93 protein-coding genes, 1 tRNA gene, 1 other RNA gene, 1 pseudogene and 2 riboswitches (1 of these 98 running past the window's edge) are annotated in these 96,437 nt (G+C 60.8%); of the genes and pseudogenes, 48 read left to right on the top strand and 48 right to left on the bottom strand.

All coding sequences use genetic code 11. The features are described from left to right. Positions 1–519: chloride channel protein (locus tag BGK68_RS12560; RefSeq protein ID WP_198937194.1), on the top strand; the 519-nt coding region annotated here is incomplete at its 5' end. A gap of 48 nt (positions 520–567) precedes the next feature. On the opposite strand, the gene BGK68_RS12555 is transcribed toward BGK68_RS12560, so the two are convergent. Continuing rightward, complete coding sequence (locus BGK68_RS12555; protein ID WP_017455550.1) at positions 568–882, bottom strand: transposase; 315 nt, start codon at positions 880–882, stop codon at positions 568–570. Positions 883–1,552: 670 nt separating this feature from the next. Between BGK68_RS12555 and BGK68_RS12550 the strand changes: the two genes are divergently transcribed. The 9 genes from BGK68_RS12550 to BGK68_RS12510 all read left to right on the top strand — a co-directional run bounded on the left by BGK68_RS12550 (position 1,553) and on the right by BGK68_RS12510 (position 7,928). Continuing rightward, the gene (locus BGK68_RS12550; protein WP_075257370.1) at positions 1,553–2,362 is read left to right on the top strand and encodes an endonuclease/exonuclease/phosphatase family protein; all 810 of its coding nucleotides are present in this window, start codon (positions 1,553–1,555) and stop codon (positions 2,360–2,362) included. A 179-nt stretch (positions 2,363–2,541) separates the two neighbouring features. Next, a complete protein-coding gene (locus BGK68_RS12545) occupies positions 2,542–3,102 on the top strand; it encodes a Chromate resistance protein ChrB (protein ID WP_233149302.1) in 561 nt (186 codons plus the stop codon). 138 nt (positions 3,103–3,240) lie between these two features. Further along, positions 3,241–4,224 carry a COG4280 domain-containing protein gene (locus BGK68_RS12540; protein ID WP_143433034.1) on the top strand — a complete coding sequence of 328 codons (984 nt, stop codon included), beginning with the start codon at positions 3,241–3,243 and terminating at the stop codon, positions 4,222–4,224. Positions 4,225–4,233: 9 nt separating this feature from the next. After that, a complete protein-coding gene (locus BGK68_RS12535; RefSeq protein WP_075257368.1) occupies positions 4,234–4,983 on the top strand; it encodes a 2,3-bisphosphoglycerate-dependent phosphoglycerate mutase in 750 nt (249 codons plus the stop codon). A 67-nt stretch (positions 4,984–5,050) separates the two neighbouring features. Continuing rightward, a riboswitch (Fluoride riboswitch) is annotated at positions 5,051–5,124 on the top strand. A gap of 74 nt (positions 5,125–5,198) precedes the next feature. Continuing rightward, entirely contained in the window at positions 5,199–6,536 is a 1,338-nt protein-coding gene (locus BGK68_RS12530; RefSeq protein ID WP_075257367.1) for a voltage-gated chloride channel family protein, read from the top strand. Then, positions 6,533–6,877: a DUF190 domain-containing protein gene (locus BGK68_RS12525; RefSeq protein ID WP_075257366.1), complete on the top strand. Its 345-nt coding sequence runs from the start codon at positions 6,533–6,535 to the stop codon at positions 6,875–6,877. The genes BGK68_RS12530 and BGK68_RS12525 overlap by 4 nt, the downstream gene beginning before the upstream one ends. Positions 6,878–6,898: 21 nt before the next feature. Continuing rightward, complete coding sequence (crcB, locus tag BGK68_RS12520) at positions 6,899–7,276, top strand: fluoride efflux transporter CrcB (RefSeq protein ID WP_075257365.1); 378 nt, start codon at positions 6,899–6,901, stop codon at positions 7,274–7,276. A gap of 10 nt (positions 7,277–7,286) precedes the next feature. After that, entirely contained in the window at positions 7,287–7,604 is a 318-nt protein-coding gene (locus tag BGK68_RS12515; RefSeq protein ID WP_075257364.1) for a DUF190 domain-containing protein, read from the top strand. 39 nt (positions 7,605–7,643) lie between these two features. Further along, a complete protein-coding gene (locus BGK68_RS12510) occupies positions 7,644–7,928 on the top strand; it encodes a hypothetical protein (protein ID WP_075257363.1) in 285 nt (94 codons plus the stop codon). A gap of 54 nt (positions 7,929–7,982) precedes the next feature. Here the strand turns inward: BGK68_RS12510 and BGK68_RS12505 are convergent, their stop codons facing one another. Continuing rightward, positions 7,983–8,504, bottom strand: coding sequence for a class IV adenylate cyclase (locus tag BGK68_RS12505; protein ID WP_075257362.1), 522 nt, complete (start codon positions 8,502–8,504; stop codon positions 7,983–7,985). 162 nt (positions 8,505–8,666) lie between these two features. Here BGK68_RS12505 and BGK68_RS12500 point away from each other — a divergent pair, with 162 nt between their 5' ends. Next, positions 8,667–9,215, top strand: a complete 549-nt coding sequence (locus BGK68_RS12500) for a GNAT family N-acetyltransferase (protein WP_075257361.1) — start codon at positions 8,667–8,669, stop codon at positions 9,213–9,215. A 167-nt stretch (positions 9,216–9,382) separates the two neighbouring features. On the opposite strand, the pseudogene BGK68_RS28310 reads toward BGK68_RS12500, so the two are convergent. From BGK68_RS28310 to BGK68_RS27465, 3 genes and pseudogenes are all read right to left on the bottom strand, one after another. Beyond that, positions 9,383–9,970, bottom strand: a pseudogene (locus tag BGK68_RS28310) (integrase core domain-containing protein); the annotation flags it as partial. A gap of 178 nt (positions 9,971–10,148) precedes the next feature. Continuing rightward, positions 10,149–10,946: an FRG domain-containing protein gene (locus BGK68_RS12490; RefSeq protein ID WP_075257360.1), complete on the bottom strand. Its 798-nt coding sequence runs from the start codon at positions 10,944–10,946 to the stop codon at positions 10,149–10,151. A 47-nt stretch (positions 10,947–10,993) separates the two neighbouring features. Continuing rightward, positions 10,994–12,361, bottom strand: a complete 1,368-nt coding sequence (locus tag BGK68_RS27465) for a TniQ family protein (RefSeq protein WP_075257359.1) — start codon at positions 12,359–12,361, stop codon at positions 10,994–10,996. A 12-nt stretch (positions 12,362–12,373) separates the two neighbouring features. Between BGK68_RS27465 and BGK68_RS12480 the strand changes: the two genes are divergently transcribed. Next, complete coding sequence (locus tag BGK68_RS12480) at positions 12,374–13,699, top strand: TniQ family protein (RefSeq protein ID WP_075257358.1); 1,326 nt, start codon at positions 12,374–12,376, stop codon at positions 13,697–13,699. A gap of 14 nt (positions 13,700–13,713) precedes the next feature. On the opposite strand, the gene BGK68_RS12475 is transcribed toward BGK68_RS12480, so the two are convergent. Genes BGK68_RS12475 through BGK68_RS12465 form a run of 3 tightly spaced genes read right to left on the bottom strand, consistent with a single transcriptional unit; the run spans position 13,714 to position 18,202 of the window. Beyond that, entirely contained in the window at positions 13,714–15,033 is a 1,320-nt protein-coding gene (locus BGK68_RS12475; protein WP_083657790.1) for an ATP-binding protein, read from the bottom strand. Beyond that, complete coding sequence (locus tag BGK68_RS12470; RefSeq protein WP_075257356.1) at positions 15,030–17,225, bottom strand: hypothetical protein; 2,196 nt, start codon at positions 17,223–17,225, stop codon at positions 15,030–15,032. Before BGK68_RS12470 ends, BGK68_RS12475 begins: the two co-directional genes overlap by 4 nt. An 8-nt stretch (positions 17,226–17,233) precedes the next feature. Beyond that, a complete protein-coding gene (locus tag BGK68_RS12465; RefSeq protein WP_158035445.1) occupies positions 17,234–18,202 on the bottom strand; it encodes a PDDEXK family nuclease in 969 nt (322 codons plus the stop codon). Between the two features lie 1,226 nt (positions 18,203–19,428). Here BGK68_RS12465 and BGK68_RS12460 point away from each other — a divergent pair. Beyond that, positions 19,429–20,274 (top strand): ureidoglycolate lyase, encoded by an 846-nt coding sequence (locus BGK68_RS12460; protein WP_075257354.1) that lies wholly within the window; start codon positions 19,429–19,431, stop codon positions 20,272–20,274. Positions 20,275–20,406: 132 nt separating this feature from the next. Further along, on the top strand, positions 20,407–21,159 hold the full coding sequence (locus tag BGK68_RS12455) for an SDR family NAD(P)-dependent oxidoreductase (protein ID WP_075257353.1): 753 nt from the start codon (positions 20,407–20,409) through the stop codon (positions 21,157–21,159). Between the two features lie 121 nt (positions 21,160–21,280). On the opposite strand, the gene BGK68_RS12450 is transcribed toward BGK68_RS12455, so the two are convergent. The 8 genes from BGK68_RS12450 to pstS form a co-directional block, all read right to left on the bottom strand. Next, entirely contained in the window at positions 21,281–22,906 is a 1,626-nt protein-coding gene (locus BGK68_RS12450) for a methyl-accepting chemotaxis protein (protein ID WP_075257352.1), read from the bottom strand. Positions 22,907–23,366: 460 nt separating this feature from the next. Beyond that, complete coding sequence (gene phoR / locus BGK68_RS12445; RefSeq protein ID WP_075257351.1) at positions 23,367–24,677, bottom strand: phosphate regulon sensor histidine kinase PhoR; 1,311 nt, start codon at positions 24,675–24,677, stop codon at positions 23,367–23,369. Between the two features lie 107 nt (positions 24,678–24,784). After that, a complete protein-coding gene (locus BGK68_RS12440) occupies positions 24,785–25,462 on the bottom strand; it encodes a response regulator (protein ID WP_006464987.1) in 678 nt (225 codons plus the stop codon). Between the two features lie 91 nt (positions 25,463–25,553). Further along, on the bottom strand, positions 25,554–26,261 hold the full coding sequence (phoU, locus tag BGK68_RS12435) for a phosphate signaling complex protein PhoU (protein ID WP_075257350.1): 708 nt from the start codon (positions 26,259–26,261) through the stop codon (positions 25,554–25,556). A gap of 175 nt (positions 26,262–26,436) precedes the next feature. Continuing rightward, positions 26,437–27,237: a phosphate ABC transporter ATP-binding protein PstB gene (gene pstB, locus BGK68_RS12430; protein ID WP_075257349.1), complete on the bottom strand. Its 801-nt coding sequence runs from the start codon at positions 27,235–27,237 to the stop codon at positions 26,437–26,439. 35 nt (positions 27,238–27,272) lie between these two features. Further along, positions 27,273–28,169, bottom strand: a complete 897-nt coding sequence (gene pstA / locus BGK68_RS12425; protein WP_075257348.1) for a phosphate ABC transporter permease PstA — start codon at positions 28,167–28,169, stop codon at positions 27,273–27,275. After that, complete coding sequence (gene pstC, locus BGK68_RS12420) at positions 28,169–29,179, bottom strand: phosphate ABC transporter permease subunit PstC (protein ID WP_075257347.1); 1,011 nt, start codon at positions 29,177–29,179, stop codon at positions 28,169–28,171. The genes pstA and pstC overlap by 1 nt, the downstream gene beginning before the upstream one ends. 171 nt (positions 29,180–29,350) lie before the next feature. Beyond that, positions 29,351–30,400: a phosphate ABC transporter substrate-binding protein PstS gene (pstS, locus tag BGK68_RS12415; RefSeq protein WP_013233277.1), complete on the bottom strand. Its 1,050-nt coding sequence runs from the start codon at positions 30,398–30,400 to the stop codon at positions 29,351–29,353. A gap of 397 nt (positions 30,401–30,797) precedes the next feature. Here pstS and ppk1 point away from each other — a divergent pair, with 397 nt between their 5' ends. Together ppk1 and BGK68_RS12405 are read left to right on the top strand one after the other, a co-directional pair. Then, on the top strand, positions 30,798–32,912 hold the full coding sequence (gene ppk1, locus BGK68_RS12410) for a polyphosphate kinase 1 (RefSeq protein ID WP_075257346.1): 2,115 nt from the start codon (positions 30,798–30,800) through the stop codon (positions 32,910–32,912). Between the two features lie 44 nt (positions 32,913–32,956). Continuing rightward, positions 32,957–33,436 carry a SixA phosphatase family protein gene (locus BGK68_RS12405; RefSeq protein WP_075257345.1) on the top strand — a complete coding sequence of 160 codons (480 nt, stop codon included), beginning with the start codon at positions 32,957–32,959 and terminating at the stop codon, positions 33,434–33,436. A 156-nt stretch (positions 33,437–33,592) separates the two neighbouring features. Here BGK68_RS12405 and BGK68_RS12400 read toward each other — a convergent pair whose 3' ends face one another. The 6 genes from BGK68_RS12400 to BGK68_RS12375 form a co-directional block, all read right to left on the bottom strand. After that, entirely contained in the window at positions 33,593–35,356 is a 1,764-nt protein-coding gene (locus BGK68_RS12400) for a methyl-accepting chemotaxis protein (RefSeq protein ID WP_075257344.1), read from the bottom strand. A gap of 344 nt (positions 35,357–35,700) precedes the next feature. Beyond that, positions 35,701–37,425 (bottom strand): methyl-accepting chemotaxis protein, encoded by a 1,725-nt coding sequence (locus BGK68_RS12395; protein ID WP_075257343.1) that lies wholly within the window; start codon positions 37,423–37,425, stop codon positions 35,701–35,703. A 528-nt stretch (positions 37,426–37,953) separates the two neighbouring features. Further along, the gene (locus tag BGK68_RS12390) at positions 37,954–39,960 is read right to left on the bottom strand and encodes a methyl-accepting chemotaxis protein (RefSeq protein ID WP_075257342.1); all 2,007 of its coding nucleotides are present in this window, start codon (positions 39,958–39,960) and stop codon (positions 37,954–37,956) included. A gap of 375 nt (positions 39,961–40,335) precedes the next feature. Further along, a complete protein-coding gene (locus BGK68_RS12385) occupies positions 40,336–41,385 on the bottom strand; it encodes a glycosyltransferase family 4 protein (protein WP_075257341.1) in 1,050 nt (349 codons plus the stop codon). Positions 41,386–41,455: 70 nt separating this feature from the next. Next, complete coding sequence (locus BGK68_RS12380) at positions 41,456–42,346, bottom strand: UDP-2,3-diacylglucosamine diphosphatase (protein WP_075257340.1); 891 nt, start codon at positions 42,344–42,346, stop codon at positions 41,456–41,458. Next, positions 42,343–43,110 (bottom strand): GNAT family N-acetyltransferase, encoded by a 768-nt coding sequence (locus tag BGK68_RS12375; protein ID WP_075257339.1) that lies wholly within the window; start codon positions 43,108–43,110, stop codon positions 42,343–42,345. Before BGK68_RS12375 ends, BGK68_RS12380 begins: the two co-directional genes overlap by 4 nt. Positions 43,111–43,318: 208 nt before the next feature. Here BGK68_RS12375 and BGK68_RS27460 point away from each other — a divergent pair, with 208 nt between their 5' ends. The 5 genes from BGK68_RS27460 (at position 43,319) to BGK68_RS12355 (ending at position 47,473) form a co-directional block, all read left to right on the top strand. After that, positions 43,319–43,519 (top strand): hypothetical protein, encoded by a 201-nt coding sequence (locus BGK68_RS27460; RefSeq protein ID WP_143433031.1) that lies wholly within the window; start codon positions 43,319–43,321, stop codon positions 43,517–43,519. Positions 43,520–43,594: 75 nt separating this feature from the next. After that, on the top strand, positions 43,595–44,377 hold the full coding sequence (locus BGK68_RS12370) for a 3-hydroxybutyrate dehydrogenase (RefSeq protein ID WP_075257338.1): 783 nt from the start codon (positions 43,595–43,597) through the stop codon (positions 44,375–44,377). Positions 44,378–44,549: 172 nt separating this feature from the next. Further along, on the top strand, positions 44,550–45,863 hold the full coding sequence (locus tag BGK68_RS28005) for a trypsin-like serine peptidase (RefSeq protein ID WP_075257337.1): 1,314 nt from the start codon (positions 44,550–44,552) through the stop codon (positions 45,861–45,863). Next, on the top strand, positions 45,745–46,662 hold the full coding sequence (locus BGK68_RS28305; protein WP_233149450.1) for a DNA/RNA non-specific endonuclease: 918 nt from the start codon (positions 45,745–45,747) through the stop codon (positions 46,660–46,662). The genes BGK68_RS28005 and BGK68_RS28305 overlap by 119 nt, the downstream gene beginning before the upstream one ends. Before the next feature lie 43 nt (positions 46,663–46,705). Next, positions 46,706–47,473 (top strand): helix-turn-helix transcriptional regulator, encoded by a 768-nt coding sequence (locus BGK68_RS12355; RefSeq protein WP_143433030.1) that lies wholly within the window; start codon positions 46,706–46,708, stop codon positions 47,471–47,473. Here the strand turns inward: BGK68_RS12355 and BGK68_RS12350 are convergent. Both BGK68_RS12350 and katG read right to left on the bottom strand, forming a co-directional pair. Continuing rightward, positions 47,461–48,039 carry a phosphonate degradation HD-domain oxygenase gene (locus BGK68_RS12350; RefSeq protein ID WP_075257335.1) on the bottom strand — a complete coding sequence of 193 codons (579 nt, stop codon included), beginning with the start codon at positions 48,037–48,039 and terminating at the stop codon, positions 47,461–47,463. The genes BGK68_RS12355 and BGK68_RS12350 overlap by 13 nt on opposite strands. A 196-nt stretch (positions 48,040–48,235) precedes the next feature. After that, positions 48,236–50,482: a catalase/peroxidase HPI gene (gene katG, locus BGK68_RS12345; protein ID WP_075257334.1), complete on the bottom strand. Its 2,247-nt coding sequence runs from the start codon at positions 50,480–50,482 to the stop codon at positions 48,236–48,238. Between the two features lie 551 nt (positions 50,483–51,033). Here katG and BGK68_RS12340 point away from each other — a divergent pair. Beyond that, complete coding sequence (locus BGK68_RS12340) at positions 51,034–51,594, top strand: DUF4337 domain-containing protein (protein ID WP_075257333.1); 561 nt, start codon at positions 51,034–51,036, stop codon at positions 51,592–51,594. Positions 51,595–51,802: 208 nt separating this feature from the next. Then, positions 51,803–52,741, top strand: coding sequence for a DMT family transporter (locus BGK68_RS12335; protein ID WP_075257332.1), 939 nt, complete (start codon positions 51,803–51,805; stop codon positions 52,739–52,741). A 12-nt stretch (positions 52,742–52,753) separates the two neighbouring features. Here the strand turns inward: BGK68_RS12335 and tcdA are convergent, their stop codons facing one another. From tcdA to yajC, 4 genes are all read right to left on the bottom strand, one after another. Continuing rightward, a complete protein-coding gene (gene tcdA / locus BGK68_RS12330; RefSeq protein WP_075257331.1) occupies positions 52,754–53,611 on the bottom strand; it encodes a tRNA cyclic N6-threonylcarbamoyladenosine(37) synthase TcdA in 858 nt (285 codons plus the stop codon). Between the two features lie 103 nt (positions 53,612–53,714). Next, positions 53,715–54,659, bottom strand: a complete 945-nt coding sequence (secF, locus tag BGK68_RS12325) for a protein translocase subunit SecF (RefSeq protein ID WP_039788956.1) — start codon at positions 54,657–54,659, stop codon at positions 53,715–53,717. Positions 54,660–54,742: 83 nt separating this feature from the next. Beyond that, positions 54,743–56,647: a protein translocase subunit SecD gene (gene secD / locus BGK68_RS12320; protein ID WP_075257330.1), complete on the bottom strand. Its 1,905-nt coding sequence runs from the start codon at positions 56,645–56,647 to the stop codon at positions 54,743–54,745. Between the two features lie 166 nt (positions 56,648–56,813). Next, on the bottom strand, positions 56,814–57,092 hold the full coding sequence (yajC, locus tag BGK68_RS12315; protein ID WP_048348508.1) for a preprotein translocase subunit YajC: 279 nt from the start codon (positions 57,090–57,092) through the stop codon (positions 56,814–56,816). A 284-nt stretch (positions 57,093–57,376) separates the two neighbouring features. On the opposite strand from yajC, the gene chrA reads away from it, so the two are divergent. Then, positions 57,377–58,618, top strand: coding sequence for a chromate efflux transporter (gene chrA, locus BGK68_RS12310; RefSeq protein ID WP_075259805.1), 1,242 nt, complete (start codon positions 57,377–57,379; stop codon positions 58,616–58,618). Here the strand turns inward: chrA and BGK68_RS12305 are convergent. Further along, positions 58,615–58,857, bottom strand: a complete 243-nt coding sequence (locus BGK68_RS12305; protein ID WP_143433029.1) for a hypothetical protein — start codon at positions 58,855–58,857, stop codon at positions 58,615–58,617. The two genes, chrA and BGK68_RS12305, sit on opposite strands and share 4 nt — an antisense overlap. Before the next feature lie 417 nt (positions 58,858–59,274). Between BGK68_RS12305 and BGK68_RS12300 the strand changes: the two genes are divergently transcribed. From BGK68_RS12300 to BGK68_RS12280, 5 genes are all read left to right on the top strand, one after another. Further along, positions 59,275–61,443, top strand: coding sequence for an ATP-binding protein (locus BGK68_RS12300; RefSeq protein ID WP_075257328.1), 2,169 nt, complete (start codon positions 59,275–59,277; stop codon positions 61,441–61,443). Positions 61,444–61,448: 5 nt separating this feature from the next. Next, positions 61,449–62,486: an HD domain-containing phosphohydrolase gene (locus BGK68_RS12295; protein WP_075257327.1), complete on the top strand. Its 1,038-nt coding sequence runs from the start codon at positions 61,449–61,451 to the stop codon at positions 62,484–62,486. Next, positions 62,487–63,440, top strand: a complete 954-nt coding sequence (locus BGK68_RS12290) for an HDOD domain-containing protein (RefSeq protein WP_075257326.1) — start codon at positions 62,487–62,489, stop codon at positions 63,438–63,440. It begins immediately after the preceding gene. A 153-nt stretch (positions 63,441–63,593) separates the two neighbouring features. Then, entirely contained in the window at positions 63,594–64,208 is a 615-nt protein-coding gene (locus BGK68_RS12285; protein ID WP_075257325.1) for a response regulator transcription factor, read from the top strand. A gap of 4 nt (positions 64,209–64,212) precedes the next feature. Further along, positions 64,213–66,027, top strand: coding sequence for an ATP-binding response regulator (locus BGK68_RS12280; protein WP_075259804.1), 1,815 nt, complete (start codon positions 64,213–64,215; stop codon positions 66,025–66,027). 22 nt (positions 66,028–66,049) lie between these two features. Here BGK68_RS12280 and tgt read toward each other — a convergent pair whose 3' ends face one another. Then, positions 66,050–67,180 (bottom strand): tRNA guanosine(34) transglycosylase Tgt, encoded by a 1,131-nt coding sequence (gene tgt, locus BGK68_RS12275; protein WP_075257324.1) that lies wholly within the window; start codon positions 67,178–67,180, stop codon positions 66,050–66,052. Between the two features lie 29 nt (positions 67,181–67,209). Beyond that, positions 67,210–68,226: a tRNA preQ1(34) S-adenosylmethionine ribosyltransferase-isomerase QueA gene (gene queA / locus BGK68_RS12270; protein ID WP_075257323.1), complete on the bottom strand. Its 1,017-nt coding sequence runs from the start codon at positions 68,224–68,226 to the stop codon at positions 67,210–67,212. A 210-nt stretch (positions 68,227–68,436) separates the two neighbouring features. On the opposite strand from queA, the gene recG reads away from it, so the two are divergent. From recG to ssrS, 5 genes are all read left to right on the top strand, one after another. After that, the gene (recG, locus tag BGK68_RS12265) at positions 68,437–70,557 is read left to right on the top strand and encodes an ATP-dependent DNA helicase RecG (protein WP_075257322.1); all 2,121 of its coding nucleotides are present in this window, start codon (positions 68,437–68,439) and stop codon (positions 70,555–70,557) included. A 263-nt stretch (positions 70,558–70,820) separates the two neighbouring features. Further along, positions 70,821–71,516 (top strand): tRNA-uridine aminocarboxypropyltransferase, encoded by a 696-nt coding sequence (locus BGK68_RS12260; RefSeq protein WP_075257321.1) that lies wholly within the window; start codon positions 70,821–70,823, stop codon positions 71,514–71,516. A 178-nt stretch (positions 71,517–71,694) separates the two neighbouring features. Beyond that, on the top strand, positions 71,695–71,925 hold the full coding sequence (locus BGK68_RS12255) for a DUF904 domain-containing protein (protein ID WP_075257320.1): 231 nt from the start codon (positions 71,695–71,697) through the stop codon (positions 71,923–71,925). Beyond that, positions 71,922–72,239 (top strand): cell division protein ZapA, encoded by a 318-nt coding sequence (locus BGK68_RS12250; protein ID WP_013233247.1) that lies wholly within the window; start codon positions 71,922–71,924, stop codon positions 72,237–72,239. Before BGK68_RS12255 ends, BGK68_RS12250 begins: the two co-directional genes overlap by 4 nt. A 151-nt stretch (positions 72,240–72,390) precedes the next feature. Then, positions 72,391–72,567: non-coding RNA, 6S RNA (ssrS, locus tag BGK68_RS12245), on the top strand. An 89-nt stretch (positions 72,568–72,656) separates the two neighbouring features. Here ssrS and nrdR read toward each other — a convergent pair. Continuing rightward, the gene (nrdR, locus tag BGK68_RS12240; RefSeq protein ID WP_075257319.1) at positions 72,657–73,136 is read right to left on the bottom strand and encodes a transcriptional regulator NrdR; all 480 of its coding nucleotides are present in this window, start codon (positions 73,134–73,136) and stop codon (positions 72,657–72,659) included. Between the two features lie 269 nt (positions 73,137–73,405). After that, positions 73,406–74,650, bottom strand: a complete 1,245-nt coding sequence (gene glyA, locus BGK68_RS12235; protein WP_075257318.1) for a serine hydroxymethyltransferase — start codon at positions 74,648–74,650, stop codon at positions 73,406–73,408. 140 nt (positions 74,651–74,790) lie between these two features. Next, positions 74,791–74,890, bottom strand: a riboswitch (ZMP/ZTP riboswitch). Positions 74,891–75,087: 197 nt separating this feature from the next. Here glyA and BGK68_RS12230 point away from each other — a divergent pair. The 12 genes from BGK68_RS12230 (at position 75,088) to BGK68_RS12175 (ending at position 84,267) form a co-directional block, all read left to right on the top strand. Then, on the top strand, positions 75,088–75,840 hold the full coding sequence (locus BGK68_RS12230; protein WP_013233244.1) for an SDR family oxidoreductase: 753 nt from the start codon (positions 75,088–75,090) through the stop codon (positions 75,838–75,840). A 202-nt stretch (positions 75,841–76,042) separates the two neighbouring features. Next, entirely contained in the window at positions 76,043–76,477 is a 435-nt protein-coding gene (gene ybgC, locus BGK68_RS12225; RefSeq protein ID WP_075257317.1) for a tol-pal system-associated acyl-CoA thioesterase, read from the top strand. A gap of 212 nt (positions 76,478–76,689) precedes the next feature. Further along, positions 76,690–77,394 carry a protein TolQ gene (gene tolQ / locus BGK68_RS12220; RefSeq protein ID WP_013233242.1) on the top strand — a complete coding sequence of 235 codons (705 nt, stop codon included), beginning with the start codon at positions 76,690–76,692 and terminating at the stop codon, positions 77,392–77,394. Beyond that, complete coding sequence (locus BGK68_RS12215) at positions 77,394–77,828, top strand: ExbD/TolR family protein (RefSeq protein WP_013233241.1); 435 nt, start codon at positions 77,394–77,396, stop codon at positions 77,826–77,828. Before tolQ ends, BGK68_RS12215 begins: the two co-directional genes overlap by 1 nt. 17 nt (positions 77,829–77,845) lie before the next feature. Beyond that, complete coding sequence (gene tolA / locus BGK68_RS12210) at positions 77,846–78,808, top strand: cell envelope integrity protein TolA (protein WP_075257316.1); 963 nt, start codon at positions 77,846–77,848, stop codon at positions 78,806–78,808. A gap of 3 nt (positions 78,809–78,811) precedes the next feature. Next, on the top strand, positions 78,812–80,098 hold the full coding sequence (gene tolB, locus BGK68_RS12205) for a Tol-Pal system beta propeller repeat protein TolB (protein WP_075257315.1): 1,287 nt from the start codon (positions 78,812–78,814) through the stop codon (positions 80,096–80,098). Positions 80,099–80,154: 56 nt separating this feature from the next. Beyond that, positions 80,155–80,676, top strand: a complete 522-nt coding sequence (pal, locus tag BGK68_RS12200) for a peptidoglycan-associated lipoprotein Pal (RefSeq protein WP_075257314.1) — start codon at positions 80,155–80,157, stop codon at positions 80,674–80,676. A gap of 5 nt (positions 80,677–80,681) precedes the next feature. Beyond that, entirely contained in the window at positions 80,682–81,437 is a 756-nt protein-coding gene (ybgF, locus tag BGK68_RS12195; RefSeq protein ID WP_013233238.1) for a tol-pal system protein YbgF, read from the top strand. Between the two features lie 104 nt (positions 81,438–81,541). Beyond that, positions 81,542–81,617 (top strand) — tRNA-Lys (locus BGK68_RS12190). A 319-nt stretch (positions 81,618–81,936) separates the two neighbouring features. Next, on the top strand, positions 81,937–83,121 hold the full coding sequence (locus BGK68_RS12185) for a hypothetical protein (RefSeq protein ID WP_075257313.1): 1,185 nt from the start codon (positions 81,937–81,939) through the stop codon (positions 83,119–83,121). Positions 83,122–83,324: 203 nt separating this feature from the next. After that, positions 83,325–83,780 carry a hypothetical protein gene (locus BGK68_RS12180; RefSeq protein ID WP_075257312.1) on the top strand — a complete coding sequence of 152 codons (456 nt, stop codon included), beginning with the start codon at positions 83,325–83,327 and terminating at the stop codon, positions 83,778–83,780. Positions 83,781–83,886: 106 nt separating this feature from the next. Then, complete coding sequence (locus BGK68_RS12175; protein ID WP_075257311.1) at positions 83,887–84,267, top strand: DUF423 domain-containing protein; 381 nt, start codon at positions 83,887–83,889, stop codon at positions 84,265–84,267. A 6-nt stretch (positions 84,268–84,273) separates the two neighbouring features. Here BGK68_RS12175 and BGK68_RS12170 read toward each other — a convergent pair whose 3' ends face one another. The 4 genes from BGK68_RS12170 to BGK68_RS12155 form a co-directional block, all read right to left on the bottom strand. Beyond that, positions 84,274–84,963, bottom strand: a complete 690-nt coding sequence (locus BGK68_RS12170; RefSeq protein ID WP_075257310.1) for a methyl-accepting chemotaxis protein — start codon at positions 84,961–84,963, stop codon at positions 84,274–84,276. 57 nt (positions 84,964–85,020) lie between these two features. Continuing rightward, positions 85,021–85,833, bottom strand: a complete 813-nt coding sequence (locus tag BGK68_RS12165; RefSeq protein WP_069375450.1) for an ABC transporter ATP-binding protein — start codon at positions 85,831–85,833, stop codon at positions 85,021–85,023. A gap of 14 nt (positions 85,834–85,847) precedes the next feature. Continuing rightward, positions 85,848–86,771 carry a nitrate ABC transporter permease gene (gene ntrB, locus BGK68_RS12160; RefSeq protein ID WP_075257309.1) on the bottom strand — a complete coding sequence of 308 codons (924 nt, stop codon included), beginning with the start codon at positions 86,769–86,771 and terminating at the stop codon, positions 85,848–85,850. 81 nt (positions 86,772–86,852) lie between these two features. Beyond that, a complete protein-coding gene (locus BGK68_RS12155) occupies positions 86,853–88,151 on the bottom strand; it encodes a CmpA/NrtA family ABC transporter substrate-binding protein (protein ID WP_233149300.1) in 1,299 nt (432 codons plus the stop codon). Positions 88,152–88,628: 477 nt separating this feature from the next. Here BGK68_RS12155 and BGK68_RS12145 point away from each other — a divergent pair, with 477 nt between their 5' ends. After that, complete coding sequence (locus tag BGK68_RS12145) at positions 88,629–88,787, top strand: DUF3309 family protein (protein WP_017453079.1); 159 nt, start codon at positions 88,629–88,631, stop codon at positions 88,785–88,787. A 156-nt stretch (positions 88,788–88,943) separates the two neighbouring features. Further along, positions 88,944–89,282 (top strand): hypothetical protein, encoded by a 339-nt coding sequence (locus BGK68_RS12140; protein WP_075257307.1) that lies wholly within the window; start codon positions 88,944–88,946, stop codon positions 89,280–89,282. A gap of 135 nt (positions 89,283–89,417) precedes the next feature. Here BGK68_RS12140 and osmB read toward each other — a convergent pair whose 3' ends face one another. The 11 genes from osmB to BGK68_RS12085 form a co-directional block, all read right to left on the bottom strand. Continuing rightward, positions 89,418–89,633: an osmotically-inducible lipoprotein OsmB gene (osmB, locus tag BGK68_RS12135; RefSeq protein ID WP_013233227.1), complete on the bottom strand. Its 216-nt coding sequence runs from the start codon at positions 89,631–89,633 to the stop codon at positions 89,418–89,420. A 61-nt stretch (positions 89,634–89,694) separates the two neighbouring features. Beyond that, positions 89,695–90,033, bottom strand: a complete 339-nt coding sequence (locus BGK68_RS12130; protein WP_075257306.1) for a hypothetical protein — start codon at positions 90,031–90,033, stop codon at positions 89,695–89,697. A 191-nt stretch (positions 90,034–90,224) separates the two neighbouring features. Further along, complete coding sequence (locus BGK68_RS12125; protein ID WP_013233225.1) at positions 90,225–90,395, bottom strand: CsbD family protein; 171 nt, start codon at positions 90,393–90,395, stop codon at positions 90,225–90,227. A gap of 285 nt (positions 90,396–90,680) precedes the next feature. Next, positions 90,681–92,714 carry a PAS domain-containing sensor histidine kinase gene (locus BGK68_RS12120; protein ID WP_075257305.1) on the bottom strand — a complete coding sequence of 678 codons (2,034 nt, stop codon included), beginning with the start codon at positions 92,712–92,714 and terminating at the stop codon, positions 90,681–90,683. A 154-nt stretch (positions 92,715–92,868) separates the two neighbouring features. Continuing rightward, complete coding sequence (locus BGK68_RS12115; protein ID WP_233149299.1) at positions 92,869–93,363, bottom strand: response regulator; 495 nt, start codon at positions 93,361–93,363, stop codon at positions 92,869–92,871. Between the two features lie 74 nt (positions 93,364–93,437). Next, entirely contained in the window at positions 93,438–94,067 is a 630-nt protein-coding gene (locus BGK68_RS12110) for a response regulator (protein WP_075257303.1), read from the bottom strand. A 356-nt stretch (positions 94,068–94,423) separates the two neighbouring features. Continuing rightward, complete coding sequence (locus tag BGK68_RS12105; RefSeq protein ID WP_013233222.1) at positions 94,424–94,753, bottom strand: BON domain-containing protein; 330 nt, start codon at positions 94,751–94,753, stop codon at positions 94,424–94,426. A 93-nt stretch (positions 94,754–94,846) separates the two neighbouring features. Beyond that, positions 94,847–95,224, bottom strand: coding sequence for a cell envelope biogenesis protein TolA (locus tag BGK68_RS12100; RefSeq protein ID WP_075257302.1), 378 nt, complete (start codon positions 95,222–95,224; stop codon positions 94,847–94,849). Positions 95,225–95,388: 164 nt separating this feature from the next. Then, positions 95,389–95,601 carry a CsbD family protein gene (locus BGK68_RS12095; RefSeq protein ID WP_013233220.1) on the bottom strand — a complete coding sequence of 71 codons (213 nt, stop codon included), beginning with the start codon at positions 95,599–95,601 and terminating at the stop codon, positions 95,389–95,391. A gap of 70 nt (positions 95,602–95,671) precedes the next feature. Beyond that, positions 95,672–96,232, bottom strand: coding sequence for a ferritin-like domain-containing protein (locus BGK68_RS12090; RefSeq protein WP_083657787.1), 561 nt, complete (start codon positions 96,230–96,232; stop codon positions 95,672–95,674). A gap of 104 nt (positions 96,233–96,336) precedes the next feature. Continuing rightward, positions 96,337–96,437, bottom strand: partial view of a DUF883 family protein gene (locus tag BGK68_RS12085; RefSeq protein WP_075257300.1) — the 3' end only. The gene runs 214 nt beyond the window's last position; the window shows 101 of its 315 coding nt (coding positions 215–315); the start codon falls outside the window, past its right edge; the stop codon is at positions 96,337–96,339.

The raw sequence follows: 96,437 nt of genomic DNA, 5'->3' as shown, positions 1-96,437 counted from the left end.
GTAGCGTCCATCGCCGCTGACCAAATTGGCCTTGCTTGGGGCGTGCATCACACGCATTACGCCCTCACCGAGATGGCTCCCATCGCCATCTGGAGTATGGCAGCCGTCATCGTCGCAGGCATCGTCTTCGGCCTGATCGGCATGGTATTCGCCAATACCACCCACACCCTGTCTGCATTCATGAAGAAGCACATCGCCTACGGGCCGTTGCGGCCTTTTATCGGTGGCTTAATCGTCGCCATTGCAGTGTGGGTTGTGGGCGCGCATCGCTACATTGGCCTAGGCATCCCCGTCATCGTCGAATCCTTCCAGCATGCGCTGTCGCCTTGGGACTTTCTGGCCAAGATGGCCTTCACGATCACATCACTGGGTACCGGCTTTAAGGGCGGCGAAGTGACGCCACTGTTCTATATCGGTGCGACCCTCGGCAATGCCGCTCCTGCACCTTGGGCTCAGCCTTCACCGGCTTGTAGTAAGCGCTGCGCCTGGCAATCCCAAACCACGCGCATATCTTGCTGACAGCCACATCGAAACCGTCTTGTTTGAGTCCCTGGCGGATGGTCTCGATTACTTGTCTTCCTCGCCCAACAGGGACGCCAATTTTTTTCTGGCGCGCAGCTCCAGCATGGCTTCTCCGTAGGCTTCCTGCAGCTCCTTGAGTTGCCGCTCGTACTGTTCTCTCACATCCAGCGGCTTGGCGCGCAGGGCGTTCTCCATCCCTTTGCGGCCTTCATCGACCCATTCTTCGATCTCGGATGGCGGGATATCAAACGACCGGCTAGCCTCGGCTACCGTCGTCTTTCCCTGGATGATTTCCATCACCAGCGCCGCTTTGCGCTTGGCTGTCCAACGTTTGAATTCTTCTTCCATGACCTTGCTCATTTTGATTCCCTTTTAGGATTATCTACTGAGCAGGTTTTTAGTGGGTCATTACACTTGCATAACGTCAGCTTCTGGCCATTCGTTGCCATCAGTGATGAGATAATTGTCCTTGGTTACTTTTTTCCGAATCACGATGAAAGCCAAGCCTCTAGATCTTCTTTGCCCAAACTGTGGCATGACCGTTCTCCAATTCCACTCTCAGGCACGGCCAATACAAGACAACAAGATCAAGTGCCCAGCATGTGGCGAACAAACGAAGATCGCTTTGATGCAAACAGCTCACGGAGATACATTTCAGACTTACCTTCGGGATTTTGAGAACAAGGGAAAAATCTCTATCTACGAACCGCATCTAACTCCGTTTGGAAAATCGCATCCGAGCAGAAGCTATTCAAAGGCGAAGCGAAAAGGTGTACAGACAAAAGCAGAAGAAAGCTGACGGGATCAGACTTCGAACTTCTAGAAGGCCGCTTCCGGCCAAAAGCCGTCATCCGACGCCCAAATTAATGCCCGCACTGCGGGCATTTTTATTTCAGAAACAACCACACTTTAAAGATTTCTCCCTGTAGCTGCTGCAATTGGACATAAATAAAGTTGAAAATTGAAGTATACATTGTTACGGTCGTTACATTAATATAGTCAAATATGATCTTAACTACCGTTACGCCAAATGCCAACTCTTGCAGTTTTGAGCTACAACACCCTGTTCGCCGGACGTGATGGACAGGAACACACACGCGCAGATGCCCAGGTACAACTCATCAATGAGCTGCGCCCGGACGTATTTTTGATGCAGGAAGCCAAATACCTGGATGCCAATGGCAGCGCTGATTTTTATGCCCTGGAGAAACAGATAGGGATGCGCGGGTTTCTGGCGCCGGCACCGCGGACCGGCCAAAACCTAGCCATCTTCATCCGCGCGCCTTTACGTGCCGCGCGATTCAATGCCGACACAATGCACTTTCATCACGCAGCGGCAACACTCCAGATCGAAATACCAGGTGCAGCAGCGCCGGTGACATTCATCTCCACCCATTTATGTCCGAATGGCCCTGCAGTGCGCCGGCGCGAGGCGGCATATTTGGGCGTACAAGCCTCACCGGACCAGCTCACCTTGGTGGCAGGGGATTTCAACTCGGCGTCCCCGCACGATCCAGAACCGACGGACTGGCACTCCCTTGCGCAACACCACCGCGCCCGCTACCTGGCTGATGACATGGCCAGCATTGATCGTAGTGTTCTGGCCTATCTCGAAGCGGCTGGCTGGGTCGATGTGGGGTATTTACTGGACACAGATCGGACGCCGACAGTGCCCACCAAGGCCTACCGAGATGCGGAGTTCGCCACCATGCGTTGCGACTACATGCTGGCATCGCGATCACTTGCGGCCTGCGCAAAGAGCTACCAGGTCATCCGCAATGCGCTCACCGATGGCGCTTCCGACCATTACCCCATCCTGGCCAGATTCCAGATTCCATAAGGGGGTGCCATGTTTCTCCCCCCGTTGGCAGACAGGGTTCGCCTCCGTAAAATCGTGTCGAGCCGAGAGCGTGAAATGGTTGGAGCAAGTGAAGCATCACAGACAGTGGACAGTCACACTGGAAAGACGACGTGGTTCAACCGCACCCTGGCACGATGGAAACAACGAATGAAAGCACGATGAGCGAAACGATGAAGACAAACTGGCTGCTTCTCAGCTACAAGATTCCCCCCGAGCCAGCCAAGGCGAGAGTCGCCGTGTGGCGCAAGATCAAGGCATGCGGCGCCGTCTACCTGCAGAACAGCGTTTGCGTGATTCCCAATACGTCAGAGCATCAACGCATCTTGCGGCTGCTGCAGAACGACATCATCACTAACGCCGGCGAGGCCTTCGTGCTGGAAGCGGCCGGCCTGGACGACCATCAGGACAACCTGCTGACGCAACGTTTCAACCAGGATCGCGACGAAGAGTACGAGGAGTTCCTGGACAAGTGCAACGATTTCGAAAAAGAAATCGAGAAAGAAACGGCGAACGAGCATTTCACCTATGCCGAGCTGCAGGAAAACGAAGAAGACCTGAAGAAGCTGAAGAACTGGCTCGACAAGATTCGCAAGTTGGATTTCTGCAATGCTCCGAAGGGTGAAGAAGCCGCGCAACGCCTGGTCAAGTGCGAACACATGTTGGACGACTACGCCAATACCGTTTTCCAGAAGGAGACATCCAAGCTGAGTGGAAGCTGAAGCCAGTCCTCCCATTTAAGCCGCTCACACTCTGAGCAAGTAGCTCCCTGATATCAACCGAAGAATTGAGTGACAGCACGCTTTGCGTGCCGTCAGGGGGCCGCTTTTTCTCAACATTTGATGAAGAAGAGGTTTTTCATGATCCATATCGCTCAAGCAGCGCCAACGATACTGGCGTCCTTCATGGCATCGCTGGTCGAATTCGTCGAGGCCCTCACCGTGGTACTGGCAGTTGGTACCGTTCGCGGTTGGCGGCCTGCCATCATGGGCACCGTGACGGCGCTTTGCCTGCTACTGCTCATGGTCGTGTGTTTCGGCAGCTCCCTGGCAGCGATTCCGCTTCCCGTGATCCAGCTGGTCGTCGGTACATTGCTGTTGATGTTCGGTCTGCGCTGGCTGCGCAAGGCGGTGCTGCGCTCGGCAGGCGTCATCGCCTTGCACGATGAGGCCGCCACCTATCAAAAGGAGACGGAACTGCTTCGTAACGGAGCGCCCGCTGCCGGCAGTTGGGACAAGACCGCATTCTTCACGGCCTTCAAGATCGTGATGCTCGAAGGCGTGGAGGTCGTATTCATCGTCATTGCCATCGGCGCGAGCGGTCAATTGATCGGGCCGGCCTCTTTGGGTGCGATTGCTGCGCTGATCCTGGTAGTGCTGCTCGGCCTGTGGCTGCATCGCCCGCTGGCCAATGTTCCGGAAAATACCCTGAAGTTCGGCGTCGGCATTCTGTTGGCAGCTTTCGGTACTTTCTGGGCCGGCGAAGGCGTGCACATTGAATGGCCGGGCGCGGACTGGGTGCTGCTTGCCTTGATTGCCGCCTACTTCGTCGTGGCACAGGTCGCACTGTTGGTTTGCCGCAAGCTCAACGCGTCGCGAGCAGTGACCACAAAGGAACCATCCAAGAAGTCAGCACCACGCGGATGGATGGCGTCCATCTGGGATGAATTCATTGGTCTCTTTGTCGATGACGGCTTTCTGGCGGTAGGGATCGTACTGTGGGTTGGTGCCGCCTGGGTCTGGGTCGGCGCCATGGAGGCAAGTATGCCCGCTGAGGCTGTGTTGTTCCTCCTTGGGCTCACGGTATTGCTCTGGACCAGTGCAGTCAGGGCTGCCCGTGCCTGAGGGCAGACCATGAGCAACACCCATATAGAGCCAACGTCTACCGCCAACCTGGTCCTAATTCGTCACGGCGAATCCTTGTGGAATCAGGAGCAGCGATTCACCGGCTGGGCGGACGTGCCGCTCACGCAAGCGGGCATCGAGCAAGTCGCCGATGCCGCGGCGTCGATACGTCGTGAGGGATTGCGCTTCGATCTGGCGTATTCATCTGTGCTGGGGCGCTGCACGCACTCGCTGAGATTGTTGCTCGAAGCCTCGGCATTTCCGTCGCCGGACGTGCAGTTGGATTGGCGCCTGAATGAGCGCCACTACGGTGCGCTCACCGGCATGCGCAAGGCCGAGGCGGTCAGCCGCTTCGGAGAGGACGTCGTCAAAAGATGGCGACGGTCCTATGAGGGGATTCCCCCGCCTGTCGATGCCACGGCTGCCAGATTCATTCCGATTGACGCTCGCTATTCAGGTATCGAGGAAGAGCGCATTCCGACGTCTGAATCGCTGGAGCAGACTGTGTCGCGCGTTTCTGCCTTCTGGAATGACGAAGCCGTACCTGCGCTGTTGGCCGGGAAGCAGATTCTCATCATGAGCCATGGAAACGCCCTACGGGCGCTGACGAGTCTGATTGAAAATCTAGGTCAGGAGGAAATTGTTGAATTGGAAATTTCGAACTGCAGCCCTGTAGCATATCGGTTGTGCGATTCTCTCCATGTTGATTGGAAGAAATCGTTGGATGTTGAAGGGAGAAGCAAATCCGAGATATTGTGACTGGCAGGCAACCGGCAAGAAGATGTGCGTCTGCCCCAGTTGTCCGCAGAAATAAATATTGGTAGTATCGATGCAAGGAGATGGCATTCCTCCTTGAACCGCCTCCGGCTTCACGCCGGGGCTGATGATGCCTACAGCAACCTGGTGCACCGGGGCTGTAGGCATTCGCCTATTCTGTTCTGTTCGCCAGGCCGATTTACTCGACACCTGGCAACATGAAACATTACAAACATCCCGAGCAACTCGACTTACTGCCTTACGTCGCCAAATGGTGCGTAATCGCCAGCCTGATCGCTATTCTGGCGGGTTCAGCGTCGGCCTTTTTCCTTCACTCCCTAGAATTCGCGACGCAATGGCGCGAAGCTCATCCTTGGATCATCTGGTTGTTGCCCTTCGCTGGCTTTGCGGTGGGCTGGCTCTACCTCCATACCGGCAAACCGGTTGAGGCGGGAAACAATCTACTGATCGACGAAATCCACGACCCTAAGAAGGTCATCCCGGTACGGATGGTGCCTCTGGTACTGATCGGCACCGTCATATCCCACCTGTTTGGCGCCTCAGTTGGCCGTGAAGGTACTGCGGTTCAGATGGGCGGAGCCCTGGCGGACCAGCTGACGCATCTCTTCAAGCTGCGCCACGAAGACCGGAAGTTACTACTGATGGCAGGTATCGCCGCCGGTTTCTCCTCGGTCTTCGGTACGCCCATCGCCGGTGCCTTGTTCGGACTCGAAGTGCTCGCCATCGGCCGGATGCGTTACGACGCAATCTTCCCTTGCTTCGTAGCGTCCATCGCCGCTGACCAAATTGGCCTTGCTTGGGGCGTGCATCACACGCATTACGCCCTCACCGAGATGGCTCCCATCGCCATCTGGAGTATGGCAGCCGTCATCGTCGCAGGCATCGTCTTCGGCCTGATCGGCATGGTATTCGCCAATACCACCCACACCCTGTCTGCATTCATGAAGAAGCACATCGCCTACGGGCCGTTGCGGCCTTTTATCGGTGGCTTAATCGTCGCCATTGCAGTGTGGGTTGTGGGCGCGCATCGCTACATTGGCCTAGGCATCCCCGTCATCGTCGAATCCTTCCAGCATGCGCTGTCGCCTTGGGACTTTCTGGCCAAGATGGCCTTCACGATCACATCACTGGGTACCGGCTTTAAGGGCGGCGAAGTGACGCCACTGTTCTATATCGGTGCGACCCTCGGCAATGCTTTGGCTCCGTTGCTTCATTTGCCGTTCTCAATGTTGGCCGGTCTAGGCTTTGTCGCCGTGTTCGCCGGCGCCGCCAACACACCCATCGCATCCGCCGTAATGGCCGTGGAGCTCTTCGGTCCGGAAATCGGGCCGTTTGCCGCTGTAGCCTGTGTCGTCGCATATCTTTTCTCAGGCCATACCGGCATCTATCACGCGCAGCGCATCGGTCATTCGAAACACAGGCCGCTACCTGAGGGCATGAAGATTTCCGAACTGAACGCCTACAAAGCGAAGCTCAAACAAGAGCACCTCGAAAAGAACACCGTGTCGACCGACAAGCAAAAGGCCGAATCATGAGTGAAATGACCGTACTGAAACTCTATTTTCCTCTTGCTGCAAAAGCGAAAGCCACCAGATTTTGGCATCACCTGTCGGCCCCGGCGCTTGCCCAGCATCTGTTGGTGGCGGCGAAGAAATCCGGCATTCGACAAGCGACGCTGCAGCACATCAGCAGCAGTTACCTCGTGGGTGAGCACATCAGTCATCACCATCCAGAGGCTTCCTCAATGCGTCACCCACAGTGCCTTGAGCTCGTCGACACCGAAAAGCATCTCCGAAAATTCCTCCACGACCATGCTGGGGAGCTGCAGAAGGTCAGAGCCATTCTCTTCCAATGCACGCTCCCGTTGGAGCAGTAAATGGAGACCAGGAGATAACTCATGTTCAAAGCCATCGCAGTCATCAGCATCGGCGGAGCCATCGGCTGCCTGACTCGCTGGGGCGTCAGCGTGAAGCTTAATGGCCTGTTCCCGACAGTGCCCTTGGGAACGCTGACCGTCAACTGGGTCGGCGGCTACTTGATTGGAGTTGCCACGGCTTACTTTGCGACCCATCCGATGGTTGCTTCGGAATGGCGCTTGCTGATCATCACCGGCTTCATCGGTGGGATGACCACATTCTCAACATTTGCGGCAGAAATCGTGTCGCTGCTTCAAAACGGTCGGCTCATGTGGGCCATCGGCGCTATCGCCTTGCATCTTGGCGGCTCGCTGATCATGACCGTCCTCGGCATTACCACCGTCATGACGATTCGATAAGGAGACTGACATGAAAGGCTTCCAGATCACGTTCTTCACACAGCAAGACCGCAAACACAAAGGAATTCCTCTTGCCGAGTGGCTTCTGAAATTCGCCCAGGAGCATGGCGCGAAGGGAGGCACGCTCACGGCAGGGGCGGAAGGATTCGGCCGAGACGGCCACGTCCACTCATCCCATTTTTTTGAGCTCGCAGACCAACCTCAAGAACTTACGCTGGCAATGGACGAGGCAACTTGCACGTCGTTATTTCAGGCATTGGAGAGCGAAGGAGTATCCGTTTTCTACGTAAAGACAGCCGTCGAATACGGTGCAATCGGAAGCCCTTGAGGCCTTCCCATGTATATGAAAAATAGAAAAGGAGAAGACATGGAGAAACAATCCGAGCAGCTACCTAAAGAGGCATTGGCCGAAGCCGGCTCAGACGTCCAAGAGGGGCATGTCAAATTACATGTGCACACCCTGGCATTGACCTTCACCCATCTATTGCTACTTGGAGCGTGGGTATGGCTGTCGCAACATGGAACGCCGTCTGCACGTGTACTGCTCGGCCTGTTGATCCTGACAGCATTGAATTGGCTCTGGTTGTGCGTGGTTGGAAAAAAATGGTGGGTCTTATGGCGTCTCAGCGAGAAAAATGCCAAGCCCCATTGACGATCAGAATGAATAGTCTGCTTTCGGCGGCAAGAGCAGACATCTAGTCCAGTGCTAGGTCTTTTGCGCCTCAATCAATAAATCGACATAACCCTTATCGATAAGCTGTGCCGCGATTACGCCGATGTTCTCCATGATTTTCTCGGCTTCGATCACTCCTGCTTCGATCAGCTCTCCGTCTGAAAGCATGACTTCTAATTCCAGAAAGCTACCCAAGCCTTGGACTCGGTCAATGTGAATTCGGGTGCGACCAATATGGAACAGTGTACGGTGCTTGATAACCCGTCCACCCTCACCGTAGGCTAGCGAGAGAACCTCCCGTAGGCTATCAGGGGTAGCTGTCGCACTATGGACAAAAAAGGATTCCTTTGGGCCGATTTGATTTACACGGCGATAAAAAATCAGGCTGCCTTCATTTGGAGAAATCTGGCGGAGCTTTAGCCGACCATTGTCGCAATTGAAGAAAGTGTCGTCCTGCTCAATTTCTACAGGTCCTCGATCCGCCATTTCCCGGACTCGTTCAAGAGTTGCTGCCAGATCAGACAGCCTTGCTTTGATTTCTACGTTACGAGCCATTGCTCCTCATCTGCTAAGTTTGATGACCCGGCATGGTGGCTCATAAATGTTACTCAACCAAGACAATACTATTACCGGTCATCGACCATAATTCCACTTGCACTGTTGCTCGCCATCTGGCTTCACTTACTCAGAACACGTCTGATAATCAGGAGAATTGATATGAAAATCCCAGTCACCATACGCCGCATTGACGTAGAGGAAGCTGCAACACATGTAAATGCTCTGAGCGACGTCTTGATCGACTGTGTCGAAGGTGGAGCCTCTGTCAGTTTCGTGAATCCACTGTCGAGAGCTACCGCTATATCGTTTTGGCAAGGTATCGCCGCGAGCGTGGGAAGAGGTGAGCGATCTTTATTGATCGCAGAAGATAGTCATGGCCAAATCGTCGGTACGGTCCAGCTCATTACCTCGCAACCGGAGAATCAGCCACATCGGGCCGATGTGGCGAAAATGCTGGTGCTTCGCAGGGCTCGGCGCCAAGGCATCGCCAGCCGGTTAATGCAGGTACTGGAGGAAGTGGCTCGGCAAGAAGGCAAATCCGTATTAGTGCTTGATACTGTTTCTGGCGGTGCTGCGGAGCGCATGTATCAGCAATCTGGATGGAAAATTGTCGGGTCAATCCCCAATTATGCGTTGATGCCGGACGGTGAATTGTGCGGGACCACTTACTATCACAAACAACTGCAGTCTAGCGTGGCAGTAACGTGAACTCTCTCTAAGCACAACCACCGCTTCGAATATCTACTGCATAAAATATCTAGCCAAAGTCATTTATGATTTTGGTGAGAGGAAGCACAAAATTCTATCAAGTTACATCTGATATCGACCAGGAGCAGTGACCGGCCTGAAACAACTGGTCCAGACTTAAAGTTAGTCTAAGCGGCAAGCCGCAGTGGTGCTGGGGTTGTTGCCGGCGGCGTAGCCTGCTGTGCCGGCGAAGGGTATTTCAGTGAGCTGTGCGGTCGAACGGTATTGTACTGATGACGCCATCGCTCAATGAAGACCTGAGCTTCTCGCAGGGTGTAGAAGATTTCTCCGTTGAGCAGCTCATCACGGAATTTGCCATTCAAGGATTCGCAGTATCCGTTCTCTCATGGACTTCCTAGCTCGATATACAGCGTCTTTGAACCGACCGAAGCAAGCCAGCACCGTAGATTCTTTGCGACCATTTTCGGCCCATTGTCAGAGCGTAGATATGCCGGAACACCGTAGGTCACCATGACCTCAGCCAGGATATCGATGACGTCATTACTGCGAATTTTCCTGGCCACGTGCAGCGCGAGACAGCGGCGGGTGAATTCATCGATGAGCACCAGGATTTTCAGAACACGTCCATCATGCGTTCTCTCCATGACGAAGTCCCAGCTCCAGACATGATTGGCATATTCCGGTCGCATTCGGATGCAGCTACCATCGGCTAGCCACAGCCGACCTCTCTTTGGCTGTTCCACTGGCACCTTCAAGCGCCTGGCTGGCAGTGTAGCTGGCACCGGTCATCTTGTAGGCGGCGGTGTTCTGGTTGATCAGACGCGAGGCCAACACCCAAGCAGAGAAAACCGGATGCAATTCGGATATAGCTAGTATCGATGATCCTCTAACACTATTCTTCCTTTTTTTCATAAACCTTGTTCAGACCATCCACTAATACCTCAACACGCGACGCGCGACTGACTCGACCAAAGCATCTTCCGATCCAAACAGCGTATAAGCATTCAAATTGAATTGGTCAAGATAGCGTAACGCCGGTACGCGCTCAGTGACTGGCAACGTGTACTTCATCAGATCGAACTGTGAAGTGGTGTCCGCCGCCAATACTGCCTCATGATTGGCGTACGACCATAGGCCCTCTTCATTTTTGCAGCAGATGGTGTACTCACACTGTTGCAAAAAATGGCGCTTATGTGTTCGGACGCGATAGCCAACTGAGCGAATCATAGTGCCGTCGCTGACATGCAATCGCAAAGACCGTTCGCGTGACGACATGCAATAGATTGCTACCCTACCGTTTGCGGGCGTGGTGCTTGAAAGGGCAAAATATGCCGCAACGAAAGGAGATCGCGTCCAATCCAACAAGGGGCTGGGAAAGCCATGATGACGTAAGTGGACGAGATAATTGAGCGCAGGTATTCCATCAAGCCAGTCACCACGCTTTAACTTACGTTCGAAGTCTTCGCGTTTCGGCACTTCCCACTTGTTTCCAGAGTAGGACTCCATCTGATGCTTGGAATCATAAACTGCTTGGTGATAGCCACCTACAGATTTCAGTGCAGGTACACTACGCTCAAGCGTCGTCTGTAACGTCCACTCGTCCGAGGCGTGACCACGATAGAGTACGGGAGGAAGAAGCCCAAGATTAGATTGGGCATTTTTTCCATCATCGTGCGCCGCAATAGTGTGTTCAACAAACTCTCCCCATCGTTCTAATTCAATTATTCTCATGGTTTTTTACAAGTCAATTTTTGTAGATTTCATTATTTTCCCAAACCTTATGGTCGAACTTTAGTTACGGCATAGGGGTGTAGGATATTTCTCCGTTCAAAAAATCTCCGCCAATATCCACTTTTTCGCCATTGAGCGATGGCATATTCAAATATCTCGTGGAATGCCAGACTGATCGAGGCTACCCTCATCTTCTCAGCGATTTTTTCTGCAAATGCATAATTTTCTTCGCTCATGATGGTCATGTCATATCGCCAGTCTGACACCTTATCAATAAGAGCCGGCTGACTACTCTCGAACTGCTCATACTCAATCCCGCCCGATTTGGCGAGCTCAAAAACGAAATTCATTCCCCCCGCGCACCTAACCTCAAGGTGCAACTTTCGTACTTCAGAAAGAAAATCTCTATGAACCCTTTTCATATTGATCGAAGCCCGAAAGCTACCCTTATTTTTAGGGCTGTACTTCTCTTCAAAACTTACTCTGGCTAGATCTTCTCTACTAACCTCTGAAAGTTTCTTAAAGAACTCATCGACAGATCCAAAATTAGAGCGAATTGCTAGCAGATGCTCAAATGGCAAATTCCTGCACCATTCTCGACCAACATTACTGTAATGGTGAAACACGTTGAAGACGCCCGCAGATAATTCATTACTGTAGCGCTCAATCACCAACTGAGACCATGATTGTCGCCAAAAACGTTTAGCTTCCGAAAGTCCTACCTTTCGGCGCCATTGATCAAGGATGCCGCATCCGAATTTATGATACAGAGCTTCGATCGCCTCCATAGGCACAAAATCATGATTCAAATTAAGAAGTGCGCGCGATTCACCAGCAAGCCATATCCATTCTTCGGTGACATTCTGGACGCAACGCACAGCATTTTCATCTGATGATCTGCTCAGCATAGCCAATTCGATTGCAGACTCATACAATGGCTCTAAATGCTTCCAGCAAACGTAAACCCCAGGCAACTGATGTGACCGCAGAAATACGTCGCGGCCATATTCTTCTCGCGCTTTTTTCCGGCATTCTTTACAGAATCGAATCCGAGCAAAATCCTTCGATCCGTGAAACAGATAACTGGGCCTAGTAGAGCTCACTGATTCGAAAAGTCGCTCTCTCAACGTTGTGGCTAGAAATGGTCTGTAGTAAGGAAGAGGTGTTAATAAACCAAGGCGATCTGGGCTGAACTCAGCTTCCGAGATTACCGACCCCACTAGCCCCCTAAGAGGAACGGGAAACATTAGATTCGCAAAAATGATTGTTTTAGGTTGAAGAGAATCCTTACGATTTGCCAATGCCAAATCAAACAAGAACTTTCTAGGGCTATTCGTACCCGAACGTAGATAAAGGCTTGAGAAATACGAGAAGTAATGCTCATCATCAGCGAGTGGTAAAGAGAAAGTTAACATCTAATTTTTCTTATGAGTTCTAGAAATCAGCTTACATTCTTTCCAGATCGAGCACCTGACGAGACCTTATACAGCCGATGCGCGCGGTACCATCATCGCGCGGGTCATCGATCACCTGAAGTAACTGGAAAATTGCTATTCAACGATCCTCAATCGGGCTCTAGGACGCAGCTGCCTACCGGTTTAAATCATTTCCTCAAAGCCATCGACCAGGAAAATTGCTCCGCTCTCCAGTTGCTTAGAGAGCAGACGATCTCACCCGTCTATATGGCATTTATGAAAAAAGACCGACTACAAGATTTTATCCACGCAAAATGCGATGAAAATTTTCAGTCATTGAACGGAAAAATTGGTCTATTCGGTCAAAGAGAATTTCTTAGTCATTCGCTCAAATTTTGCCCCCATTGTGCTTCCGGCGACATCAATCAGTATGGATATTCCTACTGGCACAGAACGCATCAACTACCAGGTATCTGGATATGCGCCGCACACAACTCCCTTCTAATTGAACGACCGCGACGAATTGGAGAGAAATTCGCATGGATTAAGCCTCCAGCTGAAAACAAGCTCGATTCAAATGGGCCGCCTCCAAACAACGACATTAGAGCCGCATTGACGTCAATTGCCGATGCTGTTTTTTGGCTGAGTTTGCAGGATGAGTTAAATGCTCCTCTATTAACAAGAACGATTCTTCAGAATCAAGTCCCTAACGAATTCACTTATAACGTCATAGAAAATGTCGCGAGCGCGTGCATGTTGAGCAATATGTATTACGGAAGGCTCTTGGCACCACTAGAAATACCTGAATTTCATGCCCTGGAAAACATTCCTCCGCTGACATTCTCCCAATACGAGCCTTTGCCGCTGCACCCCATTCGCTGGGCCGCGATGCTCTCTTACTTTGTTCCTAGAGAAAATTGGGACGATGTCTTGAACGAGTCGAAAGCCCACGTCCTCGGTCATCTATTTCCCCCGCCAAAAAAAACTTCCGTCGATATGCAAAATGACGAAGATACATTTCTCCGCACGGTTCTTGCGGCGTCGCTCGGACTCTCTCAAACTTCACCACAACTGAGAAAAACAAAGAACCAGATTCTCTTCTCTATTTCGACATCAGATTTCGCCAAACGGCTTTTTCAACGTTCCTCTCAAGAAAGGCTTCAGAATAAATATCGGGAGATCATTCTCGCTGCGAAAGGGTTTCTAAATCCCCATATCAGACCTGATGAAAAGATGGCGATCGAAGCCATCCATTGGATCTCAACGAATGATCAAGATTGGTTGAACTTCGTTGAAAACAACCTCTGCCTCCAACAGAAACAGGCCTCTCTTTTCTGATCTTCTTTTGCGGCTCATGGCCGTCCCCCAGAGATCATCTTTGACCAAAGTGAATTCATTGCTTCACTCACCCCCAGCAAATCCTCATACTGTGCCAGTGCGTCGACATCCCCTCGCCTCAACACATCCAATGCATTATGCAGAGGTAGTATCCCTTCATATGCAACGTCAATGAGTTCCTTTGTGAGTACCTCCTCACCTCTACGCATTCCGATAATTTGCGCCTGAATAAAAAGCATCATGGCAACGGCGTTCACAGCTTGTGACCTATCAAAGAGGTACTCCATCAGCTCTTCTGGATTCGGGCAGTCTTTATCCAGTATTTGGAATTTAAAGGCGCCGCGCATTAATGCCCCGAACGCTCCCGTCTTTTCATATTTTCGTTCAAGAGTCATCTCTACCGTTGTCCCCGAACAGACTCTCCTCCCGACCTCCATTGATCGATTTAAAATCTTTATAAGCTTGCTGGTTCCCGAGAGAATCAGTGGAACCCCAACCACGTCGGATAGCTGCATTAAAAAACTAATCAAGGATCCGATATGAGCGCCAGTGCCATCAGAAATTCGCTGCACATCGTCAATATGTAGCACCCCAACAAAATGCGTAGCCATTACCTGAGCAACTCGACAAATCAAGATTTCGTTGGTTCTGGCCTTCGAATATTGGCTGACATAACTATCCTCCCCTCTCAAGCGAAGTACACTATCAACGGCACCTAAGAGACTGAGACAGATACCTGAGATCGATGCATTTAGCGGTGCCTGCACCGATAGCCAAACGATCTGCTTTTGCTTAAAAGTTCTCCCCTGATACTCCGAGTGTTCGATAACTTGCGGGTTGACCATTAATACATTTCTTACAGTAACGGACTTTCCTCGGCCACTTGGCGCAATTACCAGTATTGAACGCAAACTCGATGGCAGAGTTAGTGCTACGGCGTCCAATGGATCGCTCTTTGCTTTGATTGCAGTTTCGATTGCTGCTTTGCTGCGTTCCCACTTATCTTTCATTTGCTCTTGAACTGATTCAATTGTCCGCTGGGCCTCGGCGGTGAACGGTGATCTCCGCTTCAACCCTCGCTTAAGCTCGATATCCACGGTGGCATATAGATCAACAGCTTTTCTATCGGGCAAAAACATGTCGCCAATATCGGCCATGCTATGAACACGCATTTGTGGCGGTAGCGCCCGCTCCGCTCTCACGACAATGTCAGGTTTTCGAGCCAGAAGTTTAAAAACATCTTTGTCTACGACAGTAGGCTGCAGCGCCTCAATCAATGGATTTCCTTGATGGCGGGGAGCAACATTTTTAGTGTTATAAATGGCTAGACTCATTCTCCCCACCCTTCCATCGCGCTCTCCGCGGCCTCGTGCATTTCATGTTGATCCTTGAATTCGGTTTTGCGTTCATTGCCTGGCTGATCCAAAGCATTACCTACCGGCTCGCCCTGGCTCGGATAGACACCTGTCCGCTCATACTGGTCTTCAGCATGTCGAGCCCCAGTCATATCTCTTGTGCGTTCAGCCTTTGTTGCGGCCGTCTCCCTCAATGCCGTCTTAGTTGCACGGCGGGCGATATCACCGATCTCCGCCTCGGCAAGACCTAGCTTCGCGTTTAGCCCCGTCAATGAGCTCTGATGGTCCTCATCTTTAAATCCTTTAATAGCAATCTGATCCTCAATATCTTCTCTCGATGGGACCCAAATCTCGCGCTCCGGTGTATCTGGAATATCGGAAATAAAGAGGTCCCTGAAAGAGGTCTCACCTTGCATCCGGCAAAAGGCCAACTTTGGATTCTCTGGAGAGAACGCAAGCATTGCTTCAGATGGATGGCTATTCGCTAAACAAATTGACCGATGGTCTTTCATCCAATCATTAACCAATTTCATCTTTTCCAATTCGAATCCAGTCCGTTTTACAGGCTTGCTCACGCAATCTAAAGTGGACACAATCAATTGATCTCTCGTAAAGAAGAAAGGCGAACCGTGACAATTCCTCAGCCCCCAATTCCACATCCAAATTGGGCTTGGCTCATGACCAGGATCCAAAATCATTGACGGGGTCAAGTGCTTCCCCATCTTCTTGCCCGAGTTCCAACGAATCTGATGGATTGCCATAAGACGTCGAATCTCAGTCAAGGTATGAATCGCAGATAGCCTGTAATCTGGCTCACCTCGCACATGCTCCTTTACGACGTGCCCAGGCGTTTTCTCAAGAACATAGGTATTAATTACACCAAAGTTGCGCTCCACTATCGATTTCCACACTGCCTTGTAGGCAGCAGCTACCAAGCAAGAGAATTGCAGCCTCTGCCCCAGAGTTTCCCCATTCTTTGATAAAAGCTCCCCTCTGTCATAGAGAAGATAGTTCGGCCGAACTCCTTGAGGAAAGTACTCTTGAAACTCCTCAAGCCCCAGGTACCTTAAGTAATCCTTCTTATCCGATAAGGCCATAAAGATCGCATTCCGCGCCTCATTGAAATTGGGCCCCCATAGAGTCACGTAGATCGCCAAAATTACGGAGCTGAAGAGATCAATCACCACATAGATAATCGGGCGACCAATGATCCTCCGACGGTCATATGCAGAAACTATGTATATATCTGCGACGGTAGCGTCGATGATGTACGTATGCCCAGGGAATGATCCTCGACTTCTCGCATTTCCAATCAGAACACTTTGCTTCTTCTCTTTTGCCTGCTCAGAATCATTTCGGGTGACATAGCCTTCAAAATCCAGCCTCTTTAACAATGCGCGGAACGCCGGCAATCTAATGCGCTCTTCATCAGGAAATAAAATTCTCTTCGGATTCCCTTTTTCGTCAACTTCAAATCCTTTGGATGCATAGGTATCGTAGAAACTTCTATGCTGCTGAGGTATGGTTCCTCGCCGGGGGCCGCGCGCTTCGATAAAATTCTTTACGAGCTGCTCGTGTTCGACACTATTGATCCCGGGATGCGCACTATGCCCCGCCTTGAAACTATTTCGCTTACGCCCCAGTTTTTCCGTTAGTGTGCGCGGCGTTCCTTTGACCCTTGTCTTTCGCTGTGAGGCCACCTCGTAATTGTGTCCCGAGCGCAAATACGCCAACACGAGCCTCTTAACTGAGTTAAGTGCGAATCCGAACCGCTTGCTGAGACGCTTCATCTCTGCCGTCCATCCTCCAGTCAGCAACAACGTCCTGATATTGAATTCATTGAATTCGCGCAACAACTTCTCCTTCTCTATCTCCTCTGTGGTCTTGTTCTGACGAACGACTTTCGAACCTGGTGTCGCCATAGTCGGAACCTCTGCTAATTCGGCTCGGGATTTGTCAATCATCGCGACCAACTGACTCTTTTCCACTAAGAGTGGCGCACTCAGATCCTCCTTCAGTTTCCAGGGAACATTGATATCGATCGCATCTGAAAGCCGTACCAGGACAACTTCTTCGCCAGCTTTGGTACTCCATACGACTCGATACCACCCAGACCTAATCACACCCACTGCCTCCAGGACATGGATATAGCAAAGAAAAGGGAATTCCATTTCCAGGCCTACAGCTTCGTTGCCATCGCGGCGATACGCTGATAGCCGTTGGAATTTGCGGTAGGGGAAAAACGGATATCCCAGCAAAGAGTCAGGTCGGCTTTGTTTGGCCACTCGATAAATACCCGTCCAACCCAAATGGCGTATTTCAATGCGTGAACGATCTCATTGCTCGACTCACTAAAGAACTCAAAACGCGAATTCATTGATAGTTCACTGTCCGTTTGGCACACAAGGCGATCAACGAGGGCCAGCAGCTGACTCGCTGAGCCGACCACATACATTCCTCGGATAGATGAGGCCCATTCGAGCCAAGTCAGCACCAAGTCAATCTTCGCCCCGCGTTCAGTAAGGACAAGCATCTCAGTGCTTCGGCGACGCCAGTATTCTTTAGCTATCAAATAGAGCTCATAACCGCGTGTGCCTTGTGCCGGCAGATCTTTTTCGTACTTGGCGTAAATTGCAAGAAACTGCCCTCCCGGAAGGACAGCCAGAAGATCAACAGTCAGCACCATAGTCTCCCCTCCAACGACCGGATGTTTAAACCCTAGCTCCTTGGCAATCCGCACGGTTCCCTCATCGGGTGATGCACATATTCGAAGAAATTCCGGCTCGACGCCGGCTCTCCACAGCGGATACTGACTTTTCAAAGTGGCGCCAACGGCCGCCAAATGTAGCAACACGTATCGCTCTAGATCGCTCAAGAGGTGCGACACAAGCTTAGGATTCAGCGGATCAAGCCAAATAGTTGACAATCCTCTACTGCTGAAGTCGGATCGCTCGACACGTATAAACGATTGATAGGCTTCGCCGTCCCCTAGCCCTCTGTTCTGAGACAGTGCGCGCTTTTGCCTCTGTTGAGGACTACGAGGAGATGCGCGCCGAGGTTTGGCAGGAGCAGAAACATCGGCTTGTTGCCCATTGAGAATGGGCGTCGGAGAAAGCCCCGACTTCTCATCTACATTGGAACTAGACATGACTTCCCCTTTAAAATTGCCAAATAGGCAATTTTTACGTACTACATTGCAAAAAGACGTGGGAAGGGCTTGACGAGGTGTGTCGGTAACGGCACTATGCGGATTCCACTCGCGCATGTGCTTCTTGCCGTTACGAAGATCACTTGCCTCGATCAGCCGACCTCCGGGTCGGTTTTTCGTTTCTGGGCCTTTAGCAACTCCCCCCTCGTTCTGGGCGAATTGCTTTTTAGACTACTCTGCTGCGCTTTTGCTATTCATCAAGTTCAGCATCTCACTCGCTAGATCATTCAACTCGGTCAGTCAAATTCCATGATCTGGAATTTGAGAAGACGCATCTTGCTCGTTCGATTTTCCAATGTCAACGGCTCATCGCTAGCCTCGCCCCCCCGTTCTCGACCCGATTTCCTTCGCTGCAGAGCCCCCTCCTCGCTGGGCGGAAAATCTTATTGATCCATGTTGGCCCACGACTGGACAGTAAACATTTCGCACTCGGGAATTTTAAATTAATAAATTATTTATACTATTTAAAATATATTCCTAGACACCTCATAAAATCTAGATCTAGTTACTCACAATCGCTTTTTTTGATGCTCTCCGGGGATGCGTTTCCATTTACACAAGATGTATAGAAGTCGCATTCTTTGTATTGGAAGTACTTTTAAGGCGTGAAAACCAACTCAATTTGTTACCCAGCAGAATCATCAGAAACGCGCCTAAAACAGCCCTACTAAAAGCCGAAAAACGGGGACAAAAAATATTTTTCTTAAAACGGTTTTTTTTCATTTTCTGACCTCATCAAGGCTTCTTTCTGCCAGATTTCGATACTCGACAGTCGCAGCCTCACGTTAGATGCTCATCCTTAGATCAACCTGATATGTATTAGCTCGTCCTTGAGAGCCCGGTGAATTTGCTGCCGAGCTCAGCATTTCAGTCCAAATAAAATCACCACCCCAGAAAGCTGCCCCTGTAAGTTCTTCATTTTTAAGGGCACCGCATCCGAATATAATTTTTCACGTCCAACTACAATTTTTTTCGATAGCTGCGCTCCTGGCCTGAAAATTCACCCATTGGCCTATTGGTCTTACCAATAAACTGGTAATATCCAACTTCCAAAACGACAGGCGATCCCACGCCCTTGCGCGCCCTGGCTGCAACTGCAGCACCTGCACCAGCCGCAAGCCGGCATCGGCGCCGATCCGAGACAACTCTTTCTTCAAGGAAACACGATGAAATTACTGCGTTACGGCCCGGTTGGGCAGGAAAAGCCCGGCATTCTGGATCAGGCTGGCAAGATCCGCGACCTGTCGGCGCATATCAAGGACGTCAACGGCGCCGTGCTGGACGATGCCTCGCTGGAAAAGATCCGCAAGCTCGACCTCAACACCCTGCCGGTGGTGGAAGGCAATCCCCGTATCGGCGCCTGCGTGGGCAATATCGGCAAGTTCATCTGCATCGGCCTGAACTACGCGGATCACGCCGCCGAATCCAACCTGCCCATCCCGGCCGAACCGGTGGTGTTCAACAAGTGGACCTCGGCCGTGGTCGGCCCCAATGACAACGTCAAGATCCCGCGCGGCTCCAAGAAGACCGACTGGGAAGTGGAACTGGGCGTGATCATCGGCAAGGGCGGCGCCTACATCGAGGAAAAGGACGCCATGTCCCACGTGGCCGGCTATTGCGTGGTCAACGACGTCTCCGAGCGCGAATACCAGATCGAACGCGGCGGTACCTGGGACAAGGGCAAGGGCTGCGATACCTTCGGCCCCATCGGCCCCTGGCTGGTGACCCGCGATGAAGTGGCCGATCCGCAAAAGCTGGGCATGTGGCTGGAAGTGGATGGCAAGCGCTATCAGAACGGCAATACCAGCACCATGATCTTCAACGTGGCGCATATCGTGTCCTACCTGTCGCGCTTCATGAGCCTGCAGCCGGGCGATGTCATCTCCACCGGCACGCCGCCGGGCGTGGGCATGGGCGTCAAGCCGGAAGCGGTCTACCTGCGCGCTGGCCAGACCATTCGCCTGGGCATCGACGGCCTGGGCGAGCAAGAGCAGAAGACCATCGACGCATAAGGCATCAGCAAAAGCGCAATGCCTGGCGCTGCCCCCTGCGGCAGCGCTGCGTCACCCATCCGGAACAAGAACAAGAATGCGCAGGCCCACGCGCCTGCGCCATCCAATGACCGAACCAGGGAAGGAGAGACAATGAATCACTACGATTTCCAGGGCCGTAGCGCCATCATCACGGGCGGCGCGCAGGGCTTTGGCTATGCCGTGGCCGAGCGCCTGTTGCAGGGCAAGGCGAAGGTAGTGCTGTGGGACATGGACGAGAAGGCGCTGGCCGAGGCGCGCCGCAAGCTCGAATCACTGGGCAATGTGGAGACCGTCAAGGTCGATATCTCCAGCCAGACCGATGTGCAGCAAGCCATCGAGGCCACCGAGAAACTGACCCAATCCATCGATATCCTGGTGCATAGCGCTGGTATTGCCGGACAGAATAATCCGGTGGCGGAGTATTCCCCGGAGGAATGGCGCCGCGTCATCGATATCGACCTCAATGGGGCGTTCTACGTCAACCAGGTGGTGGTGCAACGGATGATCGCGCAGAACTATGGACGCATCGTCAACATCGCTTCCATCGCCGGCAAGGAAGGCAATCCCACCGCCTCGGCCTACAGCGCGGCCAAGGCCGGCATGATTGCGCTGACCAAGAGCCTGGGCAAGGAAACCGCGACCAAGAACATTGCGGTGAACGCCATCACCCCGGCGGCAGCGCAGACCCGCATCCTGGAACAGTGCACCCAGGCGCATATCGACTACATGCTCTCGAAGATCCCGCGTGCGCGCTTCGTGAAGGTGGAGGAGCTGGCGGCCATGGTGGCCTGGCTGGTGTCGGAAGAAAATTCCTTTACCACGGCGTCGGTGTTCGATCTCTCCGGCGGTCGCGCGACCTACTGAGGCAATCGCTGCATCGACCGAAAATTATATAAATGATATAAATCATTTTTGCAACCACCACGTTGCCGCCGACAAAGAAATTACCCGCCACACAGGCGGGTAATTTTTTATGAGACGCGGCTTAGCGCAAGGCCGGCAAGGGCGGCGTGATATCGACCGCGCTGCGGGAGGCGTAAGCGATCTGGTCTTGCCCCAGCAGCTTGAACTGGCTGACCACTTCAGACAGGCGCGCCGCCTGTTCCTGCATGGCTTCGGCGGCAGCAGCCGCTTCTTCGACCAGGGCGGCGTTCTGCTGGGTGGTCTGGTCCATGTCGGTGATGGCCAGGTTGACCTGGCTGATGCCATCGCTCTGTTCGCTGCTGGCGGCGCTGATCTCGGAGACGATGTCAGCGACCTGGCGCACGCTAGTCACCACTTCATCCATGGTGCTGCCGGCACGGGTGACCAGTTCGCTGCCGGAGCCGACCTTGGCCACGGAGTCGTCGATCAAGGCCTTGATTTCCTTGGCGGCCGAGGCCGAGCGCTGGGCCAGCGAGCGCACTTCCGAAGCGACCACCGCAAAGCCCCTGCCCTGTTCGCCGGCGCGTGCGGCTTCCACTGCGGCGTTCAGGGCCAGGATGTTGGTCTGGAAGGCGATGCCGTCGATGACGCTGATGATATCGACGATCTTGCGCGAGGACTCATTGATCGAGCCCATGGTGGAAATGACCTGCGCCACCACTTCCCCGCCCTGCTGCGCCACCGATGAGGCGGAGGCGGCGAGCTGGTTGGCCTGGCGCGCGTTGTCGGCATTCTGCGATACGGTAGAGGTCAGTTCTTCCATGGCCGAGGCGGTCTCTTCGAGCGCGCCGGCCTGGCGTTCGGTGCGCGCCGACAGGTCGAGGTTGCCGGTGGCGATTTCCTTCGATGCGGTGGCAATCGCATCTGTGCCGCCGCGCACCTGGCCGACGATACGGGCGAGATTGCCGGTCATGGCATGCAGGGCATGCATGAGCTTGCCGGTTTCATCACCACGCGCGGCCAGGCGCTCATCGATGCGATGGGTGAGGTCGCCGGCGGCCACGGCTTCGGCCACCTCCACCGCCTGTTCCAGCGGGCGGGTGATGCCCAGCGCCAGGGTGCGGGCAAACAGCCAGCCCAGCACGACCTGCAGCACGGCCAGGGCCAGCATGAGGTTGCGGCTTTCGCGATAGACCGCCTGGATGTGGAGCGCGACCTGGTCGATATTGGCGCGTTGCAGCGTCAGCAATTGTTGCAACAGGTCGAGATAGCCCTTGCCGGCCACATCGAAGGGACCGGCCAGGATCTGGGCGGCCTCCTCCGTGCGGCCCTCGGCCTTGGCCTTGGAGATGGCGTCGCGGTACTTGATGTAATCCTTGCGCACCGCGCCCAGCTTGGTGAAGACGGCCTTTTCCTCATCCGACTCGATCAGCGCTTCGATGGCCTTCTGCTGCTCGGTCGACATGCGACTGGCGGCGGCGGCATCGTCGGCGAAGAAAGCCGCCAGGCTGGGATCGGAACTCTTGGCAATGGCGGTGGTGCGCCGCACGCTGGTGTGGATGGTGCGGTACCAGTCCGAGACCAGCCGCTCCTTGGTCAGGGGCTCGTGCATCATTTCGTCGGTGGCGGCGGCGATGCCTTGCAGGCGCCAGATCGACAGGGCTACGACCACGCTGGCGGCGGCCAGGATGACGGCAAACCCCAGGGCCAGGCGGCGACCGATTTTCATGTTGGCGAAGTAGCGCATTCTTTTCTCTCTGGGCAAAAATACTGGTCGGCGACGAGCGCAGGCTCCGCAGCTGCCCGCAGGCAACAGCGGGGCGCACGCTGAGTGTGCAGGCACACGTCAGGAACCGCGATCAGGGATTTCCTGAGCGCGGCGCCATCAAGTCATCGGTTGATCGGTTGGATAGGTCGCCGTGCTTCATGTCAGACATCCCTCATCTCGTCGATGCGAAAAAAACTGCTGGTGTCAGAAGACAGCTTGAGGAAAAGGCGCCGTTGATTCCCGGTGGCCGGCGCCGATCCCTGCGGTGCGGTATTGTTCCTACTTGCACCTTGGCAAGGCATTCGTATTTGTACTTACTGACGAGGCGTCAGTATTACGATACAGCGCATTATCACGCGCCCAAGACCGCTTCAAAGAAGAAAAAAGGATGCCGAAGCATCCTTTCTAAATCGCATGGGCCGTGGTCACGCATCCACAATCAGGGCACCGGAGCATAGTCCTGGATGGTCTGGGTCGAAGGGAAATGCGCGGTGAAGGTGCTGCCGTGGTCAGGCACGGAGGCGATTTCCAGCGTGGCATGGTGGCGCAGCAGCACATGGCGCACGATGGCCAGGCCCAGGCCGGTGCCCTGGGTTTCGCGGGAACGGCTCTTGTCGACTCGGTAGAAGCGTTCGGTCAGGCGCGAGATATGCTCGGGGCTGATGCCAATGCCGGTATCTTGCACCGCAAAATGCGCGCCCTGCTCGTCGCTCTGCCAGCGCAGGATGATGCGGCCGCCCTCGGGGGTATAGCGCACGGCGTTGGTGACCAGGTTGGTGAAGGCACTGCGCAATTCCTCGGCATTGCCCTTCAGGTCGGGACCATCGATGGTCAGCACGATTTCGTGCTTGCCCGCCGACAGGGCGCGGCCCTCCTCGGCGATGCGCTCCAGCAGCGGGCGCACGCGCAGCACCTCGGTGCGCAGGGGATAGTCGATCGACTCCAGCCGCGTGAGGGTCAGCATGTCATCGATCAGGTTCTGCATGCGCTGACCTTGTTCGGTCATCAACTTCAGGTGGGCCATGCGCGTGCCCTCTTCCAGATTGGGCTGGGCCAGGGCGATCTCCAGGAAACCATTGATCACCGTCAGCGGCGTGCGCAATTCATGGGAGGCATTGGCCACGAAGTCGCGGCGCATCATGTCGATACGCTCCGACTCGGTCACGTCATGGGTGACCAGGATCTGACGCCGGTTTTCGAAGGGGATGATCTGAATGATCAGCTTGCGCTCATGCAGCGTCATCGTCAGCGGCTGTTCGTAGCGACCGAGGATGATGTAGTCGATAAAGGCCGGATTGCGGATCAGGTTGGTCACGCGCATGCCCTTGTCGCGGTCCAGCTTCAGGCCCAGGTGCGACTGTGCGGCCGGGTTGCACCATTCGAGGAAGAGCACATCGTCCATGATCACCACGCCATCGGGCAGCAGGCTCATGGCCTGGCGGAAACGCGCCAGCCACTCGGTCAGTTCGGCCTGGTTCCTTTCGTCGTCGCGGCGCATGCGGTACAGGCGCGCATAGACGTCAGTCCACGCGCCCCAGCCATCGGGCAGGCGCGACTGGCCCGAATCATCCAGCCAGGTGGACAGGCGTAGCAGGTAATGCAGATGGGTGATCATCATCGCGCCCACGCCCAGCACCGCTGTCACGAGGCCCGCGATGGGACCGAAAAAGAAACCGACGACTCCCGCTCCGGCCAGGCAAAGCACCAGGCGTAATGCAGCGGGAATCCAGAACAATAGTTGAGGACTCATTGATTTGGCAGTTAGATCTTGCAAGCGCCCGCGCGCCGAATTTGTAATTGTCGCGTGATTATGGCTGATGCGGGCGGCTTTGGCTTTGGCTTGGGTCGTGTTCGGGCTTATTTGGTGGAGAGCATGTAGCCCACGCTGCGCACCGTCTTGATGAGGTATTCGGCATCGCGCAGGGCCTTGCGCAGGCGCAGCACGTGGACATCCACGGTACGCTCCTCGATCACCACATGGTCGCCCCAGACGCGGTCCAGCAACTGGCTGCGCGAAAAGACGCGATCAGGATGGGCCAGGAAGAACTTCAGGAGCTTGTATTCGGCGTGGCCGATATCGATGCGCGCGCCCGACAGGCTCACCGAGCAACTGGCCGGATCGAGCGTGATGGGGCCAGCCGACATCACTTCCTGCGCGTGCTCGGGGCTCTTGCGGCGCAGCAGCGCCTTGATGCGCGCGGTCAGTTCGCGCGGCGAGAAGGGCTTGGTGATGTAGTCATCGGCGCCATTGTCGAGGCCGGCGATCTTGTCTTCTTCCATGCTCTTGGCGGTGAGCATGATGACCGAGAGCTGCTGCAGCTGGCGGTCGGCGCGGATGCGCGAGAGCAGGTGCAGGCCGCTGCGGTCGGGCAGCATCCAGTCCAGCAGCACCAGTTGCGGCGCGCGATGCTGCACGAAGTCCCAGGCCGCCGCCGCGTTGGAGACGACGAAGCTGGACCAGCCTGCCTCCTTGAGCGTGAAGGCAATCAGTTCGGCAATGGAGGGTTCGTCTTCGACGATGAGGATAGTAGTCATGGGTATAGGGCTGGTAGCAATATCGCGGCTCTCCCCTCCGCAATCCGGTAGCGGCAGCATTCCCCTGCTGCCCCCACCGGCGCCGTCGTGCTCAGTCTTCTTCCGGGGTTGCCTTGGCCGAGCCGAAGTCGGTATGACGGATATCCTTGCCGCCGACCACGTAGACGACGTATTCGGCGATGTTCTTGGCATGATCACCGATACGCTCGATGGCCTTGGCCACCCACAGGGTATCGATGGAGCCGGAGATGGTGCGCGGATCTTCCATCATGAAGGTGATGAGGCTGCGGGTGATGGAACGGAAGCCATGGTCGATGCGTTCATCGGCCTTGATCAGTTCCAGCGCCTGCTGGTCATCCAGGCGGGCAAAGGCATCCAGGGCGCTGCGCAACTGGTCCATGGCCTGTTCGGCGATCAGGCTCACGGTTTCGTAATGCGAGATCAGGCCGATGCCGCGCTTGTGCAGATGGATCGCAGTACGTGCGATCTTGGTCGCCTCATCGCCCACGCGCTCCAGGTCGGTGATGATCTTGATGGTCGCCATGACGGTACGCAGGTCATTGGCAGTCGGCTGACGGCGCACGATCAGGTGGCTGCAAGCGTCATCGAGTTCGACTTCCAGGCGATTGACTGCCTCATCGTCCTTCATCACGCGGTGCGCCACTTCGAGGTTACCGCTACGGAAAGCCGCAATCGCATCCTGGAACTGGTGTTCCACCATGCCGCCCATGGCAAGCACCTTGGAGCGGATCTGCTCCAGATCCTGGTCATACTGTTTGGAGGAATGATCGCCGGTCATATGACGTCCCTAAAAAGAATTTCTATAAAAAATATGTGCCCTGACTACTCTGTGGAATCGTCGTATCGGCGTAGCGAGCGCTTCGAGTTCGCGTCGAGAAGCGCAGCCGTACAGGCGTACGGCGAGCCTCGCAGACGCGAAATCGGAGCGCGCAGTAGCCGAGACGACGGTTCGATCAGCCAAAGCGGCCGGTGATGTAGTCTTGGGTTTCTTTGCGCACCGGATTCATGAAGATCTGGTCCGTCTCGCCAAACTCCACCAGTTCGCCCAGGTACATATAAGCGGTGTAATCCGAGCAGCGCGCCGCCTGCTGCATGTTGTGGGTCACGATGGCGATGGTGTAGTCGTTCTTCAACTCACCGATCAGCTCTTCCACCTTGGCCGTCGAGATCGGGTCCAGCGCCGAGGTCGGTTCATCCAGCAGCAGCACTTCGGGCTTCACCGCCACGCCGCGCGCGATACACAGGCGCTGTTGCTGACCGCCGGAGAGCGACAGGCCGCTCTTGTTCAGCTTGTCCTTGACTTCACCCCACAGTGCCGCCTTGTTGAGCGCCCATTCGACGCGCTCGTCCATCTCGCCCTTGGGCAGGTTTTCATACAGGCGGATACCGAAGGCGATGTTGTCGTACACCGACATCGGGAACGGGGTCGGCTTCTGGAACACCATGCCGACCTTGGCGCGCAGCATGTTCAGGTCCTGACCGGCTTCGAGGATGTTGTTGCCGGCGTAGATGATCTTGCCCTCGGCGCGCTGGCCGGGGTAGAGGTCATACATGCGGTTGAAGGTGCGCAGCAGCGTGGACTTGCCGCAGCCGGAGGGACCGATGAAGGCGGTGACCTTGCCTTCCCAGATGTTGAGGTTGATGTTCTTCAGACCCTGGAATCCGCCGTAGTAGAAATTGAGTTGCGAGACTTCCAGCGTAGCCTTCTTGGGCGCAGCGGCGTTGGCGGGTGCAGTCGAAGCGTGGCTTGCCATTTGATGAGCAGTAGTCATGTCGGTCACTTGGAGAATTAGCCGGGGATTTGTTGCTTGAACAGGGTGCGCGAGAGCACGTTGAGCAGCAGCACGCTGAAAGTGATCAGCAAGGCGCCGCCCCATGCCAGCGAGACCCAGTTGTCATACGGGCTCATGGCGAACTGGTTGATCACCACCGGCAGGTTGGCAATCGGACGGTTCATGTTGGTGCTGAAGAACTGGTTGTTGAGGGCGGTGAAGAGCAGCGGTGCGGTCTCGCCAGAGATACGGGCCACCGCCAGCAGCACACCGGTCACCACGCCCGCCTTGACGGCGCGCAGGCGCACGATGATGGCCACCTTCCAGCGCGGGGCACCCAGGGCGAAGGCGGCTTCACGCAGACCGCTCGGCACCAGCTTCAACATGTTGTCGGTGGTACGCACCACCACCGGAATGGCGATGAGCGAGATGGCGAAGGTACCGGCCCAGCCCGAGAAGTGGTTCACGTTGGCCACGTAGATGGCGTAGATGAACAGACCAATCACGATGGAGGGGGCCGACAGCATGATGTCGGTGACGAAGCGGGTCACCTGGGCCAGCTTGCTTTCTTCGCCATACTCAGCCAGGTAGACGCCGGCCAGAATGCCGATCGGGGTGCTGATGATGGTGCTGATACCGACCATCATCAGCGAGCCGACGATGGGGTTCAACAGGCCGCCGCCGGCGTCGCCCGGACCCGGGGTGTTTTCGGTCAGCAGGCCCAGGTTCAGCGCAGCCACCCCCTTGACGACCAGGGTCAGCAGGATCCAGGCCAGCACGAACAGGCCCAGGCCCATGGCCAGGAAGGAGAATAGCATGCCCATGCGATGCTGCATGAGGCGACGGCGGTAGACGGGGTTCATGGCTTGCGCCTGATCGGCGTGTTGTACGCCGGCTTGTACGGTCTGGCTCATTATTTGGCTCCTTCCTTGCGGGTCATGCCCATCAACATGATCTTGGCGGCGGACAGGACGATGAAGGTGATGACGAACAGGATCAGGCCCAGCGCAAACAGCGAGGACACGTGCAGCTTGCTGGAGGCTTCGGCGATTTCATTGGCCAGCGTCGAGGCAATCGAGTTGCCGGCCGAGAACAGCGACCAGGACAGGCGGTGCGAGTTGCCGATCACGAAGGTGACCGCCATGGTTTCACCCAGCGCGCGGCCCAGGCCCAGCATGACGCCGCCGACCACACCGGTCTTGGTATAGGGCAGCACCACCTTGCGCACCACTTCCCAGCGGGTGCAGCCCAGGCCATAGGCCGATTCCTTCAGGACTGCCGGCACCACTTCGAACACGTCGCGCATGACCGAGGAGATGAAGGGGATGATCATCACCGACAGGATCAGGCCGGCGGTCAGGATGCCAATGCCCATGGTGGGGCCCGAGAACAGCACGCCGATGCCGGGGATCTGGCCCAGCGTGGCCTTCAGGAAGGGCTGGCCATATTCTGAGAACAGCGGCGCGAACACGAACAGGCCCCACATGCCGTAGATGATGGAGGGCACGCCCGCCAGCAGTTCCACGCAGGTGCCCAGCGGGCGGCGCAGCTTGGCGGGGCAGATTTCGGTCAGGAACAGGGCGATGCCGAAGCTGACCGGGAAGGCGATCAGCAAGGCGATGATCGAGGTCGACAGCGTGCCGACGATGGCGATCATGGCGCCGAATTCATTATTGGTCGGATCCCATTCGACGCGGGTGATGAAGCCCGGGCCGAAAGCCTGGAAGGCTGGCGCAGAACCGATGATGAGGGAGACGATGATCCCGCCCAGCATCAGCAGTACGGACAGGGCGAAGATCAGGGTGATCTTGTGGAAAAAGAAATCCTGCAGTCGCTGGCGGCGCATGACGGCCATCAACTTCTCGCGCGCGACCTGCGCACTTTCAGTCTCTGTCGGGGATTTTTTGATTTCGGTATTCGACATTGCCGTGGTGGAATAATTAGCGCTCATTTGAATTCACCATTAAAACGGGCCATCGCCGCGAATGCTCTGATGTCCAGAGTTGCTCGTTTTCGCTGCGATGGCCCGAATACTCCGTGGGGAGAGGCTTGCTTGGCCGGGCCTGCTGGCCCGGCGCGGTATGGCACTACTGGATTACCAGATGGCCTTGCCGCTGCTGTCCTTCACGTTGCTCTTCCAGGAATCTTCCACCAGCTTGGTGACCGAATCCGGCAGCGGCACGTAGTCCAGGTCAGCGGCGACCTTGCCGCCGTTCTTGTAGGCCCAGTCGAAGAACTTCAGGACTTCCTTGCCCTTGGCGCCATCGCCAGCCTGTTCCTTGTGCAGCAGGATGAAGGTGGCGCTGGAGATCGGCCAGGATTCCTTGCCGGCAGCGTCAGTGAAGTCAACAGCGAAACCAGGGGTCTTGGCCCAGTCGCCGTGGGCGGTCGCGGCCTTGAAGGAGGAATCGTCCGGGGAGACGAAGTTGCCGTCCTTGTTCTTGAGCTGGGTGTAGTTCAGCTTGTTCTTCTTGACGTAGGCGTACTCGACGTAGCCGATGGCGCCCTTGACCTTCTGCACGTTGGCGGCAACGCCTTCGTTACCCTTGCCACCCACGCCGGTGGGCCACTTCACGGCAGTGCCGGCGCCGATCTTGCTCTTGAAGTCAGCGTTGGCCTTGGACAGGTAGGAGGTGAACACGTAGGAGGTGCCCGATGCGTCCGAACGGTAGACCACGGTGATGTCTTCATTGGGCAGCTTCACGCCCGGGTTCAGGGCGGTGATTTCCGGTGCATTCCACTTGGTGATCTTGCCGGCGTAGATGTCGCCCAGCACTTGGCCCGACAGCTTGATCTGACCCGGGGTCACGCCATCCAGGTTGACCACGGGAACCACGCCACCCACCACGGCGGGGAACTGGGTCAGGCCGGCTTCAGCCAGTTCGTTCTGCGGCAGCGGTGCGTCGGAAGCGCCGAAGTCAACGGTCTTGGCCTTGATCTGCTTGATACCGCCACCCGAACCGATGGACTGGTAGTTCAGGCTGTTACCGGTAGCGGCCTTGTACAGCTCAGCCCACTTGGCGTAGACCGGGTACGGGAAGGAGGCGCCAGCGCCGGTGATTTCTGCTGCATGAGCGGCACCGCTGAAAGCGAAAGCGCCGGCCACTGCGACTGCAACAGATTTGATCAGTTGGTTAAACCCCATTTCAACTACTCCTATGATTTTGAGAGAGGACGTCAGCAAGAAACATCACGGTGGGAGGGATGACTTCTGAGACAGGGCGAACTTTAACCAGCTAATGTGACGAGTTTATGACCCAAACTTGTCATCTTTGGGCAGGCCATACTTTCCTGCAGGAAAGCATCCCGAACACGATAAAGCACCCCGAAAAGGCGCGTAGGCTGGCGCTGGAGGGGCTTTCCTGACAGTTCTGTTGCAGCGTCAGTCAATCAGCTGAGGCGGCAGAGATCTTGCATTCATCACATCGAAAATATGATATTTTCTGCTGAGAAAAAATGACAAAGCGTCATAATACTTGTCATAAACTCGTCATACCTCCTCAATACACTGCCCGCTCAAACTGGATGGACAGGGACTCTTGATGACCAGAAAAGTAAAACCGGAAAGCAGCACCCAACCTGAACTTCCCGTTAATACGATCTACCTTAACCGCGAGCTCTCGCAGCTTGCCTTCAACCGCCGCGTACTGGCCCAGGCCGAGGACGACAGCGTGCCGCTGCTGGAGCGCCTGCGGTATTTGTGCATCTGCAGCAGCAACCTGGACGAATTCTTCGAGGTGCGCATCGCCAGCCTGCTGGCCAACCGCATCGAGGGCGAGAACATCGATCCGCCCGAGCTGCGCGCAGCGCTGGAGCGCACCAGCGCCGAATGCCACCGCATCGTGGCGCGCCAGTACGAACTGCTCAACGATGAAATCCTGCCGCAGCTGGCCGCCAACGGCATCCACCTGCTGCGTCACGATGACCGCAACGAGGCCCAGCGCGCCTGGGTGAAACACTATTTCGAACAGCATGTGCGGCCGCTGTTGACGCCCATCGGGCTGGACCCGGCCCACCCTTTCCCGCAGGTCCATAACAAGAGCCTCAATTTCATCATCGAGCTCTCGGGCAAGGACGCCTTCGGGCGCGGCACTGGCATCGTCATCATCAAGGCCCCGCGCGTGCTGCCGCGCGTGATCAAGCTGCCCGACAATCTCTCGGCCAAGGGGCAGTCGTCGTTCTGCCTGCTCTCCTCGGTGATCCATGCACACATCGCCGACCTGTTCCCAGGGCGGGAAATCACCGCCTATTCACAATTCCGCGTCACCCGCAACAGCGACCTGTGGGTCGATGAAGAAGAGGTCAAGAACCTGCGCCAGGCGCTGGAGACCGAATTGCAGAGCCGCCAGTTCGGCGTGGCCGTGCGCCTGGAAGTGGCGGCCAATTGCCCGGAACACCTGGCGCAGTTGCTGCTGAACCAGTTCAATATCGAACGCAACCGCCTGTATGCCGTGCAGGGGCCGGTGAACATGGTGCGCCTGGGCGAGCTCGCCAACCTGGTCAACCAGCCGGAGTTGCGCTTCCCGCCCTTCTCTCCCACGCTGCCGCCGCAACTGGTCAACGAGAACATCTTCGCCGCGCTCGACAAGAAGGACGTGCTGCTGCACCACCCTTTCCAGTCCTTCCAGCCGGTGGTCGACTTCATCCGCACCGCCGCCCACGATCCGGGCGTGCTGGCCATCAAGCAGACCATCTACCGTACCGGCATGAATTCGGACCTGATGGAGGCGCTGATCTACGCGGCCCAGCACGGCAAGGAAGTGACGGTGATCGTGGAACTGATGGCGCGCTTCGATGAAGAGGCCAACATCAACTGGGCGGTCAAGCTGGAGCAGGCGGGCGCGCAGGTGGTCTATGGCGTGGTGGGCCTGAAGACCCATGCCAAGCTGGCGCTGGTGATCCGCCGTGATGAAGACCAGGGCCTGCGCTTCTACGCCCACCTCGGCACCGGCAACTACCACCCCAACACCACCAAGTTCTATACCGACTTTGGTCTCCTGACCTCCAACCAGCAGCTCACCGCCGAAGTCAACGAGGTCTTCATCCACCTCACCAGCCTGACCAAGCCGCGCAACCTGACCCATCTGTGGCTGGCGCCGTTCTCCTTGCAGAAGGAAATCATCCGCGCCATCCGCAACGAAGGACAGATCGCCCGCGAAGGACGGCCGGCGCGCATCATCGCCAAGATGAATGCACTGCTGGATGAATCGGTGATCCGGGCGCTCTATGCCGCCTCGGCCGATGGCGTGAAGATCGACCTGATCGTGCGCGGGGCCTGCGCCTTGCGTCCGGGCGTACCGGGCCTGTCCGAGAACATCAAGGTACGCTCCATCATTGGCCGCTACCTGGAACACTCGCGCATCTATTATTTCCGCAACGACCTGGCGCATGATGTCTACCTGGCCAGCGCCGACTGGATGAACCGCAACCTGTTCCGCCGCATCGAAGTCGCTTTCCCGGTGCTGGACAAGAGCCTGAAGAAGCGCGTCATTTCGGAAGGCCTCAATCCCTATCTGAAAGACAATACGCATTCCTGGCACCTGGACATCAATGGCGTCTATACGCAGAAGAAACCGCGCAGCAGGCAGCAGACCTTCAACGCCCAGCAATACCTGATGAACACGCTGGGCATCCCGGCTACGCCGCCGGAAGAGTGAAGGATGGACCGGCGGCGCCATGGCGGCTTACCTGAGGAGTTGAGATGGACCTGATTCTATGGCGGCATGCCGAGGCCGAACTGGGCGAACCTGACGAAGGGCGCGCCCTCACCCCCAAGGGACACAAGCACGCCGCCAAGATGGCGGAATGGCTGGACCGCAACCTGCCGGAAAGCTGTCGTATCCTGGTCAGCCCGGCCACCCGCACCTTGCAGACGGTGGAAGCCTTGAAGCGCAAGTACAAGGTGGTGGCCGACCTGGCCCCCAACATGAGCGCCGAGGATCTGCTGCGCGCGGCCAACTGGCCCGACAGCCGCGAGCCGGTGCTCATCGTCGGGCACCAGCCCACACTGGGCCTGGTCGCCTCGCAACTGATCGGCGGCCAGCCGCAGGAATGGTCGCTGCGCAAGGCCAATGTCTGGTGGATCGCCCAGCGTGATCGTGGTGACGTGACCACCAATTACCTCAAGGCCGTGATCGCGCCCGAACTGCTGGCCACCAGTGGCAAGCATCACCCGCGCTGAGCGAAAAGCAACTCCCCCACCCTATCGGTACAAACAAAAGCGCCGCGACTGGCATGGCTGGTCGCGGCGCTTTCCATTTTTAATTTTTTAATTTTTTATTTTTTTCCGGTCGGACTGATGTTCATCCGCCTCGAAAAACTCAGCAAAACCTGAAAGTCAGAAGGTTTCCCAATCTCCGCCATCACCGGCGGGAACGCCACGGACAGTCGGCTTGGCGGCGGGAGCAGCGGCAGTGGCGGGCAGCGCCGGGCGCTTCAATGCGGAAGCGGCCTTGGCCACTGGCATGGCGGGTGCTGCCGATGCCGGCTTCATCGCTGGCTTGGCGGCCGGCTTGACCGTCGCCCTGGACGAGGTGGCTGCCGGCTGCATCACTGCCTGGCCGCTGACACGGAAGATCGCCACTTCCTGCATCAGCGCCTGAGCCTGCTGCTCAAGCGACTTGGCAGCGGCACTGGCCTGCTCCACCAGCGCAGCGTTCTGCTGGGTGGCTTCATCCATCTGCGTCACTGCGTGCGAGACCTGGTCAATGCCAGCGCTCTGTTCGTTGGACGCGGCCGAGATCTCGCTCATGATGTCAGTCACGCGCTGCACTGCGTTGATGACGTCGCTCATGGTGTCGCCCGCCTGACCCACCAGCTCCGAGCCCGCCTGGACGCGGTCGACCGAGTGCATGATCAGTTCCTTGATTTCCTTGGCGGCGCTGGAAGAACGCTGCGCCAGCGCGCGCACTTCGGTGGCGACGACCGCAAAGCCGCGTCCCTGCTCGCCCGCGCGGGCGGCTTCCACCGCTGCGTTCAAGGCCAGGATGTTGGTCTGGAAAGCGATGCCATCGATGATGCTGACGATATCGGTGATCTTGGCCGAACTGGCGCGGATCTCTTCCATGGTCTGCACCACCCGACCGACCACGGCATTGCCATCGGCGGCAATGGTGGAGGCGTTCACTGCCAGCGTGGTGGCCTGGCGGGCATTGTCGGCGTTGTGCTTGACGGTGGTGGTCAGCTCTTCCATGCTCGACGCGGTCTCTTCCAGCGAGGCCGCCTGCTGCTCGGTGCGCGAGGACAGGTCCAGGTTGCCCGAGGCAATCTCGCGGGTGGCGATGGAAATGGCGTCGCTGCCGCTGCGCACTGCCTGCACGGTACGCGAGAGGCTTTCCTGCATCCGCTTGAGGCCTTCCAGCAATTGCCCCATCTCATTGCGGGAATGGACGTGGACCGACTCGGTCAAGTCACCAGCGGCAATGGCGTCGAAATGACGCAGGGCGCGCTGCATCGGTTCGCCGATGGCGCGGCGCAGTGACCACCAGCTGTAGAAGGCCAGCAGCAGACCGGCCACGATGGCGACAATGGAGAAGTTGCGCGAGGCCTCGTAGCGGGCCATTGAAGCGCCTGCACTCTGGGCCGCCTGCTCGGTCTCGTATTTGCTCAAGGCCTGGCCATCCAGTTGCATGGCGGTATAGATGGTGCCGACCTTGCGCGCCTGGTCGGCGATGGCCTGGCGGTCGCCCGCCTTGATCACCTCGGCAAAGCGGGTCAGTTCCTGTTCGGTCTTGTCGATGCCTTCGGAGACCTTCTTCACCATCACGCGCCCTTCTTCCGTCTGGGGCAGCGCGGTGTACTTGCCCCACCACTGCAGGGCTTCCTTGCGCGCGTTGGCATCCATGCCATACATGCGTTCGGCCCAGGCGGGATCATTGGTGAGGGCGGCCTGATCCAGCGAAGTCCGCTGTCGGCCGATCCAGATCAGCGTGTTGTCGGCCGCCACCGTCTTGGGCAGGCGCTCCTGGGACAGCTGGGCATTGATGCTGACGGCGGCCGACATGCCGAGCAGGCCCGAGGCGCCAATGGCCACCAGCAGGGCGGCGAGCACAAGGATGGCAATGGCGAGTTGCGCCTTGATCGATAGGTTCTTGATGGACATGGATGGATTCCGGTGGATGAAGAGGACGTGCCGTAGCGCTCTCCCAGGGCGCATGTCTTGGCGCACGCTCGTCATCCGGGGCCCTGTGTGCTGCCCAGCCCCCGACGCGATGCTCTTCCCCTGGCCGCGCAGACGGTCGCCCTTCCTCCCCTTTCCGGAACGATGCGACGCGCCTGCTGCAATTGGTATAGCTTAACGGCAACTTACGGATTATCTTAAATTCTCACCTTTTTTGCTTGCCGGCCGGCAAGATGACAAAACGCCACCGTCCTGGGGACGGTGGCGTTGCTTGCCGATCTCTGTCTCTGGCGAGCTGACGCTCACATCAACGCCAGCCTGCGCAATCAGAACTCTTCGAATTCATCATCCCGCGCCAGCGCCGCCGGCTTGCGCTTGGCCGGTGCGGCCGCAGGCAGGCTGGCCACCGGGCGGGCGGCGGCTACTGCCGCTGGCGCATTGACGGTACGCAGGGGAGCAGCAGGTGCCGGCATCGGCGAGGGTGCCGGAATGCTGCCCTGGGCTTGTGCGGTCTTGAGACGGAACACCGCCACTGCGCGGGCCAGCACATCGGCTTGCTCTTGCAGGCTCTCGGCGGCAGCGGCGGCCTGTTCGACCAGGGCGGCGTTCTGCTGGGTGATCTCGTCGATCTGGGTGATGGCGTGATTGACTTCGGCGATGCCGGCGCTCTGCTCCTGGCTGGCGGCGGTGATCTCGCCCATGATGTCGGCCACGTGCTTGACCGAGGTGACGATTTCGCTCATGGTCGCGCCGGCTTCATCGACCAGCTTGCCCCCGGCATCGACCTTCTCCACCGAATCACTGATGAGGCCCTTGATTTCCTTGGCGGCAGCCGCGCTGCGCTGGGCCAGCGCCCGCACTTCCGAGGCGACCACGGCAAAGCCGCGCCCTTGCTCGCCGGCGCGTGCCGCTTCCACCGCTGCGTTCAACGCCAGGATATTGGTCTGGAAGGCAATGCCATCGATCACGCCGATGATGTCGACGATCTTGCTGGAGCTTTCCTTGATCGAGCCCATGGTGGCGACCACATCGCCCACCACGCGTCCGCCCTTGGTGGCGTAGTCCGAGGCCGAGACCACCAGTTGATTGGCCTGGCGCGCATTCTCGGCGTTCTGCTGCACGGTGGAGGTGAGCTGCTCCATGGAGCTGGCGGTTTCTTCCAGGCTGGAGGCCTGCGATTCGGTGCGGTTGGACAGGTCCACGTTGCCGCGCGCGATCTCGTGCGAGGCCACGGCGATGACCGCGGCGCTCTCCTTGACCTCGTTGAGCGTGGCGGCCAGATTGGTCTGCATGGCTTCCAGGGCGTTGACCATGGTGGCGGCTTCATCACGGCCATGATCGTGGAACTCTTGGGTGAGGTCGCCGCGCGAAATCGTCTCGGCGATATTGCCGGCGCGCTTCAAGGGCCCGACGATGGAGCGCGTGATGACGAAGGTGAAGAAGAAACCCAGGCCCAGCGTGAGCACGCCCATGAGCAGCATGCCGATCTGCGCCTTGCGATAGCTGTCCTTGGCGTGGGCGTGGGCGTCCTTCATGTCATCCTGCTGGAACGCCGCCAGAGCGCCGACACTGGCCATCCACTTGTCATGGGCCGGCAGGAAATCACTCTTGAGCAATTGGGCGGCATCAAAGTAGTTGTTGCTGGCGATCTGCTGGCGAATCGTCTCGACGATAGGAAAGAGCCGTTTGCTCTCGCCGCTGGCAGCGTTGAGCAATTCCTTGCCACGTCCGGTGGGGGACAATTCGGTGATCTGCTTTTCAAAGCCGGCATAGGCTTGCAGGATCTTGGTCAGATGCGCATCCTCGGCCTTGCCCTCGGCGGCATCGGTGGGCGTGACCACCTTGCGCAGGGCCAGCGCCAGTTGGCTGCCGGCCTCGCGCATGTTCATGGCGGCCGTCATGGCGGCCACTTTCTCGTCGATCACATATTCGCTGGCCGCTTCCAGCTCGGCCATGCGCCACAGGCCGATGAGGAGGATGGCCGTGGCCAGCAGGAGGATGAGGCAAAAACCGAAGGCCAGGCGGCTGCCGATCTTCAAACGTTGGATCATGGGTGTGCTCTTCCGTATCGCTACGCGTCTGGTGTGTGTGCTTGTTGTGCCGGCTGGTCGTGCCGGCCGGTGCGTCTCTATTTGTTTCCCTGTGGCAGTGATTCAGCATGATTCATGCCCGCTGCGCCCCCGCGCCCCCGCGCACTCTCCGCAGTCGCGCAGCAAAGGCATGCACCCTGCACAGGATCCCCATCCGATGCGGGCCACAGGAGATTGTTCCGACTTGTTTATTGTTGTTCTGGCCCAGCCTGCCGGAGCACGATGCTTGCGGTCGTCTCCCTTGACGGCGCCGCAATCGGATGCTCAGCGCAAACGGGCGTGGCGCATATTAGAAGAGCGGAGCTTGGACGAGCCAATGCTTTGTGGGCATGCCCTCATGTTTGTTTTGCATACTTGAGAAAATGACCACGCCCCGTTTCGGGGCGTGTCGATGACCTGCCGCACCACCAGGGAAAACGCCCCTGTAGACAGGCCGTGGCGAGCGTCGCCAAGGTCGGGCCACACTCACCAGCGCGGTGCGTCAGGACATCAGGCTGCCGCCAGCCTCAGTGCAGCAGAGGTGGTGGCAACAGGCGGCAAGCCATCGGGTGCGACCCCGTCGGCTCCCTCGGTCTTGAAGACGCCAACCTCATCCCACAGCATCTCGGCCTGCTGCTGCAGGCTCTCGGCGGCAGCGGCGGCCTCTTCCACCAGGGCCGCATTCTGCTGGGTGATGGCTTCCATCTGGGTGATGGCGTCGTTGACCTGGCCGATGCCGGTGCTCTGCTCCTGGCTGGCCTGGGTGATCTCGCTCATGATGCCGGCCACCTGGCGGATCGAATTGACGATCTCGCCCATGGTCATGCCGGCCTCATCGACCAGGCGGCCACCGGCGTCGACCTTGTCCACCGAATCGCTGATGAGCTCCTTGATCTCCTTGGCCGCACTGGCGCTGCGCTGCGCCAGCGAGCGCACCTCCGAGGCGACCACGGCGAAACCGCGTCCCTGCTCGCCGGCACGAGCCGCTTCCACGGCGGCGTTCAGGGCCAGGATGTTGGTCTGGAAGGCGATGCCATCGATGACGCTGATGATATCGACGATACGCCGCGAACTGGTCTTGATCTCATCCATGGTCTGCACCACATTGCTGACCACCTCGCCGCCGCGTTCGGCCAGGCGCGAGGCCGAGCCTGCCAGCTGGTCGGCCTGCCGGGCGTTCTCGGCATTGTTCTGCACGGTCGAGGTCAGCTCTTCCATGGCGCTGGCGGTCTCTTCGAGGCTGGAGGCCTGCGATTCGGTACGGCGCGACAGATCGGCGTTGCCGGTGGCGATCTCGCGCGAGGCGTGCTGGATCACTTCGATACTGGTACGCACACGGCCCACGATCCCACCCAGGCTGGCCGTCATGGCGTTGAGCGAACCCAGCAGTTGGGCCGATTCGTCGCGGCCTTGGGCGGCGCTACGCGCGGTGAGGTCATAGTCGGCCACGCGGCCGGCCATGGAGACCGAGGCAAGGATGGGCTGGGTCACCGAGCGGGTGATCATCACGCCCAGCCAGGCCACCAGCAGGGCCAGCGCGAAGATGGCGCCCAGCACCGTGAGCTGTTCGCGGCGCAGGGCAGCGTTCTGGGCATCCAGCTGGCCGGCCAGCACTTCGGTGACTTCGCTGATGGCCTTGAACTGTTCATCGATGGCCAAGGTGAATTGCTTGAAGTAGGCGTCCGGCGGGAAGCTCAGCTCCTGCGGCAAGAGCACCTGTTCACGCGTGAGTTTCATGACCTCGTTGCCCAGGCGATCGGCCTTCTCGAAGGTGCTGCCCAGCTTGACGCCGATCTCGGCATTGGCGGCCACGCCCTTGGCGAAGGACTTGCGCGCCGAACTGAGACGCTCCTGCGCGCGTTCGAGCATGGCTACCAGTTCCAGCCGTTCTTCCAGCTTCAGTTCCTTCTTGAGCAAGAGGCTGGCGCCACGGGCGCGCGCCCGGCCCAGGTCTTCCGTCAGCGCTGGCATGGCGATGAAGGCGGCATTGATGAGCTGGGTGCTGTCGAAGTCGGGATCGATGGTGTAGTGGTAGTAGTCCAGCAGGCGCTCGTTGAGTTCGAACAGCGCCGCGATTGCCGCGCTATGGGCGGCGAAGCTCTCGGGCGGGGTGATCGAGCGGCTCGCCACGGCGTCGCGCACCTTGGTCCAGGCGGCCAGTTGATTCTTGAACAGCTCCGGGATGCGGGTATCGTCGCGCCCCACTTCTTCCAGCGCACCCGCCAGCGCCGCCAACGCCTGGTCGACCTCGGCAGCCTTGGCCTGACGCGGGCCGGCCATGTCGGCCGCGCCATTGAGCATGACGGCGGACATGCCGCGATGCTGCTGCATGAGCTGCACGCTACGCAGCAATCGGCGCACCGGTTCGACGCCGGCGATTTCCTGCTGCTTGAAGCGGATGATCCGTTCGGTGCTGTTGAAGTACAAGGTCGTCGGCACGCCGAACAACACCAGGCCCAATAGCCCCAGCAAGGCAAACTTTTGCCACAGTTTCAGATTGGCCAACAATTGCCCCATGATGATTCCCCCTTACGGTTGTTACTGTGTCTGCCGACGTTGACGGCAACGTCCCCCGGCGCGCAGTCACAACTATAGGTGTTGTGATCAGTGCTGCTTTTGAGGTTTAGCAAAATCCATTCCATTACGTCGCCACCGACCCGATGGCAGTGGCGACGGATGCGGATGATGCCATGGAGGCTTCTGGCCCAGCGGGGAAACTGGGGATGGTATGACCTCCGTCAGTAAAGGTCAGTAAAGCTCAGGCATTGCCGAGAAAGATGCGTGGAATCAGAAAAGGCCCGCCCGACAACGGGAAGGCCTTCATCGATACACTCATTGCAGAGCTGGCGTAAAACGAAACGCCAGCCGTAGCCGTATGCGTCTGGGCAGGTATCAGTGCGTCTCGCGCAACGGCTTGATGACGGTGGCCTTGTCGGCCAGTGGACGCTGCGCCAGATGCAGATGCTGCAGGAATTGCTGGGTGGCGGATTCCCACGAACGGCTGCGGGCATGGGCATGGACGGCCTGACGGTCCAGTGTCAGCGCCTGCAGGCAAGCCTGGCGCAGATCGTGCCGCAGGATGCCCGAGACGCCGTTGTCGACCACGTCGATCGGCCCTTCCACCGGATAGGCCGCCACCGGCACACCGCAGGCCATGGCCTCCAGCAGCACCAGGCCGAAGGTATCGGTCTTGCTGGGGAAGACGAACACGTCGGCGCAGTTGTAGTAGGCCGGCAGTTCATCCTGCCCCTTGGCGCCGAGGAAGCGCACCTCCGGATAACGCTGGGTCAGCTCTTCCAGTTGCGGGCCGTCGCCGACGACCCACTTGGTGCCGGGCAGGTCCAGCTTGAGGAAGGCTTCGATGTTCTTTTCCACCGCCACCCGTCCCACGTAGAGGAACAGCGGCCGGTCGATGCAGGCGTGGTCTTCCACGGCCGGGCGGAAATGCGTGGTATCCACACCGCGCCCCCACAGCACGACCTTGTTGAAGCCCTGCTCTTCCAGCGCTGTCTTCATCGCCGGCGTCGGCACCATGATGGCTTCGGAGCGGCCATGGAACCAGCGCAGCAGCCGGTAGGTCAGCGCCTTGGGCAAGAGCTTGCGCGCGGCCAGGTATTCCGGGAAGCGGGTGTGATAGGCGGTGGTGAAGCTGAGCTTGCGGCGCAGGCAATAGCGCCGCGCCGCCAGTCCCATGGGGCCTTCGGTGGCAATGTGGATGCAGTCGGGCTGGAAGCTCTCCAGCGCCGACGCGATGCGCGCATAGGGCTGGTAGGCCAGCCGGATTTCCGGATAGGTCGGGCAGGCAAAGGTGCGGAAGTCACGTGGCGACAGCAGCAACACTTCGTGCCCCAGCGCACGCAGGCAGCGCACTGTGGAGCGCAGCGTGTTGACCACGCCGTTGACTTGCGGTTCGCCCGCGTCGCTGATGATGGCAATGCGCATAAATAATTTAAACGATATAGAACATAAAACGGTTGCACCGCCGGCCGGGCCTGACCCGGCCTGACCGCGTTCAGGCCGTGGCCAGTTCGCGGGCGGCCATGCGGGCTTCCTTGCCGGCGCGCTTGAGTTGCATGATTTCCTGCCACGAGACCAGCCGCAGTTCACCGCTGGGCTCTTCCACCAGGGCCGACAGGCTCTCGACCCAGTCGCCGTCGTTGCAGTAGGTGACGCCGCCGATGTCGCGGATTTCAGCCTTGTGGATGTGACCGCAGATGACGCCGTCCAGGCCCTTCTTGCGCGCCTCATCGGCCAGCGCATCCTCGAAGGAGCTGATGTAGTTCACCGCGTTCTTGACCTTGGACTTCAGGTACTGCGACAGCGACCAGTAAGGCAGGCCGGCACGGGCGCGCCAGCTGTTGAACCACTGGTTGAACTTCAGGATCATGGTGTAGAGCGTGTCGCCGACATAGGCCAGCCACTTGGCGCAGGCGATCACCCCATCGAAGCGGTCGCCGTGCAGCACCAGCATGCGCTTGCCTTCGGCGGTGACGTGCACCAGCTCGTCGCGGATCTTGATGCCACCGAAGTCGAGGTCGATGAACTGGCGGATCACTTCATCGTGGTTACCGGGCACGAAGATGACGTTGGTGCCCTTCTTGGCCTTCTTCAACACGGTCTGCACCACGTTGTTGTGGGACTGGTCCCAGTACCAGCGACGCTTCAACTGCCAGCCGTCGATGATGTCGCCCACCAGGTAGAGCGTGTCGGATTCGGTGGCGCGCAGGAATTCGAGCAGGCGCTCGGCCTGGCAGCCGGTGGTGCCCAGGTGGATATCGGAAATCCAGATGGTGCGAAAGCGCAGCGGATCGCGCTTGCCTTCCTCGTCACCGGCATCTTGGTCGGGGCCCAGGTCGGCGAACAGCCCCTGGGCTTTTTCCATGAACTGTTCGCGTGGCTTCATGCGGTCCTCGAATCCTTGAGGTAGTGGCGGGCATAGCGGCTGTCGAGCTTGGAGAGCGGCAGCAGCAGGAAGAAGTCGGCCGAGTGGAAATCAGGATCCCAGGCCGGTTCGCCGCACACCCAGGCACCGCTGCGCAGGTAGCCGCGCAACAGCGGCGGGATCTGCGGTTCGACGCCGGTCTGGCGGTCTTCCAGCGGGAAGGGCAAGAGCGGCGCGACGCGGTAGTCGGGCGGCGCCATGTTCTTTTCGCGGAAGGCGTGGTACAGCGCGGCGGCGTTGTGGCCGCCATCGGCCAGGCTCACGCTGGCGCAGCCCATCAGGTATTCGCAGCGCTCCTTGCGCATGTAGGCAGCGATGCCTGCCCACAGCATCATGATCACGCCGCCGCTGCGGTAGTCGGGGTGGATGCAGGCGCGACCGGCTTCGGCGATGACGCCGCGGATGTTGTCCAGGCGCGAGAGATCGAATTCCTGTTCCGAGTAGAACTTGCCCATGCGGCGCGCGCCGTGCGGGCTCAACACGCGATAGGTGCCGACCACCGAGAGGGTCTTGCTGTCGCGTACGATCAGGTGGTCGCAGTAGTCGTCGAACTCATCCTTGTCCAGGCCTTCCGGGTTGGCCAGCGCCGACAGGTTCATCGCTTCGATGAAGACCTTGTAGCGCAGGCGCTGCACTTCGCGCACTTCTTCCGGGGTGCTCGCGAGGCTCAAGCTCAGCTTGGAAAAACTCGGGTTGGCATCGGCAGGAATGGTAAGCAGTCTCATGCATGGTCCTTTATGGTGGTTTAGTGAAGGAGCCGGCCGGTTGATCTCAGGCGCGGCCAGGAAACGCTACCCCGGACTTTGCCAACCTGCCTTGCACTCTCCTTCAAAACTGGGCCGCCCCCGAAACAAATCGAGACCTTGCTCGCCGGAACGCGGGAAACGGCCATGTCCCCGTATAACGCTGCACAGACTAACCATTGAATGTTTCATGAACATGACCTTTACCGTCACTTTGGCGACGCAGCAACAACCAGCGCCCCAGCGTTACAATGGCGTGACAAAGCCACGCCTGGAGACACTCCATCAGGAGATGGGCGTTGCACGAGTACAGGAAAGCGGGGCCAGCGCCCCGAGGAATCTTTCGATGAAGGTTTCATCGAAACCATGGATCGATGGCCGCCATCGTTGACCGGACGCAAGATGCGCTGGAATCGGTGGCGGCTATGCTTTGCAATGTCCGTCAAACGAAACATAAAGGAAGATCATGCTACTCAAGGATAAAGTCGCTCTCATCACCGGTTCGGCCAGCGGCATCGGCAAGGAAATCGCCGTCGAGTACGCCCGCCAGGGCGCCAAGGTCGTCATCGCCGACCTGGCCCTGGAAGCAGCCAAGGCCACCGCCGAGGAAATCGTCAAGGAAGGCGGCACGGCCATGGCCGTGGCCATGAACGTCACCGACGAAACCCAGGTCGACAAGGGTGTGGCCGATGCGGTCAACACCTATGGCGGCCTGGACATCATGATCAGCAATGCCGGCATCCAGATCATCAGCCCGGTGGCCGAGCTGACGCTGGAGAACTGGCGCAAGATGCTGGCGATCCACCTGGACGGCGCCTTCCTGACCACCCGCGCGGCCATGAAGGCCATGATCAAGCAGGGCCGCGGCGGCTCCATCATCTACATGGGCTCGGTCCACTCGCACCTGGCCTCGCCGCTGAAGGCGCCCTATGTCACCGCCAAGCATGGCTTGCTGGGCCTGGCCAAGACGGTGGCCAAGGAAGGCGCCAAGGACAAGATCCGCACCAATGTCATCTGCCCCGGCTTCGTGCGCACCCCGCTGGTGGAAAAGCAGATTCCCGAGCAGGCCAAGGAATTCGGCATCAGCGAAGAAGACGTGATCAAGAAGATCATGTTGAAGGACACCGTCGATGGTGAATTCACCACCACCCAGGACGTAGCCCAGACCGCCGTCTTCCTGGCGGCCTTCCCGACCAATGCACTGACCGGCCAGTCGGTGGTGGTCAGCCACGGCTGGCATATGCAGTAAGCCGCGCCCTGTAGCAGCACAACCGCAAAAGCCGCCCCGGTGCAGACCGGGGCGGCTTTTTTGTGCTCTCACGTGCTCTTACATTTGGCGACAAATTGACGGCTTCACGTCATGCCGATGTCATATGAAGGGCATAAGGTCATCCCGCCCCAAGCCGGAATCTGGAGACGAAATGGATGAGCGAGCCCTGAAGGATTTCCACGCCTGCGTAGCCGACACGGCCAGCCAGCGCCAGCGTGTGCGCGAGCTGGTCGCCTGCGGCCAGTGGCGCGCTGCCGAACCTGACAGCGAACGCGCCCGCGCCTATGCCCTGCGGCAACGCAATCTGGGCGCGCGCGGCGGCCCCGAGTCCATCATCGGCGATACCGAGGATTTCCTGCGGGCCAGCTTCCTGGCGCAAGGCGCGGCGGTGGCGCGCGCCGTGGCCTATGTCGAAGTCAGCAGCGACCAGGTCAATGAGGTCGCGACCGGCTTCATGGTCAGTCCCCGCCTGTTCCTGACCAACCAGCACGTGATCGCCGACCTCGCTGCAGCGCGAGGCACGCGCGTGAGCTTCCTGCGCGAACTGGACGAGCGCGGCGTGCCGCGCGCGACCACCAGCTTCCTGCTGGCGCCAGAGCGCCTGGCCCTGTTTTCCGGGAGTGACCAGCTCGACTATGCCCTCATCGCCCTGGGAGAGCGCCAGTCGGGACAGGCCACCACCGACATGCTCGGTTTCTGCCCCTTGTCGGACCAGCCCGACAAGCATGTCATCGGCATGAACGCCAACATCATCCAGCACCCCGGCGGCTGGCTGAAGATGATCAGCATCCGCAACAACACCGTGACCGCCCGCACCGAGCACACGCTGCTCTATGAAACCGATACCGAACAGGGTTCTTCCGGCTCACCGGTCTTCAATGACGACTGGCAGCTGGTCGCCCTGCATCACTGGGGCGAGCCCTATCGCGACGCCGCCTCGGCGCAGGACACGCCACGCAAGGTCAACGAAGGCATACGCATCAGCGCCATCTACCGCGACCTGCTGCAACGTCTGCCGGAATTGCCCGAGGCAGCCCGGCCACTGCTGCAGGAAGCCCTCAGCTATCAGACTGCTGCCGCGCCAGCCACCGCTGTGGCCGCACCAGCCGCGACTATTCCCGACACAGGAGAGGAGATCAGCATGAGCACAGGAAATGACAGCGGCATGAATGCCCGCATCAGTGACAGCCCCCAGGCCGCCACATTGACGATACCGCTGGAAATCACAGTAAGGGTGGCCGGCACAGCAGTGGCCCCGACACCGGCAGCGCCGTCCGCCCTCGCCTCCACGGAACCGCAGGCACGTCGTCTCTCCCCGCCCCACGCATGCCCAGGAAGCCTTGCGCATCGATCCGGACTACAGCAACCGCAGCGGCTACGATCCTGCCTTCATTGCCGGCGTGCAGTTGCCGCTGCCTCAACCAAGCGGTACGCTGGCCGCGCAGATCGTCCCCCTGCTGGCTGATGATGCCGCCCGCGGCGACGGCGAACTGAAGTACGAGCACTTCAGCATCAAGCTGCTCAAGCCGCGCCGCATGGCCGCCTTTACCGCCACCAATATCGATGGTGCGCGCTATCTGGAGGTCGATCGCGGCAGTGGCCACGTCAATACCGCCGAAGGCGACGCCTGGTTCCGCGATCCGCGCGTGCCCGCCGGCGCGGTGCTGGAACAGGATTTCTATGGCGCCTGGTCGAACTACTTCGATCGCGGTCACCTGACGCGCCGTTCCGATCCCAGCTGGGGCTCGCCAGAGGAGGCCGAACGCGCCAATGCCGATACCTTCCATTTCACCAACTGCTCGCCCCAGCATTTCCGCTTCAACCAGAGCGCGGTCTACTGGCAGGGGCTGGAACGCTATGTCCTGGAAAACGGCGTACTGGCCAGCAGCGCCAAGGGCCGGCTGTGCGTCTTCCAGGGACCGGTGTTCAATGACCAGGTCGACCTGTGGGCCGACGAGGTGCAGATCCCCTCTTCCTTCTTCAAGATCGTGGCCTGGAAGGGCAAGCAGGGGCTCAGGGCGGTCGCTCTGGTGGCGGATCAATCGGCGCTGCTGTCGGAGAGCCGGCACAGCCTGGGTGCGCCCCAGGCCTTGCCTTCGGTGGATGTGAACCATTGGCGCGTGGCCGTCACCGAGGTGGAGCGGATGACCGGGCTGGACTTCGGCAAGCTGGTGCGCGAGGCCGATACCATCGCCGGCGGCCAACAGCCCCAGGTGGGCGAGGCGCGCCAGCGGATCACCAGCTTCGACCAGATCAGGCTGTAGAACTCGGCTATCATGGCGGCATCCCGATTGCCCTGCCTGCGCCATGTCCCTGCCGCCCCTGCCGCACCATGACCTCGCGCCTCCCCTGGCGCAGCTGCACCTGCGCAGCTACCGCGACGAATCGCTGGCGCATCGCCATGACTTCCCGCAACTGGTCCTGCCGCTGGCGGGCCATCTGGCGCTGGACATCGGCGGGCGCGAGGGCCGGGCCGACGTGGCCACCGGGGCCTTCGTCGAACCCGGGGCGCGCCATGCCACCCGCGCTGGCGGCGAGAACCGTTCGCTGGTCCTGGACCTGGCGCCGGCGACGGTGAACACGCTGCAGCTGGAACAACTGGCGCAACGCCCCTTCCTGCCGCTGTCGGTGGCGGCGGGCAAGCTGGTGGAATTCATGGCGGTCTCGCTGGCGCAGGCGCGCAGCAGTCCGGCGACGCTGCAGCACTGGGTGCCGCTGCTGCTCGATACGCTGGCGCAACGTACGCCGCAGGCGCTTTCACGGCTACGCCGCATGATGGCCCAGGTGGAGGCGCAGGTCGCCCATCCCTGGACCGTGGCGCAGATGGCCGAGGCGGCGGCGATTTCTCCCAGCCGCCTGCACGAATGGTTCCGCGCCGAACTGGACAGCTCGCCCCGCGCCTGGCTGGCCGAGGTCAGGATGGCCCAGGCCTGCCAGCTGCTGCGCACCAGCGCCCTGCCGTTGGCCCAGGTGGCGCAGCGCTGTGGCTACGCCGACCAGAGCGCGCTCACGCACGCCATGCGCAGACTGCGCGGCGTGACACCCTCTTCCTATCGCAAGAACTATCTGGAGTGAGCTGCCGCAGCACCACTAGGCGGGCATAGACACTGCTGGAAGTATTGGGAAAAGTGCTGATAGTCCGGCGTCGCCAGCCCCGCCGTCTTGGCCTGGTCGTCCCAGCGCCGCAGACGCACCGCATCCCGCGCATAGGGCCGGTCGATGAAAGCAGCCGCCTGTTCGACGTCGAAGATCCCGCCCTGCAAGGCAAGGCTGCGCACCGAATCCGCCGACAAGGAGCCGAAGTAGCCCGGATCGGTGGCGCAAAGATAGCGCTTGGCATCGACGTGCAGGGCAATGGGCGCCAGCACCTCGTCGCCGAACAGGCCGCGCAGGAAAGGCTGGATGCGCCACTGGTGCAAGTCATCCACACCCAACAGCGTGGGCGTATCGCCCAGGTCTTCCAGCATATGCCCCAGGTCGTGCAGCAGGCTGGCCACGATCAGGCTGGCCGATGCACCCTGCTGCTCGGCCAGCAGCGCCGTCTGCAGCGCGTGCTCCAGCTGGGTGACCGGCTCACCGGCGTATTGGGTATGACCATGCCGTGCAAACAGCACTGCAACGTCGTCCAGGCTCAGGGCCATGATGCGCCTCGCGTATCAATGATGAAGACAGGAATCAAGCCGGCCACTATAGCGCCTGTGCCGTGACATGCCGATGACATCGCCATGCCCCGATCCTGCCAGCCAAGCAAAAACGGCGGGCCTCGCGGTCCGCCGTCTGCTGCTGCTTCGCTCAAACTTCAAGCTTCAAACTTCAGGCTTCAAGCCCTGCCGGATCTCACTTCAGGTCGAAGCGGTCCAGCTCCATCACCTTGACCCAGGCCGCCACGAAGTCCTTGACGAACTTTTCCTTGGCATCGGCGCTGGCATAGACTTCGGCCAGGGCGCGCAACACGGCATTGGAGCCGAACACCAGATCGACACGCGTACCAGTCCACTTGACCGCGCCCGTCTTGCGGTCGCGCCCTTCGAACTCTTCCTGGGCCGGCGAAGTCGACTTCCATTCGGTCCCCATGTCCAGCAGGTTGACGAAGAAGTCATTGGACAGCACGCCCACACGGCTGGTGAACACCCCCTTGGTGCTGCCGCCGACATTGTTGCCCAGCACGCGCAGGCCACCGATCAGGACCGTCATTTCCGGCGCGGTCAGGGTCAGCTGTTGCGCCTTGTCGATCAGCATGTCTTCACCACGCACGGCATAGCGCTGCTTCTGGAAGTTGCGGAAGCCATCGACGATGGGCTCCAGCGGTGCGAAGGACGCTGCATCGGTCTGCTCCTGCGAGGCGTCCACACGGCCAGCGCGGAACGGCACGGCCACGGCCACGCCTGCATCCTGGGCAGCCTTCTCGACTGCGGCGCTGCCGGCCAGCACGATCAGGTCGGCCAGCGAGACCTTCTTGCCGCCCTGGTTGAAGGCGGACTGGATGCCTTCCAGGGTCTTGAGCACCTTGGCCAGCTGCGCCGGCTGGTTGGCGGCCCAATCCTTTTGCGGGGCCAGGCGGATGCGCGCACCGTTGGCGCCGCCGCGCATATCGCCGCCACGGAAGGTGGACGCCGAAGCCCAGGCGGTAGACACCAGTTCCGACACCGACAGGCCCGAGCCCAGCACCTTGGCCTTGAGCGCGGCGACATCAGCCGCATCGATCTGCGCGCCCTCGGCCTGGGGCAGCGGATCTTGCCAGATCAGTTCTTCGGCCGGGACTTCCGGACCGAGGTAGCGCGAACGCGGGCCGAGGTCGCGGTGGGTCAGCTTGAACCAGGCGCGGGCAAACGCATCGGCGAATTGCTCGGGATGTTCCAGGAAGCGGCGCGAAATCTTTTCGTAGGCCGGATCGAAACGCAGCGACAAGTCCGTGGTCAGCATGGTCGGCAGCAGCGGTGCGCCGCCGTGGGCATGCGGGATCACTGCATCGGCGCCCTTGGCCACCCACTGGTGGGCGCCGGCCGGGCTCTTGGTCAGTTCCCATTCATACTTGAACAGGTTCTCGAAGAAGTAGTTGCTCCACTGGGCCGGGGTCTGGGTCCAGGTCACTTCCAGGCCGGAGCTGATGGTGTCGCCACCTGCGCCGCTGCCGAAGCTGCTCTTCCAACCCAGGCCCTGGCTGTCCAAGTCCTCGCCTTCCGGTTCGCGGCCGACGTGCTTGGCGTCGCCGGCACCGTGGGTCTTGCCGAAGGTGTGTCCGCCGGCGATCAGGGCCACGGTTTCTTCATCGTCCATGGCCATGCGGGCGAAGGTTTCGCGGATGTCATGGGCTGCTGCCAGCGGGTCAGGATTGCCTTCCGGACCTTCCGGGTTCACATAGATCAGCCCCATCTGTACGGCCGCCAGCGGATTTTCCAGGTTGCGGCCAGCAGGGCCGGTGCGGCTCTCTTCGTTGCCGTGACGGTCTGCGTCAGCAGTGATCTCGCCGTGGCTAGCGCCGGACTTGCCCTTGCCGTAGCGGTCATCGCCGCCCAGCCAGGTGCTCTCGGCGCCCCAGTACACGTCCAGGTCCGGCTCCCACACGTCGGCGCGGCCACCGGCGAAGCCGAAGGTCTTGAAGCCCATGGTTTCCAGCGCCACGTTGCCGGTCAGGATCAGCAGGTCGGCCCAGGAAATCTTGTTGCCATATTTTTGCTTGACCGGCCACAAGAGGCGACGCGCCTTGTCCAGGTTGACGTTGTCGGGCCAGCTGTTGAGGGGAGCGAAACGTTGCTGGCCGCGCCCGGCACCGCCACGGCCATCACCGATGCGGTAGGTGCCGGCGCTGTGCCAGGCCATGCGCACGAACAGCGGGCCGTAGTGCCCGAAGTCGGCCGGCCACCAGTCCTGGGAATCGGTCATCACCTTGGCCAGGTCGGCCTTTACCGCTGCCAGGTCCAGGCTCTTGAAGGCCTCGGCGTAATCGAAATCCTCGCCCATCGGGTTGGACTTGGAGGAATGCTGGGCCAGCAGGTCCACGCGCAGTTGCTTGGGCCACCAGTCGCGGTTGCTGGTGCCACTGCCGGCGGTATGGTTGAAGGGGCACTTGGCTTCGTTCGACATTACGTTCTCTCCTATTGTTCGACCCGAGGGGTCATCATGTCCGGACCGGGAAACGGGCATGTTCTGATGGCCGCGCACACTGTCTTCCCTGATGCGCGGCCGGCTTGTCGCGACGATATGCTGGCTGCGTCCTGCTACGGCGTCATGACGCCGTGCTGCGGGGCCTACCTCGTCGCGTCCCGGTCATTGTTGCGAAGAACCATTAATGTAATTCATCGAAAACCATTGCGTGATTGTCTTTTTATATAACAGCAGTCGATAAAAACAATCTCATCTGTTCAGAATTTGTGCCTAGGGAGTGTAGACAAATACAGAAGAGCCTGCATCGTTGCGGCGCACCAGGCGGTCAGGGGAGGTCTGTGAGGAAATGCGAATTTTCATGTAAAGAGGGAGGAATTTCCCCTTCGGGCAGCATATATCCGCGCTTAGCCGCCAGTATTAAAATACGAGTTCAATGATGCTTCAGGTCAACCAATTACCATCTGAATCGTTGATGACTCGCTGGCCGCAGCGCGGCCACTCCTTATTTCCTCACACCACAACAAAGCACCATGACGGAAACCACCGAAAACCTGGAACACGCCGAGCATGCCCACGCTTCCGGCAACAAGAAGCTCGCCCTGCTCATCGCCATCCTGGCGCTGGTGCTGGCGATCACCGAAACCCTGTCCAAGTCCTACCAGACTGAAGTCATCCTGAAAAATCAGGAAGCGGCCAACCTGTGGTCCTTCTTCCAGGCCAAATCGGTGCGCGGCAATGCGGCGCAACTGGCCAAGACGCAGTTGACGTTGCTGGGCAACCCCAAGGATGAGCGCGTCAATGCAGCCATCGCCAGGCTCGACGACGCCATCGCCCACTACGACAGCGACGAGAAGTCCGGCGAAGGCAAGAAGGAGCTGGCCCACAAGGCGCGCGAGGCGGAACACGAGGCCCACGCCTATATGGCAAAGTACGAGAAGATGGAAATGGCCGCCGGCATGCTGCAAGTGGCCATCGTCCTGGCCTCGGCCACCATCATCACTGGCGTGGCGGTGCTGGCCTATCTCTCCATGGGTATCGGCGTGGTCGCGCTGGCCTTCATCGGTGCGGGCCTGTTCGGGACCGTCATCTGATCTGAACCGGCGCCGTCATTGGCGCAGCCAACCACAACGCCGGCCCAGTGCCGGCGTTGCTGCTGGCGCAGAGGAAAGCGCCGCCGGCATGGGCTGATCGCCGTAGCGTCGATCAACATTTCCGTAGCCTGCAACAAGCCGGGCCGCGCACGCTGCGGCATACTGCGCGCTTTCCCGTATTGCGACCGGTGCTGTCCGGCCCTCCCCGATGAGTTCCCCCACGATCTTGCAAGGCATCCTCTACAGCGCCCTGGCTGGCGCCGCCTGGGGCCTGGTGTTCCTTGCCCCCGAACTGACCCGCAGCTTCTCGCCCTGGCAACTGACGGCCGGGCGCTACCTGGCCTATGGCCTCTTCGCCGGCTTGCTGATCGCACCGCGCCTGCGCCGGCTGCTGCCGTACCTGGGGCGGGACGAATGGCGTGCGCTGGTGTGGCTGAGCCTGTTGGGCAATGTGGTGTATTACGTCTTCCTGGCCAGCGCGGTGCAGCTGGGCGGCATGGCCATGACCTCGCTGGTGATCGGCTTCCTGCCGGTGGCGGTGAGCATCATCGGCAGCCGGGGCGAAGGCGCAGTCCCGCTGCGCAAGCTGGTCCCGTCGCTGGCGCTGGGGCTGGCCGGGATTGCCTGCGTGGCGTGGCAATCGCTCTCTGTGTCGGCAGCCGGCCAAGCCAGGGATAGCGTGATCGGGTTCTTCTGCGCGCTGGCCGCGCTCATCTCATGGACCACCTATGCGGTGGGCAACAGCCGCTGGCTGGCGCGCCTGCACCACATCTCGGCGCATGACTGGAACCTGCTGATCGGCGTGGTGACGGGCCTGCTCTCGCTGTTCGTGGCCGTACCGGCCTTTACGGTCATGCTGCAGCCTCATCCGGGCCACGACTGGCTGCATTTCGTGGCGGCGTCGGCGGGCGTGGCGATCTGCGCCTCGCTGTTCGGCAATGCCTGCTGGAACAAGGCCAGCCGCCTGCTGCCACTGACCATGATCGGCCAGATGATCCTCTTCGAAACCCTGTTCGCCCTGCTCTACGGCTTCCTGTGGGAACAGCGCTGGCCCACCCTGCTGGAGATCGCCGCGATGGTGCTGGTCACCGCCAGCGTGCTGCTGTGCGTGTCGGCGCACCGCATCGATGAGGGCGGCGGCCACTGAGCCCGCCGCTGCTCAAGGCTGGGCAGCGGCCTGCGCGGCCAGTTTCTTGAGGACGTGTGCAGCGGCCACCAGGCCGAAGGTCGCCGTGACCACCATGGCTGAACCGAAACCGGCGCAGTTCAGGCCGGTCACGCCGGCCTGGGTGCTGTCGGCGGCGTCTTCGCCGACATCCAGGTCTTCTGCCGGGGCGATCTCGCAGGCCTCGCCCTCGGCCAGTTCCGGAAAGCGCAGCGGCTCGGTGGAAAACACGGCGTCGATATGGAACTTGTTCTTGGTCCCGCGCGGGAAGCCATGCTGTGAGCGCAGGCGCTTGCGCACCTTGGCCAGCAGCGGTTCCTGCTCGGTGCGGCAGAGATCGCGGATCTCGATCTGGGTCGGGTCGATCTGGCCGCCCGCGCTGCCGATGGTGACCATGGGCATGCCATTCTTGCGGCACCAGGCGATCATGGCTACCTTGGCCGGGACGTTGTCGATGGCGTCGATGACGTAATCGAAACGCTCGCCTCCCAGCATCTGTTCCACATTGTCCGGATCGACGAAATCCTCCACCTCGGTCACCACGCAGGTGGGATTGATCTGCCGGATGCGTTCATGCAAGGCCGTGACCTTGGCCTGGCCCAGGGTGGTCGTCAAGGCATGGATCTGGCGGTTGACGTTGGATTCGGCCAGGTTGTCCAGGTCGACCAGGGTCAGGTGGCCGATGGCGCTGCGCGCCAGCGCTTCGACGATCCACGAGCCCACGCCCCCAACCCCGACCACGCACACCCGCGCCTGGCGGAAGCGTTGCAGGGCGGCGGCGCCGTACAGGCGGGCCACGCCGCCGAAGCGGCGCTCATAGTCGATATCGTTCAGATCGATGGATGTGCTCATGTTCAAACTTCAATGCAGTGTTATCGGCCTGGATGGCCTCTCATGAAAAAGGGCCGCAGCATGAACGCGGCGGCCCTTTCATCGTCGTGCGGGTGTCGCTGGATCAGACCACCGCGCCGCCGTTCTCGTCCTTGACCTTGACCGGCTTGATCAGGTCTTCGCGCTTCACGCCCAGCCACATGGCCAGGGCAGCGGCCACGAACACCGAGGAATAGATGCCGAACAGGATGCCGATGGTCAGCGCCAGCGCGAAGTAGTGCAGCGTCGGGCCACCGAAGAAGAACATCGCCAGCACCATCATTTCGGTGCTGCCGTGAGTGATGACGGTACGCGACATGGTGCTGGTGATCGCATGGTTCAGCACTTCCGGCGCAGACAGCTTGCCGAAGCGACGGTCACGGAAGGCTTCGCGCACCCGGTCGAACACCACCACCGATTCGTTGACCGAGTAGCCCAGTACGGCCAGGATGGCGGCCAGCACCGTGAGCGAGAATTCCCATTGGAAGAAGGCGAAGAAGCCCAGGATGATGATGATGTCGTGCAGGTTGGCGATCACCGCCGCCACCGCGAACTTCCATTCGAAGCGGAAGGCCAGGTAGATCACGATGCCCAGCACCACCATGCCCAGCGCCAGCAGGCCATCATGGGCCAGCTCGTCACCGACCTGGGGGCCGACGAATTCCACGCGCTGCAGGCGCACGTCCGGATCCTCGGCCTTGAGCGCAGCATTGACCTTCTCGCTCTGCTGGCTGGCGTTCACGCCGGCTTGTGCGGGCAGGCGGATCATGACGTCCTGGGCGGTGCCGAAGCTTTGCACCAGGGTGTCGCGGTAACCCAGCCCTTCGATGGACTTGCGGATCTTCTCCAGGTCGGCCGGTTTGTTGTAGGCCACTTCCATGACCGTGCCGCCGGTGAATTCGATGGAGAAGTGCAATCCCTTGGAGAACAGGAAGAACACCGCGGCCACGAAGGTCAGTGCCGAGATCGCATTGAAGATCAGGGCATGACGCATGAAGGGAATGTCTTTTTTGATGCGGAAAAATTCCATCACTATCCTTTCGGTGCCGACCCCACGATCATCGGGGTGGCCGGCTCAATTCTGGCTGTGCTGCTATGTCGTCGTACCGCGGCTTACTTGCCGTCGCGCTTGGCCGAAGCCTTGCCGGAGGTGGTCAGCACCTCGCCCTCGGGCTTCCAGATCTGGCCGATGGCCAGGCTGGAGAGGCGCTTCTTGCGGCCATACCAGAGGTTGACCACGCCACGCGAGAAGAACACGGCCGAGAACATCGAGGTCAGGATGCCCAGGCAGTGCACCACGGCGAAGCCGCGAATGGCGCCGGAACCGAAGATCAGCAGCGCCAGGCCGGCGATCAGGGTGGTCACGTTGGAGTCCAGGATGGTCGCCCAGGCGCGATCGAAACCGGCGGCGATGGCGGCCTGCGGCGAATTGCCGGCGCGCAGTTCTTCGCGGATGCGCTCGTTGATGAGCACGTTGGAATCGATCGCCATACCCAGCGCCAGCGCGATCGCCGCAATACCGGGCAGGGTCAGCGTGACCTGCAGTGTGGAGAGCAGCGCCACCAGCAACAGCACGTTCACCGACAGCGCCAGAGCGCTGAAGAAACCGAACAACTGGTAATAGATCACCATGAACACGGCCATGGCAATGAAGCCATACAGCACCGAGTCAAAGCCCTTCTTGATGTTGTCGGCGCCCAGTTGCGGGCCGATGGTGCGCTCTTCGATGATGTCCATCGGTGCGGCCAGGGAACCGGCGCGCAACAGCAGGGCCAGGTCGCTGGCGGCTTCGGGCGAACCCATGCCGGTGATCTGGAAGCGCGAACCCAGTTCGGAGCGGATCGTGGCCACGGTCAGGACTTCGCCCTTGCCCTTTTCGAACAGGACGATGGCCATCGCCTTGCCGACCTTGTCGCGGGTGGCTTCGCGCATCTTGCGGCCGCCGTCGCCGTTCAGGTCGATGCTGACCGCCGGCTGGTGGTTTTCATCGAAGCTGGCCGAGGCGTTGGAGATGTAGTCGCCGGTCAGCACCGGTTCCTTGTTCAGGACCACGGGCGCGCCCTTGCCGATCTTGAACAGTTCGGAACCGAAGGGGATGGCGGTGGTTTCTTCGGTACCGCGCACCACGCTTTCGTCCACCATGCGCACTTCCAGGGTGGCGGTGCGGCCGATGATGTCCTTGGCGCGCGAGACATCCTGCACGCCCGGCAGCTCGACCACGATACGGTCGGCGCCCTGGCGCTGGATCAGCGGCTCGGCCACGCCCAGTTCGTTGACGCGCTTGGACAGGGTGCTGATGTTCTGCTTGACGCCGTCTTCCTGGGTCTGCTTGAGGGCTTCCGGGCGTAGGGTGGCGATGAGCTTCAAGTCATCGCCGCTACCGGCGTCGGTCAGCAGCATTTCCTGCAGCTCGCCCAGGGCGGCGCGGGCCTTGCTACGGGTGTCGGCATCGCGGAAGGAGATCTCGATGCTGTCGCCGGAACGGCTGATGCCGCTGTGGCGGATGTTCTTGTCACGCAGCAGGCTGCGCACGCTGGCTTGCAGGCCTTGCAGGCGCTTGTTCAGGACCGCCTTGATGTCGACCTGCATCAGGAAGTGCACGCCCCCGCGCAAGTCCAGGCCCAGGTACATCGGGAAGGCGTGCAGGCTCTGCAGCCATTGCGGGGTATTGGGCAGCAGGTTGAAGGCGACGATGTAGGTCGGGTCGCTGGGGTCGGTATTGAGTTCCTTTTCCAGCAGGGCCTTGGCCTTGAACTGGATGTCGGTGGTGGCGAAGCGGGCGCGCACCGAGGGCTGCGAACCGCTGTTGTCGAACGCCACACTCTCTGCGCCGAGATTGCCTTGTTTCAGGATCTGATCGACACGGCCAGCCACGGCAGGCTCGACCTTCAGGGTCGACTTGGCACTGCTGATCTGCACCGCGGGGGATTCGCCGAAGAAGTTCGGGACGGTATAGATCACGCCGAACAGCAGGGCCAGGACGATCAGTGCGTATTTCCAGAGAGAGTAACGATTCATGGTCTTGTGCTTCTTGCTTGCGGGAGAGGGAGGCAGGGACCTGCCGCCCTGTTCAGAACCGGCGCCAGGAACCGGAAGTTTCTGCGCGCCGTTCTAACGACATGGGCGCATCAGCGATGCGCCCATGGGTTCGCCGGATCAGGCCGGCCGAACCGGTGAGGCCAGCTTACAGGCCCTTGATGGTGCCCTTGGGCAGCAGGGTCGTGACCGCACCCTTTTGCACGATGATCTCGGTGCCTTCCGACACTTCGATGGTGATATAGCCATCGGCCACCTTGGTGATGCGGCCCAGCATGCCGCCGGAAGTGACGACTTCGTCGCCCTTGGCCAGTGCGTCCATCATGGCTTTCTGTTCTTTCTGACGCTTCATCTGCGGGCGGATCATCAGGAAGTACAGGACCACGAACATCAGGATGATCGGCAGGAAGCTGGCCAGGTTGCCCATCGCGCCACCAGGGGCTGCTGCGGCCGTTTGCGCGTATGCGTCGGAAATAAACACGTAAGGCTCCAAAGGTTGATTGAAAAATAGCCCTGCATTCTAGCATTGCGCAGGCGCTATACCGCCAAATCGGGACAGCTTGCCGTAGATCAAGGGCAAATTGGGTATTTTTGTCCGGACGGGGGAGCGGCAGGCCCCCACCCTGCTGCTGAAAAATGCTTCATTTTCCGCGTGCTCGCTTCTAAGATAGCGCCAATATCCGCACCCTCCACTTCGCCTTGGCCCAGCCCATGCCCGCCCAGCCTCGCCACTCCGTTACCGCCAACCAACCCCGTGCAAGCAGTTCGCCGGGGGCTTGCTGGGAGGTGTTCCTGGTCTTCCTGCGCCTGGGCCTGAGCTCCTTCGGCGGACCGGCAGCGCATCTGGGCTATTTCCGTACGGAATTCGTGGCGCGGCGCGGCTGGCTGTCGGAGGCGGCCTATGCCGATCTGGTGGCGATGTGCCAGTTCCTGCCCGGCCCCTCCAGCAGCCAGGTCGGCATGGCCATCGGCGTGCTGCGCGCGGGCTATGGGGGCGCGCTGGCGGCCTGGCTGGGCTTCACCCTGCCTTCGGCGCTGCTGCTGATGGGATTGGCGCTGTCGGTACTGCAGCAGGCGCACTGGCTCTCGGGGGAGGTGGTGCACGGCTTGAAGATCGTGGCCGTGGCCATCGTGGCGCAGGCGGTCTGGGGCATGGCCAGAAGCCTGTGCCGGGGCCTGCAACGTCAAGTGATCACGCTGGCCGCCGCGCTGGCGGCGCTGCTCATGAGCGGGGCGCTGGCGCAACTGGCGATCATTGTGACGGCGGCGCTGGCCGGTTGGCTGCTGTTCAAGAGCGTGCCCGCAGCCCGACTGGAAGACTTGCCACCGACGCTGAGCCGGCGCGTGGGCGCTGCCTGCCTGCTGCTGTTCCTGGTGCTGCTGGTGGGCATTCCGGCGCTGGCCGCCTGGTATCCGGCTCCCTGGCTGCAATTGACCAGCATCTTCTATCGGGTCGGGTCGCTGGTCTTCGGCGGCGGCCATGTGGTGCTGCCGTTATTGCAAGCCGAGCTGGTGCCGGCGGGATGGCTGGACAAGGACGTCTTCCTGGCCGGCTACGGCGCGGCGCAGGCGGTGCCTGGCCCCTTGTTCACGCTGGCCGCCTATCTGGGCGTGGTGATGTCGTCCTGGCCCAACGGCGTGGCCGGTGGGCTGCTGTGCCTGGGGGCCATCTTTGCACCTTCGTTTTTGCTGGTGATCGGCTTGCTGCCGTTCTGGGACAGCGTGCGCCGCAACGGTCCGATGCAGGCCGCGCTGGCGGGCGTGAATGCCGCCGTGGTGGGATTGTTGCTGGCCGCGCTCTACCAGCCCGTCTGGACCAGCGCCATCCATAGCCTGCGTGACCTGCTGGTGGCGCTGGCCGCGTTGGCCGCGCTGGTGTACTTGCGCATGCCGTCCTGGGCCGTGGTGCTGCTGGTCGTGCTGGCAGTGCTGCTGCCAGGACTGGCCGGCTAGTAGACCACCAGCACCGAGCGCGCCTGCTGGTCCACCAGCAGGAAGGCGCGGCCATCCTGGGCGCCGCTGGGTACCGCGCCACAGAGATTGGAGACGGCTGCCGTGCCATCGACCACATTGACGCGCACCTGGCAACGCGTGAAGACCAGCGCCGACATGGTCAACCTGCCGACCGTGGCCGCGTGGGGACGCTGCCAGACCAGGGCGCTCATCAGAAGCAAGACCAGCAGACCGGTCAAGCGGACCCATTCGGACCGCGCAGGCCGAACAGGCAATATCAAAGGGAAATCATGCTTCATTGGCGGCTCCTGGCGGATTGTTGTGGCCGTTGTTTTGTTTTACATCCCGAAGCCATATTAAACGATTTAGTCGAATAACACAAATTAATTAATTTATTATCGTTCTCTGGTAGATTATCTATCTCATCAGAAGGGCCAGCAGGGACCGGCAGCAAATTCCGTCACGGCGGGACGATGCGTATCACGAACATGCTCAGATACGCGTCATTTTCCCGACACCCTGACCTGATGGACACTAAACAAATAAACCAATTTCCATAATTATAAATATAATTCGTTATAATTGATTGAAGCAGGCATCCGGACCACACGGGATGCCCATGCCAACGAGGGAGGAACCATGGGGAGAAACTTGTGATGCGATGCACATCGGGCAGTCCGGGCGGCATGTTTGCGCGCCAGGGGCGCATGCTGCTCATCGTGTCAGAGACCTGCTTTGCCGTGCTGGCGGCGGTTGCACTGGCGCATGGCGCCCTGTCGGCCTGGCAGAAGCTGGTGCTGGCGGCCATCTGGGGCATCCACGCGCTGACCCTGTTGCGGTTGCTGCGGGAAAGCGCTCGCACCGCCGACAAGCTGGTACAGGCCAAGGAAGCCGCCGACCATGCCATGCTGACCCGGGGCGCCTTCCTCTCCACCATGAGCCATGAGATCCGTACGCCCATGAATGCAGTGCTGGGCATGGCCGGCCTGCTGCGTTCGACGCGCCTGGATACCCAGCAGGCCGAGTTCGCCAAGGCCATCGAGGATTCCGCCAACGCCCTGCTGGGCATCGTCAATGACGTGCTGGATTTTTCCAAGATCGATGTCGGCAAGATGGACATCGCCGTGGTCGAGTTCGACCTGGCCGAGGTGGTCGAAGCCAGCGCCGAGGCGCTCTCCTTCAAGGCCAGGGAAAAACGGGTGCGCCTGCTGGCCCATGTCGACAGCCGCTTGCCGCCCCGACTATTGGGCGATCCGGGACGGATCCGTCAGATCCTGCTGAACCTGCTGGGCAATGCGCTCAAGTTCACCCATGCCGGCGAGGTGCTGTTGCGGGTGCAGGCCCTGCAGGTGACGGGTGACCACTGCCGCGTCCGCTTCGAGGTGCGCGACAGCGGCATCGGCATGGATGAGGACACGCTGCGCCGGCTGTTCTCCCCCTTCGCCCAGGCCGACAGTTCGGTGACCCGTCAATATGGTGGCACCGGCCTGGGCCTGTCGATCTGCAAGCGCCTGGTGGAACTGATGGGCGGCAGCATCGGCGTGGAAAGCGCGTTGGGGACCGGCTCGTGCTTCTGGTTCGAACTGGGCATCCCGGTGACTGCGGGCGCTGGCGTGATCCGGGGTGAACCGCCGGCCGCCGACCGACCGCGCCGCATTGCGCTGGTCGAACCGCATGACGCCAGCGCCGCCATGCTACATGAATATCTGCGCAGCGCGGCCCTGGAAACCCTGCGCTTTGGCAGCGCCAGCGATGCACTGGCGGCGCTGACCGGCCCGGGCGCGAGCGCCAGCGGCATCGATGCCGTCATCGTCAGCACCCTGGTCCAGGACCTGGACGCGGTCTCGGTCATGGCGCGGCTGCAGGCCGAACGTCCGGCGCTGCGCCGGGTGCTGCTTGACCATGGCGTGCACGGACTGGATACGGGTAGCAAACCCCATCATGAAGTCTTGCAGTTACCGCTGCGCAAGCAGCAGTTGCTGCGCGCCCTCGGCGTGACCGGCAGCGCACCGGAGGTCCAGACCAGCAACCATGCCTGGATGGCCGCGCCGGCAACGCCGCGTCAGGGTCAGCCCGGCCAGCGCGACATCCTGCTGGTGGAAGACAATGTGATGAACCAGAAGGTCGCCGTGTACCAGCTCAACGCCATGGGCTATGCGGCCGACATCGCCGCCAATGGCCTGGAGGCGCTGGAACGGCTGGCGCGCCACCGCTATGCACTGGTCCTGATGGATTGCCAGATGCCGGTGCTGGACGGCTACGAAACCACGCGCCGCATCCGTAGCATGCAAGGCGAGCTGGCCCATACGACGATCGTGGCCATGACCGCCAATGCCATGGCCGGTGACCGAGAGCGATGCCTGGAGGCGGGCATGGACGATTACCTGACCAAACCCCTGCTACGCTCCCAGCTGGCGGCCATGCTGGCGCACTACCTGCCGCCGTCCCCGGCGTCGGCAGCAACGCCGGCGGCGCCACAACTGATCGATGAAGACCGTCTGCAGGAACTGTTCGGCGAGGACCGCGCCCTGGCCCATGAGATGCTGACCATGTTTGTCGAGCACACCAGCCCGCTGATGCAGGAGCTGCAGGCACACTGCCAGGGCCAAGAGCCCGCGCTGGACGAAGTGCAGGCGCTGGGACACCGGCTGGCGGGCAGTTGCATGAACCTGGGCCTGGATGCGCTGGGCCAACTGGGACGGGAAATGGAAATGGCGGCGCGCCAGGGGGATCTGGCGCAGACACGCACGCGGGCGCAGGCCTGCGCCGCGACATTCGCACAACTGTGCCAACACCTGCAAGCAAGCCAGACGAGGGGCCTATGAGCAATATGAACATCCTGATCGTGGATGACGACAAGACCAATCTGTCCCTGTTCTCGCACATGCTGGGGCAAGTGCCGCAGACCCGCATCAGCACCTGTGCAGATGCGCGCCAGGCCCTGGACTGGTGCCAGGAACATGCGCCGGACCTGATCCTGCTGGACTACATGATGCCCGGCATGGATGGACTGGATTTCCTCTCGCGCTTTCGCACCATGCCCGGGCAGGAAATGACGCCGGTCATCATGATCACCGCCGACATGGGCCTGCAGGTGCGCCATACCGCCCTGCAGATGAGCGCCAACGATTTCCTTTCCAAACCGGTCAACCGGGTGGAGCTGCTGGCGCGGGTCAAGAACATGCTGGCCATGCGCAGGTCGCAACTGGCCATGAGCCAGAAGATCGACAGCCTCTCCGAACAGGTGGACCAGCAGGTCCGCCACAGCGACACGCTGGCGCTGGACTCGGTGGACCTGCTCGCGCGCGCGGCCGGCTATCGTGATCCAGAAACGGGCGAACACCTCACGCGCATGGCCAACTACGCCAGGATCATCGCCGCCCGGATGGGCCTGGACCGCCAGGAGCAGGAATTGCTGCTCAATGCCGCGCCCATGCACGACATCGGAAAGATGGGCATCCCCGACCACATCCTGCTCAAGCCGGGCCGCCTCGACGAGGAAGAGCTCAAGCTCATGCGCATGCATGCGCGCATCGACGCCGACATCCTGGTGGCCAGTCCCTCGCCGCTGCTGCAGACGGCCTCGCAGATCGCCCTCACCCACCACGAAAAATGGGATGGCAGCGGCTATCCCAATGGCCTCAAGGGTGAACAGATCCCGCTCTACGGCCGCATCGTCGCAGTGGCTGACGTGTTCGACGCCCTGACCTCGTCACGTCCCTACAAGGCCGGCTGGAGCCTGGAGCGGGCCTCGCAGTACCTGCGCGAGCATAGCGGCGCCCATTTCGACCCACGTTGCGTGGAAGCCTTCTTCGCCGGGTGGGAAGAGGTGCTGGAGATTTTCAATCGCTACCAGGAAGGCAAGTGAATGCTGACCTTCATCGAACCGACCCTGTTTGACAAGCTGCGCAGCGCCCAGGCCCTGCCGTCGCCGGGCGGTGTGCGCCTGACCATCATGCAGCTGTGCACCCAGGACAATCCGGACATGGCCGAACTGATCCATCTGGTGCAGGCCGATCCAGCACTGTCGGGGCGCATCATCCGCATCGTCAACGTGCTCAATGCCCAGCGGGCGCGGCCGATTGCCTCGGTGAGCATGGACAGCCTCCTGCTGGTCGGCCTGCAGGCGGTGCGCCAGCTGGCGCTGGCGTTGTCGCTGGCCGAAACCCGGGCGCCGGCCTCCTGCGCCAACTTCAGCCTGCCCACCTTCTGGGCGCAGAGCTTTGCCATGGCCTGCAGCGCCCAGGCTGTCACCGGCCAGCTCCGCGTCGCGCCGCTGGGGGAAATGTTCACCACCGGCCTGCTGGCCAACATCGGCAAGCTCACCCTGGCCTCGGCGCAACCGAGCGGCTACTCGGCGCTGCTTACCCGCGCCCTGGATGCGCCGGCCCGCCTGGCCATGGAACAGTCGCTGTTCGGCTTCAACCATCTCAACATCGCCGCCGCACTGATGCAGGACTGGAAGATTCCGGACCTCTTCTGCGACGCCGTGCTGCACTATGAAACACCCGTGGACATCGGCGACATCGCCGCCACGCGCCAGGACGAGATCGTCTGGACCCTGCATCTGGCGCAGGCCATGGCTGAGCTGGGCTGCGGCCCGGCGCAGCAGGCCCCGGCGGCGCTGGCCCGGGCCGGGACCGCACTGGCGCAGTTGCAGCTGGCGCCGCACGATCTGCTGGTGCTGTACCAGCAGGCCGGCCAGGATTGGCAGGAGTGGACGCAGACCATGCACATCGCCGGGACCTCGCCCTGGCAGGCGCTGGACGCACCGTCCCTTGAGACGCTCCGTCAGCGCGCCCAAGGCGGCGCTCCCTGCTGAGCCCGCTGCTTCAAACACGGCAGCTGCGCCAGATCATGCGAGGCCGCTGGCCGCTGGCCGCTGCCAGCCGACATTAAGGCGTAGAATCGCGGCATAAAAATCCCCAACACTACCGGCAGTCCGTTACAACGACTGTGGGAGGATGCCTTGCCGATGTCGACGCCTCATCTCCTGATCATTGATGATCACGCCCTGTTCCGCAGCGGCCTGCGCCTGGTGCTGCAAAACAGCCTGCCGCAGGCGCGCCTGTCCGAAGCAGCCTCGCTGGAAGAGGCGCTGCACCTGCAAGGCGAAGCGGAAGACGCGCCCACCCTGCTGTTGATCGATATCCAGTTGGGCGGGCTCAACGGCCTCGAAGGCATGGCTGTGCTGGCGCGCAAATGGCCGGGCGTGCCGGCCATCATCCTGTCGGCCGACGACACCGACCATACGGTTCGCCAGGCGCTCCAGCGCGGCGCATCGGCCTTCGTCTCCAAGGCGGCCACGACAGAACACATCATGGCCGTGATCGCCAAGGTCGGCGGTGGGCTCACGCCCTGCCCGAACCAGCGCGGCGACCAGCCCGATGACAAGGCCCAGTTCACGCCACGCCAGTACGAGGTGCTGGGGCTGCTGAGCCAGGGCCTGACCAACAAGGCCATCGGGCGGCGGCTGAACCTGTCGGAAAACACCATTCGCGGCCATGTCCAGGCCATCCTCCTGGCGCTGGACGTGGACAACCGCGCCGAAGCGGCCTTTGCAGCGCGCCGGCGCGGCCTGGTCAGTTGAGGCCATGGACGCGTCCTCCCCGCCCCGTCCCGGCACCCTTGCGCCAGACGCCGTGGCGCACCAGATCCAGGTGGAACAGATCCGGCTGCTGTGCGGCAACCTGGGCAGCTCGGTGGTGCCCGGCATCCTGGTGGCGCTGCTGATCGTCTACGCCCTGGGCGAGCGCGCAGGACTGTGGCCGCTCCTGGCCTGGGCCGGCGGCGTGATCGTCTCCAAGCTGATCGATTTTGCCGATGCCCGCCGCATACTGGCCATGACCATCACACCGCAGCAGATCGGCGCGGTGCGCCGCCGGCTCATGCTGCTGCATGGCCTGGACGGCGCGGCCTGGGGCGCGCTGGCGGCGGTGGCCCTGGACACCGGCAGTCCCGGCGGCAGCATCCTGGCCATCGGCGTGCTGGCCGGGGTGGCGGGCAACTCGATGTCCATCCTTTCGCCGGTGCTGCCGGTCTTCATTTCATTCTGCATCGTGGAACTGGGCATGCTGGCCGCCTGGGTATGGATCATGCACGATCCCTCGCTGCAGGTGCTCAGCGTGGCGGCCCTGCTCTACGTGGCTTCGCTGCTGGTGCAGGCGCGCAACAGCGCGCGCGCAGCCCAGGCGGCCATCACGCTGCGCTATGAAAATACCGAACTGATCCGCCGGCTCCAGCATGAATCCGAAAGGACCCAGCAGGCACTGGCCCAGGCCGAGCAGGCCAATGCGGCCAAGTCCAAGTTCCTGGCGGCAGCCAGCCACGACCTGCGCCAGCCTATCCACGCGCAAGGCCTGTTTCTGGAAGTGCTCAACACGACGCCGCTGGACCCCATGCAGCGCGAGGTGGTCGCCAAGCTGCGCCGCGCGGCCGACAACTGCGCCGACATGCTGCATACCTTGCTGGATTATTCGCGCATCGAAGCCGGGGTGGTGGAGCCGCAGGTCACCCGCTTCAGGGTACAGGCGCTGGTCAACCGCATCAGCCAGGAAATGGCGGCGCAGGCCGAAGCCAAGGGGCTGGTGTTTCGCTGCCGTGAGAGCGCAGCGGTGGTCAGCGCCGACGCCTCGCTGACCGAGCTGATCCTGCGCAACCTGGTCTCCAACGCCATCCGCTATACCGACCACGGCGGCATTCTCGTGGCCTGCCGCCAGCGCGGTGCCCAGGCCTGGCTGGAGGTCTGGGATACCGGGGTGGGCATTTCCCCGGCCCAGCAGCAAGAGATCTTTGAAGAGTTCCGCCAGTTGGGCAATCCCGAACGGGACCATCGCAAGGGTCTCGGGCTGGGACTGGCGATCGCCCAGGGGCTGGCGCGCCTGCAGGGGCTCACGCTAAGCGTGCAGTCGGTCCCGGGACGTGGCAGCGTGTTCCGTCTGACGCTGCCGCTGGCGCGCCAGGACGACTCCTCCCTGGCGGCCGCCTTGCGGCCGCTACCGCCGCCGGTGCGGCATGATCTGCAGGGCTTGCGGGTCTTGCTGATCGACGATGACCAGCGCGTGCGCGAGAGCATGGCGCAACTGCTGGAACACTGGGGCTGCCGCTGTCACTGCGCGGAGTCGCTGGAACAGGCCGAGGCGCTGGCGCAGCAACATCTGCCCGAACTGGTCATCAGCGATTACCGGCTGCGCCAGCACAGCAACGGCACCGACGCCATCGCCGCCGTGCGCCGCGTGCTGGGCAAGCCGGTCAGCGCCCTGCTCATCACCGGCGACACCGCGCCGGCGCGGCTGCGCGAGGCAGCCGAGAGCGGCATTCCGATGCTGCACAAGCCGGTTGCGCCGGCGCAATTGTGGGCGCAGTTGCAGCGCCTGTCAGGGCAGGCCCGGCAGGCCCACCCCCGTTAGCGCTAGCGCCAGCTGCCCCTCATCAGTCCACGCCGCGGGCGCGGTCTTCCTTGAATTTCTTCACGAAGTCCTGGAAGGTGCCGGCGTCGATGGCGTCGCGCATCTCCTGCATCAGTTGCAGGTAGTAGTGCAGGTTGTGGACGGTATTCATGCGCGCACCCAGGATTTCGCCAGCGCGATGCAGGTGATGCAGGTAGGCCCGCGAGAAGTTCTTGCAGGCGTAGCAGTCGCAGCTCTCGTCGAAGGGACGGTCATCGTTCTTGTACTTGGCGTTCTTGATCTTGACGTCGCCGTAGCGGGTGAAGATCCAGCCGTTGCGGGCATTGCGGGTGGGCATGACGCAATCGAACATGTCCACACCATTGGCCACGCCTTCGACCAGGTCTTCCGGCGTGCCCACCCCCATCAGGTAGTGCGGCTTGTTGGCCGGCAGGCGCGGGCCGACGTGCTCCAGCACGCGCATCATGTCTTCCTTGGGCTCGCCTACCGACAGCCCGCCGATGGCGAAACCGTCGAAGCCCAGTTCTTCCAGCCCGGCCAGAGACTCATCGCGCAGGCCTTCGAACATGCCGCCCTGGACGATGCCGAAGAGCGCGTTCGGATTCTCGCCACGATCGAATTCATCCTTGGAACGCTTGGCCCAGCGCAGTGACATGCGCATGGACTTGCCGGCTTCTTCGCGGGTGGCGGGGCGGCCATCGATCTCGTAGGGGGTGCATTCGTCGAATTGCATGACGATGTCGGAATTGAGCACGCGCTGGATCTGCATGGAGATTTCCGGTGAGAGGAACAGGCGGTCGCCGTTGATGGGCGAGGCGAAATGCACGCCCTCTTCGGTGATCTTGCGCATCTCTCCCAGCGAAAATACCTGGAATCCGCCGGAGTCGGTCAGGATGGGCTTGTCCCAGCCGATGAACTTGTGCAGGCCGCCGAACCTGCTGACCACTTCCAGACCGGGGCGCAGCCACAGGTGGAAGGTATTGCCGAGGATGATCTGGGCGTTGATCTCCTTCAGTTCCAGCGGCGACATGGCCTTGACCGAACCATAGGTGCCCACCGGCATGAAGATGGGCGTCTCGACGGTGCCGTGGTTCAGTTTGACGCGGCCGCGGCGGGCCTTTCCGTCGGTTTTCAGCAGGGTGAATTCCAGCATGGTGCTCTCGGGTTTCTTGTTCAGGTTTCTCAGGTACGGGTCAGCAGCATGGCGTCGCCATAGCTGAAGAAACGATATTTCTGTGCAATCGCGTGCGCATAGGCGGCGCGGATGTGTTCATAGCCAGCAAAGGCCGACACCAGCATCAGCAAGGTCGACTTGGGCAGGTGGAAGTTCGTCACCAGTTGGTCCACGGTCTTGAAGGTGTAGCCGGGGGTGATGAAGAGCTGGGTATCGTCGCTGCCGGCCTTGAGCTGGCCACTCTGCGAGCCCGACTCCAGCGCACGCATGCTGGTGGTGCCCACCGCGATCACGCGGCGGCCAGCCGCCTTGGTGGCGCGCACGGCCTCCACTGTTTGCGGCGGGATGGTGTACCACTCGCTATGCATCTTGTGCTGCGACAGGTCTTCCACCCGCACCGGCTGGAAGGTGCCGGCGCCCACGTGCAGGGTCACGAAGGCCTGCTGCACGCCCCGTGCGGCCAGTTGCTCCAGCAAGGCCTGGTCGAAGTGCAGGCCGGCGGTGGGGGCGGCCACTGCGCCGGGCTCCTTGGCGTAGACGGTCTGGTAGCGCGTCTCGTCGTAGGCGTCGGCCTCGTGGTCGATGTAGGGTGGCAGGGGCAGGCTGCCGTATTGCTCCAGCAGCGCGAAGGCATCCTCGGGGAAATGCAGCGTATAGAACTCGCCAAAGCGTTCGCCGACGGTCACGTCGAAGGCATCGGCCAGGCGGATGCGGCTGCCGGGTGGCGGCGACTTGGAGGCGCGCACCTGGGCATGTACGGTGCGCGGATCGAGGATGCGCTCGACCAACGCCTCGATCTTGCCCCCGGTTTCCTTCACGCCGAACAGGCGCGCCTTGATCACGCGGGTATCGTTGAAGACCAGCAGGTCGCCGGCCTGCAGCAGATCGACGATGTCGGAAAAGCGGCGGTCGGTCAGTTGCGCACCCTGTACCTGCAACAGGCGCGAGGCGCTGCGCTCGGCCAGCGGAGTCTGGGCAATCAGCTCGGGAGGGAGCTCGAAATCGAAGTCGGAAAGAGAGTACATGCGTGCAAAATATGGATGGAGGCGATGCGCGGCGGCGCTCGTGGCGCTGCGCCAGGGCGCTTCCCGGGCAAGAAGTGTCGCCGGCGGGATTGATACTGTAAATATTCACAGTAAAATAGCGTAACCCGCTATTTTACGCTGTCTGCGCGTTTTTCCCATATGCGCGTGCGACTAGTCACAATGGCTCCTTGTCCAACCAACGCCGACCGCATGCCCGCTACCGCGAAGAAAACCAGCCCGCCGGCCTCGAAGAAAAAGGCCGCCTCCGCCGCCAAGCCGGCCGCCAAGTCGGCTACAAAGCCCGAAAACAAGCTGGCCAAGCTGGGCCTGCACAATGACATGGACCTGGTGCTGCACCTGCCGCTGCGCTATGAGGATGAAACCACCCTCATGAGCATCGCCGATGCGTCGATGCGGGGCTTGCAGACCGTGCAGGTGGAAGGCGTGGTGAGCTCCTGCGAGGTGCAGTTCCGCCCGCGGCGGCAGTTGATCGTGACGGTGGGCGACGACAGTGGCCAGCTCACCCTGCGCTTCCTCAACTTCTACGGCAGCCAGACCAAGCAAATGGCCGAAGGCACGCGGCTGCGGGTGCGCGGGGAATTGCGGCACGGCTTTTTCGGCGCGGAGATGGTCCATCCCTCCTACAAGGTGGTCAACGAGGGGGCGCCGCTGCCGGAGGTCCTCACGCCCGTCTATCCGGCCGGCGAAGGCCTGTCCCAGGCCTATCTGCGCAAGGCCATCGCCAATGCCATGAGCCGGCTGGACTGGAGCGACACGCTGCCGCCCTCCATGCTGGCCACACTGAACCTGGCCGCCTTCGAGCCTTCGGTCCGCTTGTTGCACAACCCGCCGCCGGACGTGGATGAACACGCGCTCATCGAGAAATCCCACCCGGCCTGGATACGGATGAAATTCGACGAGCTGCTGGCCCAGCAGCTCTCGCTCAAGCGCGCCCAGGCCGCGCGCCGGGCCAAGAGCTCGCGCGCGCTGCCGGTGACGGGACGCATCACCGAGGAACTGACCAAGGTCCTGCCCTTCCAGCTGACAGGCGCCCAGCAGCGCGTACTGGAAGAGATCCGCGCCGACCTGCGCCAGTCGTTCCCGATGCAGCGCCTGCTGCAGGGCGATGTGGGCAGCGGCAAGACGGTGGTGGCCGCGCTGGCGGCGGCGCAGGCCATCGACAGCGGCTGCCAGGCGGTGCTGATGGCGCCCACTGAAATCCTGGCCGAACAGCATTTCCGCAAGATCGCTGCCTGGATGGAGCCGCTCGATATTGGCGTGGCCTGGCTCTCCGGGAGCCAGAAGAAAAAGGAAAAGACCGAGGCGCTGGCGCACATCGAATCCGGCGCGGCAAGGCTGGTCATCGGCACCCACGCGCTGATCCAGGACACGGTGCAATTCGAGAACCTGGGGCTGGTGATCGTGGACGAGCAACACCGCTTCGGCGTCGGCCAGCGGCTGGCCTTGCGCAACAAGAGCTTCAACCCGGCCGATCGCGACTCGCCGGCAGTGCCGCACCAGTTGATGATGTCGGCCACGCCCATCCCGCGCACCCTGGCCATGACCTATTACGCCGACCTGGAAGTGTCGGTGATCGACGAACTGCCGCCAGGCCGCTCGCCCATCGTCACGCGCGTGATCGACCAGAACCGCCGGGATGAGGTGATCGAACGAGTCCATGCCGCCGCGCTGGAAGGCAAGCAGATCTACTGGGTCTGCCCGCTCATCGAGGAATCCGAGGCACTGCAGTTGCAGACCGCCACCGACACCCATGCGGCGCTGTCGGCCGCCCTGCCCGACCTGCAGATCGGCCTGGTGCATGGCCGCATGAAGCCGGTGGAAAAACAGATGGTCATGGAAGGCTTCAGCCGGGGCGCCATTCATCTGCTGGTGGCCACCACGGTCATCGAGGTCGGCGTGGATGTGCCCAATGCATCGCTGATGGTGATCGAGCATGCCGAACGTTTCGGCCTGTCGCAGCTGCACCAGTTGCGCGGGCGGGTGGGACGGGGATCGGCGGCCAGCGTGTGCCTGCTGCTCTACCAGGGGCCGCTGGGCGGCACGGCCAAGCAGCGCCTGGCCACCATGCGCGAAACCACCGACGGCTTCGAGATCGCCCGGCGCGACCTGGACATCCGCGGTCCTGGCGAATTCCTCGGCGCGCGCCAGTCGGGTGAAGCCATGCTGCGCTTCGCCGACCTGGCCACCGACCAGTGGCTGGTGGAAAAGGCGCGCGATACGGCCCAGGCGCTGCTCCAGCATGCCCCGGACATCGTTGACCGCCACCTGGCCCGCTGGCTCGGAGGACGGGAAGATTTTCTCAAGGTGTAAGGCGGGTTATGCGTCAACAAAGCCTTACAGCTTGTATCAAACGATTGACGGCGACAAGGGCCGCCCTTCACTATGGTTAAAATTGCATTTCAATATCACCAAAAATCGAGAGTATCTTCGCTTAATGTCGATTGACGTCGAACGATGCAGGGATCAATCTAGCCTACCGAGATGAACTGTCGTGCCGGTGGCCTGAAAAGCGCAAATACGGGCTCGCCGGCAGCAAGATGAACCATTGCGCACCCTAAAGAAGGCCCATCATTTTGGTTTCCCCGCTCGATCAACACGCTCAACCCGCGTCCCGCAGACTGCTTTGCCCGATCTGCCAGCGCGCCATGACGGCTTGCATCTGCCACTGGACCTCGCCCATCGACCATGCGTTCGACGTGCTGATCCTGCAGCACCCCCTGGAAGTGGGCAATGCCAAGAACAGCGTGCGTCTGCTGCACCTGAGCCTGCCGGCCAGCAAGCTGGTGGTCGGCTCGGTCTTCGACACGGACGAACTGGAGGCGCTGCTGCATGGCCCTTCCCGGCTGCGCAACGTCAGCCCCAGCGAGAAGGTCCATCCGGTGCTGCTCTACACGGACGACGCCAGCACCCCGTCCACCACTTATTTCGACGCGCGCACGATGAAGGTCGAAGGGCAGGAGGAATTCCAGCGCATCCGCCTGGTAATCCTCGATGGCACCTGGCGCAAGAGCCGCAAGATGCTCTTCGACAATCCCATCCTGCAAACCCTGCCGCGCCTGGTGCTGGCGGACACGCCGGCCTCGCGCTACACCATCCGCAAATCGCACAAGCCCGAGCAGCTCTCGACGCTGGAAGCCGTAGGCTATGCATTGATGCAACTGGAGCGCAACAGCGAGAAATACCACCCGCTGCTGACCGCCTTCGACAACTTCGTGCTGCAGCAGGGCTATATGCGCCTGCATGGTCAGGCAGTGCGCCGGGGCGAGTGAGAGGCAGCGCGTCAACATCCGGGAGGAACCAATGCAGCTGACCGTGGACCAAGCTCTTCCGGCCGGCCCTGGCGTCCGTTCTTGTTCTGGGCGCGGTGCAATGGGCTTATAATTGAAGATTGCTGACCACACCGATAAGGCCGGTCAGCACAATTCCCATCCTGCGAACATTCAACACATGAGTTCCGAATTCCTGCAACTGGCTGAAAAAGTCTCCCAGCTAGCCCAACTGGCGCAACGCCTGCGCGAGGAAAACGCCGAGCTGCGCCGGAAAGTCAAAGGGCTTTCCGAAGACAACGCCACGCTCAACAACCGCGTGGACGAAGCCTATCGGCGCGTCTCTGCGGTCCTGGCGCAATTGCCGGTGGCCGAGGAAGAAGCGGCGCCCGCCAATGAGGAGGCCGCATGAGCACCATCCAGATCCAGGCCATGATCATGGGCCAGTCCTATACCCTGGCCTGCCAGGAGGGCGAACAGGCCGCCCTGCACCACGCCGTCGCCTATCTCGACCAGAAGATGCGCGCCATCCGCGATGCCGGGCGCATCAAGGGCACCGACCGCATTGCCGTGATGGCGGGCCTGGGCATCGCCGCCGAGTTGCTGAGCATGCAACGCAATGAAGGTCCGTTCGCCGGCATGACCCTGGCACAGTGGCAGCAGCAGATCGCCACCATCACCGAGGTGGTCGATCAGGCGCTTGCTCCACAGGAAAAACTGTTCTGACCCATCAGGGACATCCGGTGTCGGTGACGCAAAATGGCTGCTCTGGGCAGCCATTTTTTCATGCTCGGACGTGCAGGAAAAACTGGTTACAAAATCCTCGGGAAAAAATTCACACAGGCCTTGGTTCGTGGCGGCGAATGCGTTAGACTTCGTACTCCTGCCGTGTTCGCGATTGCCATATATTCCTTGAACCATTTACGAGCATAGGTTGTGGGATCGTTTGATGGGCGTGATCGTCGCTAGTCCGATGAACCCGAAATTGAACTACTGCAACCAACTTGAACCGTCAGGTTCAGGATGCCGGCACAGCGGCACAGGCGGGGCTTGATTCAAGAAAAACGGCTGCATATGCAGCCGTTTTTTTATGCCTGCGCACCCACAAGGGCGCGCCTCTCTCATTGCCGGGTTCAGCGCGAGTTAATCGTCGCGTCGCTTGACGCCCTTGCGCTCCTGCCCTACTTCGGCGATGGCGTCCTGGAATTCGGCGACGTCCTCGAAACTCTTGTACACCGAGGCAAAGCGGATATAGGCGATCTTGTCCAGGCGCTTCAGTTCGCGCATGACCAATTCGCCGATCTGCCCCGACATCACTTCCCGTTCACCACTCTGCAGCAGCTTGTCCTGGATGCTCTGGATCGCCATGTCCACCGCCTCGGCGGACACCGGGCGCTTGCGCAAGGCCAGCATGAGGCTGCCGCGCAGCTTGGCCGGATCGAACTCGGTACGGCTGCCATTCTTCTTGACGATCACCGGCAAGGTCAGCTCGATGCGCTCATAGGTGGTGAAGCGCTTGTCGCAATTGCCGCAGCGGCGGCGACGACGGATCGAATGGCCGTCTTCGGACAGGCGCGTGTCCAGCACCGGGGTGTCTTCGTGATTGCAGAATGGGCACTTCATGGCGGCGATAAATCCCTTGGACTAGACAAAGAGGGCGGCGCCCTCGCACTTCGTGACGGGCTGATCAGATCAGGCATGACCAGATACGCCCTGCCGGCAGCAGCACCGGGGTAGGCACGATGACAGCAACGCGCCGGTCAATCCAGTGTACCGAGAGGCAGATACGCGAAGGCGCCCGCAACAACGGGCGCCTTCCGGTAATACATCGAGCTGCCCGGGCAAGCTGGCGCGACGACACTGCGCCGGCCTGCCTGGACTCAGGCCGGGATTCAGCCGTAGACCGGGAAAGCGTCGGTCAGCTGCTTCACCTCGGCCTTGACGCGCTCGATGGTGGCCGCGTCATGCGGGTTGTCCAGCACGTCGGCGATGAGGTTACCGACCTTCTCGGCTTCGGCTTCCTTGAAACCACGGGTGGTCATGGCCGGGCTGCCCAGGCGGATGCCCGAGGTCACGAACGGCTTTTCCGGATCGTTGGGGATGCCGTTCTTGTTGCAGGTCATGTGGGCCGAACCCAGGATGGCTTCGGCTTCCTTGCCGGTCAGGCCCTTGGGGCGCAGGTCCACCAGCATCACGTGCGACTCGGTGCCGCCGGAGACGATGCGCAGACCACGCTTGATCAGGGTCTTGGCCAGCACGTCGGCGTTCTTCACCACTTGCTGCTGATAGGCCTTGAATTCCGGCGAAGCCGCTTCCTTGAAGGCCACGGCCTTGGCAGCGATGACGTGCATCAGCGGCCCCCCCTGGATACCGGGGAAGATGGCCGAGTTGATGGCCTTCTCGTGCTCGGCCTTCATCAGGATCACACCACCGCGCGGGCCGCGCAGGGACTTGTGGGTGGTCGAGGTGACGAAGTCGGCGAAGGGCACCGGGTTCGGATAGACGCCAGCGGCGATCAGGCCGGCGTAGTGGGCCATGTCGACCATGAAGTAGGCGCCGACTTCCTTGGCGATCTTGGCGAAACGCTCGAAGTCGATGCGCAGCGAGTAAGCCGAGGCGCCAGCGATGATCAGCTTGGGCTTCTTCTCACGGGCCAGGCGTTCCATGGCGTCGTAGTCGATCTCTTCCTTGTCGTTCAGGCCGTAGGAAACCACGTTGAACCACTTGCCCGACATGTTCAGCGCCATGCCGTGGGTCAGGTGGCCGCCTTCTGCCAGCGACATGCCCATGATGGTGTCGCCCGGCTTCAACATGGCGAAGAACACGCCCTGGTTGGCCTGGGAGCCAGAGTTCGGCTGCACGTTGGCGGCTTCGGCGCCGAACAGGGCCTTCAAGCGGTCGATGGCCAGCTGCTCGGCCACGTCCACGTATTCGCAGCCGCCGTAGTAGCGCTTGCCCGGATAGCCTTCGGCGTACTTGTTGGTCAGTTGCGAACCTTGCGCTTCCATGACGGCCGGCGAGGTGTAGTTTTCAGAAGCGATCAGCTCGATGTGATCCTGCTGGCGTGCGTTTTCCTTCTGGATGGCAGACCACAGGTCGGGATCGACTTTCGCGAGAGTCTGGTTCTTGTCAAACATGGTATTTCTCCAAATTGATGAGCTGCGGCCGAAGATCGCGTCACCGGCAAGATGCGGACATGCCGGTAGCTCGACTTCCGAAATCGAATGAGGGCCAGAAAATAGAATGGGATTGCGGGCAGCCTCAGTCGTACTGTCCATTCGGCTGCCCAGGCGCACGGCTGTTGAAATCTCACGCTTCCCGATGGATCCCCATCTTGGCCGGCTTTCGCCGGCGTTTCGCCAGTCACGTGAGACGAAATGGTCAGCGCATTGTAGTGAAACGAGGCGATTTGGGCAAGAACCCCGCTGCTCCTGACAACACCCCGCAATGCCAGCCAAGCAAGCAGAAAAAGCGAGCCCGCCCTCGTAAAAAGTGGCTTTGGGCTACAATTCCCTCTTCTTTCCGGCAGCGCCGGTTCCACGCCACATCGCCACACCAACAGGAGATTGAAGAGATGGTCGTCTTGATTACAGGAGCAACCGCAGGCTTCGGCGCCGCCATGGCGCGCAAATTCGCCGGCAATGGCCACAAGGTGATTGCCGCCGGCCGCCGCAAGGAGCGTCTGGACGACCTGGTCAAGGAGCTGGGCGCCGACAAGGTGCTGCCGCTGGTGCTGGACGTGACCAGCAAATCCTCCATCGAGACCGGCCTGGCCAGCCTCACCGGCGCCTGGAAGGAAGTGGATGTCCTGATCAACAATGCCGGCCTGGCGCTGGGCCTGGGCCCGGCCCACGAAGTGGCGCTGTCGGACTGGGAAACCATGATCGACACCAACGTCAAGGGCCTGGTCACCATCACCCACGCCCTGCTGCCGGACATGGTCAAGCGCGGCCGCGGCACCATCATCAACCTGGGTTCGGTGGCTGGCGCCTACCCGTATCCGGGCGGCAACGTCTACGGCGCGACCAAGGCCTTCGTTGACCAGTTCACCCTGAACCTGCGCGCCGACCTGGTCGGCACCGGCGTGCGCGCCACCAACCTGGCCCCCGGCCTGTGCGGCGGCACCGAGTTCTCCAACGTGCGCTTCAAGGGCGACGACGGCGCAGCGGCCAAGGTCTACGAAGGCACCACGCCCCTGACGGCAGACGATATCGCCGAAGCGGCCTTCTGGGTCGCCACCATGCCGGCCCATGTGAACATCAACTACATGGAGCTGATGCCGACCTGCCAGGGCTTCAGCCCCTTCAACATCAAGCGCAAACAATAAGGGATGAGGTAGAATGGCGTTTTGCCGGAGCCGCCACGGTGCCGCAGGAACGCCTCTTCTGCCCTTTCCTGCTTTCCTGTTGACTGCCGCAAGAAGTCTGCGGTCGTCACGGGCGTGATTGCAATAGTGCAATATTGATTGATCCTTTTTCCTCTGTCTCCATTTCCGCTGCCACAGCAGATTTCCCAATAACAAGAAGCATATGAGTGCCGCCAGTAGTCCATTCGACTGGAAGATCCGGGTCTATTACGAAGATACAGATACCGGTGGCGTTGTCTTCTACGCCAATTACCTGAAGTTCTTCGAGCGTGCCCGCACCGAATGGCTGCGCTCCTTCGGCTTCCAGCAACAGCAGCTTGCCGCGACCACCGGCGCCATCTTCGTGGTCAAGAACACCAACGTCGAATACCTCTGGCCGGCCCGCCTGGACGATGAACTCCGCCTGACCGTCGTGGTCGAAAAACTTCGAAACGCTTCCATGGAATTCGTCCAGGAAGCCTGGCGCCTGCCGTCGGGGGATGGCGAACCCAGGCTGCTGGCCCGCGGCAGCATCACCGTCGTCTGCGTGGACCAGGCCACTTTCCGGCCACGCCCAATTCCTGACGAACTGCTGACTTGCATCAAGAAGACCACATGATGTCAACGGAAAAGCTCATCCGCGCCTTTATGGCTCAGAGATTCGCGCCTGCTCGCAGGCCCCTCTCGCCAGTTGGGACGATCTGCCGCAGGGAAAACTTCTGTCTGTATTTACCGTCTTTTGTTTCGTATCGCCCGCAGGCCCACTGAACAAAAGATTTTTAACTCTCGACTTTCCATCCAAACGCCGCCTCCAAGCCGCCACACTTTCCCATGAATGTCACACAAGACCTGTCCTTCATTTCGCTGATCGCAAACGCGTCCGTCCTGGTGCAACTGGTGATGCTGCTGCTGCTGTCGGCCTCGATCATCAGCTGGACCTACATCTTCCGCAAGATGTTCACCATCCGCGCCGCCCGTGTGCAGACCGAGGAATTCGAGCGCGTCTTCTGGTCCGGCGGCAACCTCTCGGCGCTGTACCAGGACGCCCTGTCCAACCGCCGCAAGGCCGGTGGTGCCGGCGGCGCGCTGGAACGCATCTTCCAGGCCGGCATGGGTGAATTCACCAAGGCCAAGGCGTCGGTGGCGGCCCGTGGCGGCGCCGTCGATCCCAGCCTGCTGCTCGATGGCGCCCGCCGCGCCATGCGCGCGGCCTACCAGCGCGAAATGGATGCGCTGGAATCGCACCTGGCCTTCCTGGCTTCGGTCGGCTCGGTCTCGCCCTACGTGGGCCTGTTCGGCACCGTCTGGGGCATCATGAACGCCTTCCGCGGCCTGGCCAACGTGCAGCAAGCCACCCTGGCCGCCGTTGCGCCCGGCATTGCCGAAGCGCTGATCGCCACCGCCATTGGCCTGTTTGCCGCCATTCCGGCCGTGGTCGCCTACAACCGCTATTCGCACGACATCGATCGTCTGGCGATCCGCTTCGAAAGCTTCATCGAAGAGTTCTCCAACATCTTGCAACGTCAGGCACGCTAATGGCTGGGTCATCGATGCGCGGGGGCCGTCCCCGCAAGTTCAAGTCAGAAATCAACGTCGTGCCCTACATCGACGTGATGCTGGTGCTGCTGATCATCTTCATGGTGGCCACGCCCATCACCAACCCCAGCGTGATCAACCTGCCCACGGCGGGCAAGTCCACGCAACCGCCTTCGGACTATATCGAGATCGCCCTCAAGCCCAACAGCCAGGCCACCATCCGCATCAATGGCCCCAAGAGCGGCGGCAAGAAGGCCGAGACGGTGACCGGCAAGACCGACCTGTCGGAGCGCCTGCGCAAGCTGCACGATGACAATCCCGAGCTGGCCGTGATGATCTCGGCTGACAAGGACATCAAGTATGACGAGGTCGTGCAAGTGATCTCGGAAGCCAAGAAACAGGGCATTGCGCGGGTCGGCCTGGCCACCAAGTAAGCGCACACCCGAGTGATATGAGCGATAACGCACCCTACAACATCCCCAAGGCTCCCGGCCGCTGGCGCGCCATCACGCTGGCGCTGGTGATGCACGTGGCCTTGTTCCTGTTCTTCTGGATCGGCATCCGCTGGCAGAGCGAAACACCGCTGACGGTGGAAGCCGAGATCTGGGATCCGCAATACAAGGAAGCCGCGCCGCTGCCCACCCCGCCTGAGCCGGAACCGCAGCCCGTGGTCGAGCCGCCCAAGCCGCAACCGCAGCCGCAACCCGAACCCAAGCCTGTCCCACCCAAGGTGATCGACGAACCCAAGGTCGAGAAGCCCGATATCGCCTTGCAGAAGGAGAAGGAAAGGAAGCGCAAGGAAGAACAGGAAAAGCAGGAGAAACTGGAAAAGGAAAAAGCCGACAAGCTCAAGGCTGAAAAGGAAAAGGCCGAGAAGGAGAAGGCCGAGCGCGAGAAGAAGGAAAAGCTCGACGCCGACAAGCAGAAGAAGCTCAAGGAAGAGAAGCAGAAGGAAGACGAGGCCAAGAAGAAGGCCGACGCCGAGAAGCAGGCTGCCGACAAGAAGAAGCAGCAGCAGGCCGCCGCCGACGCCAAGGCCGCTGAAGCACGTCGCCAGGAAGACCTCAAACGCATGATGGGCCAGGCCACCAGCGCCACCGGCGGCACGGGCACGGCCGAGAAGTCGCAAGGTCCCAAGGGCAGCCCCAACTACGCCAACAAGTTGCGCGCCAAGATCCGCAGCAACACAGTCTTCGACAACAGCGGCGTGAGCGGAAACCCTGCCGGGGAGTACACTGTCGAACTGTTCCCGGACGGGACCGTGCGCAGCGTGCGCGTGAACAAGCCTTCGGGCGTACCCGGCTTTGATGAAGCGGTGCGTACGGCAGTCATGAAGTCGCAGCCGTTCCCGCCGGACACCGACAACAAGGTACCGTCCAGCTTCACTTTCACCCATTACCCGAAAGATCAGTAGACGATGATTAAAGCCCGTTACCTGACCAGCCTCGCCGCCACGGCCGCCGCCGTGGCCGGCTTGTCCTTCGCCCCGGCCTCGCAGGCGCAGATCCGCTTCGAGATCACCGGCGTGGGCGCCTCCCAGATTCCCATCGCCATCACCGCCTTCCCCGGTGAAGAGTCGGCGCCGCAACAGATCACCTCGGTGGTCAAGGCTGACCTGGCCAGAAGCGGTGTCTTCAAGCTCATCGACAATGGCGATGCGCTCTCGGACTCCTCGGCCGTCAACTATGCCGACTGGCAAAAGCGCGGCGCCAACGCCCTGGCCGTGGGCAGCGTCACACGCCTGGCCGATGGCCGCTTCGACGTGCGCTACCGCCTCTTCGACACGGTCCAGTCGAGCCAGCTCTCGGCCCTGTCCATCGGCGCCCAGCCGCAACTGCTGCGCCTGACCGCGCACAAGATCGCCGATGACATCTACCAGAAGTTGACCGGCATTCCCGGCATCTTCTCCACCCGCATCTCCTACGTGACCAAGTCCGGCGGCCAATACCGCCTGGAAGTGGCTGACGCCGACGGCGAAGGCACCCAGGTGGCGCTGCGCTCCGACGAGCCCATCATCTCGCCGTCCTGGTCGCCTGACGGCACCAAGGTCGCCTACGTCTCCTTCGAGATGAAGAAGCCGGTGGTCTACATCCAGAACCTGGTGACCCGCCAGCGCTCCATCGTGGCCAACTTCAAGGGCAGCAACTCCGCCCCGGCCTGGTCGCCGGATGGCTCGCGCCTGGCCGTGGCACTGACCCGCGATGGCCTCACCCAGGTCTACGTGATCAATGCCGACGGTTCCGGCCTGCGTCGCCTGACCAACAGCGCCGGCATCGATACCGAACCGCAATTCTCGCCCGATGGCGGCAGCATCTACTTCACCAGCGACCGCAGCGGCGGCCCGCAGGTGTACAAGGTCGGCCTGGATGGCGGCTCGCCCCAGCGCGTGACCTTCAACGGCAGCTACAACATCAGCCCGCGCATTTCGCCCGATGGCAAGACGCTGGCCTTCATCTCGCGTCGCGATGGCCAGTTCCAGCTGTATGCACTGGACCTGACCAATGGCCAGGAGATCCGCCTCTCCGACGGCAGCCGCGACCAGTCGCCCAGCTTTGCGCCTAATGGCAAATACATCATGTACGCGACGGAAGCAGGTCGTCGCGGATCCCTGGCCGTCGTCTCCGTCGATGGTCGCATCAAACAGCGTCTGACGACGCAGGCCGGCGATATCAGGGAGCCGACCTGGGGTCCGTTCATGAAATAAAGAAGTCCAACAAAACCATTCAGTATTGCTTTCATCACGACAAGGAGAAATCCAACATGCGCACTATCAGTACCTTCGCTCTCATCGTCTCCAGCGCTGTTCTGCTGGCAGCCTGCTCGTCGACCAAGCTGGACGACAAGGCCAACGCGCCCGTGCAGAACGGCGCCAGCAACAGCGGTGCAGACACCCGTGCCGTCAACACCGTGGACACCGGTTCGACCGATCCGCTGAACGACCCGCAAGGCGTGCTGGCCAAGCGTAGCGTGTACTTCGACTACGACAGCTACACCGTCAAGCCGGAATACCGTACCGTCATCGAGAACCACGCCAAGTACCTGGTGGCGCACAAGGATCGCAAGGTCGTCATCCAAGGCAACACCGACGATCGCGGCGGCGCGGAATACAACCTGGCCCTGGGTCAGAAGCGTGCTGAAGCCGTCCGCAAGGCCCTGGTGCTGCTGGGCGTGTCCGACGCACAGGTGGAAGCGGTTTCCTTCGGCAAGGAAAAGCCGAAGGCACTGGGCCAGGATGAAGCGTCCTACGCCGAGAACCGTCGCGCTGACATCGCTTACCAGTGATTGTCATGCATACCGCTTTCAAACTGAAATCGGTAACCGTGGCGGCCCTGCTGGCCGCCACGGCTTTCTTACCGCTTACCGCCCGTGCCGGCCTGTTTGATGATGACGAGGCGCGCAAGGCCATCCTGGACATCCGTTCCAAGATCGAAGCCCTGCAACGCGACGTCGCCAACAAGGCTGACAAGAACAGTGTCCTGACGCTTTCCGATCGCAACGACAACCTGCAATCGCAGATTGCGGCCCTGCGCGGCCAGATCGAAGTGTTGACCAACGAGATTACCAACGCCCAGCAACGTCAGAAGGATTTCTACGTCGACCTGGACGCGCGCCTGCGCAAGCTGGAGCCACAGCAGGTGCAAGTGGATGGCCAGACCGTGGCCGTGGGCGTTTCCGAACAGCAGGCCTATGACGCGGCCCTGTCGCAATTCAAGGGTGGCGACTACAAGGGAGCGGCCAATGCGTTTGCCGACTTCCTGAAGCGCTATCCACAGTCCGGCTACGCCCCTTCAGCGCAATACTGGCAAGGCAATTCCCTGTACGCCCAGCGCGACTACAAGGGCGCCATTGCCGCGCAGCAGGTGGTGGTGAAGAACTATCCGGACAATCCCAAGGCCGCTGACGCCCTGCTCAATATCGCCAGCTCGCAGGCTGAGCTGAAAGACAAGGCCGCCGCCAAGAAGACGCTGGAACAGTTGATCGCCAAGTATCCCAACACCCCTGCCGCGCAGACCGGCAAGGAACGGATGGCGTCGCTGAAGTAAGGGGCTGGCTGAGGCGCTGTCCGGGCGGGTGATGCGGGACAGTGATCACCATGCGCCTATGTGTTGACAGCGTCAATAGCATTTGCCTATAATAGCGGTCTTTCGGGTCGTTAGCTCAGTTGGTAGAGCAGCGGACTTTTAATCCGTTGGTCGCAGGTTCGAGTCCCGCACGGCCTACCAGAAATTCAGCAGTACATGAGAAGGGCTCCAGTTCGCTGGAGCCCTTTTTGTTTGCCCCTTTACCCTGCTATATCGTTGTTTTTGCGGCACTCAGCCCTCTAATGCAGCAGGCAGCAACACGACGCCCATCATGGTGCGCGGCCCCAGATACTGCAAAGAATTGCAAAACACGTTCTCATCCAGTAAGGGTTTGGCTTTCTATAAAGCAAGAATTTATCCGGGAGAGATCATCGTGCCAAAACCATCCACACGCTTCATTTTTGCGGCCTCAGTACTGACGACCAGTTTCAGCCTGCTAGCCCCGCCAGCCTCAGCGCAAATGGCTGAGAACACCCTGCGTGAATTCACCCGCTGCAACAGCAGCTTCTTCAGCGCCCTGGCCACCGATACAGCAACCCAGCAGGCGATAGGGCCTGTGGAACGCAAGGACGGTATCGCCTGGATCAAAGTCAAGGACCGCAAGAACGCTCCCGCCAACCAGGTCGATTTCAACCCGGCCATTACCGTCGGCGGCTTGAAGCTGCTCGGTTATTTCGATGAGATCAGCGATATGGAGGAGCTGGGCCACTATTACTACTGGGGCTTCGTCGTGGAAGGCAGCGTCGAAAACGTCATCGGCAATCTGCGCCCTCTGGTCAGCGACGCCGACCGGCTGCGCGGGAGCGGCTCGGACTATGCGCGTACCGAACTCAAGTCGGGCAACTCGGACTGGCGTGCCGTCCATACCGGGTCCGGCACGGTCCCTGCAGCCAATACCATCGAACGTGCCTTCATCGTGGAGCCCATGGAGAACAACAAGAACGCCACGCGTGTCTCCTGCTCCTTGCAAGGCAGCGTCAGCGCCCAGGTACTCAAGACCGAACGCCCCGATCTCGGGCCCGATGAGCTCCCTGCTCCGCCTCCCCCGCCGGCCGTTCTCGGCAAGCCACGCGCCAATGTCATCGCCGCCGTCGATGCCGCCGCGCCACAGGGTTCGGTCTGGCGTCCGCGCTTCAGCAAGATCATCACCATGCTCTCCTATGGGGGAAGCAAACCCTTCAAGACGATCATCGAAATCGACAACGTGGAGGGTCTCTTGCACGTCCGCGAGCACTACACCACCTCATCCTATGTGGAGCGTATCTCGCTGTCCGGCTTGGCCGAACTGGGCTCGCAGATCTACCTGAACAAGGCGCCCATGCCACCACTGGCAGCGACCGAACTCTCGCTGTCCTTGCCCGCCACCCTGGACCCCGGCCAGACCTTCAACGTACGCAGCAGCGTACAAAGAACAAACGACCCGAAAGCGAAACCGGTGACCATCAGCAAAACCTGCACGACGGGCGCAACAGTGCCTGCCAACCAGATTCACCGCTCCTTGCCTGGCAGCGCCACGACATTGACCTGCACACAAGAGGGCGGCACGCCAAGAGAATATGCCTTCCTGCAAGACCTGGGCCTGGCCCTCCTGACCAAGGAAGGCGATGCCCAGATCACCTATCCTGAATTCGCCCTGACCCGATAAGCGGGCAAATGAAAAACGCCCCCCATCCGTGCACGCGGCACAAGGGTGGGGGCGCCACCAATACCCTTGGCCAGCTGGAGCCGCGCACTTTGGCGCTCGTCCCAAAGGTACGGGCGGCAGTGATCCGCATCCCGATCCGATATACTGCTGCCTTCCCCCTACCCACCCGGAGCCCCAGCCCCAAGCCCGGCTCCACACAGACCATGTCCGAGCAAGCCCCCGAACCCCTCTTCCCCGAAGACGCCGTCGCTGGCGATACCATCCCCGCACCGCGTCCCTGGATCGTGCTGCAGAACGTACACGAGGTGGAAACCTGGATCGATACCTATAACCGCGAACTGCAAGCGGTGGTGTTCCGCCACAAGATCAATACCGTCAACGCCGGCCAGGGCATCTGCTTCACGCTGGAACTGGGCGGCGAGATCTATCTGCATACCACTCCTGAAGGCCAGATCCTGCTGGATGTGAGCGACGAAGCCTCCTGGGCTGCGCCGGTCATCAGCGCGGCGGCCAATGTGGCGGCGCCGGCGGGCAGCGTCTGGGTCCTGCCGCCCGATACGCTCACGCAACTGATCCTGGGCCTGTCGGGGCTGATCGCCAGCTCGCAGTTCGTGCTCAGGCACGAATACCGTCTCGGCAAGGCCTTGCGCGCTTACTGATCCCTTAACGAGCGCTGCCGCCCTCTCCTCTGATCGCCAGCCCCTGCGCCAGCCTGAACCTGGCTTCCGTGCCAACAGAAGCCGCTCCAACCCGGAAGGAAACACCATGAAAGAACGCACCCTGATCGCCCTGGGCGCATTGAACATGTTCATCGCCGTGGGCTGCGGCGCCTTCGGCGCGCATGGTCTGAAGAAAATGATTTCCGAAGAGATGCTGGCCATCTGGCATACCGCCGTGACCTACCAGGTCATGCACGCCCTGGGCATGATCGCGGTGGCCCTGCTGATGCCGCGCCTGGGCGGGGCGGCGCTGCGCTGGGCCGGTGTGCTGATGCTGGCGGGCATCGTTGTCTTCAGCGGCAGCCTCTACCTGCTGGCGCTGACCGGCACGCGCATCCTCGGCGCCATCACGCCCTTTGGCGGCGTGGGCTTCCTGACGGCGTGGCTGCTGGTGGCGTGGGCGGCGTGCAAGCAACCGGCGAAGTAAGCGTGCTTATGTCGCCGCGCCGCTCAGGGCTTGCTTGACCAGCTCGTCGATCTCGCCGGTGATGCTGGAGAGCACCCCGGCCACCACCGAGAATTCCTTGCCGGCCTGGCCGGAACGGGCTGCGACGATGCGGGCGTTGAAGGCCACCATCTTGGCTTCGCGGGCGATGGTCTCGATGTCGGTCATGATGCCGCGCAACTGGTGGCGCATCAGTTGCGCACGCTTCTTCGACTGTGCTTCATAGACCGCGGTGATCTCGTTGAGCACGGCCAGCAGCGGCGTGGTCTCCTGCACCAGTTCGGCCAGCAGGGTGGGCGCGCTCTTGAGCCTGTCTTCGATGGCGTTGAGCGTGCACTGCGCCAGTTCGGCGAAGGCAGTGATGCGGGCGTCACCGCCGCTGCGTCCAAAATAGACTTCCTCCAGCTCCGGACAGAACACCCCCGGCAAGTCCCCCGAGCGCTTGAGCAAGGCGCTGTGGGCGCCACGAAACAGCGCCAGCGCTTCGCGTGCAGTAGTGCAGGCCCCCGCCTGACCCTGTGCGGCCAGCACCGCATACAGCACCAGGCGCTGCGAAGTGAATCGGCGCCGTCCGGAAAGATTGATCAGGGCGCCAAAGACTTCGCCCGACAACGGGGCCGCTTCCGGCGTACTGCTGGCCTGCTCAGGCATGGCCTCGATCACGGCAGGGCTGGACATGACTTGCTCCTTCAGACTGACTTCGATTGCTTCTGGCATCAGACCACCGAGGACAACTCAGGCGGCCTCACGCGCCGGGTGTGCCTGCTTGCGGTAGAGGAATTCCAGCACGGCGGTGCGGTACTGGCCGTACTCCGGGTCCTGGGCCAGCACGACGCGATCACGCGGGCGCGCCAGCTTCACTTCCAGCACTTCACCGATGGTCGCGGCGGGGCCGTTGGTCATCATCACGATGCGATCCGACAGCAGCACCGCCTCATCCACATCGTGGGTCACCATGACCACGGTGGAGTCGGTCTTGGCCACGATCTTGAGCAATTCATCCTGCAGGTGCGCGCGGGTCAGCGCATCGAGGGCGCCGAAGGGTTCGTCCATCAGCAGCACCTTGGGCTCCATGGCCAGGGCGCGGGCGATGCCCACGCGCTGCTTCATGCCGCCGGAGATTTCATTGGGACGCTTGTTCTCGGCAGCGCTCAGGCCCACCAGCGCCAGCGCGGCGCGGGTGCGGTCGCGCAGCTGGGTGCGGTTTTCCGTGGCGCCGAAGACGCGCTCTACGCCGAGGTAGATGTTTTCATAGCAGGTCAGCCAGGGTAGCAGCGAATGGTTCTGGAACACCACCGCGCGCTCCGGGGCCGGGCCGCCGATCTCGCGGTTGGCGCACAGCAGTACGCCTTCGCTGGGTTTCAACAAACCTGCAATCAGGTTCAGCAGCGTTGACTTGCCGCAGCCGGAGTGGCCGATCAACGTGACGAACTCGCCCTTGGCGACCGTCAGGTTGATCTCGCGCAGCGCATGGAAGACGCCCTTCTTGGTGTGGAAGAGCATCTCCACGCCGTGGATGTCGATGAATTTGCCGTTGATGTTGTCCATGTCCATCCCCTGCTTCAGTTGTTGACCTGCTCATAGGTAAAGGCCTTGGCCAGCGCCACCAGCAATTGCTCCAGCACCAGGCCGACCACGCCGATGACGACGATGGCGATGATGATGTGGGGCACGTTCAGGTTGTTCCATTCGTCCCAGACCCAGAAGCCGATACCCACGCCACCGGTCAGCATCTCGGCGGCCACGATGACCAGCCATGCGGTGCCGATGGACAGGCGCACGCCGGTGAGCATGTACGGCAAGACCGAGGGGAACAGGATCTTGGTCAGCACCTTCCACTCCGACAGGTTCAGCACGCGCGCCACGTTCATGTAATCCTGCGGCACGCGCTGCACGCCCACGGCGGTGTTGATGATCATCGGCCAGATCGAGCAGATGAAGATGGACCAGATCGCCGCCGGATTGGCGGACTTGAAGACCAGCAGCCCGATGGGCAGCCAGGCCAGCGGTGAGACGGGACGCAACAGACTGATGATGGGGCCGAACATGCGCGCCAGGAACTCCACCCGGCCAATGGCGAAGCCCAGCGGAATGCCGACCAGCGCAGCCAGACCAAAGCCCATGCCGACACGCTGCAAGGAAGCCAGCACGTTCCAGCCTATGCCCTGGTCATTGGGACTGTTGCGATAGAAGGGATCGGCAAACATCACGCCGGCTTCCTTGAGCGTCACCCACGGCGTGGGGAAGCTGCTGGTCTTCAAGGCGATGATCTGCCACACCAGCACCAGCAGGGCCAACCCGAGCAAGGGCGGCGCCACGCGCATGAAAAGTCCGCCACTGGCCAGGCGCTTCCTGGCCCTGCGAGCAGGGATGGCGGCCGGCGGCGAGACCGGCGCCTGGCTGTTGACGGCGGCCGGTGGGTGGTTGCCGGCAGGACCGGCAGGTTTGGCGTTCTCGCCCATGATGCTTTCGACGACTGCACTCATCGCTTTCCCCTTGCTGATGACACTTCGTTGTGAGGCGCGCGCCTGGGCGCGCCCGACCTGCCCTACCCGTCCTTACCCCTCTTACACCTTGATCTTGAAGGACTGCGCATAGGCCGCTGGATTCTTGCCATCCCAGACCACGCCATCCATGAGCCTGGAACTGCGCATGCTGTCCTTGGGCAGGGGCGTGCCGGTCATGGCGGCGGCTTCCTTGTAGAGATCGATCTGGTTGACGGCCTTGGCCACGGCCAGATAGTCGGGGTCGCTCTTCAACAGGCCCCAGCGGCGGTGCTGGGTCATGAACCACATGCCATCGGAGAGGAAGGGGAAGTTGACCTGGCCGTCCTGGTAGAACTTCATGTAGTTGGGATCATCCCAGGTCTTGCCCAGGCCGTTCTGGTAGCGGCCCAGGATGCGCTGGTCGATCACGTCCTTGCTGGTGTTGACGTAGGACTTGTCGGCGATCACCTCGGCCATGCGGTTCTTGTTGGTCAGCGAGGCGTCGATCCACTTGCTGGCTTCGAGGATGGCCGCCATCATGGCGCGACAGGTATTGGGATACTTCTTGACGAATTCCAGCGAGCTGCCCAGCACCTTCTCGGGATGGTCCTTCCAGATGTCCTGGGTCGTGGTGGCCGTGATGCCCACGCCATCGACAATGGCGCGATGCCCCCAGGGCTCGCCCACGCAGAAGCCATCCATATTGCCCACCCGCATGTTGGCCACCATCTGCGGCGGCGGCACGGTGATGACCTTGGCGTCCTTCATGGGATGGATGCCATTGGCGGCCAGCCAGTAATACAGCCACATCGCATGGGTACCGGTGGGGAAGGTCTGGGCGAAGGTGTATTCGCGCTTGTCGGTCTGCATCAGCTTGTAGAGCGATGCGCCATCGACGGCGCCCTTGTCGGCCAGCTTCCTGGATAGCGTGATGGCCTGGCCGTTGTGGTTCAGGCCCATGAGCACGGCCATGTCCTTCTTCTGGCCGCCGATGCCCATCTGCACGCCATAGATCAGGCCGTACAGCACATGGGCCGCATCGAGTTCGCCATTGGTCAGCTTGTCGCGCACGCCGGCCCAGGAGGCTTCCTTGCTGGGGATGATCTTGATGCCGTATTTCTTGTCCAGGCCCAGCACCGAGGCCATCACCACCGAGGCGCAATCGGTGAGCGGAATGAAGCCTATCTTCACCTCCTCCTTCTCGGGCTTGTCCGAACCGGCGGCCCAGGCGCCCCTGCCGGCCAGCCCCAGTGCGCCAGTGGTGGCCAGGCCCGCGCCCTGTATCAGCGTGCGGCGCTTGCCGTCCACCTGCTCGCCGCGCGCCGTCCCAGCCGGGTCTTTTGGTTCGTCGTGAGCCTTGTTGTGAGCCTTGAATTCCATAGCAACCTTCCCCATGCGTGTCGAATTATCGGAAGCCAACAATGAAAAAAGGCGTGTTCCAGCATGGAGGACCCTTGCCGGAAGACGCCTTTGTCTTGGACGGCGCGACCGCCGTTGGTCACACCTGCTGCGCACTGGCTGCGCTCTGACCTTCTTTCAGCAAAGAGCGTGCCAGTAGCCGGAAGCCTGGCGCAAAGCCGCGCCAGCATTGGTCTTCAGGAATCCACATGGAATGCGTACCGTGCCGCGCCGGCGCCGCCTGCGCGCCCTGCGCGGGCATGCTGCGCACTTCATTTGTGCCATGCACCAAGATGGCGGCCTCCCGCGTGCGGCCCGCCTACCTGCACTTGCCGCATTCTCCTACAGCATCTTGCGACGCACGCTGATCGTTGCGGCAGGCCTGCCGACCTATGATGCTTCAGCACTATCGCTCGCCTGGCGAGCCAACGTACCCATCAATAACAAAGGAGAACGTCCATGACCCTCGGCACCATCCTGCTCATCGTCCTTATCCTGATCCTGCTGGGCGTGATCCCGGCCTGGCCGCACAGCCGCAACTGGGGCTATGGTCCCAGCGGCATCGCTGGCACCATCGTCATCATCCTGCTGATCCTGCTGTTGCTAGGGAAGATATAGGCAGGAGCAATCCTGCCCGTGACCGCGCAAGCCTGATAACATCCGGGTTGCGGGGGGAACACGGCGCGCACGGTGCCTGGTCACCGTCCGCGCCGTGTTCTTTTCGGGCATCCTGCAGGGATGCCGTTTCCGCAACGTGAATGGAGTCCCAAGCAGATGAATAAAAAGCTCCTCGCCCCCACCCTCCTGTCTTGCCTGGCCGCACTGGGCCTGTTCGGCGCAGCGGCGGTCCATGCGGCCGATGCACCGCAAGCCAGCCCCAGCCCGGATCCCGCCCGCTGGTACGAAGCCGACGATACCCCCCAGGCACGCTTGCGCAACCTGAACCAGGAAACCGCTGCGGCCTACGCGGAGGCCTTGGCCGCCTGCAAGTCGCTCAAGGGTAAAGAAGCCGCCAACTGCCGCCATGAAGCACGAGTAGCCCGCAAGGATGACGCTGCCCGCGCCAAGCGCATCCATGACGACTACCAGCACAGCCTCAAGGACGACTCCTGATCCTGGCCCCGGACACGAAAAACGCCGCGACGAATTGCTTCGACGCGGCGTTGTTCATTTGACGCCTGAAACGCTCGCGCCATGGCGCGGCCGCTCAGGTGGATAGACGGGTTCTCGTGCTGCCAGAGCCTGGGCTTACTTGCCCACCTGGTTGCCGATCACGCCGCCCACTGCTGCGCCACCCACGGTACCCAGGCCGCTGCCACCCGTCAGGATGGCGCCACCCACGGCACCGGCGCCGGCGCCGATGGCGGTGTTCTTGTCACGTTGCGACATGTTGCTGCAGCCGGTCATTGCCGAGAAAGCGAAGATGGCCAGCGAAGTCACCGCCAGTTTTTGAATTGTTTTCATGAAGCTCTCCTCATTATCCAGTTGAGTCGGCGCGAGCAAGCTGCACCGGCCAAGGGACCGCTCAGGTCGACGGGCGCATGATCACGCGCGGTCGCTGCGCAGGCTCCTGCTGATCGCGATAGACCGGCGTCGTGGCAGTTGCCTGGTCCCGTCCGCCCGCGCCAAACACCAGCACGGCATTCTGCAGGGACCGGGAGCGCTTGCCCTGGGCCATGTCCATGTATCGGAATTTCTTTAGCCCTTGCTTGTGCAGACGGGCTGCATCGGCCGGCATGTGCCGGTCCATTGACGGAACCGACCAGCGCGAGGCGCCGGCGGCTGCGGGCGCAGTGTCTGCAAAGACGTGGGGGGCGAAGGCCGAGGTGGCGGCCAGCATGCAAATACCGACTATTTTTTTCATGGTCTGCCCTTTCAGGGATCCCTTCTGGCGGTGAGCAAAAAATTGTGTGACAAATCGAGAACTCTTTTGCGTTTCGCGGCTCTATCACACCAATGCACACATGGTCGCGGAAATTGCTGCGCCACAAAATCAGCGCTTTCCGATTCTCGTGTAGGACTTTTCCTACACAGCCACCTCAGCGTGGCGCGGCCTTAGTCCTTCGCGGCTTCCTTGGCATCGCCATAGGTCTTCTGCACGTTGCCTTCCACCTGGCGCGCAGCGCCCTTGAGCTCCTGGCTCTTGTTTCCGGTCAGCTCACCGGTCTTTTCCTGCACCTTGCCTGCGGCTTCCTTCAAGCTACCTTTGACTTGATCCTTGTTCATGATCGCTCCTTGTAGGGGTTGGACTGCCTGATAAGGGAAAAATGGAGGCGCGACACCGGGGCAATGCGTTGCCCTTCCATCGGCCCTCGCCGCGCCCTTGAAGGGCTGTTGCGACGATGAATCCATGGTAGCGATGAGCCTGGATGCGGCCCATCAGCGCTTCGCCCTTTCGGGCGTAGGAATAACCGAAAATGGTTGCAGGAAAATGACGCCCGCCTCCCCGCGCGCCAAAAAGCACAAAGCCGCCCTGAGGCGGCTTTGCGGGGGTTGAAACGGCTTGCGGCTTCAGGCTTCGCTGGAAACCAGCTCAGGCCGGATCGGCAAGCTGATGGTGATGAGCGCGCCCTTGCCGGGCGTGGAGCGGATATCGACCTCGCCGCCGAAGAAGGTGGCGCGTTCGCGCAGGCCGCGCAGGCCGTAGGTCTTGTGGTTGTCGCGCCGCTCTTCGGGAATGCCCACACCATCGTCACGCACGGTCAACGCCACGTGGTCTTCATCGATATCCAGGATCACGTCCACCTTGCTGGCCTTGGCGTGCTTGGTCACGTTGTTGAGCATTTCCTGCAGCATGCGGTAGATGGCAATTTCCATTTCATGTCCCACCTCCACGTCTTCATCGGGCAAGCTGGCATGGCAGGCAATGCCGGTGCGCTCGTGCAGTTCATCGAGCTGTTCGGAGATCGCCGCTTTAAGGCCGAACAGGTCCAGGGTATTGGGCCGCAGCTCGGTCTGGATACGCCGCGTGGTGGCCACCAGCGACTTCATCAGGCCTTGCATGCGGACCTTGCGGTCGGCCCATTTTTCATCCGGCGGCAGGATCTGGTAGACCCCCTCCAGATGCATCGACAAGGCCGTCAGCGACGCGCCCATGTTGTCGTGCAACTCGCGGGCAATGGCGCGCTTCTCTTCCTCGCGCACCGTCTCCAGGTGGTTGGTCAGCTCGCGCAGCAAGGCCGTGCGCTGGATGACGGTCTTTTCCAGCTGGCTTTCGCGCTGGCGCAATTCGTCCTCGGCCTGCTTGCGCTCGGTGATGTCGGTGCTGATGCCGATGACGCCCTGGACGCTGCCATCCTTGCCGAACCAGGGCACCTTGGCGGTCTGGAAGGTCACCACGCCCTCGGGCAGATGCAGCGTCTGCTCCAGCTTCTCGGGCTTGCCCGAGGCCATCACGCGGCGATCGTCGCGATCGATGGTATCGGCCTCTTCCGGCACCAGGAACAGCTCGCGGCTGGAGCGGTACATGGTTTCCTCCCAGGTCTTGCCCAGCTTGTGCAAGGTGGCGGGGTTGGCGAAGATCATCAGGCCCTGGCGGTTCTTCACGAAGATGGGGTCGCTGGTGCTTTCACTGACGGCGTTCAACAAGGCGCTGGTCTCGGCCAGCTTCTGGGCATTGCGGGTGCGCTCGCCGTATTCGCTATCGAGACGGCTGGCCGAACCCCAGAAGATGAACAGCACGATGACGCCATTGATCAGGGTCAGCGTCGGCAGCAGCAGCTCCGGCAAGATCCAGCCATGGGTCATGCCCCAGTTGAGCAAGAGACTGAAGGCCAGCAGCAGGAACACCGTCTGCGGCAGCAGGTGGCGCAACATCTGGCCGCCTGGGGCGATGCGGGTGATGATGGCCATGAGCGGATGGGCCGGCCGCGCCATGAGCAGCGCCGTGGCCAGCAACGCCATGACCAGCGCCGACAGCAGCGACACCGGCAGCGGGAAATCCAGGTAGACGAACTGGCTCACCCCGTACAGGTAGCCCACCAACGGAATGGCCGCCAGCCCGATCAGTGCAAAGGAAAGATATTCAGCCGGATAGTAGCCGCCCAGCATGCGCCAGTCCTGCAGCAGCAGCACCGCCGCCATGACCACGAAGCCCAGCGAGAGCAAGGGCGGGATCACCAAGGGCGACAGCGGATGGTTCTGGTCGATCGGCAGCCAGCCCAGCGCATACATGAGTCCATGCGCCAGCGTTGCCAGCCCCAGCGCCAGCAGCATCCAGGACAAGCCCGCAGCGACGCGGCGCAGCCCCGAGCGGCGCGCACCGCCGTGGATGCAGCGCAGGTAGAGGGCCGACGCGCCCAGGATCAGGCCGACGGCCGTCATCTCGCGCATCTCCAGCAGGCCCGAGAGCAGGCGCCGGTATTCCTCGCCCAGCAGGCCGGCCAGCAGCACCACCAGGCCCAGCAGGATCACGGCCATGGCCAGACCCATGGCCAGCGTGGCCATGCTGCTGTAATGCGCGTGGGACGCGGCGAAATACTCGACCGATGCGCTGTTCTGGATATCGGCGGAGGACGGACGAAGGCCGTCGTTGTTCTTCTGCATCGTCGGAAATCCCTTGCTCTAGCTCTAGCTGTAGCTCTAGCGCGGCCGCTGCGGCACGCCAGCACCGGCTCTGCTTCTGATGGTCTGCTTCATCGCGCACGCGCCGAACCGCCCTGGCGCCGCGACATGTGGCAGCGCATACGCGCTGCACCCCTCAAATCCCGCCCGCCTGGGCCGGCCCCTGGGGCGAGTTGTTGCTCGATGAACTGCGTCCGGCCTTGCCCGCCCGCTGCTGCGCCAGCTCTTCGAGCAGGTCGCACAGCAAGGGCAACTCGGAAGATTTGTCGAAGAAATGCTGAACCCCGCATTGCACTCCTACCCGCCGATATGTTGGACTGACGTGATTGCTGAACACCACCTTGATCTCGCTCTGCCGCCGCGTATTGGAACGGGCCAGCGCCTGCAGCAGGCTCATGCCGTTACCCTGCTTCAACTGGATATCTAGGATGAGTACGTCGTAGCTGTGCTGCTGCAGGTGGCGCAAGGCGTCCATTTCCGTCTCGGCATACCCCACCAGCCGCACGCCCCCGATCTCGGCCAGGCTTTCCACGATCAGGTCCCGCACATCCTCCGAATCCTCGACCAGGAAGATGCGCAAGGGCGTCCCTTCGCTATCGCGCTGGGGCCTGGTGTTGAGAATATCGTCCATGATGCGCCGTACCACGTTTCCTTGCTGGGCCCGGCGTGCCTGCCGGGCAGGCATCCGCCCGGATGCGCCGGGTGTCAGTCGATCAGGTTGTTCTTGATCGCGTAATAAATGATGTCCGCATTGTTGGTCATGCTCATCTTCTGCAAGACCCGCGAGCGATAGGTGCTCACGGTCTTCACCGACAGGCAGAGCTCGTCGGCGATCTGCGTCACGCCCTGGCCCTGCCCCAGCTTGTAGAAGATCTCGTACTCGCGCTGCGAAAGGGTCTCGTGCAAGGGCTTTTCCGAATCCACCGGCTCGCTGGTGAGCAGCTCGGCCACGCCATAACTGATGTACTTGTGTCCGCGCAGGATGGTATTGATGGCGTTGACCAGCTCGGTGGCCAGCGCCTCCTTCTGCACATAGCCCGAGGCGCCGCTGCGCAGCACCTGGACCGCATAGCGGCTCTCGGGGTGCATCGACAGCATCAGCACCGGCAACTCCGGCTTTTCGCGCTTGATCTGCTTCAGCACTTCCACGCCGCTCTTGTCGGGCATTGCAATATCGAGCAGGACGATGTCCCACTCCTGGGTGCGGACCAGGCGGATGGCTTCCTCCGCCGTGCTGGCCTCGCCACCGATTTCCATCGACGGAATTTCAGAAATGAAGTGATGCACACCTGCCCGTACGACCGCGTGGTCATCGACTACAAGTATTTTTGTCATGGCAATTTTGAGCGGTGAATGGATATACCGGCGCCTGTGACGCCGCCTGCTATCCTGGGTAGTACTTTATTGTGTTATGGGTCCGCCATGCTGCCAGTCGGGTCCCGGAAGACCGGCGCCGGCAAGCGGGGCGCCTCGCTGCTGCTGCACTTTCCTGCACTCCCTGGTCCGCCCCTTCCAAGGCGGGCGGACTCCCTGCGAATGCCCGTGGCATCGGCTTGTCACTATACCTGACTGCCCCTGGCCTGTCTTCTTCCGGAACGCACCGGCTCGCCTGCACGCGGTCGCCGCGCTCTGGAAGTAGACAAGCGCGAACCGGTCAACAGACCGGTTGCGCGCTCACAAGTTCCCTGCCCTTATTGCTTCAGGCGCAGGTCATTACGCACCGAGACCACACCCTTGACGCCACGGGCCAGTTCGGTCGCACGCGCCGCTGCAGTGGAGCTGGAGACGAAACCGGAGAGCTGGACCACGCCCTTGTAGGTTTCGACGTTGATTTCGGTGGACTTGAGATCCTTCTCGTTGAAGATGGCGGCCTTCACCTTGGTGGTGATGACGGCGTCATCGACGTATTCGCCGGTGCCTTCCTTGTTAGGACCGGAGGCGCAGCCCACCAGCGACACCATGAACAGTGCCAGGAAGAAACCGATGAAACGCTTGGTGAGGGACATTTTGGTCAGGGACATGATGATCTCCTAAAGAAGTAAAAAGGGAGGCGATCCGGGCGGCAGGCGCGCCGCCCGCGCATCGCAACAAATCAGTGATGACGGGCGGCGTGATTACTTGCCGTACTTGGCCTTGGCATTGGCCACGCATTGATCCTTGGCGTCACCGCTCATGGCGTCGCACTTTTCCTTGGCGACGTCATAGTTGGCGTCGTTCTTGTCCTTGCGGGCGTCCTTGTCGGCTTCAGCGCCCTTGCGCTTGGCCTTGGCGTCGGCCAGCGCCGACTCATGGGCGGCCTTGGCTTCCTTCTCGCAGACGTCCTGGTCGTTGCCCTTCAAGGGACCACATTTCTTCTTGGCAGTCTTGTAGTCGGCATCGGCCTTCTTCTTGTCGGCCTTGTATTGAGCGCCCGCCGGATCGGCAGCAAACGCTGCACCCTGCATGCCGATAGCGGCGACGCCGAAGATCATGGTTGCGATGATTTTTTTCATTGTGTCCTTCCTCATGGTTTGCTCTTGGTTGTGGCCCTGGGCCGTTGTTATGCAGGCTAGCTAGCCGGCCTGCTTCCTTCTCCTGCACTCACACCTGCACTCTCACGTTCGCGTTTCCACGCTTGCCTGATATCGAACCGACCGGCCAAGGCTGGCCTTAATGCTTATTGGCGCCAGTCCTTGTTGCGGTCTTCGAAGTCGCGGATCTGTTTCTCGGCTTCATCCTTGGAGACGCCATAGGCTTCCTGTACGCGGCCCACGAGCTGGTCGCGCTTGCCGGCGATGACGTCGAGGTCGTCATCGGTGAGCTTGCCCCATTGCTCCTTGGCCTTGCCCTTGAATTGCTTCCAGTTACCTTCGACGATGTCCCAGTTCATAGTGATCTCCTTGTTGTGATGGAGCGGGGCAGTCCCCGCCAGCTTGCCCGGGCATGCCCGGAACGAAGTCTTACAGGCCCAGCAGGTCGCTCATGTCGTCGGCGTGCTCTTCTTCCTGGGCCATGATCTGGATGAGCATGTGCTTGGTGGTCGGGTCGTCGTCACCGATGCGTTCGATCATCTGGCGGTACGCCTCAATGGCCACGCGCTCTTCCACCAGGTTGGCGCGGATCATTTCCTTGATGTCGGAAGACTCGTCGTACTGCGCATGACTGCGTTCGGCGATGGTTCTGGGATTGAAGTCCGGCTCGCCATTCAATTGCACAATGCGCTCGGCGATCTGGTCGGCGTGGCTCTGCTCTTCCTGGGCATGCTGGAGGAACTCGCCCTTGATGGCTTCGATCTCCAGGCCCTTGGCGGTGTAGTAGTGGCGCTTGTAGCGCATCACGCACAGCAGCTCGGTAGCCAGCGCATCGTTGAGCATGGCGATGACTTCTTCGCGATTGCCGCGATAACCTTCGGTGACCGCACCTTCATCGATCTTGGCGGCCGCCGCACGGATGGCCTGCTTGTCGAGGTGGAAGGGGGTGGACTTCACATCGGTCTTGGGGGGATTCTTGGTCATACTCATTCCTTTTCTCCGGTGACTTGACTAACGCGCAAGAGAAGTCACGTCTCTGCGCCTGGCTGAACCCGGCCATGCCGCACTGGCATCATTCCGGTGTGTTCCGGGAATCAGTAGCGATCTGTGCTGCGGCCCACGGCCAGGCCTACCAGCAAGCCGATACCGGTGCCGATGGCGATGGCGCGCCAGGGATTGGACTGCACGTAGTCAT

Origin of the sequence: Herbaspirillum camelliae, assembly GCF_001929405.1 — a bacterium.
GTDB classification, from domain to species: Bacteria; Pseudomonadota; Gammaproteobacteria; order Burkholderiales; family Burkholderiaceae_D; genus Herbaspirillum; species Herbaspirillum seropedicae.
Note: the sequence above shows the minus strand (reverse complement) of the source record. Positions and strands in the feature narration are given on the sequence as shown.

What these genes read in the sequence shown, in the direction of transcription:
- BGK68_RS12165 (WP_069375450.1), bottom strand. Translation starts at nt 85,833, where the DNA reads ATGGACAACATCAACGGCAAATTCATCGACATCCACGGCGTGGAGATG.
- BGK68_RS12490 (WP_075257360.1), bottom strand. Translation starts at nt 10,946, where the DNA reads ATGAGAATAATTGAATTAGAACGATGGGGAGAGTTTGTTGAACACACT.
- BGK68_RS12130 (WP_075257306.1), bottom strand. Translation starts at nt 90,033, where the DNA reads ATGAAAAAAATAGTCGGTATTTGCATGCTGGCCGCCACCTCGGCCTTC.
- BGK68_RS12115 (WP_233149299.1), bottom strand. Translation starts at nt 93,363, where the DNA reads ATGGACGATATTCTCAACACCAGGCCCCAGCGCGATAGCGAAGGGACG.
- BGK68_RS12555 (WP_017455550.1), bottom strand. Translation starts at nt 882, where the DNA reads ATGAGCAAGGTCATGGAAGAAGAATTCAAACGTTGGACAGCCAAGCGC.
- tcdA (WP_075257331.1), bottom strand. Translation starts at nt 53,611, where the DNA reads ATGAGCACATCCATCGATCTGAACGATATCGACTATGAGCGCCGCTTC.
- BGK68_RS12525 (WP_075257366.1), top strand. Translation starts at nt 6,533, where the DNA reads ATGAGTGAAATGACCGTACTGAAACTCTATTTTCCTCTTGCTGCAAAA.
- BGK68_RS27465 (WP_075257359.1), bottom strand. Translation starts at nt 12,361, where the DNA reads ATGTTAACTTTCTCTTTACCACTCGCTGATGATGAGCATTACTTCTCG.
- ppk1 (WP_075257346.1), top strand. Translation starts at nt 30,798, where the DNA reads ATGACCAGAAAAGTAAAACCGGAAAGCAGCACCCAACCTGAACTTCCC.
- BGK68_RS12300 (WP_075257328.1), top strand. Translation starts at nt 59,275, where the DNA reads ATGCGATGCACATCGGGCAGTCCGGGCGGCATGTTTGCGCGCCAGGGG.
- ybgC (WP_075257317.1), top strand. Translation starts at nt 76,043, where the DNA reads ATGAGTGCCGCCAGTAGTCCATTCGACTGGAAGATCCGGGTCTATTAC.
- BGK68_RS12170 (WP_075257310.1), bottom strand. Translation starts at nt 84,963, where the DNA reads ATGTCCAGCCCTGCCGTGATCGAGGCCATGCCTGAGCAGGCCAGCAGT.
- BGK68_RS12375 (WP_075257339.1), bottom strand. Translation starts at nt 43,110, where the DNA reads ATGAGACTGCTTACCATTCCTGCCGATGCCAACCCGAGTTTTTCCAAG.
- BGK68_RS28005 (WP_075257337.1), top strand. Translation starts at nt 44,550, where the DNA reads ATGGATGAGCGAGCCCTGAAGGATTTCCACGCCTGCGTAGCCGACACG.
- BGK68_RS12255 (WP_075257320.1), top strand. Translation starts at nt 71,695, where the DNA reads ATGAGTTCCGAATTCCTGCAACTGGCTGAAAAAGTCTCCCAGCTAGCC.
- BGK68_RS12280 (WP_075259804.1), top strand. Translation starts at nt 64,213, where the DNA reads ATGGACGCGTCCTCCCCGCCCCGTCCCGGCACCCTTGCGCCAGACGCC.
- tolA (WP_075257316.1), top strand. Translation starts at nt 77,846, where the DNA reads ATGAGCGATAACGCACCCTACAACATCCCCAAGGCTCCCGGCCGCTGG.
- BGK68_RS12355 (WP_143433030.1), top strand. Translation starts at nt 46,706, where the DNA reads ATGTCCCTGCCGCCCCTGCCGCACCATGACCTCGCGCCTCCCCTGGCG.
- BGK68_RS12215 (WP_013233241.1), top strand. Translation starts at nt 77,394, where the DNA reads ATGGCTGGGTCATCGATGCGCGGGGGCCGTCCCCGCAAGTTCAAGTCA.
- BGK68_RS12480 (WP_075257358.1), top strand. Translation starts at nt 12,374, where the DNA reads ATGAGTTCTAGAAATCAGCTTACATTCTTTCCAGATCGAGCACCTGAC.
- ntrB (WP_075257309.1), bottom strand. Translation starts at nt 86,771, where the DNA reads ATGAGTGCAGTCGTCGAAAGCATCATGGGCGAGAACGCCAAACCTGCC.
- queA (WP_075257323.1), bottom strand. Translation starts at nt 68,226, where the DNA reads ATGTACTCTCTTTCCGACTTCGATTTCGAGCTCCCTCCCGAGCTGATT.
- BGK68_RS12175 (WP_075257311.1), top strand. Translation starts at nt 83,887, where the DNA reads ATGAAAGAACGCACCCTGATCGCCCTGGGCGCATTGAACATGTTCATC.
- BGK68_RS12120 (WP_075257305.1), bottom strand. Translation starts at nt 92,714, where the DNA reads ATGCAGAAGAACAACGACGGCCTTCGTCCGTCCTCCGCCGATATCCAG.
- yajC (WP_048348508.1), bottom strand. Translation starts at nt 57,092, where the DNA reads ATGGGCAACCTGGCCAGCTTCCTGCCGATCATCCTGATGTTCGTGGTC.
- BGK68_RS12515 (WP_075257364.1), top strand. Translation starts at nt 7,287, where the DNA reads ATGAAAGGCTTCCAGATCACGTTCTTCACACAGCAAGACCGCAAACAC.
- BGK68_RS12475 (WP_083657790.1), bottom strand. Translation starts at nt 15,033, where the DNA reads ATGAGTCTAGCCATTTATAACACTAAAAATGTTGCTCCCCGCCATCAA.
- BGK68_RS12550 (WP_075257370.1), top strand. Translation starts at nt 1,553, where the DNA reads ATGCCAACTCTTGCAGTTTTGAGCTACAACACCCTGTTCGCCGGACGT.
- chrA (WP_075259805.1), top strand. Translation starts at nt 57,377, where the DNA reads ATGCCCGCCCAGCCTCGCCACTCCGTTACCGCCAACCAACCCCGTGCA.
- tolB (WP_075257315.1), top strand. Translation starts at nt 78,812, where the DNA reads ATGATTAAAGCCCGTTACCTGACCAGCCTCGCCGCCACGGCCGCCGCC.
- tgt (WP_075257324.1), bottom strand. Translation starts at nt 67,180, where the DNA reads ATGCTGGAATTCACCCTGCTGAAAACCGACGGAAAGGCCCGCCGCGGC.
- BGK68_RS12290 (WP_075257326.1), top strand. Translation starts at nt 62,487, where the DNA reads ATGCTGACCTTCATCGAACCGACCCTGTTTGACAAGCTGCGCAGCGCC.
- BGK68_RS12455 (WP_075257353.1), top strand. Translation starts at nt 20,407, where the DNA reads ATGAATCACTACGATTTCCAGGGCCGTAGCGCCATCATCACGGGCGGC.
- crcB (WP_075257365.1), top strand. Translation starts at nt 6,899, where the DNA reads ATGTTCAAAGCCATCGCAGTCATCAGCATCGGCGGAGCCATCGGCTGC.
- osmB (WP_013233227.1), bottom strand. Translation starts at nt 89,633, where the DNA reads ATGAAAACAATTCAAAAACTGGCGGTGACTTCGCTGGCCATCTTCGCT.
- BGK68_RS12380 (WP_075257340.1), bottom strand. Translation starts at nt 42,346, where the DNA reads ATGAAGCCACGCGAACAGTTCATGGAAAAAGCCCAGGGGCTGTTCGCC.
- BGK68_RS12405 (WP_075257345.1), top strand. Translation starts at nt 32,957, where the DNA reads ATGGACCTGATTCTATGGCGGCATGCCGAGGCCGAACTGGGCGAACCT.
- BGK68_RS12545 (WP_233149302.1), top strand. Translation starts at nt 2,542, where the DNA reads ATGAGCGAAACGATGAAGACAAACTGGCTGCTTCTCAGCTACAAGATT.
- tolQ (WP_013233242.1), top strand. Translation starts at nt 76,690, where the DNA reads ATGAATGTCACACAAGACCTGTCCTTCATTTCGCTGATCGCAAACGCG.
- BGK68_RS12110 (WP_075257303.1), bottom strand. Translation starts at nt 94,067, where the DNA reads ATGACAAAAATACTTGTAGTCGATGACCACGCGGTCGTACGGGCAGGT.
- BGK68_RS12460 (WP_075257354.1), top strand. Translation starts at nt 19,429, where the DNA reads ATGAAATTACTGCGTTACGGCCCGGTTGGGCAGGAAAAGCCCGGCATT.
- pstS (WP_013233277.1), bottom strand. Translation starts at nt 30,400, where the DNA reads ATGGGGTTTAACCAACTGATCAAATCTGTTGCAGTCGCAGTGGCCGGC.
- BGK68_RS12125 (WP_013233225.1), bottom strand. Translation starts at nt 90,395, where the DNA reads ATGAACAAGGATCAAGTCAAAGGTAGCTTGAAGGAAGCCGCAGGCAAG.
- BGK68_RS12090 (WP_083657787.1), bottom strand. Translation starts at nt 96,232, where the DNA reads ATGAGTATGACCAAGAATCCCCCCAAGACCGATGTGAAGTCCACCCCC.
- BGK68_RS12510 (WP_075257363.1), top strand. Translation starts at nt 7,644, where the DNA reads ATGGAGAAACAATCCGAGCAGCTACCTAAAGAGGCATTGGCCGAAGCC.
- BGK68_RS12370 (WP_075257338.1), top strand. Translation starts at nt 43,595, where the DNA reads ATGCTACTCAAGGATAAAGTCGCTCTCATCACCGGTTCGGCCAGCGGC.
- BGK68_RS12155 (WP_233149300.1), bottom strand. Translation starts at nt 88,151, where the DNA reads ATGGAATTCAAGGCTCACAACAAGGCTCACGACGAACCAAAAGACCCG.
- secF (WP_039788956.1), bottom strand. Translation starts at nt 54,659, where the DNA reads ATGGAATTTTTCCGCATCAAAAAAGACATTCCCTTCATGCGTCATGCC.
- BGK68_RS12440 (WP_006464987.1), bottom strand. Translation starts at nt 25,462, where the DNA reads ATGACTACTATCCTCATCGTCGAAGACGAACCCTCCATTGCCGAACTG.
- BGK68_RS12250 (WP_013233247.1), top strand. Translation starts at nt 71,922, where the DNA reads ATGAGCACCATCCAGATCCAGGCCATGATCATGGGCCAGTCCTATACC.
- pal (WP_075257314.1), top strand. Translation starts at nt 80,155, where the DNA reads ATGCGCACTATCAGTACCTTCGCTCTCATCGTCTCCAGCGCTGTTCTG.
- BGK68_RS12350 (WP_075257335.1), bottom strand. Translation starts at nt 48,039, where the DNA reads ATGGCCCTGAGCCTGGACGACGTTGCAGTGCTGTTTGCACGGCATGGT.
- BGK68_RS12470 (WP_075257356.1), bottom strand. Translation starts at nt 17,225, where the DNA reads ATGGAATTCCCTTTTCTTTGCTATATCCATGTCCTGGAGGCAGTGGGT.
- secD (WP_075257330.1), bottom strand. Translation starts at nt 56,647, where the DNA reads ATGAATCGTTACTCTCTCTGGAAATACGCACTGATCGTCCTGGCCCTG.
- BGK68_RS12285 (WP_075257325.1), top strand. Translation starts at nt 63,594, where the DNA reads ATGTCGACGCCTCATCTCCTGATCATTGATGATCACGCCCTGTTCCGC.
- BGK68_RS12100 (WP_075257302.1), bottom strand. Translation starts at nt 95,224, where the DNA reads ATGAAAAAAATCATCGCAACCATGATCTTCGGCGTCGCCGCTATCGGC.
- recG (WP_075257322.1), top strand. Translation starts at nt 68,437, where the DNA reads ATGCCCGCTACCGCGAAGAAAACCAGCCCGCCGGCCTCGAAGAAAAAG.
- BGK68_RS12295 (WP_075257327.1), top strand. Translation starts at nt 61,449, where the DNA reads ATGAACATCCTGATCGTGGATGACGACAAGACCAATCTGTCCCTGTTC.
- BGK68_RS12530 (WP_075257367.1), top strand. Translation starts at nt 5,199, where the DNA reads ATGAAACATTACAAACATCCCGAGCAACTCGACTTACTGCCTTACGTC.
- phoU (WP_075257350.1), bottom strand. Translation starts at nt 26,261, where the DNA reads ATGACCGGCGATCATTCCTCCAAACAGTATGACCAGGATCTGGAGCAG.
- glyA (WP_075257318.1), bottom strand. Translation starts at nt 74,650, where the DNA reads ATGTTTGACAAGAACCAGACTCTCGCGAAAGTCGATCCCGACCTGTGG.
- BGK68_RS12535 (WP_075257368.1), top strand. Translation starts at nt 4,234, where the DNA reads ATGAGCAACACCCATATAGAGCCAACGTCTACCGCCAACCTGGTCCTA.
- pstC (WP_075257347.1), bottom strand. Translation starts at nt 29,179, where the DNA reads ATGTCGAATACCGAAATCAAAAAATCCCCGACAGAGACTGAAAGTGCG.
- BGK68_RS12395 (WP_075257343.1), bottom strand. Translation starts at nt 37,425, where the DNA reads ATGATCCAACGTTTGAAGATCGGCAGCCGCCTGGCCTTCGGTTTTTGC.
- BGK68_RS12095 (WP_013233220.1), bottom strand. Translation starts at nt 95,601, where the DNA reads ATGAACTGGGACATCGTCGAAGGTAACTGGAAGCAATTCAAGGGCAAG.
- BGK68_RS12340 (WP_075257333.1), top strand. Translation starts at nt 51,034, where the DNA reads ATGACGGAAACCACCGAAAACCTGGAACACGCCGAGCATGCCCACGCT.
- BGK68_RS12185 (WP_075257313.1), top strand. Translation starts at nt 81,937, where the DNA reads ATGGCTGAGAACACCCTGCGTGAATTCACCCGCTGCAACAGCAGCTTC.
- BGK68_RS12335 (WP_075257332.1), top strand. Translation starts at nt 51,803, where the DNA reads ATGAGTTCCCCCACGATCTTGCAAGGCATCCTCTACAGCGCCCTGGCT.
- BGK68_RS12230 (WP_013233244.1), top strand. Translation starts at nt 75,088, where the DNA reads ATGGTCGTCTTGATTACAGGAGCAACCGCAGGCTTCGGCGCCGCCATG.
- BGK68_RS12465 (WP_158035445.1), bottom strand. Translation starts at nt 18,202, where the DNA reads ATGTCTAGTTCCAATGTAGATGAGAAGTCGGGGCTTTCTCCGACGCCC.
- BGK68_RS12400 (WP_075257344.1), bottom strand. Translation starts at nt 35,356, where the DNA reads ATGTCCATCAAGAACCTATCGATCAAGGCGCAACTCGCCATTGCCATC.
- BGK68_RS27460 (WP_143433031.1), top strand. Translation starts at nt 43,319, where the DNA reads ATGAACATGACCTTTACCGTCACTTTGGCGACGCAGCAACAACCAGCG.
- ybgF (WP_013233238.1), top strand. Translation starts at nt 80,682, where the DNA reads ATGCATACCGCTTTCAAACTGAAATCGGTAACCGTGGCGGCCCTGCTG.
- phoR (WP_075257351.1), bottom strand. Translation starts at nt 24,677, where the DNA reads ATGAGTCCTCAACTATTGTTCTGGATTCCCGCTGCATTACGCCTGGTG.
- nrdR (WP_075257319.1), bottom strand. Translation starts at nt 73,136, where the DNA reads ATGAAGTGCCCATTCTGCAATCACGAAGACACCCCGGTGCTGGACACG.
- katG (WP_075257334.1), bottom strand. Translation starts at nt 50,482, where the DNA reads ATGTCGAACGAAGCCAAGTGCCCCTTCAACCATACCGCCGGCAGTGGC.
- BGK68_RS12505 (WP_075257362.1), bottom strand. Translation starts at nt 8,504, where the DNA reads ATGGCTCGTAACGTAGAAATCAAAGCAAGGCTGTCTGATCTGGCAGCA.
- pstB (WP_075257349.1), bottom strand. Translation starts at nt 27,237, where the DNA reads ATGGCAAGCCACGCTTCGACTGCACCCGCCAACGCCGCTGCGCCCAAG.
- BGK68_RS12140 (WP_075257307.1), top strand. Translation starts at nt 88,944, where the DNA reads ATGAATAAAAAGCTCCTCGCCCCCACCCTCCTGTCTTGCCTGGCCGCA.
- BGK68_RS12105 (WP_013233222.1), bottom strand. Translation starts at nt 94,753, where the DNA reads ATGTCCCTGACCAAAATGTCCCTCACCAAGCGTTTCATCGGTTTCTTC.
- pstA (WP_075257348.1), bottom strand. Translation starts at nt 28,169, where the DNA reads ATGAGCCAGACCGTACAAGCCGGCGTACAACACGCCGATCAGGCGCAA.
- BGK68_RS12385 (WP_075257341.1), bottom strand. Translation starts at nt 41,385, where the DNA reads ATGCGCATTGCCATCATCAGCGACGCGGGCGAACCGCAAGTCAACGGC.
- BGK68_RS12500 (WP_075257361.1), top strand. Translation starts at nt 8,667, where the DNA reads ATGAAAATCCCAGTCACCATACGCCGCATTGACGTAGAGGAAGCTGCA.
- BGK68_RS12450 (WP_075257352.1), bottom strand. Translation starts at nt 22,906, where the DNA reads ATGCGCTACTTCGCCAACATGAAAATCGGTCGCCGCCTGGCCCTGGGG.
- BGK68_RS12540 (WP_143433034.1), top strand. Translation starts at nt 3,241, where the DNA reads ATGATCCATATCGCTCAAGCAGCGCCAACGATACTGGCGTCCTTCATG.
- BGK68_RS12145 (WP_017453079.1), top strand. Translation starts at nt 88,629, where the DNA reads ATGACCCTCGGCACCATCCTGCTCATCGTCCTTATCCTGATCCTGCTG.
- BGK68_RS12390 (WP_075257342.1), bottom strand. Translation starts at nt 39,960, where the DNA reads ATGGGGCAATTGTTGGCCAATCTGAAACTGTGGCAAAAGTTTGCCTTG.
- BGK68_RS12180 (WP_075257312.1), top strand. Translation starts at nt 83,325, where the DNA reads ATGTCCGAGCAAGCCCCCGAACCCCTCTTCCCCGAAGACGCCGTCGCT.